This is a genomic window from Vibrio sp. 1978, assembly GCF_033344345.1.
This window is the reverse complement of sequence record NZ_JAWPOP010000006.1, coordinates 115,344-223,308: the sequence shown is the minus strand read 5'-3', so window position 1 is coordinate 223,308 and position 107,965 is coordinate 115,344. Positions and strand designations below refer to the sequence as shown.

Here is a 107,965-nt window from a genome sequence, read left to right as displayed (position 1 = left end):
GATGAATGTAGAAGAAACGCCTTGTAAATTAGAAGATACTAATTTGACGAGAGCCCTTTAAAAATGGGAACTTTCATGCGATTGCCCTGTAACGCATTGCAAACGCTAATTTCTAATATTGAATATGTAAGTAACTGAGCTCCACCGACACTAGCTCGTGACGGTCATCGGTTCTCGGCCTTTTATAGGCAGGCCAAATACAAAGCTTGTATATGCTAACTAACGGTTTGAGCCGACAGTTAACTACTTCTACACGCTTAGTGCTTGGTTTTGATAGGTATGAGAAATGGAGATTTAAATTGTAACCTATGCCTAACCAACATTTGCTCGCCACTTTGTTAGCTTTGAGCGTCCCTCTGACAAAAGGGAATTACATAAATTTGTAATAGTTCTCGTTTTTTATAAATCAATCTTGCCAGAAATGCACTTAGGTGCTTATTATTAAAAATTATCTTGCTTGGTTTCTTTTCTAGTAGGAAAGAGGCCAACAGATGATTTGGGCACGCTACCGCCCCTAGGTCTGGCTCCTAGAAGCAAGTTTTAGACGTAGTGTTTAATGGTTGCGTTTCCAAACAGGAGACGAATTGTATAGTAAACACGTTGCAACTAAAAGTAGAACGTGTAAAAAGCTTGCAAAAAAATGTCTTTTTTCTGACACTTAACTCGCCATAAACGTGACGCTTTTTTTGTTGGCTTACTAATTATTAAACTCCTTCCGGCATAGCTGATGTTTGTATAGCTAGCGCGTTAACCTCAGAAGTCTAAGTGAAAATAGTTGCAATAATATGAATTGCATCACAACAGATTGCAATGCTACACAGTCAAATTTATGACGAATATCTAAGTCTCTCTAAACTTTCGGTTTTGCTGTTTTCTTACTCTCATTGTCCTTGCCTACAATACGCTCACTTATTCACCACTTTCTGCTTACCTTGTTCATTGCGCGATTGACTGAGCCGTCTTTACGTCGCGAGGTGTCGCTATATATGAAAGCAAATACTCGTAAGCGTGGGTTAACAAAGGAAAAGACGTCGTTTCGTTATGAAAGTACTGCACCACGGTGGGAAAAATACGGTTACTGGCTCTTGTCACGAGCTCGTATTACAAAATGGAAGTGTGCTGATCGACTATGGTTTGCTACAAGGTCAAGATAATGCTCAGCAGGAGAGTTTGAATATCGACTTTTCTATCTCTGATCTCAAAGCGGTTGTTCTAACCCATTCTCATATCGATCATGTTGGTCGGCTACCTTGGCTATTGGCTGCAGGTTATAAGGGGCCTATCTACTGTACGGAAGCCACCGCTGAGCTCGTACCGCTTATGTTAGAAGATGGATTAAAGCTCCAGTTAGGCATGAGGCGCCATCAAAGGGACAGCTTGCTCGATTTTATTCGAACGCTTATTCGCCCTTGCTCTTACTCCCAATGGATAGAGATAGAAGAACATACCTATCTTCGCTTTCAACCAGCAGGACACATTTTAGGGTCTGCATATGTTGAGTTTCATTTATCAAACAATGAAGTTGTTGTGTTCTCGGGGGATTTGGGACCTCGTAACACGCCTCTCCTACCTGACCCGGTATCGCCTGAAAAAGCTGACTATTTGTTTATCGAGTCAACATACGGCAATAAAGTTCACGAAGATGTTGAGTCTCGCAGTAGGCGATTGCTTTCTATTATTGAGCATGCACTTCAGGATGGTGGCGTAATTGTTATACCTGCTTTTAGCGTCGGGAGAACTCAAGAGTTACTGTTTGATATAGAACAGCTTATTCATGAGCACGCCTTGCAAGATTCTCTGCCTATTATTCTCGATTCTCCTTTGGCTAAAAAGGTAACTACTCCCTATCGGCAATTTAAAAAGCTTTGGGGAGCTGAAGCGAAAGAGCGGCTCGAGCATCACCGACACCCTCTTGCGTTTGATCAATGTATTACCGTCGAAAGCCACACTGACCATTTAAAGCTCGTCAATCGACTCGCTAGCACGGCAGAAGCTGCTATCGTGGTTGCGGCCTCTGGTATGTGTGAAGGTGGACGTGTCGTCAATGATTTAGAAGCATTGCTGCCAGATAAAAGAAATGATGTGTTATTTGCAGGCTATCAAGCAGAAGGGACGTTAGGTCGGCGAATTCAGGATGGAGAAGAGAGCATCTTGATTGAAGGAAAGCGCGTTAGAGTGGAGGCTCAAGTACATACCATGTCAGGTTACTCTGCACATGCGGATAGGGACGATTTAATACAGTTTGTTTCTGGTATTCCTACTCCTCCGAAAGAAGTTCACCTAATTCATGGTGAACAAGAGTCGAAAAGATCGCTTTATCAACAACTGATAACCCTCGGATATAACTGCGTTATATAGTGAAATGAACAATCATTTAATTTCGAGGCAATATAATATATCGCAAACATAGTTTTTCGAGTTCATTGATATAATTACGTTAAGATTCAAAAACAAGTCATGAACAAGGACTCAGGTTCAAGAAAATTAACAAAGTTATGAGCATGTTCTGGATTCAGGGATATAATTTCTATACGAAATAAATTATAATCGCCGACTTGTAAGCAATTGGCTAGTCGATAACAACTTATTCCATTCCTATGACAGACAGTATGAGCGACACGCTTCAAGAACGAGAAGCTTCTGAATTAACTAAGCATAATTCTATCAGCATAACATCAGCATTGGACGAGTTATCCGCAAGTGAATCAAATGCTTGCCTTTATATCTACTGTCCAAAAGAAGACGAAGCAAAAATTGCTCAAGTACTTAAGAGGCATCCTGAGATTAACGCTCAGGTTAATAACTATTCTCTTAGAGACTTCAAGAGCAAAACGCTTTGCCACTTCAAAAGCTCGCATCTAGATCCTGAGCAGCAAGCGTTTCTTGTCGCGGCGACAGAGCTAGGTGCTTGGGTTGAGCCATTAGTGAGCTATTTTGACCGTTCACTCGGATATACTGAAACGGAGCTTTTGCACAGCGGCTACTTCTTACACCAAAAAGCTTTTTCTATCCTCTCTAATCGTAAGAACAGCTGGCAAAAACGCTTCATCGATCTGTTGTTTGTCTTCATGCTGTCATGGGTTGCTATTCCAGTAGGGCTTATTACGGCACTACTCATTAAGCTTGAATCGCCAGGTCCGGTATTCTTTAAACAGCGTCGTACCGGCCAGTATAATGAAGAGTTTGAAGTGATTAAGTTTCGCTCGATGCGGAACGATGCAGAAAAGAACGGAGCCCAATGGGCAACAAAAAATGACGCGCGCGTAACGAAAGTCGGCTGTTTTATTCGTAAAACTCGCATTGATGAGCTCCCTCAGTTAATCAACGTACTAAAGGGAGAGATGTCGATGGTTGGCCCTCGCCCAGAACGTGAAGTGTTCATCTCTGAATTGGAAAAAGCCATTCCTTACTACCGCTTTCGTCACGCCGTTAAACCAGGGGTAACTGGTCTAGCCCAAGTAAAATACCCTTATGGCGCATCGGTAGAAGATGCTATTTGGAAGCATAAATACGATATCTACTACATCAAACACCAAAACTGGATGATGGAAGTGAAGATTCTTTTCCTTACGATTAAAACAGTGTTGTTTGGGATGGGGCGCTAGAAAACGGCGAATTCAACCGAACGGATCGTAGGTATAAAAAAGAGCAGCGCCTTACGGTAGCTGCTCTTTTTGTATGCGTATTTTGTGGTTACTAGGTTCTACGGAGATTTGCGAGACTAAGACTTGCGCTTAGTTCGGTGTTTCATTGTACCCTTAACGGCATAAACAGAAAATGTAAATAGACTTCTTGGCAAACTCAAACCTACTACGTCTCTATAGAACTTCCATTGGTATGATAAAACGCTAAACTTGTTAGCTGTCATACCACTATCCATCCGATACTTTGCTAATGGCTTAGGTAGACAGTAAGCTTTTGGGGTATCTTTCAATATATCTAACCACAATCCCATATCCTGACGTTTACGAATAAGCGGCATATAGCGCTTACCTAGTGCCTGTGTGTCATAAACTGCAGTTAGACATCCGATAACGTTACTGTACATGAGTTTTTTGTACGTTGTATATTCTGGTGCAGTTACAACACTTAGCTCTTCTTCACTATTAAAACGGCTGTAGTGGGTATAGGTGAATGAGTATTGATTTTCAAGCATAAAGTTTATCTGATCGGAGAGCTTCGTTTCCACCCATAAATCATCCGCATCAAGAAATGCGATAAAGCGACCTCTTGCCTTCTCAATTGCAGCATTTCGACTAGCACCGGCCCCAAGGTTTTTATTATTTCTAAAAGTAACAATTCTTGAGTCTTTTTCGGCTAGTGATCTTAGCAACTCCCAACTACCATCAGTAGACATATCATCGGTAACGACCCATTCCCAATTTGAATAAGTTTGAGAAACTATCGACTTATAAGTGTCCTCTAAAAACTCTACTGAGTTATAAAGTGGTGTTATTATAGAAACGAGATTATTCATAGTAGTTACTTCTGGCTTACTGTGTTAGGTATATTAAATGTTCGTTCGAATTGCTGATAAGAAGCCGCTGCAAAAAATAACAGTATTGGCATGTAGATTATGTTGTAAAATGTATCGTATACGACACCTGCAATAATAAGTAACACTGTCCCTAACAATAGAGTAAAAGAATAGATATTTCTATGAATAAAGTGCAAAGAAAAAAGCCAAATAACAAAGATCAAATGGAATAACAAACCAACTGCACCCCATTGTGAAAACCAAAATATATAAACATTATCACCAACATTGGCTAAAGACTTATTTGCTCCCATAGAGAATAAGTAATTTTCCTGCATAATATCGATCAATAATTGGAAGTGCTCCATTCGTTTATATACAGATGGTATTGCTTGAATATCGCCAGATATTATATGTTGAATCAATTGGTTAAAGTAGGGATTACTCGTCAAGTAATATAGAATAAAACCGCTAATGGAGAACGCTAGCCCTACAACTATTGCCTTGTAAATAATAGGGTAATAAAACAAAACCACTAGTGCATATAGCATCAAGACAATTAAGGTTACCCCCCTAGAAGTTGTCGCGACTAACATCATTAGGTGCAAAAGTGCAATCACAGATATCATGATATGATTACGTTTCTTTACATATAGGGATACGAAATAAAAATATACTAAAGACAAACAGATTGCCAAAGTGTTTGGGTTTCCAGATAACCCAGTGACCCTACCTAAACCACCACTTACTTTCTCGGCTGAATATAAGATACTTACCATCGAACTCTTCATTAATCCTGGAAATATAATTTGCAAAATAATAAAGGAAGCCTGTATACACAGATAGAGTATCAATATCTTATTTAATTTTGATTGTGGGATAGGTTCGTTGGAATAAAAAACAGAAAAAACAAAGAAGTAAAGAATTGGCCTAAAAAACTCAAAGAGATCTCGAGAAACAAGAGATCGCCCTTCTATTAGGCCTGTATAAAAAGAAGCAAACATTACTGTAAAAACGAGGAACAAGTATGCTGCGTGACGTGCCTTTACTTCGCCTTTTCCAAAAAAATAGACCACTATAAATGACAGCATAATTAGTAGGTCGAATATTCTATTCAAGGCATCTACAGAAGAGTTTAATCGGAATAGAATTAATAATAATAGTGTTGACACTTGTTATTTTGCCTTAATAACCAGTCGTTTTAACTTATCATAAAGGTAATAAACTGAAAAATCCGAAAATAGTGCAAAAATACCTTTTTCAAAAATGTATTGCATAGCACTTACAAACGGCAATTTTACAATATATATAAATCTTGGGATTTTGTACGCGCTCTTCTTATGCCTATCTAAAATAGAGTTGTACTCTTCAAGAACACCTATTCTTGTCAAGATTCTGTCATTTGATCTTGTCTTAACACTAGTAAGAGATGTTGATGACTCAACAACAGTATAGAAATTTTCATTGAGTAACTTATATTTTTGGCAAAAAACTCCGGCTGTAAGAGAAAAAATCACGTCGTTAGATACCAATGTCTCTGAAAATTTAATATTATTAGTTCTTAAAAAACTGGTTCTATAAATCTTAGACCATGGTACATGAAACCAATATAAAATATCATCGATACCTAACTTGGCTTTTTTATAAAGATAGCTATAAGCCATAGTTCTGTTACTCGGGTTACCATCGATCTTTACTGAGGAGGGACAGCTAAATAAAATATCGTAAATATGATACTGTTGAAGCTGATTGATAATTTTCTTTAATTCGATGACATTTACTTTATCATCTGCATCTATGAACGTAACCCAATCAGATTTAACGTTTTTAAGACCAATATTTCTACAGGTACCAGCACTATTTTCTCCTTCATTTGATAAGAAATTTACCGTGCTGTACTTGAGCTTTAAAGCCTTTAAACTGGATTGATCATTACTTGAGTCATCAATTACGATTAAACTGACTCCATCAACTGAAGTCAAATCCAATAAAAGATGATCCAATGATTCGAACGAGTTATAATGAGGTATGATTGCAGTCAACAAACTCATAGCTTAAAGATGCCTCTAAATTTATTATAATAAACTGAGATCAAATTAGACTTATTTTTGTAGTAATTTTCCCACTCAACCGCAGTGTCCATTAATTCTTTACGACCCGTCACATAATATAATGCTTTAAGCTGATTTACGTGTATAAATTGATAGTGGACCGTACAAGGTCGAATGCGTTCCTCATATTCAATATGATTTAAATCATAAGTGGTCCACTTTCCTGTATCATATTTTTCTAGAATAGAAGATAGAGAATCCAAACATTCGTCTAATACTTTGTATGCTTGCTTATCATTAGTAAAATAAGCAAAATCTATTATGCCAAAAATAGAAAACATGAAACCATTTAGCACTTTCGGGGGCTTAATACTTGGATATTCGAGATAAAATCGACCCTCCGGCAACATACAACTGATGTCTGACTCGCTATCTATCATAGTATCAAACGCACGCTTAGCACTGTTAAGATATTTTTCTTTTCCTGTTAAATCATATGCCCTCAGTAAAACAGAGATCGCTCGTGATTGAGCCATCGCTGATTTCCAAGGAGACTTTACATGGAATTTATCAACGTTAGTATAAGCGAGCCAGAATCCTTCCTCTGTTTGATTCTCCACAAACCAATCTGAAATATTGATAAATCTCTCTTTAGCTGATTCATCTTGTTCATCCCAATACTGATGTAGATATGCCAGTGCCATTTGACCAATAGCTATCGGAAAGTAATGCATTGAACTTCCTGAACTGGAATCCACATAATGAGGAATTACAGGGATGCCTTTATTGTCAAAGTGGAATCGTTGACTTCTATGAGCCAACATATCGTCGATATTATACTTGAGGAAGTAATATTTTTTCAGTTCCTTATTGAATTTCACATAATCATATATAAGAGGATTAAAAATATCGTTATATAGCTTCTTGATATAAAAAAAGATCTTGTTCATTACATACAACTCTTATTATCTAACATCACTTTTAATGCCTCTTTAATTGTGGAAACATTCAAGCTCATTAATAACTTCACTAAAACCTTAAACAGAATGATTTTTGAATTATACTTAGGATAGTTTCTAACCATCAAAATGTTTTCAAAAATCTTCTGTTTCCATCGAAAGGAATTTATTTCATAGCTAGATTCAAGTCTTGACAATGAGTGTTCAATATTACCAATTTGATTTATTGTTATTTCACGATTTTCATTTAAACGATAAAAAAGAGAGAAATCAACTCCATAAAAACTAAACCTTGAATCAAATACACATCCATACTTCTTCTTCAAAATATCAACAGCTTCTCTATTAATGGTTAACCCACTGTTTATTGATTTCACTCCTGAGATATACTCGTCATTATCAATAATGCTATTATCATTAATTTTTATCGGATAAACCTTTTCACCGTTGTAGGTGACAGTAGGAGCAATTACATAGGGGCCAGTGACATTTTTATGTTCAAAGAAGGTCCTGTCACTTATATCAGTATCATCATCAAAAATTGTTACGCTCTCATAACCTTTATACCTATTGTGAATTATTTCATTATAGATACAACTTAAACTCTCATTAATATCCGATAAAATAACATCAACCCCCTCTAACTGTACATTAGTCAGACCGGACTCATTAACCCAGACAACTGTTTTGTATTCCTTACAAGTAAGCATTCCCAGCTGTCTAAGGCTGTTGATTGTGGGGATCGAATGTGGATCCTTATTATGGGTAACAATTAAGATGAGTTTATATGTATTCATATTTGTTTTAAATCAGATTAAAGTGCTTTTTAGTTTCACACAGGAATGAACGCACGCTGTCAAAAGATTTTCTGTGTTCTTGCTCAATATGCTCTAAGACTTTATGCATAGTTTTACTTGCCCATTCTAACTCTGAATCATCAAAGCCATAAGCCAAGCCATATCGATCAGTTTCATTTGGGTACCATTGCTCCTTTGTCATGTTATTATTTGGAACGACTACAGATTCACAACCACACAATACAGCAAATAGAGAGTAAGCGGTGTAATCATCATAGGATACAAACCTTTTACTTTTCTTTAAGATTTCTGCGACTTCATGATGTGACATACCATCTATAGGAACTGAGTTATCTTTATGAACTTTATTTTTTTTAGACCCCTTTCTGACAATATGACTCTCAATCGTACGCTCCTCTACCCCTTTTGTATTGTAAATATCTAAGGGATAGTAGATTACTTTAAGTTCATGACTTGATGTCTTTGAATAGCAATACTCGAAGTCTTTGATCCCGGAGTTAAACTTAAAGTAAAGCTCTCCAGCACCAAACTGAAATTCACGATGAAAATGACCAGGTTGATGTAGAAACCATCTGACAACATTTTTTGCGTTAAGAGGATTACCAAAAGTAAACTCGGGGTATAACACTACAGCATTACTTTCTTTGACTTGTGATGCCATACAAACAGGAGTATGCCAGGCTGGATGAACCTTAATCTTTCTAAACCTTTTGATGGTTACCGATAGGGCCTTTTTAACACTTGATACAAACTCTTTCTTACTATTGAACTTAATCCTTTCTGCCTTCCTAGGTACTAAGTATGCGTCGTGTCCTTCAACTTGATTTATCAGATGACACAGGCGGTGCAACACTACACTACCACCACTATTGCAATCGTAATCAGGTGCATATATAAAAACTTTCAATTACTACCTCTCCAATTCAACCTAACATGCACTTTTTTTGACATAAGATACTGGACTGTTAATAACAGAATTACACATATCACACCCTGAATGGTAAGAATAGAAAACTGAAGAAAACGCTTTTCTGGAAAAGAAATAAGCTCACTGAAAATATAAAAATATAAAACAGAAAAAGAAATCGAGGGTATTAGAGTATGGGTAAAAAACTTATATCCATTCGAAAAGTACTTTACAAAATTGTAACCACTCCATATGAAAAACAATGTTGTAGATGTCACAGCATAAAAAACAGCCATACCATTGGCCAAGTATAATGTTGCTATTATAACGTTAGAAGGTATAACTAGAAAACTATAAGCCGCATATACTTTTGTATGCATTCCTAACTGGCCAGTACTGTATCTAAACAGAAAGCAAAAATTAGACAATACCGTAAAGGTTGAACCAGCAAAAATCCAAGGTAAATATTGAAAAGATTTTTCAGATAAGAAAACATCCCCACTCCAAATATATAGCAACCTCTCTCCATGAAAGAACATAAAAGAAGCTAACGATACTGAAATCACAGATATAACTTGAAAGAACTTATAAAAAAGACTTCCGTATTCATCATATTTTTCGTCATTTATCAACCTAGTGAGCCTCGGCTGAAGTAATTGGCTTACTGGCTCACTTAATACCGTCAAAAGAGCTGTTACAGAAAAAGCAACACTATAAAATGTATATTCTTTCAACTCCATTGTCGCTGTTAATACTAGCTTGTCAGATTGATTTACAGCGATCCACAAAACAGATAAAAAAGAAAGTTGAACGGCGAAATATAGGACTTCTTTTAAACTAGAACTCGGCTCATGTTCTTCAGTAGATTCTGGTAACGTCTCAATTACTTTACGCTTATAAACTCCCCCAAAATAGACAAATAGTACGCTAGCCACACTCACTGCTACTATCTGAACGATAAAGTACGAGCTAATATCATTACTAACATTTTTTATAATCAACAATGCAAACGGCTGAGATAATGTTATATATACAAAGTTTATTGCAGATATTAACTTGTGTTTTTCGCTTGATAAAAGAATGCTTTTAAAAGGGCCTTGAATGTACTTAATAGCGAAAACACAAAACATGGATGACAAACAAAAAACCACACTGCTTTCATCCAAACCAGTCTTCAGCCATTCTGTTCCATATAGGTTAGCTATCACTATTCCTATAACAGATACAGAAATTGATATTACAATAAAGACTCGAATAACTTTATTAAATAACTTAATGAATTCTTGGTATTTGTGCTTACTGGTTCTAGACGTAATTGACTGTCGGGTTAATACTCCACTAACTCCAACATCTAAAATATTAAGACAGGCTTGTATCACTGTAAATAGGCCTACTAAACCGTAGGCCTCATATCCGACTTCATCTATAACGAAAGGTATTAGTAGAACAGCAATAAGCGCACTATATACTTTTGATAAGTACACAGCACCTATAGTTGTAAATTTCATTTCAGTAGAAGCTTTTTATTGTTTCAATTACCATATCTACTTCTTCATCTTTCATGTTATAGAAAATTGGCAATCTCAGTAATCGCTCACTCTCTCTTGTCGTATATAGATCATCACCAGAAAATCTTGAGAATTTTTTCCCAGCAACTGAGCTGTGTAATGGAATGTAATGAAACACAGATATAATTCCATTTGCCTTCATATGTTCAATTAATTTTGTTCTCTCGTTAATATCTTTTAGTTTTATATAGAACATATGCGCATTATGAGTACAATAAGAAGGTACATATGGCAGTTCAATTAAGCCATTTTCTTTAAGTTTGCTTAACGAACCGTAGTACGTTTTCCATATTGTCAGCCTTCTTTCATTGATCGCTTCAAAGTAGTCTAGCTGTGCACGCAGATAAGCTGCTTGGATCTCTGATGGGAGGAAACTACTACCAAGATCGACCCAACTATATTTATCGACCATGCCTCTAAAAAATTGGCTACGATTCGTCCCTTTTTCTCGTATAATCTCCGCTCTTTCTTTGAAACGTTCATCATTAATAACTAAGAGGCCGCCCTCACCACCACTAGAATAATTTTTTGTTTCATGAAAACTAAATGCACCTAAATGACCAATTGTTCCTAAAGGTTTGTTTTTGTAGAAAGAGTTAACTCCTTGCGCGGCATCTTCAATGACAAAAAGATTATATTTTTCTGCTAGCTCCATAATTGTGTCCATTTCACAAGCTACACCTGCATAATGAACTGGTACTATAGCCTTTGTTTTACTCGTAATTGCTGCTTCGATCAGGTTTTCATCTATATTCATAGTGTCCGGACGAATATCAACAAAAACAATTTTGGCTCCTCTAAGAACGAATGGATTAGCACTACTAACAAATGTATAGCTTGGAACAATAACCTCATCACCCTCTTTAATATTTACTAGCAATGCGGCTAACTCTAAAGCATGAGTGCAAGAAGGAGTAAAAAGAGTTTTTTTTGCTGAAAGCTTTTTTTCAAACCATTTCTGACAATCTAACCCAAAGTAACCGTCTCCACATAATTTTTGGCTTTTCATGGCCTGGTCAATATAATGTAACTCTTTTCCAGTAATAGGCGGTTTGTTAAATGGTATCATTTCTTTCTTCTTCCAAAAACTTTTTTTCTAATTCTATAAGGTTCCGGCTTCTTGCTTTCAACCTTTTTGCGGGATTGCCCAAGTAAATAGACCATTCTTCGGTAGATTTTCTAACTAAGCTCTTTGCACCAACCGAAGTTCCCTCAGAAAGCCTAACACCCGGTAGAACAACAGAGCCCGCTCCAACAATTGAATGCTTACCAATACTTGTTTTCTTTTTAATTTCTTTACGATATATACTTGGCACTGTTGGATTGGTCATTGTTTCACCAGAGTAGTCATCCGATTGACTAAAAACCTGGACAAAATAAGCCAAGCCGGAAAAGTCATCTAGTTCAACACCAGGTTCCCCTCCAGCAACAAGACAGTGAGGTGCAATGTGCACATTTCTTCCCATTGTAATTTTTCCAGATAAGACACAAAAATCATCAACTCTAGAAAAGTCACCTATTTCAATTAACTCTGGGTTATATATAGAAGCTTTGTCACTGATCTTTACATTCTTTCCAATCTTTTTAAAACCCAATTTATTGAGTTGCTCTTCGTTTAAGTACGCCATTACATTATCCTTTTTGGAATTACATATCTTTACTTGTATAGTTTCTTGTACTCATCTAAATTCAATCCCACAGTATCCTTACTGGATAATATAGGAGCAGATGAAATGGGCCAATCTATATTTAATGTTTCATCATTCCAAGCGATTGTAATCTCAGATTTAGGGTTGTAATAATCCGTACACTTATATACAAACTCAGCCACATCACTCGTCACATAAAAGCCATGAGCAAAGCCTTCTGGAATCCACAGTTGGCACTTGTTTGCTTCAGAGAGGTATACTCCAACCCACTCACCAAATGTATCAGAACCTCTTCTCAAATCCACGGCGACATCAAACACTTCACCAGAGATTACTCGAACAAGCTTGCCTTGTGTGTTTTCGGTTTGAAGATGCAAACCTCTTAATATCCCTTTCTTGGACTTAGAATGATTGTCTTGTACAAACTCTGTTTTTTGATGTGTGACTTCTTTTTCAAACTTCTCTTGTTGCCAAGTTTCCATAAAAAAGCCGCGTTCATCACCAAAAACTTCAGGCTCAATAATTTTCACATCAGGTATAGATGTCTCAATGACTTTCATTTTTTGTAGTCTTTTAAGTTTGTTAACGCTGAACGCCAATCACTAACTTTAATGCTAAAGTCCTTAAAAATTCTACCGCAATCAAGCATAGAATTAAGGGGCCGCTTAGCTGGCGTAGGGTATTGTGCAGTTGTAATATTCGAAACATGAGGCAAGGCTGTAATTAATTGCTCCTGATATGCTCTTGCAAATATTTCATTAGCAAAGTCATACCAACTCACATGAGGCTCACCTGAGAAATGATATATGCCGCTCATTTCTTCATTAAAATCATCACTCTTGCTCATCAGTTTTATCAACGCATCTGCAATATCACCTGCATAAGTAGGCCCGCCATATTGGTCACCGACAATATTCAAGTCATTACGAATTGTGGTTAACTCCAACATTGTTTTGACAAAGTTTCTGCCGTATTCACTAAACACCCATGCTGTTCGCAATATTATATATCTTTTACAATACGCTCTTACAGCTTCCTCACCTGCCAATTTACTTTTCCCATAAATTGATTGAGGATTTGGGGTATCACTCTCCAAATAAGGCGTTACTTTATCACCATCAAACACATAATCAGTCGAGATATGGAGTAATAGACTATTATATCGCTCTGAAGCAATAGCTAGATTCTTAGGACCATCAGCATTAATTTTGTAACAAAGATCGGCTTCACTTTCCGCTTTATCAACAGCGGTATAAGCAGCAGTATTGAATATTACATTTGGTGAAACCTCTCGAACTGTTTCATCAACTAAACGAAAGTCGGAGATGTCAAGAAGCTCCTTATCGTACTCAAATACCTCTACTTCTTTTCTGTTTTGCAGCGCCCTTGACAAACATTGACCAACCTGACCTTTCGCACCAACTATCATTACCCTCATTGCGAGCCCCTTTTGCGCTCACCTTGAACCAAGCGACACAGATACTGCCCATACTCATTCTTCATCATCGGCTTGGCAAGCTCTAGCATCTTTTCATCCGACAACCAACCATTTCTCCAAGCTATTTCTTCCAAGCATGCAACCTTTAATCCCTGCACGTTCTCAATTGTTTGGACAAATGATGATGCTTCATGCAGACTTTCATGTGTACCTGTGTCAAGCCATGCAAAGCCACGTCCCAACAGCTCTACATTTAAGCTACCGTCTTCTAGATACATCTGATTCAGAGAAGTTATCTCAAGTTCACCTCGCTCTGAAGGCTTTACTTTTTTAGCCCAATCTACAACTCTATTATCATAGAAATACAATCCAGTTACGGCGTAGTCTGATTTAGGCTCCTTTGGTTTTTCTTCGATGGACACAGCCTTGTGATTATCGTCAAATTCGACAACACCAAAACGCTCTGGATCTTTTACTCTGTAACCAAAGACCGTCGCTCCGTGTTTTCTTTCTGCCGCATTCTTTAACGTTGTAGAAAACGATTGACCATAGAAGATGTTGTCACCCAAAACCAAGCAGACGGAGTCATCACCAATAAAATCTTCCCCGATAATAAAGGCTTGGGCTAAGCCGTCGGGCGTCGGTTGCACGGCATACTCAATGTTGACACCGTAATCCGAACCGTCACCCAGCAAACGAACAAATCCAGCTTGATCTTCAGGTGTAGTGATGATGAGGATATCTTTGATTCCAGCTAACATCAACGTTGATACCGGGTAATAAACCATTGGCTTATCGTAAATAGGTAGCATTTGCTTAGAGGCTCCACGAGTCAAAGGGTAAAGCCTTGTACCAGAACCTCCTGCGAGAACGATGCCTTTCACATTTACTCTCCCTTTCCAAAACGAGCTAGCTTATAGTCTCCCGATAATACTCTTTGCCACCAATGCTGGTTATTCAGGTACCATTCCACTGTTTTCCTAATTCCGCTCTCAAAGCTTTCTTCAGGTCTCCACCCGAGCTCTCTTTCGATTTTCGATGCATCGATAGCATAACGAACATCGTGACCCGGCCGATCTTTCACATATGTAATTAAGTCCTGATATTTCGTAATACCTTTTGGTTTGTTTGGAGCTAATTCATCCAATAACTCACATATGCTCTTGACCACTTCGATATTTTTCTTTTCGTTGTGACCACCAATATTATAAGTTTCCCCAATTTTTCCTTCGGTCACTACTGTGTAAAGAGCGCGAGCATGATCTTCAACAAACAACCAATCTCGAACCTGATTTCCATCACCGTATACTGGCAATGCCTTTCCATCGAGAGCATTTAGGATCATATGAGGTATTAATTTTTCCGGGAAATGGTAAGGTCCGTAATTGTTAGAACAGTTCGTTACAAGTATCGGTAAACCATAAGTTCTTCCCCAAGCCCTTACGAGGTGATCTGAACCCGCTTTACTAGCAGAGTAAGGACTACTTGGCTTATAAGAAGTGTTTTCTGTAAATAAGTCACTTGTTCCCTCAAGATCACCATACACTTCATCAGTAGAGATATGGTGGAATCGAAAATTACTTTTTCTTTCTTCAGGAAGGCTGACCCAATATTCACGGGCCGCTTCTAACATGTTGAATGTCCCAACCAAGTTAGTTTGGATAAAATCACTAGGTCGATCTATAGAACGATCCACATGAGACTCAGCCGCGAGATGCATAATCGCATCAGGTTTTGTTTCCAATAAAACTTTTCGAACTAATTCAATGTCACAAATATTTACTTGTCTAAAATCATAGCGGTCTACATATAAGTTCGACTCCGGAATTGACTCTTCATTCCCGGCATATGTTAAACAGTCTAAATTAACAACACTATCATTTGTGTTACCCAAAATAAATCTTACAACGGCACTACCAATAAAGCCCGAACCACCAGTAATCAATATTTTCATTATTGTTAACCTTTTAATTTTCTAATGTCGATAGTCTTAGCTTATACTTTCACTAATTAAAATGTCTTCTAAACGCAAAATTTAATAGAATTATAGCTAAACCAAAAGAAGCCCCTAAGAAAGTTCCTATAATACATATTAATGCACGTTTAGGCTTCGACTTAACTTCCGGAGTTACTGCAGGGTCGACAATTTTAAACACGAATTCTTCTTGTACTTCTGCTAACATTAAACTTTTCGTTTGCTCTTCTATAAGCTTATAAAACGTACCTTGCATAGTTGCTAGCGATGTTTTATCTAATTGAGCATGTAAATATTGTAAGTTTTTCTTTGTATCAGAGATTGTCCGCTCTCTCATGTTTCGATTTATATCTTTAATTAACCAAGTAACCCAGTCCTTTGCGATGAAAGGTGAGTAATAGTTGACTGATATAGAGTAGAGGCCACTATCTTTATCTTGTTCAATATTAAATACCTCTTTCACGAACACTTCGTAGGCTTCTTGTAAGGTAGGCTTCCTTCCCCTTAATCCTTTTGCCTCTCTAAGCCATTCACCTGTACCTTCAGAATATACGTCAGAATCAATGATAAGCCTGTCATCTTTCATATCCCAATTGTTTACAGCCATTAGTGGAACTAACAAATCATGTTGTGTAATAAAAGACTCAACAAACTGACGAGATTTAATTACCTGTACAGCTAACTCAGTCTGACTTTTTTCCGAACCACCTATATTGACACCAGCGAGAGCTGCTAAGCCTCCCAGTTGACTTGCCATATTTGCTAAGCCACCTGAACTTGAAGAATAAGAAGGTGCTAAAAGAGCATCAGCTTTGTAGATATCAGGTTGCTTGATTGCAAATATAATTGAAGCAATTGCAAATATGATTGTACTACTTATAAGAATCCATTTACCTTGCCAAATTACGTAAAGCAATTCTTTTAAGCTAACCTTGTCATCCAAAGCCTGTATTGATGGAATTTCCATCATGTTGGCATTATCTAAATCATTCATCGTTTTTCAATTCAAGACTGCTCCAAACTACGTTAATTACAATAATAATGTTATTTATGTTAAGATATTTCCTCACAAACCCAACATCTTGCTTACCGGTGCGCACTTCTTATTAATATTTACTTAATGGCATTAATCGCGACACCTGTTTGATATAGTATTTGCGTCGCAGCAGTCCAAGTACTCAACGCATCGCGGTAATCCGTATCAATAGGTACAACAATTGTGTCGCCAGCTTTTAACCCTTCTTTGTTATTTCCAAACCAGTAACCAGAGGATGGCTTATATACAGAACCATCTGCACGCACTACAAAAATACGGTCTTCGTCTGCTTGTTTCTTAGCTCCACCCGCTTTGTTCAGATAATCATCGACGTCAAGTTTGTTATCTAATAAGTAAGTAATTGGAACCTGAACTTCACCCATGATTGATACTGTGTTTCGGAAAGTCGGAACAAAGAGGAAGTCTCCATCTTCTAGCATAAAATCAGCTGAACGCTCACCCTTTAAGATGCGATTTAACTGTACCACCATACGGCCAAGAGCTTTGCTGCGACTTGCTTCCTCAACAAATGCTAACGTTTTTTCTGGGTCTGAAATTACAGAACCTATATTGCTATCTGCTCGGAACGTCTTCTTCGCTGTTTCTTTTCGCATATCTGCGGCGTATTGGTTTAAAAGCTTCTGCTCTTGTAAACGCAATGCTTCACGCGTAAATATTGCTCCTTGAGGGTGAGCAAACTCTGTCAGACCGCCAGCTCGGTCCAATAACTCACTTAAGGTTTCACCTTGACGCACGGTATAGGTTCCAGGGAAGCGAACTTCACCCTGTAGAGTTACTGTGCTTTGTAGCTTCACATTTGGCTTTTCTAAGATGTTCAAACGATCTCGGCCTACGATAATTGCATCGTCTGAAGCACTGCCTTGGATTGCTTTACGCAAATCAATACGCTCGACATCAATATACGCACGCTCATCCGCACTATTAATCGCGGTTCGTGCTAATTCTGCATTAATTGTGAATGCGTTGTAAGTCAAACCACCAGCTGCTTCAATAAGCGTTGATACCGTCATTCTTGGAGTAATCGGGTAGCGTCCTGGGTGCTTCACTTCACCAAAGACTTCAGCAATTTGAGGGGCTAGCCCTAAACGAGACTGCTGCTGAAGTTGTAACAACACTGGGGCAAGTAAAGTGCGACGAGTATTTTGCTTCAGCTTTTCAAAGTCTTCCTCTGTAATCTCTTTACCACGGAAAATGATTTTAGCTGGTTTCGCCTGCTCAGTAGTGTTCTGGTTGATAACCATACCGTCTGCAGAATGCGAAACGGCAACAGAAGAGCTCATCACTTCTTGCTCTTTCTGTTGTTCCAACTCAGCTTGCTCTTGCGCTTGCTCCAATGTTTTTGCTTTTGAAACAGCCTCTTGTGTTGCCAATGTATCCAAGTCTTCGTTATTAAAGCGGTTGAAAACCAATATACGATCTCGTGATTGTAACTGGAGGTTGTCTTGGCTACCTGGTGATAGAATTGCGTTGGCTAAACTTAGTTGGAATACTTCAATATCACGCTGTGGATTAACCTCTCTTACCACAACGGCATAGTTAACATCAGCTGTAGAATTAAAAGCTGAGTCAACAGATTTGAAAAGATCGGCAACACGAAGGCCATTGTACCATTCCACATAGCCAGGATGACGAACATCCCCCTCTATCTGCACGTAACGAGTAAGCTCTTCGCTTTTTTTCAAGATCATGATGGCATCGCCATTTTTAACTTTACTCTGTCGATCTTGCGTTTTATTGAAATCAAGCGTCAAAGCCTCACGAGCGCCATGTGAAGCGTAGCGTTTTATCTCTAATTGCTCGACATGGGCATTCGCAGTAAAACCACCAGCCATCTGAATAAGTTGCTGGTATGTTTCACCTTGCTTGACTTCATAAATTGCAGGACGGTTGATCTCGCCTTCGATAGACACTGTTTCGTTAACAGAACCAATTAACACAACATCATCCGGTAGTAAGCGCACATCATTACTTGCATCACCTTTTAGTAACAGGTCATACATATCCAACTTACGAATGATTTTACCATCACGCTTTAGTTGGATATCTCTTAGTGCCCCACTTTCACCAAAACCGCCACTGTAATAGATAGCTTGTGAAATTGTCGTTAACGCACTAACCGTATAGGCTCCCGGCTTATATGCATCCCCCATGACAAACACTTGCATGGTACGTAGTTCACCTAATGAGATATCACTGCGCACACCAATCATTTGTTCTTTTACACGTTGTGTCAGAGAGTCTCGAACATCGGAAAAGTGCATGCCAGCAACATTTACTGGCCCAAGTGAGGGGAAGTTGATTGTGCCCGCACGATTTACGCGTAAACGATGCGTTTCATTCTCCTTACCAAACAACTGCACAATGATTTCATCACCTGCACCCACTGTGTAATTTGCTGGCACAGGAACATCACTGATCGGAGCAAAGGTGCTTGGAGAACCAGCAAAAAGATCTAAACCAAAGCGTTTAAGCTCTTCCTGCTCACCTTTTTTGAGCCGTTGTTCTTCGATATTGGAAGATACAGCGCCACTAGATTCAGCTCTAGGTTGGATTACTTGCGGGTTTTCGTAAGGAGACTTGTTTGAAGATGAACTAGAAGGAATGGAGAAACCATATTTACTCGCCAAGGCCTGTTGTTGGTCGGCGGGTAGATTTTGAAACATTTTCATTTGTTCTGGAGTGGGTGTTTGTGCCATTGAATAAGACGCAAACGTACTTGCCAATATAAAAGCGGCAATAGAGAAATATCCTTTAAACATGGTATGTCACTATAATAATTGAATAAAAGACCCTAGCCCCAAGTTTGAGCTCTAGGTATTTAAATTAGAAACGGTGCTGAAAACCCAATGTAATCGAGTTAAGGCGAACTTGGTCTTCAGAGACGTTATCAACGAACTCAAATATCACTGCGCTTTGGTTATTTAAAGCGTAGTGCATACCTAACCCAAAACTAAATCCTTGTTCTTTGTGAGAACCTACATTTTGTAGATCAAGCTGAACGCTTGAATACCCAGCTAAACCATAAAGTGCAACTCGCTCTGAAACCGGCATATTCAACTTAACAAAGCCGCTCAAAGCGCTATCAACAGCAAGACCAGTGTCACGTTGAACTGATGTCCCATAACGTCCTTCGAGACCAATGTAATCATTAAAGAAGTACCCTGCTTGCGCACTAAGAAGGAAAGGACTCCCCTCTTTTACGGGCTCAGAAGACGAGCTTTTCAATTCTGCATTTGAGTAGCTCACTAACGCACCAACATAAAAATCGGCTGACGCTGAAAAAGAACTCAGGCTTAAGCCCAGTGCACTAAGTATTCCTAAACAATGCTGCTTTCTTATCACGTAAAAGTCCCTAGTACTGGTAATAATATGGGCTGCCAAAGCAAAGTTAAGCGTGCTATGCAGGCCATTAAATACTGAAGAGTTGGCACGCTACCGCCCTGAGGCGTTGAGCGTAAGCCACTGTATCATCGCTTTCTATATGGTGTAAGTAAAAACGACCTATTGACTCCAAGCCTCTAGTGCTAGAGGAAATAGGCCGACAAATTATGCACTCTTGATAGTTTATCAGCAAGCAAGGGAGCAAGATAACCGCACAATGTCACGCTGGTGTTAGAAATGAGATCGTAAGCCATAGCAAAATAAGAAACTATTTACATGCTAAGGCTTTTTTATCTAGAATATAATTTGGAGCATTTTTTATGCTACCAAACATCGATGTTTTTATACCGGATACACAAGGATTAATAATGAAGAATACAGCTCTAGCTATTCTTATGGCTCTAAGCGCATCAACTGCATTTGCAGCAGAAGAAGCAGGCTCAACAGGCGCTGCGTCTGCGTCAGCAACTGGCACTACAGCTGTAGGTGTAGGTGCAGCAGCAGCAGTAACTGTAGTAGCAGTTGCAGCGTCAGATAGCGACTCAACATCTACTTCAACATCTACTTCTACTTCTACTTCTAACTAATTTCGTTTTGTAGAACAGAAGCCAATCGCCCTGATTAAGTCAGGGCGATTTTATTTGTAAGAGGGATCAATGAATATCTTCCGAATACCTAAATGGATACGCCAACTCCTCATTCTTCCACTACTCCTTGTACTCTTTGGTTGCACACAGAAATTCAATGATGTTTCAGCAACCGTCCAAGAAGCCTACGGTAACTACATCGATGTCGAGATGACATCAGAAGAAATAAATGCCGTTCCTTATGCCAGTGCCTATTTGAAACTTGGAAATCAAAAACAGGTGTTTGTTGTTTTAGCTTTTGCGGAACGAAACCCTCTCAATGGAAAAATACAACTGAAATGGGTAAGTGCTGACAAAGCTATGATCGTTACGGAGAATGGGCATATCGTCAAAACGATAGGTCTACAAAATGGGGACTTAGCGGGTGTTTATGGTGACGTGCCAGATTTTTCTTCAGATTCAGCCTCCATGAGCTACACACTCTCATACGATTGGGTAAAACAATATCGTTATGGCTTTCCTGCAAATGTGAATCGCTTTTATGCAGGCAAAGAAACGTTGACGACACCTATTTCTAACACCATGACCGACGTATATAAAGAAGTCGTTGAGTTTAGCAGCCTTTCTCAGTCGGTAGAAAACTACTATTGGGTCAATGAACAAGGTCAGGTTGTTAAGATCTTACAACATCTAGGGCCAAATATGATTCCGGTTGAGTTAACCATTTTAAAGGGGTATAGCAAATCATGAGCAAGCGACTACTCACATTATTCGGTTTGATCATGCCATTTTTGAGCATATATAGCTTCGCTCAAACAGAAACCTCTACTACACAGTCATTAAATGTTGAGTTATTGGAGGTAGGTAAGCAGCTACAATTTCAAGGGCCGGCTCGTTTAGAAAGTGTGTTAGCACTTGCTAAGGAGCAAAGCGTCTCGCTGCAATACCCTCTTGGTACGACTTTGTTTGATAAATCGGAACGCGCCAATAAGACCTCTACCGCCTTAAAGAACTCGGTGCTCAATCAAATGATTCAACACAATTTGGTTGCACATCCATTCTACAAATTCATTCAGAAGCAGAGCTTTGCACCACGCTTACTGTCTGCGATCGATGTTGATAAAATTCGACTAAATAAATTCGACAACCCACTGTTGCGCGGCAATTACCTGCTCGCAAGCCCTCTACGCGAAGAAAAAGTGTACTTCTTGGGAAACCTAAACAGCGTGTATTCCATTAAGGAGCAAGCAGGCATCCCTTTGCAGACACAAATAGAGAGTTTGAAAAGTAATATTGGTACGTTATCAACGTCGCCAGTGTTGATCTACCCAGATGGTCATGTAGTTAAGCCGCATCACGGAGCTTGGTTAACAACACAATATTACTTACCACCTCTAACATTGGTATATGTCCCGTTTGGTGATCTTGAATACTCCGAAATGGACCAAGATATTGTCCGGCTACTCACTCAACTGATACCAAATTCCATAAAGAGACCACAATGATGCCAATTAGAAAAAGCTTAACCCTTTCTTTAATGGGCCCAGCATTGGTTTGGGCTCAAGAAATACCCTTTGAGGCTCCCTCGTTACAGCCTTCTCAATCTGACTTTGGTGGTGTTGGCTTAATGCAGATGCCAACCGGACGTATGGCTCCTGAAGGGGAATTCAACTTTTCGGTAACAGGTAGTGATGAGTACCTTTTTTACAATGTGACTCTGCAACTCATGCCGTGGTTAGAAACAACTATCCGGTACACTCGAGTTCACGATCTGCCTTATTCGTCATCCTTCCCCGATGTTGACAATGAATATACAGACAAGGGGATAGATTTTAAATTTAGATTATGGGAAGAATCTGAATACATGCCAGAAATCGCCCTAGGGGTACGAGACTTTGCTGGTACTGGTCTTTTTGATGCTGAGTTTCTTGCGGCGACAAAACGATATTCTAATTCGAAATTAGGTACTTTTGATTTTACTTTAGGTATGGGCTGGGGCTACCTAGGAACTAGAGATACGGTCACAAACCCTTTTTGTAAAGCATCAGACAAATTCTGCGATAGACCTTCAGAATTTCTATCTACTGGCGGAACAACTAACTTCGATAGAGCCTTTAAAGGCCCTGCTGCCCTTTTTGGTGGTATTGAATATCAAACTCTTCATAAGCCTCTTCGCTTCAAGCTTGAATACGACGGTAACGATTACAGCACAGACTACCCTGTAGTTCAGGCCGGTGTAGATATGTCTCCCCACACGCCATGGAACTTTGGTGTGCTCTATCGTCTAGGAATGGCCGATTTTCGTTTAAGTTATGAACGTGGAGACACGCTGGTCGCGGGCTTAACGCTAAACACTAATTTCAATGACATGCCATCATTCTGGCGAGACACACCAACACCAGAAGTAGAAAGCAATCAGCCAGAAGAACTGTCTGATGTTGACTGGGAACGTGTAACAGAAGATTTAGACAAAATTGCAGGTTACCAAAACACGCGCATTTATGTTGATGACAACACCGTAACTGTCGTTGGTGAGCAGAAGAAATATCGTGACCGTACAGAGGCACATGAAAAAGCGGCAGCTGTACTCCATAATGAAATGCCTGACGATATTGATACCTATGCGATCAATGAACGCAGCCGAGGCTTAGTCGGCGAACAAACGATTATTTCCAAAGAGAAATATCGCGACTTTACACAAGTTAATTACATCAATCCGAAAATAGAAGATGCAACCGAAAAAGCTAGCAATAAGCCTAGTGGAGAATCTGTCTATGATGGTTTTGAGCGTTTTGATTGGGGCTTTGCACCGAAGCTTGTTCAAACTCTCGGTAACGCAGAAGACTTCTACCTCTTTAGTGTAGGACTAAGCGGTAATGCCTCATACTGGCTGACGGATAACCTTGAAATTGGCGGCTCCTTATACTGGGATTGGTATAACAACTACGATAAGTTTAACTATGTCACTCCACCTGATGGTACTACCGTTCCTCGTGTTCGCACCATGTTCCGCGCTTACCAAAATGAACATACTGTAACCATGTCAAACCTACAATTGACTTGGTTCCAAGAGTATTCCAATACGATGGACCAGCAATTCTACGCTGGCTATCTGGAGAGCATGTTTGCCGGAGTCGGTACCGAGTTTCTTTACCGACCACAAGGAGCTAACTGGGCGATTGGCGCTGACGTCAACTTAATTTCTCAACGTGATCCACAAAGTTACTTCGGTGTTTACGGTGAGAAATGGCAGAACGTGCCAGAATATGGACGTCCATTCCAAGTTATTGATAAAGGATTCACTGGTTTTGTATCTGGTTACTACTACCCTCAATGGGAATTCCTGCAAGATTTGATGATCCAAGTCGATATTGGTCAGTTCCTAGCTGGCGATGTTGGTACACAAATCAATGTTTCTAAGCAGTTCAAGAGTGGCGTAATTGCTGGCGCCTTTGCCTCATTTACAGACTTGTCTGCGGACGAATTTGGTGAAGGTAGCTTTACTAAAGGTTTCTACTTGTCGATTCCGTTTGACATCATGACCGTTAAGCCAAGTAACAATCGTGCGAACTTTAGTTGGCAGCCTCTTACTCGTGACGGAGGGCAGAAGCTCGGCCGCAAATACAGCTTAATTGAGTTAACCGACGAACGAAATCCTTGGTACCAAAGACCTAACCGTTCGGATGTGGAATAATAAAGTAATCAAGGGAGCTGCGGCTCCCTTTTCATATCCAGATACTGAGTCATAGAAGACTAAAACCTATCTTCCTGCTTCCAATAGCGCTACTTTTCGTTTCTTGCTAGAATTCCTGAGAAAATTTTAATCTATGGTGGAAGTTCTATGATCATCGTAACTGGTGGCGCTGGCATGATCGGCAGCAACATTGTTAAAGCACTAAACGAAGCTGGTATTAACGATATCCTGGTTGTCGACAACCTAAAAAATGGCAAAAAGTTTAAGAACTTAGTTGATCTGGACATCACAGATTACATGGATCGTGACGACTTTCTGACCCAAATTATGGCGGGCGATGATTTTGGTCCGATTGAGGCAATTTTCCATGAAGGTGCTTGTTCTGCAACGACTGAGTGGGACGGCAAGTACATGATGCTAAACAACTACGAGTACTCTAAAGAGCTGCTTCATTACTGTTTAGATCGCGAGATTCCATTCCTATACGCCTCTTCCGCAGCCACTTACGGCGATACCGATACTTTCGTTGAAGAACGCGAATACGAAGGCGCACTGAATGTATACGGTTACTCGAAACAGCAGTTTGATAACTACGTTCGTCGCCTATGGCAAGACGCTGAAGAACATGGTGAGACCCTTTCTCAAATCACCGGCTTCCGCTACTTCAACGTATATGGCCCACGTGAAGACCACAAAGGTAGCATGGCATCAGTTGCGTTCCACCTAAACAACCAACTTAACGCAGGTGAAAATCCTAAATTGTTCGCGGGCAGCGAATCATTTAAACGAGACTTCGTTTACGTTGGTGATGTATGCAAAGTAAACCTGTGGTTCTTAGAAAATGGTGTGTCAGGCATTTTTAACTGCGGTACTGGCCGTGCTGAATCTTTTGAAGAAGTAGCAAAAGCAGTTATCAAGCATCATGGCAGCGGTCAAATTGAGACCATCCCATTCCCTGAGCACCTAAAAGGCGCTTACCAAGAATTCACACAAGCGGATCTAACCAAACTGCGCACCGCAGGCTGTGATGTTGAATTCAAGACAGTTGCAGAAGGCGTTGCCGAATACTTGACTATCCAAAACAGTTAAGCACCACAAGGTGGCAGAACCATAACCTGCCACCTTTACTCAAGTGCAATAGCCTGTATCATTCCTTAATATCTTTTTCTCATTTAAACCACTTCGCCAGTACACGAATAGGTAACTAGACACGCCATGACCATAAAACGTGATGACTTCGACCATAAAGCATATAACCCTGAGTTTAAGCGCCACTTCCTGTCGCCTAAGTACTGGGGCACGTGGTTAGGTGTTCTCTTATTTTTACCTTTATCATTAATGCCACTGGGTTTACAAAAGTGGTTAGCGAAAACCATAGCCAAAAAACTGTCGAAATCCCACAAAGGGCCAGCTCACCGAGCGAGGGTTAACTTTGAGCTGTGTTTTCCAGAAAAGTCGTTCCAAGAACGTGAAGCTTTAATAGAAAAAACACTCTACACAGCAGCCATGTTCTTTTTTCGCTTCGGGTTACTAAGTTTACGCTCACCAAAGTGGCTTCAGAACCGTTGCCAAATTCGCGGCCTAGACATTTTACGACAGCACATTGATAACAACGAAAATGTGATTTTAATGGTTCCCCACTCTTGGGCTATTGATGTGCCTGCTATCTTGCTCGCTTCAATGGGAATGCCAGTTTCTGCAATGGCGAAAAAGCAAAAGAATGATGTTGCCGACTGGCTGATGCACAAGCAAAGAGTTCAATACGGTGGCCGTGTTTATGAACGCTCAGGTGGCATTAAGCCTTTTCTGAAATCCATTCGAGATGGCTATGTAGGGTATTATCTACCCGATCAAGATCACGGCCCAGAGCATAGTGTGTTTGTCGATTTTTTTGCCACACGTAAAGCAACGCTACCTGGTTTAGGCAAAATTGCAAAACTATCACGCTCAAAAGTATTGCCTCTATTTGCGTCGATGAACACAGAAGACGGTACGTTTGATATTGAGATTTTACCGGCGTTTGAGCTGGATAAAGGCGAAGAGCAAGACGCTCGTACCTGTAATGAAGCCATTGAATATTTTGTCGGTGATAAACCCGAACAATATATGTGGGTACTACAGTTGCTGCACTCTCAAGAAGACGGCAATAACTATTACAATTTGTTTAAACCAAGATATAACAGCGACTGGAAAGTACAGTGAAAGTATTTGTCGTAAGCTTGGCTCGATCGCTAGATCGCCGAGAACGTATTGAAGAAAAGTTAAAACAACAAGGCATTACGTTTGAATTTTTTGATGCAGTAGATGGCTCTGTTGACCGTTTTCTTCATTCAGAAAAAAGTCGTCCAACCATTACTCTCCGCCGCAAAGGGTATCAATTAAAAACCAGTGAAGTCGCCTGTTTTGCAAGCCATTACGAGTTGTGGGTTCGCTGTGTTGAGCTTGATGAACCGATCGTCATCTTAGAAGACAACGTCGACCCCGTAGAGGGGCTGCAGCAAGTACTCGAATATACCCTTCCATTGACTTCTAATTATGACTACATCAAGTTGTCTGCCACTCAGAAGCGTGTATTCACCCCAATCGTACCTATTGATGATAATCATATGCTAGGGGGATACTCAGCAGGCACTTGTGGTACCACCGCTTACATCGTCACACCTAAAGCAGCCTCAAAGTTTGTTATGCATGCTCAAAAGTTTATTGAACCAGTCGATGACTACATGGAAAAACCATGGAGACATGGTGTTCAAGTTTACAGCGTGTCTCCAGATCTCTTTACTAGAGCAGAGATTGCTTCGACGATTGGTGGTAAAAGAAAAGATAAATCCAAAATGACTCTTGCGAATAAAATATACGCTGAACTTTTTAGAACTTATGAGTCAATTTTGAAATTCCTATACTGGAAAAACAAAGCATGAAGATTTTAGTCATTGGCCCTGCATGGGTCGGCGATATGGTAATGTCGCAATCGTTATATATCGTATTAAAGCAACGCCATCCAGATAGCCAAATTGACGTTATCGCTCCAGGATGGTGTAAACCGATTCTTGAGCGTATGCCAGAAATCCACCAAGCGATCGAAATGCCTATCGGTCATGGTGAGTTTAACTTATTAGGCCGCAGGGAAATTGGTAAATCATTACGTGAAAAGCAATATGACCACGCCTATATATTGCCTAAGTCAGCGAAATCAGCACTGATCCCATGGTTTGCCAACATTCCTCTTCGTACTGGCTGGAAGGGAGAAATGCGCTATGGTTTATTGAACGACTTACGCCCTAACATGAAGTCTTTTCAGTACATGGTCGAGCGCTATGTAGCGTTAGCTTATCCAAAAGCAGAAATGGTGGATTCTAACTCTCTCTGCGGGCTTGAAACCTTACCTCGCCCTCGCCTTGCAATCAACGCGGCAGAGCAACAAGCCACGATCAAAAAGTTCAACTTAGCCCAAGGCCAACCAATTATCGGACTGTGCCCAGGAGCAGAGTTTGGTCCCGCAAAAAAATGGCCCGAAACACACTACGCTGAAGTTGCGACACAAATGGCTCGATCTGGGCATCAAATCTGGTTGTTTGGTTCTCAAAAAGACTTAGAGACTTGTAACAATATTCGCGCACTTGTTCCGACACAATTCCATGAGCACATTCATGTTCTAGCAGGCCAAACTAGCTTAATTGAAGCAGTCGATCTGCTTGCTGCATGCAAGACTGTTGTCGCGAATGACTCAGGCTTAATGCATGTGGCAGCTGCGGTTGGTTGCAATGTTGTTGCCGTGTATGGCTCAACTTCACCGAAGTACACCCCCCCACTCGCAGAAAAAGTGGAGATTGTTCATACCGATATTGATTGTCGCCCTTGTTTCCAGCGTGAATGTCAATACAAACACCTTAAGTGCTTGACAGAACTTTCGCCTAAGCAAGTGCTAGATAGCATCCAAAAACTTGACGCCATTACGATAAGCTCATGTTAGTTCGTATTGTTTATACCTTACTACTCGCTCTAGCGTCACCGCTGCTTTTATTTGGTTTGTACAAGAGCAAACCAAATAAGCCTAAGTTCGGCTCTCGCTGGAAAGAGCACTTTGGTATCACTCCCAAGCTAAAAAGCAACGACAAACCTATTTGGATACATGCCGTATCTGTTGGTGAAAGCATAGCAGCAACACCTTTAATTAAAGCCCTTAAGGAACAAAACCCCGAACAATCTATTCTAGTTACTACAACAACAAGTACCGGAGCTGAACAGATTGCTAAGTTGGGTGATTTAATTGAACACCGCTATATGCCAATTGACTTTGGGTTTGCTATCAAAGGCTTTCTTAAAGCAGTGCAACCAAAACAGATGTTGATCATTGAGACTGAGCTGTGGCCAAACACGCTTCACAATGTTCACAAAGCGGGTATCCCTATAACTGTCGTGAATGCGCGCCTATCTGAAAAATCGTGTCAGAACTACGCCAAAATACAGCGGCTTTTTAACCAGATTCATCCATGCCTAACTCAAGTACTCTGCCAAACGGATTCAGATGCAGAGCGCTTCGAACGCTTAGGCGTTGAGAAAAAGAAACTATCCGTTACTGGCTCGATTAAGTTCGATATTCAAATATCAGAGCAAGTGAAACAGCAAGGACAGCAGCTTCGAGCCCAGCTTGGAAAGGATCGTCCAATTTGGATTGCAGCTAGCACCCACAAAGGCGAGGACGAACAGGTATTAGATGCACATAGACAAGTTTTAAAATCTCATCCAAATGCATTACTTATTTTGGTTCCTCGCCATCCGGAACGATTTGATGATGTATTCACGCTTTGCCAACAGCAAGGATTTAAAACTGTGCGTCGTACTTCAACGCATGCAGTAGAGACGAATACTCAAGTATATCTCGGCGATACAATGGGTGAGATGCTAACGTTGATTGGCGCAGCGGACATCTGCTTTATGGGTGGAAGCCTAATTGGAGATAAGGTTGGTGGGCACAATGTATTGGAGCCTGCTGCTTTGGGCGTCCCTATTATCAATGGTCCAAGCTTCTTTAACTTCAAAGAAATCGTACATGAAATGAAGCAGAACAACCTCATCAAAATTGTGAAAAATGAGGATGAACTGGCAAGAGCTATCGTAGCTCTAATTAAAGACGTCGCAGCTCATGAGCGCATCACGTCAGAGCTTGCTCATTTTATGTTAGCAAACTCAGGCTCCTTACAACGTACCACCACAGCCACCTCTTCTATCTAAAAAAGCCGAGTATTAACTCGGCTGTTTTTTTAAACTTTAGCTGTAAGCCAACGCTTTATTTTCTTTCGGTAATATTTTTTCGACTTTTTCAAATATATAACTAAAAAGCACTTCCAGTACTTATAATTGTAAATCTTGTTCAAACCCAAAATACGGATTTTATAATACGTAAACTCTCGCTCTTCTGCCGCTGGGTCTTGTGCTTGTTGTAAACTCCAAGAGCCTTCATGCATACTACGATAAACTGACATTATTTCAGGGAGATACCAAGCTCCGTGCTCGATACTATTGATAATTTGCAATACAGAGTGCTCGCCATAAAGCTTGAAAAAGTCTTCATGTTGATAAATTAGGTCAAAAAACGGCTCTTTTCTAATAAACATCGATGCCATAGGCATAGTGTCTCCGCCCTTCTTAATGACATACTGATAAGATATTTTCTTTTCTAAATCGCCTTGGTATCCGTATTTCTTGTCAACCAAATCACCCTTCAGCAAAGTCAAAGAAGGATGAAAACAAACATTAATATCCTTGTGGTATTCCAATGCTTTAAGCTGTTTTTGAAGCTTGTTGTCATCAACCCAATAATCATCACCTTCACAAAAAGCTATATACTCCCCATCAACATGAGGTAACATGTTAAAAAGTACAGCAGATGATCCTTTAGAGTATATATTTTCCTCTGGATAAATTCTCTTTACTTGGCATTTACCAGAATACTCATTAAAAACCTTATCGATAACTTTTCGACTATTGTCAGAGGAGCAATCATCATGTATGAGCAACTCGTATTCAAAGTCTACCGTCTGATTAAGTATAGATAAAAGTGTCTGCTCTATATATTTCTCGTGATTATAGCAGGTACAAATGACTGAGACTTTAGTGGACATTTTTTCCTCTGTCTTCTAATTTATCGGTTAAGTAGAGTTATTTCTTCAGCTATATTTCTAGGGATAATATTCATTAATAACTAACTAATTTTTCTTGCCGGATTTCCAAATACAGTAGTATTTGGCTTGACATTCCTTATAACGACACTCCCTATGCCAACTGAAGCATAATCACCTACCTTTATATTAGGATGTAATATTGCACCTGAGCCGATAGTAACGTAATCACCAATAAAAACATGTCCATTTATAGCAGCGTTTCCTAATACTGTAACATAATCACCGACAACACAGTCATGACCAATACCATTGCTACAGTTAACAATAGTGTACTTTCCTATTTTTACATCTGAAGATATAGTACAGCGAGGGTTAATAATACTCCCCTCACCTATGACAACATTCTGTCCAATAAGTGCATTATTGCTCACGAAGGATTTCGGTGTACCACCATGCATCAATGCTTGTTCAATAACTTTCTTCCTTGGTAAGGAGGTTCCAACACAAACTAAAAACTCAAAACCTTTTTCTTCAGCAATCGAATCTAATACTTTTACTGGTACACCATCATAAGACTCGATTGAACTGTAATTAGAGTCGGTCACTAAAAAACCTCGAAGCTCCTCTAACATAGGCGACTGCTCAGCGACTAACCATCCATAAACTTCCTTAGCTAATCCACCCGCACCCAGAATATATAAGCTCACAATCAACCTCTAGTCATTAAAATATAGTCGGATCCACTACTGATCATATTAAAGCCATTATTTTGATAAAACAGTATCGCGTGCTCGTTTTCTTTATTTACGTGAAGAGAACAAGGGGTATTCCCTGAACTGGCTCGCTCAATAAACCTATTTAGTAGCGCAGTTCCTATCCCAACATTAGTTTTAAAAGCATGAATTTTATTTAGGTACAAACCAGATGTCTCAAGCGGTGCAACTCTTTTAGAAAACTCCGTGGCTAAAGATATAATCTTTTTCTTCTCAATAGCTGACTTATTGTCTAGGAGTATCTTCAAGGAAGTCGCAGAGCGAAATTTTTTCTCTTTCGCGGGGAAGTAGCAAGAGTATCCAACGAACTCGCCATGATAAAATGCAGCATCTCCAACACATAGATCCGTTCCGCTCGTTATAATCAATCGATAAACTTTTGCAATACACTCAGATTCATCTTGAGATAGCTGCATATAGAACAAAGGATCAAGTTGGCAAACAGATTTCGCCACGACTTCTATTTCATTATCATTTAACTGCTCAAGTGGCTTAAATTCAATCACAATAAACTCTTTCCACCATCTAGTACAATCTCCTGTCCTGTTAACCATCGCGACTCTTCGCTAATTAAGAAGTTACAAAGAGATGCAACATCTCCTGGCTTCCCTAACCCTAATGGATAGCTTGCCCTTAATTCTGTGAACTTCTCTGATGACATCGTCGACTCTACAAACTCAGCATGCTTTGTCTGAACCCATCCAGGGAGAATACTATTGCAAGTTATACCTCTCGGAGCTAATTCGACCGCTAAAGTGCGCATTAACCCGTTCAGAGCCGCTTTTGATGACGAATACGCAGATAAACCTGGCTCTCCGCTGATCGATGCAATAGAGGATATAAAGAGTATTGAGCTTCCATCGTGAGAAAATTGTGACTTAGCAAAACAATGTGCAAACATAGCTTGTGAGACGAAGTTTAGCTGCATCATCTCCTTAAAATCCTGCTCTTTTGTAACTCGAAATGGCTTTATCTTATGGAAACCAGCACAGCCAATAAAACCGCTGAGTTTCGCACCTATGTCATTAACAATAGTTTTAAACAAATCCTTTACATCTGACAACTCGTTGTTGTCAAAGAGGTAATAACGTATATTAGGGTTATCTAACTCATCGATAGCTTTTTTTAGCGATTCGATATTCCTTCCTATTAAAATTGGAACACAGTCACTTTCAATTAACCGCTTCGCAACAGATTTTCCAATGTCGGACGTAGCCCCTGTAATTAAGATATACTTAGCCATTTAAAACTAACTTATGTAAATCAGTAAAAGTTTTTGCATTTTTTAACTGTTCGTGTGATACATTTACATCATATTCATCTTGAGCCATTGCAATAAACGATAGCTGAGCTAATGAGTCCCACGACTCCATTTCTGAGAACTCAGAATCCATATCCAATTCTTCCATCTCAATGTCTAATATCTCAATCAAGTGTTCTTTAAACTGCTCCATTTATAACTCCAATTCTATTATTTTACATACGGATAATTCACTCAAATCACAAATAGCGGCTCCCCAACTCAGACCAACTCCAAAACCTGCCAAGATAGCTCGTTTGCCAACAAAAGTGTGCGCACCTTGCCAAGCTTCAGCTATAGACAGAGGGATCGTTGCTGATGATGAATTACCATATTTTTTGATAACTTCAGAAGGCAATTGGTTCGAATCAAGTTGCAGTCCAGTTCTGAATCGCTGAAGAATAAACTCATTTGCTTGATGCAGAAAAAAATAATCTACTGGATTTTCAGTCGCATGATCCGAAGTAAATCGTTTAAGGAAAGATAGTGCTTTCGTTTGAGTGAATGTGAATACGTCTCGACCTTGCATAACTAAATGCTCCAAAGAACGTAAGTTCCCCTCTTCATCCTCTTCCAAAGTTGAACTTCCTTCTTGGTAAGGTATCGCCAGACCACCTACTGGGATGTTCAAAGCCATAGCACCTTGGCCGTCATGATGTATCTCTAGAGGTGCTCTATCAACAGTATCTTTATATTCTACAAGAGTCACAACTATAGCATCACCAACAAGGGGATAAGAGTTTCTATCTTTCTTTGAAACTTTTAGACTCAGTACATCGCCAGTAATCAGTAATATCTTCTTGGCATCACTATTACGGATGATACTAGAGGATTCGAATAAACCTCGAATATAACCATTACATCCATCATTAATATCAATGCAATAGCAATCTTCATTGAAGTCAAACATGCCATGTATTATCGAAGAGGTTGATGGAATCAAGTAGTCAGGTGTCTGAGTTACAACAACTATTGCATCTATATCATCGTACGAAACACCTAGTACTTTCGGTAAGTTTTCAAGTAACGGCTTTACCATCTCACTAAAACAAATTGGTTTAGAAACTACGCGATGCTGCTCATAACCCATCAACTTTTTCAGTTTCTTAGAGCTCTGTTCTGTATGAGAGTAATTTTCGATCTCGTCATCGAAATAAGAAATATGCTTGGGTACCGCGGCAAGTATTCCCTTTAATGCTATATTACCAATATTACTTTTCATAAGTTAACCCTGAATCGTTTTAAGATACTCACCAATAACATGCGGCGAAACAAAATTCTCAGGAACCAAACCTTCACCAGGGATTGAAATAGCTAGCTGAGCTTCGATCTCACTTACTAGGACTAACAAATCAAAAGAGTCCAACAGACCTGACTCAAAAAGTTCAGTATCTTTAGTAAACTCGTGTTCTGGTTTCATTGTGGTTAGGATTGCTATAATTTTTTCATACATACTACTATTTAACCTTTACAAATTCTTGTAGCGCTTTCTCTGAAAAAGCTTTTCTATTTAACTTACCATTTGGCGTAAAAAGCATTTCTTGTACAAAGCCAACCTTGCTTGGAATCATGTACTTTGGTAAACGTTTCGCCAGTGCAACTTTAAGCTCAACTTCACTCATCGAACTACTGCATTGAACAAAAGAATAAAGCACTTTATCTTCTGATAAATAACCAACAACACACTGTTCGACAGCATCTAGATCCATGATCTGAGACTCAATTTCGCCAAGTTCTATACGATAGCCATTGTGCTTAATCTGGAAGTCTTTTCTACCAATATAATAAATTAAACCATCAACAAGTCTAACCAAGTCTCCGGTACGATAGATCATATCAATATATTTATCTTGAAGTGGGTTTTGACAAAATACTTCTTCTGTTTTTTCTGAGTTAGCCCAATACCCAAGCGCTAAGCTAGAGCCTCGAACGCACAATTCACCTTCATCATTACGCTGGTCGTTTTCATCTAGGATTAAAATTCCTGAGTTATGGCAAGGGATTCCTATAGGTAAGCTATCCCCATCCCAGTCTGACGGCACATCATAGTAGGTGCAATCAACGGTAATTTCTGTTGGTCCGTACAAGTTAGAGTAATGAGCATTAGGATGCTTATCTAACCAGTACTTAATCGTCTTCGCTGGCATTACTTCTCCAGCAAACAATACATTCTTCAAGCATGGCAATTGAAACTGATCAAGTAACTTAAGGTTCGCAATATTTACAAGCAATGAAGGAACCCAGAAGATCGTTGTTATTGCTTTTTCTTTCAGGTATTCAAGTGTTTTCTGAGGAAAAATAAACACGCTTTCAGGAATAACATGCAATTCTGCCGCATTAGACAACGCCAAATAGATGTCTAAAGTCGAGTTATCAAAGAATAGTGGAGCTTGACTACCAATAATATCAGCCTTGCTCACTTCATAGGCTGAATTAGCCCAATCTATATAATCAATAACACTAGAATGGCAAATAGTGACACCTTTTGGTGTGCCTGTAGAGCCTGAAGTAAAAATTATATAGCATGGATCTTTATCAATAACGGTTTGATTAAACTTTTCGATATCAGCCCAAATATCTTGCATAGGTAGCTTAGATGCTGGTATTTCATCGATATTAATAGTTGAAATTGGACTATCTAATTCTAATGAACTTAATAAATTTCGTGAAGTTTCATCATAAAGAACAAGACAATCTTGAAGGTTAGATAAGATCTTTAATAGTCGTTCTTTAGGTGAGTTAATGTCTACCGGACAGTAAACACCTCCAGCCATTGTCGCAGAAAAGATCATGGAGAGTGCATTGACAGATTTTTTCGCAAACACAACTATCGGCTTGTTTAAACTTCCCAGCTGTCTTAGTTGCAATGAGATAGCATATGACTTTGCCGTGCTTTCTGCATAAGTCAAAGAGTGGCTCGAATCCGAAACACAAATATTTTCTGGGTGTTTCATTGACGATGCTTGTAGATATTTCAGAATGCTGTTTCTCATCTTAGACTCTCTTTTTGCAACCATTCATTATTTTTTAAGTATTTGTTTTATCTTGTTTATCATTGATTCACACAAATCAAAATATATAGGCAAGCATAAGATCCTTTTACTAATCGAGCGACTAACTTCACATGGAGTTCCTTCATGACCATAACTGTCAACAAGATCTAAACTTGGATAAAAGTACCTTCTTGGAAAGATGTTATTCGCTTCCAAGTTAGCCTTAGCTCTAAGTAATGACTGCTCCGAGTCAAACACGATTGGTACGTACGCACCATTAGGCTTTGAGCTATCCGCCCAATATTGCATTTGTAAAACATCAGAAAGGTGAGTTTGATAACTTTTCCATAAACCTCTTCGCTTGGTCATGATACTTTCTATATCATCTAGAACGCAGTGACCCATAGCGGCTTCAAACTCATTCATCTTGGCATTGGTTCCAACACCTTCTATTGAATCCGGTCCCGTTATTCCAAAGTTAATCATAGAGCGTACTTTAGCTGCTAGTTCATCACATTGTGTAATCACAGCTCCACCCTCTATCGTGTGGAATAACTTTGTGGCATGGAAACTTAATGTACTTATATCACCGTACGTTAATACACTTTCTTTATTTAGATCCACACCAAAAGCATGAGCGGCATCATAGATAACTTTTAAACCGTGCTTGTTTGCTATAGCTTGAATCTCATTGACTTTACATGGGTTACCAAACACGTGCACCGGTACTATTGCAGACGTTTTTTCTGTAATAAGATCTTCAATTAAATCAGGATTGATATTAAAGGTATCACTTTCAATATCACAAAAAATAGGAGTTAAATTTTCCCAATTAAGCGTGCTTGTGGTCGCGGCGAAAGAGAAAGGTGTTGTGACCACCTCTCCAGCTAGATTTAGTGCTTTGTAAGCCACTTGAAGTGCCAATGAGCCATTTGCAACCAATATAACATGCTTAACCCCAAGATACTCAGCTAGTCGAGATTCTAAATCCTTAACGAGAGGACCACTATTGGTCAACCAACCGCTCTCGTACACACGATCAACATATTGTTTATACTTATCTTTTGACGGTAGATATGGTTTTGTTACAGGAACAATTTCATTGCTCATCATTTAATATCTCATTGCAACTAACGAGTAGTGCTAGTTTTGTTCGGTGACTAACTCGGAAAGGTAACGTCCGTAATCATTTTTTTGCATCGGTTTTGCAATGAATAGTAGCTGGTCCCTTGTTAACCACCCATTGCGCCATGCAATCTCTTCTAAACAGGCAACTTTAAGACCTTGAACATTTTCAATGGTTTGAACAAACGAAGAAGCTTCATGTAGGCTTTCATGCGTTCCAGTATCTAACCAAGCAAAACCGCGCCCTAGTAATTGAACATTCAGGTCACCTTGCTCAAGGTACATTTGGTTTAGCGTCGAAATCTCTAATTCACCACGAGCTGAAGGTTTGACTTTTTTTGCCAATTCGACGACTCGGTTATCATAAAAATACAGCCCAGTGACAGCATAATTGGATTTAGGCTTTACTGGTTTTTCTTCAATCGAAATCGCCTGCATATTGGCATCAAATTCTACAACGCCAAATCTCTCAGGATCTTTAACCTGATAACCGAATACCGTCGCACCACGGGTCTTCATCGCGGCTTGCTGAAGGATAGGTGTGAACCCTTGCCCATAAAAGATGTTGTCACCTAGCACCAAACATACTGAGTCATCGCCAATGAAGTCTTCACCAATGATGAAGGCTTGAGCTAAGCCATCTGGGCTTGGTTGAATCGCGTATTGCAACTCAATGCCAAACTCTGAGCCATCCCCTAACAAGCGCTGAAATCCTTCTTGGTCTTCTGGCGTGGTGATGATCAAGATTTCACGAATGCCAGCAAGCATGAGTACCGACAACGGGTAGTAAATCATTGGTTTGTCATAAACCGGCAGTAACTGCTTAGAGACACCGCGTGTAATAGGGTAAAGGCGAGTGCCCGAGCCACCTGCCAAAATAATGCCTTTCATTATTCGCCCGCTCCTAATCGCTCTAAACTGTATGAACCATCAAGCACGCGTTGCCACCATTGCGGGTTGTTTAGGTACCATTCCACGGTTTTACGAATGCCGCTTTCAAAGGTTTCTTCTGGCGTCCAGTTAAGCTCTTGAGCGATCTTGGTGGCATCAATTGCGTAACGTACATCATGACCGGGGCGATCTTTGACATAAGTGATCAAAGATTCATAAGACTCAACACCTGCCGGCTTGTCTGGTCGCAGTCTTCAAGCAAAGCACAAATGGTTTTCACTACTTCGATGTTTGCTTTTTCGTTATGACCACCGATGTTGTAGGTTTCACCGACTTCACCTTCGTTGACCACTTTGTACAGCGCGCGAGCATGGTCTTCCACAAACAGCCAATCCCGGATCTGCATACCATCACCATACACAGGCAACGGCTTGCCATCGAGGGCATTTAAAATCATCAGAGGGATCAACTTCTCTGGGAAGTGGTACGGACCATAGTTGTTGGAGCAATTAGTGATAAGTGTTGGTAAGCCATAAGTCCGTTGCCAAGCGCGAACCAGGTGATCGCTCGAAGCTTTAGATGCAGAATATGGGCTGCTCGGCGCGTATGAGGTGGTTTCGGTGAACAAATCATCCGTTCCCTCTAGATCGCCATACACTTCATCCGTAGAAATATGATGAAAACGGAATACCGATTGGCGCGCTTCATCTAAGCTCGACCAATATTGACGAGCCGCTTCAAGCAAATGGTAAGTGCCCATCACGTTGTTCTCAATAAAAGCAGCAGGACCATCAATAGAGCGATCGACGTGAGACTCGGCGGCCAAATGCATCACCCTATCGGGTTGATGCTCTGAAAACACGCGATCTAGTTCAGCTCGGTCACAGATATCTACTTGCTCAAAGTAGTAACGTTCACTCTCTGAGACATCAACCAGTGATTCTAGATTCCCTGCGTAGGTCAGTTTATCTAAATTGATGACGGTATCTTGGGTGTCACGAATGATATGTCGGACAACAGCTGACCCAATGAAGCCTGCTCCACCGGTTACTAATATTTTCATTACAAATGTTACCTACGTTAATTTTTGTGCCATCAGATACACATGAATACTTTATGATTATTGTAGTTTATAGACTCACTCGAGCATCGTTAGACTCAAGAAGGCTTACTTAGAGCAATCAATATAAAATGATAAAAAACTCAATTAAGATTGAGAAGCATAACCGTCCTGAAAATGTTCAAAATCGGATTCTTGCCAAATAATCTGTCGCTTTAAACGCTCTTTATTAAATGAACGCAGAAGTCTATTTAGATTTTGATGCTTCCAGTCACCAGAAGTTTCAAAACGACACTTATCAAAATCGATAATCCATACCTTATCTTTGTCGTCGATCAAGATATTGTGGATATTCAAATCAGTATGGTTAACGCCAACCTGATGCATCTTGGCAATTTCTTGCCCTATTTTCTGATACATTTCTACCGATAAAGACTGTTCTTGCAAGATACTAACCAGATCTCTGGCGTTTGGGATTCGCTCACTTAATAAATCAGCTTGATAGAAGAGTCCTGACTTTACGGCTCTTGCTGCAATAGGACGAGGAACGTGCACCCCAGCCTCAATTAGCGCCAACAAAAGCTGAAACTCTTGCGCACAACGGGTGTTATCCCAGCCAGAGAACCAATAATGATCGTTAATTAACTTCCCAAACAAACCGCCACGACGGTAATGACGTAGTGCCGCTTGCATGTTCTCTAGTTGGATAAACCATGTCGTGCCTCGCCCCGTCGCACTGCCAACCACCTTGTCGGAGGACTGCCAGTATTCCGCATCAAATATCGGTTGGCTAGGGTCTGTAATGGTCTCGTCATCAAACCAGATCACTTGGTTGTTGTTTTTATACTGTTGAGTCATACGCTCACCCTCTAGCCTAAATACCGGCTGGCTAATATATACAACCAAGTAAATGCAGCAAACGCCAAAGCAACCATAACGGCAGCAGAGCCTATATCTTTAGCTCGACCACTGAGTTCATGCCGTTCAATACCGATACGATCCACTACCGCCTCAATCGCTGAGTTTACAAGCTCTACAATCAAGACTAATACCACGACCCCGATCATTAAGATACGCTCAACCATGCCGACATCCACTAGCCAAGCCAAAATCACAGCAATACTCAAAAGAGCCAACTCTTGTCGAATTGCAGCTTCATGCTTAAAAGCCGCTTTTAATCCTTGGATCGAATAACCCGTCGCTTTAACGATACGCTTTAGCCCGGTGTTACCCGGCTTGCCAGATTCTTGCGATTGATGTGGTGTTGTCTTTGACATTGCAGAACACTTATCAGTACTTAGCTATATTCGAGCCGTGTATTTTACATTTATTGGGGATGTCTGCATAATTTACCTGCCTCTATTCATCGAATCAGACAATAATTATGTTCACTTCTGCCCCATCGTCACTATGCGTCTTGCGTTTGTCCGCTATCGGAGACGTTTGCAATACTATCGCCAGCATTCAAGCTATTCAGAAACACTGGCCTTCGACCCAGATTACTTGGATAACGGGTAAACTTGAAGCCCAGTTATTAGCCGCCATCGATGGTGTAGAAGTGATTGTTTTTGATAAAAAAGCGGGACTTGATGGCTACAAATCACTTTGGCGACAGCTGAAAGGCAGAGAGTTTGATGCGCTATTGCATATGCAGTACGCGATTCGAGCGAGTGTCGCAACGTTGGGCATTAAAGCAAAATACAAACTTGGTTTCTCTTCTGATAGAAGCCAGGACTTTCAAACACTATTTACCAATGTCAAAGTGCCTTCCCCGCAATCTCTGCATGTCGCAGATGGCTTAATGGCCTTTGCCCATCAAATTGGGGTACCAAAGGCAGGACTAGACTGGGTACTTTCTTATTCAGACCACGATCAAGCTTGGGCAGAGTCTCATATTTCTCGTAGTAAACCTAACCTGCTGATTGTGCCTGGTGCGAGCAAAGCTTATAAAAACTGGAACGCGGAAGGTTATGTGGATGTGATTCATCACGCCAGAGCAAAAGGCTGGAACGTGATTCTGGCAGGCAGCCCTGCTCAGGTAGAATTGGATCTGGCAGAGGCCATTCAATCTCGCTTGGAAGAACCGTGTCTAAATTTAGTTGGACAAAGTTCAATTCTGCAAATGCTTGCGTTAATAGATAAGGTTGAAATGGTCATCGCCCCCGATACCGGACCAGCACACATGGCGAATGCAATGAAAACACCAATCATCGGGCTCTATGCACACCATAATCCGCTGCGAGTGGGACCTTACCGTTATCTAAAATACGTTGTCTCAGTGTATGAAGAAACGATCTTTGCGGAAACAGGTAAAAACAGTCACGAGTTAAGCTGGCGAACTCGCGCTAAAGATGAAACGGCAATGAACCGCATTACCAGCACTCAAGTAATGAGCATGTTCGATCAAGTCTTAGAAGATTTGTATCCTCAATACCAGTAAACTTACTGTCTTGATTTGTTAAGAAGGAAATGACCTTGTCCAAACCAACCTTAGCCGTTGCCTTAATTGTAAAAAATGAAGAGAAGCACTTACAAGCTTGTCTAGACACAGTAAAAGATTGGGTCGATGAGATTGTCATCCTAGATTCTGGCAGTACGGATAATACTGAATCCATCGCAAGGCAATACACAGATAAGTTTTACTCTAACTTAGACTGGCAGGGGTTCGGCAAACAGCGCCAACTTGCTCAAACTTATATCGAGTCCGATTTCGTTCTTTGGCTAGATGCTGATGAGCGCGTAACTGGCGAACTGCGTCAAGACATACTGAATGCTATCAGTCAGCACAAAGACAAAAACATCTACCAAGTTAATCGTCTAACCACTGCCTTTGCCAAAGAAATTCGTCACTCTGGCTGGTCTCCTGACTGGGTAGTCCGTTTGTATAAAACTTCACAAACTCAATACAACGATGCATTGGTGCACGAAAGCGTGGTCATTCCAAATGGATTTAACATCGTGTCATTGAACGGGCGTCTCAAGCATTTTACCTACGAAAGGCTAGGTGAATATACCCGCAAGACTCAGTTGTATATGCAGTCTTGGGCTGACCAGAGAGAAGGAAAAAAAACCGCTTCTCTACTTAGTGCATTTACGCACGGTTTTTTTCGATTCTTTAAAATGTATATCATCAAGCGTGGCTTCTTAGATGGACGACACGGATTTTTGCTAGCCGTGTTAAGCGCAAACACCACTTTTACCCGTTATGCCGATCTGTGGCTGCGTGACTACGTGAAAAAACACAATAAAGAGCAATAATATGAATATTTGCCATGTGAATTTGGCTTCTGGCTACCATGGAGGAGAAAACCAAACCCTTCAACTCATCCAGCAACAAGTCAAATTGGGTTATAACCTTACGGTAGTCGCTAACCCTAAAAGCCCTTTTGCCGATGCCATCCGTAAACTGAACGTTAAGCTAGTGCTGGCGACTCACTTTACCAAGGCACACTCTAAAGCTGTAACTCAAAATTGTTCAATCATTCATGTTCATGAAGGACGCGCAATTTATTGGGCTCTCATTCAGCACATGCTTTATGGTAAGCCTTATATCGTCACGCGCCGTATAGATAACCCTCTAAAGAAAAAGTGGCTGGCAAATTTAGCCTACACGAAAGCGAGTGCTGTAGTTGGCTTAAGCACAGCCATAGTTCAGAGAGTCAAAGACGCTTACCCAACGTCTACCACTTACAAAATACCAAGCTCCCCGGTGGTATACTCTGTAGATAAACAAGCAGTTAAAGCCCTAAGAGAGCGCTTTACGGGTAAGTTTTTGGTGATTCATGCCGCAAACATGCTCAAACATAAAGGCTTCAATGTCACTATCGAAGCGGCAAGGCTACTAAAAGACATTGCGCCCTCTGTTCACATCTGTTTATTGGGCGATGGTCCAGAGCGACAAACGCTTGAAGCACAAGCAGAAGGTCTGACTAACATTAGCTTTGAAGGTAAACAGAACAACATGGGTGATTGGTTTGCAGCGGCAGACTTACAAGTACACCCATCGTATACCGAAGGGCTTGGTTCTGTCATTTTGGAAGGTATGGGCTCTGGTTTACCTGTTATTGGTACCAACGCAGGAGGCATTCCTGACATCATCGACCACAACTCAAATGGATTACTGGTTGAGCCAGGTAATTCACAAGAACTGGCAGATGCAATAGTAAAGGTTTCCCAAGATGATGAATTGAAGCAACACTTCATCGCTCAGGGGCAAGAGAAATTGAAATTGTTTGATATCAACTACACTGCTAATCAATACGTAGACATTTACGAGACAGTTTTACGATGAAAAAAGTCATATACCCAGGTACTTTCGATCCAATCACAAATGGTCACCTTGATATCATCACTCGTGCCGCAGACATGTTTGATCAAATTGTTATTGGTGTCGCGGCAAGCCCTTCTAAAAATACGCTTTTTAGCCTAGAAGAACGCGTAAAACTGGTTGAAGAATCAACAGCACATTTAAGTAATGTATCGACAGCCGGTTTTAGTGGTCTACTTGTTGATTTTGCCAGAGAGCAAGAAGCAAACGTATTGGTACGCGGCCTGAGAACAACGGTAGACTTTGAATACGAGTTCGGCCTTACCAGCATGTATCGCAAACTGTTGCCAGGCATGGAAAGCGTGTTCCTTACCCCAGCCGACGAATACGCCTTCCTTTCTTCCACTATTGTTCGTGAAGTTGCCATTCATGGTGGAGATGTGAAGCAATTTGTACCTGAATGTGTTTATATCGCTATCAATACAAAGGTAGCACAATGAGTTTCAGGAAATTTAAGTATTACGCTTCAAATGGTCTGCAAGTCTTAGTACCTAACTCCATTAGAAGTAAATCAGCTCGTCGTCTTATCGATAAATACCCGATGGATTCCTATATCCAAGAGCGAGTAGACTACTACAACAAGGTTAACGAGTCATTTGAACTTCCTGAAAACGAGTCGACACGTGTTGGCGGCTACAAAAAGACAGGCGGTACAACATACTACTTCGACCTACACAAAGTAGTTAAGTCCTTCCCAGCTCAATACTTTTTCCAGTTTTTGAACGGTGATATTCGTTATGTACCAGAATACCCATCCTTTCTTAAAAGTCGACCGATTGGGGAAGACAATCAAAACTCCGTCTTACTAAAGTTAAATGAGATTCGTCACTTCCAGTTTGTTACTGATAAACTGTCATTTAGAAGCAAGAAAAACATGGCGGCTTGGCGTGGTGTTGGATACCAGCCACACCGTAAAAAAGTGATTGAGCAGTTCTATAACCACCCTCAATGTAACATTGGTCAGACACAGCCAGTCAACGGCGATCCTTGGGAAAAAGGATTTATGTCGATTGAAGAACAGCTTAATTACAAGTTTTTGCTCGCCATCGAAGGCAATGATGTTGCGACTAACCTCAAGTGGGCGATGTCTTCAAACTCACTGGTAATAATGTCCAAGCCTAGGTATGAGACTTGGTTTATGGAAGGCCGCTTGCAAGCAGGTGTTCACTATGTAGAGGTGAAAGCCGATTACTCTGATTTGATAGAGAAAATGGAATACTACATCGCTCATCCTGAAGAGGCAGAAGCCATCATCCATAATGCGCACGAATGGGTAGAACAGTTTAAAAACCCTCAGCGAGAAAAATTAATCTCTCTATTAGTGGCAAAGAAGTACTTTGAAAAATCAGGGCAAATGTAATTTGCCCTAATCCATATTTCACTTCTGACACTCACCACAAAAGAAGGTATTACGCTGCCCTATTTTTAGCTCTTGAAGTCGTTCGCCGCATTCTGGGCATGGCTCTCCGGCTTTTCCGTAAACCAATAACTCTTGTGCAAAGTAACCCGGCTTTCCATTGGCTTGCGCAAAATCTTTCAGAGTAGTCCCACCTTGCGTAATGGCAACCTCAAGTGTCATTTTGATATTTTCAACAAGTAACCCCCACTCTTGAGAAGTTAGCTTACCTGCAGGCCTTGAAGGGTGAATTCGAGATTTAAACAACGACTCATTCGCGTAGATATTTCCGACACCAACCACGACTTTGTTGTCCATGATGAACTGCTTGACGGCGACACGCTTATTTTTAGCTTTCTCCGCTACATATTCCGCATTGAACTCTTCAGTTAAAGGCTCAGGCCCCATGTTTGCTAGTACAGCATGTGACTCGCCAGGAGCACACCACAGCCATGCCCCAAAACGACGCGGATCGTTATAACGCAGTATTTTTCCACTGCTTAGTTTGAGATCCACATGATCGTGCTTTGCTGGCGGAAAGTCAGCATCTAGGACACGTAAAGACCCAGACATGCCCAAGTGAACAATGGCTGTACCTGTGTTTGTCTCGATCAGTAAGTATTTCGCACGACGGCTAATCGCACGGATCACCTGCCCTTCCAATTTTTTAAGCTCTGTAGGAATATCCCAGCGCAATTTAGGCGTTCGAAAAGTAAACGACAGGATCGTTTGTCCAACCATGTGGGGGCTAATCCCCATACGGCTCACTTCAACTTCTGGCAACTCAGGCATTAGATTCTCCAATTCACCGGCTAATAGTTCTCGCTGCTAGCATAATCGAAAAGAAAAACGATAAATAGGGAAGCTTATTAGGGGTATAGGCGCAAAAAGGCTCTACTCTGGCATAAGGTAGTTTTCATCGACGGAGATAGCGACCCATTTGTCTTGCCAGGTTTTAAATAGCCAAAAATCAGGTAAACGAAAGAAAGTCACCCGCTGCGGCTCTTCGAGATCCTGATACCAAACTTCTACCGTTTCAGGTACCGTCAGGTTAGGTTTTAAATGATCGTACTGTTCTGAGGTGAGCTCGGTCCCTTCCAATGATTGCCAGCGTGATACAAGTTCACTGATCGGTGCATCAACTTTGATGTTGGATTGCCATCGTCCATCATGCAGTTCAAACTCCCAGCCACTATAGTACAAAGACTCCACCGTATAGTCGGAGCGAAGTACATTTGGGTAAGGGTCTGCTTGGTCTGTTAATAGGTAAGTTTTGATCCACATCGGCGCATTTAAGATCACTATAAACGCGATAATGCCCAGAATAAGAATATTGTTCCATCGGCGGCGACGAGCCGGACTCACACGCATAACCATCTCTACTCTCTTATCGTTATGAGTAAACTACCAAAGAGTATTGAGCTTGACTAGAACAACGGTGTGCAAGTGTGTAGGGAAGTGGTAACGAAGCGGCAGAGAGCGATCAATCAAAAATTCGAGTATAGAGTCGGACCAGTAAAATAACTTCAGCAGTACTTTATAATCCGATGACGTACTGAACACTTTATCTTCAGCACTTTTATTCAGGTAATAAAAAACCCAACTCGAAAGTTGGGTTTTTCAATTCATCAAAGAGACTGAAACCAATTATTTGATTTTTGCTTCTTTGTACATAACGTGCTGGCGAACTACTGGATCAAACTTTTTGATCTCAAATTTGCCTGGCATGTTACGCTTGTTCTTATCAGTTGTGTAGAAGTGGCCTGTACCTGCAGAAGATACTAGACGGATTTTCTCACGAACGCCTTTCTTTGCCATTGCTTATTTCCTCTTAAACGTTTTCGCCACGTGCACGCATGTCTGCAAGAACAGTATCAATACCTTTCTTGTCGATGATGCGCATACCTTTAGCAGATAGACGTAGTTTAACAAAACGTTTTTCGCTCTCTACCCAGAAACGATGAGTTTGTAGGTTCGGCAGAAAACGACGCTTAGTAGCATTTCGTGCGTGTGAACGGTTGTTACCCGTTACTGGACGCTTACCAGTTACTTGGCATACTCGTGACATGAATGTCTTCTCCAAAATCGTTTCAGCTCGATATCAACCTTGGTGGCCGAACCTCTCTATCTCTCGAAAAGAAGTTAGAGGTTAAGAACCGCTATGGAAAATCCATACAAGGCTATCAAAGGTCGCGCATTATACTAACTTGATATGCATTGCTCAAGACCCGAACAGATCCTTTTTACAGGTTTTCGTGATCTTTTTTTAGACAGCAGATTTTTTTAGCAGTCCAAGCTGAATTCAGTTAAAAATTTAGTGGCGTGGATGATAGCAGATTTTTAGCAACTAACAACCTAAAAAACGCACAGTTATATCCAGCCTCTTTCAGCAAAAGAGACACTTTCCCCATCTCCGATGACGAAATGGTCCAAAATACGAATATCCACCAATGCTAATGCGTCGGTGAGACGCCTTGTAATCCTTCTGTCAGCTTGGCTCGGCTCAGCAACGCCTGAAGGATGATTGTGCGCCAAAATCAAAGCCGCCGCGTTATGATGCAGAGCACGCTTGACGACTTCTCTCGGATACACCGACGCTGCATCCAACGTTCCTTCAAATAAAATTTCATCTTTTATCACTCGGTGCTGGTTATCGAGAAAAAGAATATAAAAAGCCTCTCTTTGCCGATCCCTTAAAATAGAAGACAGATATAACTTAGTTTGGTCGGGGCTGGTTAAGGCGTCACCACGCTTTAGCGTTTCCGCTAAATAGCGCTGCGTCATTTCTAGTACCGCTTGCAACTGAACATACTTGGCTTGTCCCAACCCTTTATGACGACAAAACTCTTGCTCTGATGCTGAAAATAGTTGTCTTAGCGAACCAAAGTCTTGAATAAGGAAGTTTGCAAGTTCAATTACGTTCATTCCGTGGGTGCCTGTGCGCAAGAAAATAGCCAGTAGCTCAGCATCGGTTAATGCTTGCGATCCTCGTTGCAGCAGCTTCTCCCTGGGCATGGACTCAGTTGGCATAGCTTTCAGTATCATCTGATGTCTCTTTATATGGAAAGTGCCCCTATTCCACAAAACAAAAAGCGAAAGTCGAGTGTGACTTTCGCTTTCTTCGTACCATCAGTGCTTTCCATGCAACTTAACAGTTCATCAGAGTTTAAAGTTGCCAACCAAGCCGTGAATTTCTGTTCCAGACTGTGATAGCTGCGTGCTGATTGACTCGGCATGCTGCAACGTCTCATTAATGTTGTTCACGATCTGTTGAATAGCCACTAAGTTTTGGTTGATGTCTTCTGCAACCGCACTTTGCTCTTCGGCGGCAGACGCGGTTTGAATACCCATATCTCGAATCGTACCGATAGAATGATGAACACCAGAAAGAGATTGCTGAATGAGCGCGGACTCTTCCGCCGTTTTTACACCTCGTTTTTGGCTCACCGACATCGTACTGACCGCTCTTGATACACCATTTTGCAGCTGCTTAAGCATGTCACCAATTTCATGAGTACTATTTTGCGTACGACTAGCTAACGAGCGAACTTCATCCGCAACGACGGCAAACCCTCGGCCTTGCTCACCCGCTCTAGCCGCTTCAATCGCCGCATTTAGGGCCAACAAATTCGTTTGCTCGGCTATCTCGCCAATCACATCCAGCACTTTGGTTATTTTTTCGGTTTGTAAACTCAACTCAGAAATTGCATCTGACGTACTATCTATTTCCCTCACTAGCTCGGTAATGCCTTCAATTGCTTGTTCCACTTCACGCTGAGCTTCGGTAACTTGACTGTTGGCATCCTCAATCGCCTGTGCAGTCGCATTGGTATTGCTGGCTACTTCTTTGGCTGTCATGCTCATTTGTGTCACCGCAGTCACGACTTTGTCCGTCTCTAAACAGTGGTCCTGCATTTGACCGCTCGCTTGGCTGGTCTGAATGTTCAGGCTTTGGGAAACGGTCTGTACTGTCGTCGCAGAGCGATGAATGTCTTGCATCAGTGGGTGCAGCTTATCCATAAACTCATTAAACGCGGCCGCCACTTCACCGACTTCATCCTGACTTTCGACTTTTAAACGAGCCGTTAAGTCACCGCCGCCTGCGGCTACATCTTTCAATGACGCCGCGACATGTTGTAATGGCTGAATGCCTTTCGACACCACGATACTGGTGAGAATACTGGTGATGATCAACCCAACAACGGAAATCAACACGGCAGATAACGTATGCTCTTTTAGCTCTTGAGTCTTTAACTCTCTGTGCATCGCAACTTGCTGGTCGATGTCATCAATATAAACACCAGTGCCTAAAACCCAGTCCCATTTCGATAAATATTCTGCATAGCCCAACTTAGGCGCTTGTGCGTCAATGGTCGGTTTGTGCCACGAGAAATAGAGGAACCCATCCCCTTTTTGAGAAGCGTCAATCAAGCCCGCAATAACTGCGACCCCATTTTCATCTTTTAAGTCGTAAAGGTTTTTACCCTCTAATGCAGGTTTGATGGCGTGCAACGTATTCACACCTTGAGAGTCGTAGGCAAAAAAGTAACCATCGCTTTCAAAGCGCATGGCTTTCAGAATTTCTTTTGCTGCCTCTTTATTACTTCCATTTACATCCGCGTCGTATAACGGTTTTATCGCCGTCACGCCCATCATCATGTAGGCTTGTAACTCTTTCTTTTTCGTTTCGATGAGCTCTTGCCTGTCTCTTGCCAGCTCCGCTTCCAAACTTTTACTGCTGTTGATGTAATACACCACTGAGATCAACGTAGTGATCAACAACAACGGAATTAGGGTTATCAGCAGCAATTTGTTTCGACTTTTCAACACCATGGTTTCCAGTACCTCTTTTTCTTTTCAGACTTGCAAACTCCGCGCAACTTGTCTGTGAGGTAGGCGAGAATTTTCCCTTCCTCGGTCAGATTAATACTCTGGAGTTTGATGTGAATTATCTTCTCGTTATATATGCTCGGGCGGTCAGACTTTGAATTGTGTTAAAATCCGGTCATCAAATTGGAGATCTCACATGCAAACACTAGCAGGAAAGAAAATTCTACTCGGCATCAGTGGCGGTATTGCCGCGTATAAATGTGCGGAGCTAACCCGTCGCCTCATAGAGAGAGGAGCGCAAGTTCAAGTGGTAATGACGAAAGCAGCAAAAGAGTTCATTACCCCTTTAACCATGCAAGCCGTTTCGGGCAGTCCTGTCTCGGACAGTTTATTAGACCCAGCGGCGGAAGCCTCTATGGGCCATATTGAATTGGCCAAATGGGCAGATTTAGTACTACTAGCGCCAGCGACCGCGGACTTAATCGCGCGCATGTCTGCAGGTATGGGGAACGATTTGCTTACCACGCTCGTGCTCGCGACAGATTCCCCTGTTGCTGTTTCTCCTGCGATGAATCAACAGATGTATCGCAATATCGCAACCCAAGAGAACATCTCAACGTTAGCGCGTCGCGGTATGCACATCTGGGGTCCTGCGGCAGGAGAGCAAGCCTGTGGCGATGTGGGCCCAGGTCGAATGCTGGAACCAATGCAGCTAGTGCATCTATGTGAACAGTTCTTTCAGCCAAAATTGCTAGAAGGTAAGTCGATACTCATCACCGCAGGCCCAACTCGCGAAGCGATTGACCCAGTGCGTTACATTACGAATCATAGCTCCGGGAAAATGGGCTATGCATTGGCGAGTGCCGCAGCGCAGATGGGAGCCAAAGTCACCCTCGTGAGCGGTCCTGTCAGTTTAAATACGCCCGTAGGTGTTGAGCGCATAAATGTTTCCAGTGCACAAGAGATGCACGAAGCCGTTATGACACATGCAAACCAGCATGATGCCTTTATTAGCTGCGCTGCCGTTGCCGACTACCGCCCACAAACGATCGCGTCTCAAAAGTTGAAAAAGACAGAAGACAACGACGAAATGGTCATTAATATGGTTAAAAATCCTGATATTGTTGCATCTGTGGCAGCAATGACGGAGAAGCGTCCGTTTACCGTCGGTTTTGCGGCTGAAACCAATGATGTAGAGACCTATGCTCGAGGCAAGTTAACAAAGAAAAACCTCGATATGATCTGTGCAAACGACGTTTCGGTTGCAGGGCAAGGATTTAACAGCAACGACAACGCAATTACCCTTTACTGGCCTGAAGGTGAACTTGCGCTCGCTTTGGAATCAAAAGAAGCATTGAGCTTTAAAATTCTCGAAAAAATGCATCAATTGATGTAACTAACGTTTGAAAACCCTGCCAATTTTTTACAAAAGCTGGCATAAATTTGGTACAAAAATGACAACTAAGGGTGTTAAATCTCCCATTCCACCCTTAGTGGTCTAGTTTGAGGCGAAATAGCGTCTTATAATCCCCTCCGCTCAACTTTGTATTTTGAAAGGAAGTAACTAATGGCCGGCAGTAAAAAATCCAACCGTCGTGAAGAAATCTTACAAGCATTGGCAGAAATGCTTGAATCAACAGATGGCGCTTCACGCATTACTACGGCAAAACTGGCCAAGCAAGTCGGCGTTTCAGAAGCCGCGCTGTATCGTCATTTCCCAAGTAAAGCGCGCATGTTCGAAGGGTTGATTGAGTTCATTGAAGAAGCCTTGATGACACGTATCAACCGTATTCTAGACGACGAAAAAGATACACTAGAGCGTATTCGTATGGTGATGCACCTTATTTTGGCGTTCTCTGAACGTAACCCAGGTCTGACACGCATTTTGTCGGGTCATGCTCTAATGTTTGAAAATGAACGTCTACGTGAACGCATCAATCAACTCTTTGAGCGTATAGAAACACAATTGCGCCAAATCCTGCGTGAACGTAAGATTCGTGAAGGGAAGTCTTTCCCTGTCGAAGAGCGCATCCTAGCCGCGCAAATTCTGGGACAAGTTGAGGGGAGCCTAAACCGCTTTGTGCGTAGCGACTTTAAATACCAGCCGACTGCAAACTTTGACGAGTACTGGGCGCTTTTGAGTGCACAAATAAAGTAAAAGACTATGAGTAAAGACAAATACACGCAGCCCGAGTTTTCTCTTTCACTTCTTCACCCTCGTAACTGGGGCGTATGGCTTGGTTTTGGTCTGTTGGCCATCCTCGTCAATATTCTTCCTTATCGGCTGCTGCTTTCATTAGGTCGTTCACTCGGCAAACTTGGCATGCGCTACGGTAAAAAGCGTGTCCACGTTGCTCAGCGTAACTTAGAATTGGCCTTTCCAGACAAAACACCTGAAGAGATTCAACATATTGTTGAAGAGAACTTCAAAAATACCGGTATGGCACTGATAGAAACCGGAATCACTTGGTTCTGGCCGACTTGGCGCTTTAAAAACCTGATCGTCGAGAAAGATCTCGGCGCACTGCGTGAAAAAGCCAAAGAAGGTAAAGGCGTCCTACTTTGTTGTGTCCATGCTCTTAATCTAGAGATCACTGCGCGTGCTTTCGCCGTGTTAGGCGTGGCCGGGTACGGCGCGTTTCGTCCGCATAATAATCCTGCTTATAACTTTATCCAGTATTGGGGACGGACACATAACGGCAATAAACTGATTGATCGTAAAGATGTAAAAAAGATGATTCGTGTTTTACGCAGCGGTGAGCGTCTGTTCTATTTACCGGATCACGATTACGGTCGCAAAAAATCAGTATTTGTGCCCTTCTTTGCCGTAGACGATGCGTGTACGACAACAGGCACGAGCATTCTGGCGTATACCTCAAAATGTGCGATCATCCCAGGCTCAGGGTTTCGCAATGACGAAGGAAAATACGACATCATCGCCGATAACTGCATTGAAGCCGATTATCCACAAAAAGACGAAGTCGCCGCTGCCGCTTATATGAACAAGTATGTGGAAAAAGTCATTCTACGCGCTCCAGAGCAATGGATGTGGCTCCATAAACGCTATAAAACCATGCAAGATGAGCATGTCGAGAAAGGCATTCGCTATAAGTAAGTGGTCAAGGCGATGAATCCAAAAACAAAAAAGGGCAGATGAATATCCATCTGCCCTTTTTACTTTTTCAGAAAAAGTAACCAATTAAATGCCGTATTCTGCGCGGTACGCTTTGACTGCTTCTAGATGCTCTTTGTCTGTGCCTTTCTCTTCAAGGAAAGTCACAAGGTCAGTCAGGCTAATGATTGAGATGATTGCACAACCAAAGTCACGCTCCACTTCTTGAATCGCAGACAACTCACCTTTGCCTTTTTCTTGGCGGTCAATCGCAACCAACACACCAGCAAGGTCTGCGCCATTTGCTTGAATGATTTCCATCGATTCACGAATCGCAGTACCTGCTGTGATTACGTCATCCACTAGCATGATACGACCTTCAAGCGCAGAGCCTACAAGGTTACCGCCTTCGCCGTGATCTTTCGCTTCTTTACGGTTGAAGCAGTAAGGCGTGTCGACGTCATGATGATCCGCCAGCGCGACTGCTGTTGTCGTCGCGATTGGGATACCTTTGTACGCCGGGCCAAACAGCACATCAAACTCAATGCCAGAATCAGCAAGCGCTGCTGCGTAAAAACGACCAAGACGCGCTAGGTCACGACCAGTATTGAAAAGACCAGCGTTAAAGAAGTACGGGCTTTTACGGCCAGATTTCAAAGTAAACTCACCAAACTTAAGAACTTCTTTCTCAAGTGCAAACTCAATAAATTCACGCTGGTATGCTTTCATTATTTTCTCTCTATGTCCTTGGTTTCTTGTGTCTCTTCTCGACAATCATTCATTTCTCTATTGTCGAGATAAAAAAATAGCCCCCATAATGGGAGCTATTTAAATCAATTGGCTAACGCCGCCTTCTGCGCTGCGACAATTTCCGTAATGCCGACTTTCGCCGACTCTAGCAGAGCCATCAGCTGCTCGTGACTGAACGGTTCACCTTCTGCGGTGCCCTGAATTTCAATCATCTTGCCTTCTTCTGTCATTACCACGTTCATGTCTGTGTCTGCCGCTGAATCTTCAACGTACTCAAGGTCACACAGAACATCATCACCTAGCAAACCAACTGAAACTGCCGCTACGTGGCCTTTCATTGGGTTTGCTTTTAGCTTGCCGCTATCTACTAGGTGTTGGAATGCATCGGCCATTGCAACACTTGCGCCGCTGATGGATGCAGTACGCGTACCACCGTCAGCTTGGATAACGTCACAGTCAACGGTGATCATGAACTCACCCATGGCTTTTAGATCGACAACTGCACGTAGGCTTCGCGCGATAAGACGCTGAATTTCCATCGTACGGCCGCCTTGCTTTCCACTTGCCGCTTCACGACGAGTACGCGAATGTGTTGCTCGAGGTAGCATGCCGTATTCAGCTGTAACCCAGCCTTTACCTTGACCTTTTAGCCAACGTGGCACAGATTCTTCGACGGTCGCATTACACAACACTTTGGTGTTACCGAACTCAACTAGCACTGACCCTTCAGCGTAAGCTGTGTAGTTACGAGTAATTTTGATAGGGCGAACTTGATCCGCCTTGCGATCGTTTGGACGCATGGGCATCTACCTTAAATATGAGGAGAAGACGATTTGGTTGGGCGAAGATTATAACGGAATCGATTCCGGATTCATAGGTTACGCATCTGGCACAACATAAACAATCCATACATCCCGCGCACCTATCGACGCAGCGTGATACACTCTTGAAGTAATTTTCAAAAAATGAAGACAGGAAAATTCGATGATTTACAGTATGACAGCGTATGCACGCAAAGAAGTAAAAGGCGATTGGGGTTCTGCGGTATGGGAAATCCGCAGCGTGAACCAGCGTTATTTAGAAACATACTTCCGCATGCCAGAGCAATTTCGCGGGTTAGAGCCCGTTTTACGTGAGCGTTTTCGTAAGCGCTTAGCGCGAGGCAAAGTAGAATGTAATCTACGTTTTGAAGCAAACCCTGCCGCAAAAGGTGAGCTTAGCATCAATGAAGCGCTTGCTAGCCAGGTAATTAAAGCCGCTGAACAAGTCATGCACATGACTGGTGAACTGAGCCGAATCAATCCATTTCAAGTTATGCAATGGCCGGGGGTAATGGAAACGCCAGAGCAAGACATGGATGCGGTAAATAAAGTGCTACTAGAAGCGTTTGATGGCGCAATGGATGAATTTATTGAAGCGCGCGCTCGTGAAGGCGAGAACATGAAGGCGCTGATTGAGCAACGCCTCGAAGCGATCACATCAGAAGTTGTGAAAGTGCGCGCACGCATGCCAGAAATACTAGAGTGGCAACGTGAGCGTCTGTTCTCTAAATTTGAAGATGCAAAAGTAGAGCTAGACCCATCTCGCGTTGAGCAAGAGCTTATCCTTCTGGCACAGAAATCAGACGTAGCAGAAGAGCTAGACCGTCTTGATTCTCACGTAAAAGAAACCACGAACATTCTGAAAAAAGGCGGCGCAGTGGGTCGTCGTCTAGATTTCATGATGCAAGAGTTCAACCGTGAATCGAACACGCTAGCGTCGAAATCCATCAGCACCGACATCACCGCATCGGGCGTTGAACTGAAAGTTCTAATTGAACAGATGCGTGAGCAGATCCAAAATATCGAATAGTTTTTTCACCCGTCCAAGAATGTCTTAAAAGCCCTGTTATTTGCTTGTAAATACAGGGCTTTTTTATTTCCCCCGCCCAAATCGGTTTGCAGACGTCCGTTACCAACTGCCTGTTTAGTGGTGGGCAGAATGGTGGGCAGTCCCCTCATTTTTGCTCAATAAGCATTTTGCGGTGAGCAAATTGGTGGGCAGTAAGTTACCCAATTTTCGCATTTAACTCGCCACCACAACAGGTTAGCTGCTGATTCAATAAGCAAATCGGTGGTGGGCAGCCATTATTGCCCCCTCCATTATTTCAGCAACTATGGAGTAAACATGGGAAAACTCACAGCAAAACAGGTTATTGCATACAGCAAAGCCGACCCAAAAAAATATTCAGATGGTGAAGGTCTATACTTTTGCGTCCGCAAACAAGGCTCGCCTTATTGGATGATTCGCTACACCACAGCCAAAGCAAGACGAGAAGCAACCTTGGGGCAATTTCCTTTAATGTCGTTGGCAGACGCCAGAATTGCCGCCGCATACTTTCGAAAGGAAGTACGTGACGGCATAGATCCTCTTCTAGAAAAACAGAAAATCGAGTTACCTGACATTGAAACCGTGGATCAACTGTTCCATGACTGGTATCGAACCGATCTGAGTAGACGACTAAAGCATCCCAAGATTCCGTATCGGGTTTACACCAAAGACATAAGCCCTGTCATTGGCATTAAGTGTATTGCTGAGGTGACCGCACGAGACGTGCGCGAAGTATTAGAACGCATTCGAGAAAGTAACCGCCCTACCATTGCCAACGACACCTTGATGTACATGAAGCAGTTGTTTCGACATGCGATTAAACTCGATTTAACGCTGAATAACCCCGCCGCAGCGTTTACCGTGGACGATGCCGGTGGCGTGGAGTCCAGTAAAGACAGGATGCTCAGCAAAGAGGAAATTCACTACGCCTTTAGCGTGTTTCATACCCATATCAATAGCTTTGGCCGCGATAACTACCTCGCTTGCTGCCTGTTTTTGGTGTTGGGCGTGCGTAAAAGCGAACTGTGCGAAGCCATGTGGCGTGAAATGGATTTAACCACGGGCGTATGGGACCTACCCAAGGAACGCAGCAAAACTGGCGTGCCGATAAGCATTCCCTTACCGCGCCAAGCCATTGCCTGGTTTAACGAGCTGCAAATCCGCGCTTGTGGCTCGCCTTATGTTTTCCCAGCCAGACGAGCAAGCCATCGTCCACATATGGGGCCAGATACGCTGAACCGCGCCATTTCTAAACTCTTTGGTCGCGAGCCAGGGCGCAAAAAACAGCCTCCCAATAAAATGGGCAAACTTGAACACTTCACCGTACACGATCTGCGCCGCACCTTTCGCAGCCTTGCCGCCTCTTTGGGCATTGCAGGCAATGTGGCCGAACGCTGTCTTAACCATAAGCTAAAAGGCGTTGAGGGTATCTACGACCGCCACGATTACTTTGAAGAGCGCCGTATTGCCCATCAAACCGTGGCTGATGTGGTTGAACCGCTAGTGAACTTTGAGCCACATTCGCAACAGCACGCAGGAGGGCATTAACATGCAATTTATGATGCGACTCGCCCCATTACCTTTCCAATAGCCGTGCTGGCAGGGCTTGGCTGGTGTATTGGCATTGCCCTACTCGAACAGTCTCATGGTATAGGCTACGCACTTACTCGGCATTGCCTGATGGTATTCGTGGTACTCGCTCCTTGGCTAATGCTAAAACTCATGTTCTACGTGATTGTCAGTTTAGGACGCAAACTGGGGCTCATCCCGCCTCCACGTCCAACGCACAGCTTGGGGTATGGAGAATCACTCTATTGGTTCAGAGTCTTGGCCTTCTTCGATGGCAAACGCAGCCGCATGCCGAAAAGGCCTATCAGGCGAAACTAACAAGCCCCCATTTGCTCACTTACCGTGGGCAGTTGGGACAATGGGGCAACACTTGATATGCCGAGCTTTAGAGGGTGAATAAGAGGAAGTTAAACTGCCCCAAGGAATGGGGCAATTGGGGATGCGGTAAAAACTCCTAACCACATCAAAAATACCAAACTTGCAAAAGTCCCAATATGGGACTACCATCTATTTATGAGAATTATCGCACTATCAACCTTAAAAACATTTTGGGAAGACAGCCCAGAATACATTGACGCTAAAGAGCCAACTTTAGCGTGGTATCGGCATGCATTAAACGCTGATTGGGGATCACCGTCGGATGTGAAACAGGACTTTAGAAATGCCAGCATCCTCAAAGATGGGCGTGTCGTGTTTAACATTGCCGGTAATAAATACCGCTTAGTTGTTTGGATCAATTATGCCTACAAGGTGGTTTACATACGGTTTATCGGCAGCCATGCACAATACGATAAAATTGATGTGCAAACGATTTGAAGCCAAAAGGTAGTAACAAGAGGTATATATAATGGACATCAGACCTATTAAAACAGATGCCGACTACCGCGCGGCATTAAACGATATCGAAAACCTAATGATGGCGGAGCCTGATACCGTCGAAGGCGAAAAGCTGGACATTTTGGTTACGTTAGTTGAAGCCTACGAAGCAAAGCATTTTCCAATGGATTTGCCAGACCCTGTTGAGGCAATAAAGTTTGAGATGGAGCGCAAAGGCTTAACGGTTAAAGATCTTGAACCCATGATAGGTAAAAGCAATCGTGTTTATGAAATCCTAAACCATAAGCGATCACTCACGCTAAAAATGATTTGGAAACTTCATGAAGGGCTAGGTATTCCAGCAGAGTCGCTCATCAAACCGCCGCAAGTTCGCGCTTCATAGTGCTGCGCATAAAAATTATGTTGTCATGAATGACGCTCGCTACCCAAATATTTCAGCTATTGATAACAGGCTAGCTGAGCTTGAAAACGAAAAGCAACAGCTTCTCGCATTAAGAGAGGCTTTGCGTAGCGCTCAAAACGAGCGTTCAGTACAGACATTCACGCCAGAACAAAAGGTCGCCCTATTCAGACAACGATTTCGTGGACGAGAGGATATCTTTGCCAATCGTTGGCAAAATCAACAGGGCCGCAGTGGCTATTCCGTAGCCTGTGATAATGAATGGGTAAACGGGGTTTGCAACAAACCCCGCATTAAATGCCAAGACTGTTCACACCGAAAGTTTAGCGAACTAAACGAGCGCATTATTTACAGGCACCTTGCCGGTCATCAAGTGGTGGGGCTGTATCCCTTACTGAAAGATAATACATGCTATTTGTTGGCAGCCGATTTTGACAAAGGCTGTTGGCAAGAAGAAGTCAAAGCAATGTCTAAAGCGTGCCAAGAGTTTGATATTCCACACGCGATAGAAATCTCGCGCTCTGGCAACGGGGCGCACTTATGGATCTTTTTTGAAACCAACATCCCAGCTAACCAAGCTCGGGCACTGGGTTTCGCTTTGCTTGATAAGGCCATGGAAATATTTCCAAATCTATCGTTTGACTCCTATGACAGGCTCTTTCCTAACCAAGATGTCCTTCCTGAAGGCGGGTTTGGCAATCTCATTGCGCTACCACTTCAAAAGGAGGCTCGCCTTTCAGGTCGTAGCTGCTTTGTTGACAATGACCTGAATGCGATTGACTATCAATGGCAGTACCTTGCTGAGCTTAAAACGCTCACGCAATCAAGTATTGGTCAACTCATAACAACCATTTCACCCAATACCCTATTACTGTCCGAACAAGGTCTAATAGACAACCGACCTCCTTGGGAAATCACAGCCAAAGCCGCACCAATAAAATTAGAGTCTTTGCCGAAAACCGTGACCATTACCTTGGCCAACCATATCTACTTTTTGATGAGCGAGTTACCTGGGCCACTACTGGCAGGACTAAAGCGATTAGCTAGTTTTTCTAATCCTGTGTTTTTTAAGACACAAGCGTTGCGTTTTTCAACCCATGGCATTCCAAGGTTTATTTCCTGTGCTCGTATTGAAAACGGTTATCTTGCACTACCGCGTGGCTGTCTCGATGATGCGATTGCTTTGCTACAAGAGCACAATATTTCGCCACTGTTTGACGATAAGCGTGAAACCGGCAAACCATTATTAAAACTTACCCCTGAGTTCACTTTGCGAAAGAACCAGCGTGACGCAGTGGCCGCAATATCTAAACATGACTTCGGTATTTTGCATGCGCCGACCGCATTTGGAAAAACGGTTACTGCCATTGGTATGATCGTAAAACGCAAAGTAAATACCCTAATACTGGTTCATAGCCGACAACTGCTCGAACAATGGCAAGAGCGCTTACGCACGTTCCTACCCGAAGTAACCATTGGCAGTATAGGCGGGGGTAAAAGAAAGCCGAGTGGCATTATCGACATTGCCACCTACCAAAGTTTGGTTAATAAAAAAGACAATTCCATCACGCCTTTCATCCAAGACTACGGCCACATTATTGTTGACGAATGCCACCATCTATCTGCGCCTAGGTTTGAAATGGTACTCAACGAGGTAAGAGCAAAATATGTATTGGGCCTAACAGCAACACCAGAACGACAAGATGGTCATCAAAAGATCATTTTTATGACAGCAGGGCCAATTCGCTACAAAGTGAAACAAAGCCCTGATGAGCAATTTACTCAAATTGTGATGATTTATCAGCTCTACGATATACCGCCAGCTGAGCTAATAAAAACAGATGAGCGCCCAAAAATAAGCGACGCCTACCGCTGGCTCGTCGATAACGAACAGCGCACGTCAAAAATCGTCTCAGACGCCTACGAGTGTGTTCAAAATGGCGGACACCCGTTAGTCCTTACAGAGCGTAGAGAGCACGCAGAATCCATACACTCACGACTTACCGAAATGGGTATAAGCACTGTCGTACTTAAAGGCGCTATGAAAGCTGCGGAACGCAAGAACGCTGACAATCATCTGCAATCGGCTCAAGTTGTCGTCGCAACAGGAAAATATGTAGGCGAAGGATTTGACCTACCAAGACTGGATACGTTGTTTTTGGCCATGCCAATCGCATGGAAAGGCACATTGGCCCAATATGCCGGTCGTATTCATCGTGAATCGGAAGGAAAAACACAAGTGACCATTCACGACTATGTGGACTGCACCCTCCCTATGCTGCAACGCATGTTTAAAAAACGCGAGAAAAGCTACAAGGCAATGGGGTATGCCCTTGAGTACATTGATGACAACAGTAACAAGCAACCTTCACTGAAGTTGGAAAACGTCCATTCATCAAATACCAAGCCAAAATAAACAGCAGCACTTCATTAAACACTTCCCCATGCCTTTATACCCATACGCCAAAACCACTATCCGTTTGGCTTTTGGATCGAGAAGCCAAACAGGGAAATTAGCCCATTTACTGTTTGGCTTCTCGATTGAAATCCAACACTGCTAAGCATTGCAGCTACTGGCGCAACGCAAGGTTTAGCACTTTTTGCACCCTAAACCAACCTCGGCATCAAAGTACAAACCGTTTGATTTTTTAAACCCAGAATGCAAACGATCGTTTGGCGTCTCGATTTTTTTCACTAGCCAAATGCCGCCAAACAGCGCCGTATTGGACTATGTATATCAAACAGTTAGCCGCATACAGGTCATCATAAAAAACCGATTTGACTGGTTAGTTTGATAGCCATTTCTTTCATCTATTTCACCACCGAGTCTGTACCCGACCACTGAAAATAGACGGCATGAAAAACCAACAAGGTGATAAGTGACGTGTTATGGGCAAGTGGTAACAATTGGGATAGAGAATGGATAAAGCAGGTGGTCGATTTACTAGTTGGGCATGGCGCGTTTACCCTCTACCCAGCATTAAGCCAGTGCGATAATGCCGCCGAACGCTTAACCCGCTGGCTGACCTTTCAGTTACCACGCGTTAAACAAGCACACCCAGGCTGCCCGATTCATCAATGGCTAAATAGCATTGGCGCACAAGTGATCGTAGAAAAATGGCAAAGCCCCGAGCAATGGCCAAACCTGTATTGGCTACCTTTACCTGAGGTTGATGGCCACGTGCAAGGCGGGTTGGTTTTGTTACCGGCACATTTTTTACCGGTATATATGAACGGCACAATACAAACCAGAACATTGCAAACAAACACGCCCGCCAACGCCTGTATTTTTTGGTGCATCACGCCTTTATCTAAAACAGGAAAACGCACTGCCTTGCACCCCAAGCAGCAAAACCGAGCATTTTGCCTGCCCAGTGCGCCAGAGCAAATAGGAAAATCGTGCACGGGGTTATTAGTGAGCGGTTTAAGAAAAGAAAGCCAAAAACGAAACGCCAACGTGATCAGTCACCAGTTAAACCTAGCGCTGCTGCACCACCTTTGTGGGCCGGAGAATGATGTGTGGATTACGAACAAATGCTTTGTTAACGACAAGAAGGAAACTCAACAACAAGGCTAAATAGCTTGATATTTGTTATGATGAAAACCACAATTTCACTCAAGCTATTTAAAGCTGGTTGAGCCTTTACCTAGTGTTTTGGCTCGTGGCTGCGCCTCAGTCGCCGTTAAGACTGGGGCCTATCTCTTACAAACTACTCGAAATCACAAGCCCCAGAAACGAGTAACCCCTCACAGGGCGCTGATCTAACGGGTAGCGGGAGGGGTGTTGTTGACGCGATTTTAATATGAAAAGTGCCAAATAGCTCGATATTTTTTGATGTCGATTTTACTTAGCAGTTGTTCGGAATAACCGAACAACTGCTTTTTCGACCAATTCATCTTCTGCATAATTAATAACACTCGCTCACACCATTGCCGCTTCGTACACTTTTTCAACCTCGGTAAACTTAGTGACACTCTCTAGGCGCGTTAAGGTTGTGAGTTTCATCGAGTTTTTCATTGGACGATGCGGCACATTGGTCACTGGCGTTTGCAGTGACAGTGGTTTGCCTAACTCAAATAAATAATACAAATCAGCAGAACCTGACTTTTTACCCGCTTGTTCTTCGGTAATGGCGTAGCGTGGTAACACTGTGACTCGTTTAACCGGCCAAAGTTTGTCAATTTGCTTGGTTGAGCTTTGAGTATCTGAGGTAGACGCCAACGCTAAATAGCGAATTTCCTCGGCAATATGCTGCTTAAATTTCTGCAAAAACGTGCTTTGCGGTAGGTGATACCACAGCGCTGTGCCTTGCTCAAATTGTTCAAAGTAGCCATTATCACGGCCACGTTGCCCACCCAATGCCACTGTCATCGTCAAATCAGGGTACAGTACTTGGCGCATGCCGTAATAAGGTATGCGTGCAGCGTCTTGTACGTAGAGCCTTTCCGCCATACCAGCCACGGGATACATGGTCTCATTGCCTTGCCCTGTTTGTGCATTCGGTGCTGTGCCAATTTGGGCTTGCAAGAACTCTAGCAACCACTGGTGACCGGAATAACGGCTCTTAGTCTGGGTAGGATCAGTTTGACTCAGTTCGTTTTGGCTAGGTAAGAGGGCAAATGCGCCAATACCTACTTCTTCTATCGCGGCTGCGTAGGGGTTGGGGGTTGTAGCTTGATCAAAAAAGCCTGGGTATAAAGCAAACGCACCAAAAACAGGACGGCTTTTCTTAGGAGATTGGCCAGCGTTTCCACTTGATGGTGATTTAGAATCGTACGGCTCTGATAGGCGAATCAAGGCATCCCGATAACGGTGCATTTGGTTGATGGCATCGTCTGGTACGTAATCCTTACTTTCGATATCTTCATTGCTGTCATCAAAGCAGTTTTTCTCGGTTTTAATGCGGTACTTGGCATCAAACAGCCAAATAAACTGCTTTTCTTCTGATGTTTCTACTTTTGTTAAATCGGCGCTTTTAGGCAGTGTCACTTCCAATACAATATCTGGCTCTTGGTTCACTAAATACGAGCGGATTGATTGACCCTTTTTGGTAAATTTCGGCTCGTGTGCCAGCCTAGCGGTCACACCATCGCTGCGTTTAAAACGAAAGGCACCGGCAAACCCATCTTTTAGTTGGTACTCAAAAAAGTCATTTTGGGCTAGCTTAGTCGCACTGTTTTCCACCAATTCAAAGCCGAGATCCTGCTCTAAAATCTGTTTCAAACACAAAAAGCACCACACTTCGTAAATCTCAGCCACTGATTTCATTGAAATGCTCGACTGATTGCCAAACACATCTAAATAAAATTTCAGCTCCTGCCAAATACGATACACCGCGCTGTAACCAGTTTTTTGCTGTAGCACTAACGACTCACGGTTTAACCCTGTGTATGCGCCAACCTCTTTTAAAAAACTCTGACCTAACACTTTTTGCAGCGGTTGTTGCCAACTATGCAGCTCATTTAAAAATGAATCCGACAACCGTTGCCGTTCTGGTGCTTGGTTACTTTGCCTAAGCTTTTGTTCAAACTCCGCTAATTGTCGCTTGCTTTTACTCACCGCCATTTTGATAAAGCGATTTTCTGGGGTATCGACACTCAGTTGCTTTTTTTCGACTGCATAGCGTTTATCGTACTGGCCATTCGCAAAGTCTTGCTTTACTTGCTCCGCTAACTTATGAGGCAGGCGGCCTTTTAATTTGGCCGCTTTAATATTGGCCACTGTAGGTTGCAAACGGCTATGGGGTGAGGCACAAATCACTTTTAAGCCTTGCTCAAAGCGCTCCCGTAACGCGGCAAAATTAGCCAACCACATAAGTGGAAAATGCATGCGTTGTTGGCTAGTTGCTGCGTCTTGTTCTGTTTTTTCTACCAAGCTAAAGCGCCAAAGAGGGTAAACTTTGTCTATGGCTTGGTACATGGCGGGCAAGTCTTGGTGCAGTGCCATTTTGGTTGGCAGCACTTCAAAGGCTATGTGCTGAGTCTGTGTTTTGCCATTGTGCTCAAAGGTAAGTGGCAAACGTAACCAGCCCACATCATTGCCGGTATTAATGGTGCCGGTTAAACGTGCGGGCACCACGCCCCTTGCGGTTTTTACTTCGGGGGCAAAACGAAATGCCTCATTCACGCTTTGGCTGCGATGGGTTAACCGCGCATTAGTGACTTCACTATAAAAGACCCACTCAAACTGGTACTGAGTATTCTCAAAAAACAGCGGGGAATTTAATGTAAGCTCAGCGTGTTTCGCTAAACCGTTGGCAACGAGGTCATTTTCGGCTAAGTCACTTTCATCTAACCCACTTTGTAGCAGATCATCTGCAACTAGCCCTTGCGGTTCAATAGCATTGCTCAGCTGCGCTGCTGGCGCAAAGCGCAATTCGTAGCTAGGTTGTACATCATTAGCGCTCGCCCTATGCGCCATTGTATTCTGGTACACGCTCAACCGCTGGCTAATATCATTCGCCCAGACCGAAAACTCAAAGTCAGGGGTTTGTAATCGTATTAACTCTGGCATTCCCTACCACTCCTTACGCCTTCGCTGTACGTTTTTTTATGGGTTGCATTCATTGCAAAAAGCATCAAACAACACCAACCCATTAAGGCCAGAAACTGGTGAAGGTGGCACTGGCTAATCGCTCGCTCATCCACTTCAACTTCGCTTTTGAACGGCAAGGTATACGAAGTACTTTTTCCCCTTCAGTAGCACCATCAGCCACTATTTTCTCGCGATACAAGTCAGGGCGTTGATCCTTATCACCTTGTTCTGCTTGCCAAAGAGGGGCTAACTGGTCTGAAAGCACAACGCCAAGCTCTTCCAGCAAATCCTTGCGATTTGATGTAGTCAGTTTGTCGGTATCGCCTTCAATACGCGGTAGAACCTTACACATCATAAAGTCGTCCCATACAGCTTTTAGAGTCAGGTCATCTTGTGGTTGGCTGCTAGCAACCGCAAGCAGCAGCTCATTGAGCGCACGAAATGCCAATTCAAAAGGTGTATTTTTTAGCACCGCATTAACGGCCGATAAAAACGCAACCGTTTTTGTGCCATCAACATCAAACGTATCAGCTAAATCTGCTTTGCTGGCGCTTGACCAAATAGGATAGCTAAGGCGTTTATTGCAGCTGGTTGGGGTGAAAAAGTCGTTATAGTCGTTAGGGAAAAACGCACCAAAATCAAAGCTCAGCGCTCGGTCAATCACTTTGCGTGAAAAGCCATGGGTGGTTTCATCCATATTCACCGTGCCCGCAACAAGCAGGTTAAACGGAATACCTAAACCATACTGGCAAATATCTGCCCACAGCTCATCGTATTGCGCGTCATCAAAACCTAGCGCTTCGCGTAGCTTTTTTTTGTCCGCAACTTCTTTAATGGTGGCGGGTTTTAAAAGCGCGTCACTGCTGTAGGTAAAGCTATCACCTGCCCAACACCATTCGCGGGTTTCCAGCACCGACAAATAATCGGCAAAATACTGCTCTACAGGGGCAAGGTTCATTTCATCTAAGCACAGCCAGTAAGGTAATACCTGCTCAAGTACAGCACGCTCACCTGATACCACTAAGCGTTTACCTAGGTCTTCGCACTCTTGCACTTCAACGGTTAAGCCGCTATCAGCAATCGCACGCCAAGCTTTGGCGATAAATTGCAATACATCCGTGGTGATGTATTCCGCAGTGCCATTTAAGCGTGAAATATACCCCAGCAAATCGCTCGGCTCATGCCAGTCAGGGCGCACCGAGGTTAAACAATAAGTCTCAGCAAACTGCCCCGAGGTTTTTGCTTGCTCACGCACAAAGCGGGTTTTACCTGTTCCTGAGATACCTGCGAGAAGGAGGAAGGGTTTGGATAAAAGCTGCCCGTTACTTATTGCTGGCATTGAATTCTGATTGGTCTCTAAATTTACATCCGCATATATTTCTAATAATTCTATTAGGTCCGATGCAAGAGTATTATCATCGGGCATATTGTCTAAAGGATAAAATTTTGCTCCAGCTGAAGCCCACTCATAAGACTGGCCTAATGTCGTATTAGATCGCAAATCAACTTTCTGATCCCAATCATCAAGTCGATTATCTAAGCCCCTTATGGTATTACGCAATTCCTCCGCCTTCTGCTTTGCTAGGGTTGTTCCATATTGCCTTTTAAGCTCCGTAGTTCCAAAGCCCAACGAGAGATAAACACCACTGCCATCTGAACGGAACAAATAAACTGGATAAATACCAGACTGTGTTGACTCTGTTATTGCCGGATTGAGGATAGACAACCAAGGTACGTCAGCCCAATTTCCTGCCCCAGCGCTCGCTTTTAATAAATAATCTGTTGGAGAAGGTAGTGTGGTTTCTATTGCCTGAATCAAATCTCGTCTTAGTAAATTAGCTATTGGGTGACCTGTAAAGTTCTCATTTTTAGCTTGTACCCATCCACCAGCTATTTCTGTTAAAAGTTGTCTTAAACTCATACGTATCCTTTATACCAAGACCAAGAATTTATGGTATTCCAGTTCGATTTTCTTTGTATTTGCATATTCTGAAGATACCAGCCTTACAATACCTAAACCATCCAATGTTTTCAGTGTTCTCGACACATTGCTGACCGCTCGACCTGAGAGCATGGCCAGCTCAGTGACCGATTGTGGCTGTTGTTCGGCGATTACTTTTAACAACTGCTGATTTTCTTTCGACAGCACATTGGCCACCGATTTCAGGGAGTCGAACCAGATATCAACGGGGAAATCGGGGTCAGGCGTTTGCCCTTTGATCCCAATTACGCAACGTGATTGTTTTGCGTTTTTCATTACTTTACTCAGATTGTTTGCCTGCACTCTCTACTTGCCTTCTTCACTCACAAAAGGCCACTGCCAGCAAAAGCGTAAAACAGCATTTAAACAATCAAAAGACTGTACGCTTATACATAGCCCTAGCATCTTATCAACTACTGATAATATCGCAAGATTATTTTCCATCATTCAGTGCAATGGCGATCACCAATCACTGCAAGTACACAATCAGTACACTAGCGGTATTGTCTGCCTTAGCCTTTAATCCTCGCCCAGCCTTTAGGTTGACTGGCGGTACACTGAAAGGCGACAAGCCTACACAGGATTCATCGCCTTTTTAGTCATCCAAGATGCTGCCTTTAACACAGTACATGCGTGGGCGGGTGTTGTCGGGCAGACTGACTTTGCGCTGTGGCCGATTACCATCAGGGATTAGGTAGCCTGCGGCCATCAGTGCTTTGGCGGCGCGATCTGGGCTGAGTCCTTCGGTGGCTTCACGCCAACCGGTTGGGTAAAACAGGTAGAGGGTTTGTGGGCCGCTGTTGTCTATCCAACCTGCTCGTTGGCGTACTTGGCTGCTGTAACCGGATTGTTTAAGCGTAAAGCGGCTTTCGCCATGTTGCTCAATAAAGCTGCGTACTTGGCGGATGGCTTGTTGGTCTTCATTGGCAGCCACACCACCGCGGGCAAGTATCCATTGGTTAAGCTGGCTTAAACAGGCGGCTTCGACACTTTGAGCTGGCCAATCAAGTGCTTTGGCTTGAATGGCTAAAAGGCCAGCGCTGGCCAGTAAGGCAAACTTTTCGGCGACCCGGCGCACTTGGCCGTCAGCCTCGAGAGGCAAGCTGGTTAAAAAACGTTGGCGTACATTTTGGAAAACGGGTCGCACCTGCGCGCTGTGCTGCGTTAAATACCGTAACCAGTCCAAGACCAAGCAGCCGTAATGTTGGCGACTTTGCTGTTTTAGGTGATCGGCTAAATCGGCGGCGTTCATACCATGACTATGGTTAAACACGCCCATTTGCGCTCCGGCATCGGCACTGAGATCAATCACGCGCACTTGCTGCCCCGCTTTCACGCGTTTGCCGATACTAGCAAGGTGGCTTTCGAGCGTCACTTCGCCAGTGGATAAAAACACCAAACGCCAACGGGCAGGTAAGCGCATTTCACCGTATTTGCCTGCACGGGTTTTACCTTGGCCATTGGCAAGCATATAAGCGACGTCGCCTGCCTCTTTGGGGTCCACTTCACCCATTTCATCGAGCGCCAGCAAGGCATCGTTATGGGCTAATGCTGTGCCTTCTAAACCGTTGGCCGTGGCCCGCCAACTGTGGCGCAGTTGATTAGGCTCGCCCCACACCGATAGCGCCGGATACAGCGCCGCGGTTTTACCAGTACTACTGGCACCGTAGAGGTGTAAACCAAAACCATCCACTCCGCACAAATGCAACAATGGAGCGGCCAATGCAGCGCAGACACCAACAATTAATAGCGGGTTATCCAGACAATAACGGCCAACGTGCTGCCGCCAACTGTCGCTACTGCCTTGTTGAATAAAGCCTTCTATCGGGTGCATGGTTTGCAACACCATGCGCGGGTTGTTGCTGTGTTCGCTTGGATAAAAGGTGAGGCGCGGATGCACATAAGCGTGGTGATGCCAGCCAATGCAGTTCACGCTAATGGCCTTTTGCGTGGCCAGTTCACCCATTTGTTGAATAAACAGCGAGAGCAACTGCCGCGCTTTGACACTGTTGCTTAGCCGCATGCCTCGGCTGAGTAGGATTCGACGGTACTCGCTGCCGTCTCCGGCCAATAGTTCTGCGGGCATGGCCCAGTAGCGATGGCGATTGTCATCGTCTAACCAGTGCAATAAATAACCGTAGTTATCCCCTTGCAGATCGCGGGTACGGGCGGCCACTTGCAGCCAAGAGCAGATTTTAACTGGACTATCTTGCCCCGCCGGGTGCATCACCAGCCAGTTTTGCGCGTTATAGGCAAAACCAGCCGGTAATGTTGGCGCGTTGTTATTCATCTCATTGGCAGGTAACGGGTTTGATGTTGATGGTTTATCCACGGCCATAAGCAGCACCGATACGGCGGGTTTCAATCCACTGGTCGATATCGCTTTCTAACCAGCCCACGGCACGCGCACCAATGCGAATGGATCGCGGAAATTCACCGTTGGCCATCAAGGCATAAATGGTACTGCGACCAAAGCCTGTTTTGGCCTTTACCTCGGGCAAGCGCAAAATCCGCTGCTGACGCGCTGGGTGTGTTGATGTGGTGGATGATTGTGTAGCTGGGTTCATCGTTTGCTTCCTCACTGATCTGTTAAGTTCAGTTAGGAGTTTGCCAGTACTAAACGGACGCAGTAGGTAGATAAATGCCCAGATCGTGCAGCTTTCTGAGGGTACAAGTAGCTACTTGCCCCAGTTTGTAGATAGTGCCCCAAGTAATTAATGCTCTATGGGCAGGGTTAGTGAGCGGCTAAGCGGCGTGAATTAAGGCTTTGCCCATACTGCCCCAAAAGCCCAGTGGATGGCGTATTACTTTGAAATTTCCTACTCAAAGCTCGGTTTCGGTGAGCCGTATTCATTGATTGTTGATGTGTCGAGTGTATCGACATATAAAAAACTTATGTCGGAAAAACAGTAAAAAATCGACATGAACTATTCAGATCTTAGCTCACTTTACTCCGAGAGATGGCAGTTTATTGCTTTACAACTTGAAGATAAAAGTGAAACTATAATTTCACTAAATAAAGATTTAAGAAAACATAGTTTCATTATGGATACTATCGAGCCAAAATCAAAACGCACTGCGGTCATATTCCCTAGACAAAGGAAGATGTTAAGCATCTTGGGCGAAAACTTAACATTGGCGATGAAGAGACGCGGCATTACTCAAGAAATAATGCACAGTAGAACAGGGATTTCTAAGCCAACACTGCGTAAAATATCAAAAGGTGATCCTTCCGTTTCACTTGGTCACTACGTTAAGGTTTTGGCAGTCCTAGGCTTGTTAGACGATCTAACCAAGGTTGCACGTGATGACGAGCTGGGAAGAAAGCTGCAAGACATCCAATTGCTGAATAAAAAATAAGTGCGTCATATTCGTACAGCAGTAGCCCATATCTACATGACTAAAACTTGGCCAACAAGGGCAGCTTCAGAGAAGAAAGATAGCTATTAAAGGGCTGTTTTATACTCAACAAGAACCAAATTACACTTTTATGCGCATAAAAATGTAAAATTCCGCACTTTTCTGCGCGTAAAAGTGTAATTTGAGTTATACTACAGGCAGTTAACAGTCTTTATTGGCGGGAAATGACAATGCAGCGCAACTTAGTAAACCCCCTAATAGCATGGAAAAATCAACCGGTGCGCAAGCCATTATTGATCGATGGTGCAAGACAAACAGGTAAAACCTATCTACTGCAAGAGTTGTTTGGAAATACCTTTGCCAACATCCTTCGTATCGACTTCCTTGAAAACCCAGCTTACAAAGAAGCGTTCGATGGCTCTCTGTCACCTGACGAGCTAGTAATGAACATTGAGTTGTTAACCAACCAAGCGTTCAACCCAGAAACCGACTTACTGATATTAGATGAAATTGGCGAATGTGAACGTGCCGTTACCTCACTAAAGTACTTTGCTGAAAAAGCACCGTCCTATTTTGTCGCTGCCAGCGGCTCGAATATTGGTTTGCTCAACACCTTCCCTGTGGGCAAGGTAGAACAATACAATTTACGACCACTGACCTTCCAAGAATTTATTTACGCATCCAACGAGCAAGCGCTGATCAAAGCATTTGATAGTCAAGCAAGCACACCGGCAGTACACACCAAATTGATGGACAAACTCACTGACTACTTTTTTACTGGTGGTATGCCGGAAGCCGTTTCTGCTTGGTATCAGTATAAGGATTCAAGCATTCTAGAGCGTGTTGAAAGAGTCACAAAAATTCATGCCGATTTAGTGGAAGGTTATCGCCGCGATTTTGGTAAGTACGCGGGCAAGGTCGACGCCACACTGATTGAATCGGTATTTAATAGCATTCCAGCCCAGCTATCACTTGTCAGCGATGAGTCGGTTAAACGCTTTAAATTTAAGCATGTGCATGAGCGTAAATCTCGTTATAGCGATTTTGAAACCGCGATCCATTGGCTTAACTGCTGCCGCTTAGCTTTGCCAAACTACCCTATTGAAGGATTGCCGAAATCTCCGTTAGCGGCCTATAAAAAAGAAAATATGGTGAAACTGTTTCTGTTTGATGTGGGCCTGCTTAATCATATGCTGGGCAGCAGTTATAAAGAAATTAAGCAACAAAACTATGAATACAAAGGTTATGTGGCTGAAAACTTTGTGCAACAAGAGCTCACTGCCATTGGCGTTGACCCAAGCTATTCATGGAATGACGCCCGCGCCGAAATCGAATTTATTTTGGCGACCGATGAAGGCGATATTGTCCCTGTGGAGGTCAAAAGTGGTAAACGTACAAGAGCAAAATCGTTGGCATCCTACGTTGAAAAATGTACTCCAAGTAAAACCTTTAAGTTAACGGGTACACAAGGCTCATCCGCATTAGAGCAAACCAATATCGTGATGCCTTTGTATTTCACGCAGTATTTACCACAAAGATGGTAAAAGCGCGTTGCTTAGACCCCGAGGTCTACACAAAGTGACTTCATAGGTAACAATTTGTATACCTGAATGCCTACCATTCGACACTCTGATTTATCACTATTGGATATCATAGTATCCATATTGAGCTTATTTATATTAAAATGGACACCATAATATCCATTTTTGGTTAGGTGAGTTTCCTACTGACTCACCACTATCGCATAGAGCCAGTAAAAAAATGGCAAATCTATGTTGACAGAAATCGTGCTCGATAAAGCCTTTCAAAACTGCTATTTTTAAGTACTAACAGCAGAATAAAAACGGTACTGTTTTTCCATTGCTAACCACTAAGATTTGGTAAAAGCCAGAGGCAAGTGGTGGGCAGTTTGGTGGGCAAACAGGCATTTTTGAACAGTTTCTTTTCGATAAGCTATTGAGTTTATTAAGGTCTAGGCCGCTACTCCATGAGCAGATCCAAAACATTGAATGATCTAAAAGTCATCGAGTATTGAAACAAAAAAGCCCCGCTAATACGGGGTTTTCTTTTATTCGTCTTTTTCCAAGGTACTGTTATCAACGTAGGGCCAATAATGGTGCCCAATTCTGATCAGCAAAGTAGCCGCAGCCAAAATAAACGCAGCCAGAGATAACCACACAACCAAAACTGCATCCAGCTCTTTCATTCCGAGTGTGATGTAGCGGGCGATGGCCATCATCGCGATGTAGATAGGATAGCGTACCGGAATTTTACCGTTCATCACGAACTGCTGCACCATAGCGAGCACTTCCAGATAGATAAACATCAACAGAATATCCGTGAGTAAGACACGCTTCTCTACAAATACGTGCACAAACTCTTGCATCATGGCGTACAACGTCGCCAAGGTAATAGAGACTAATAACACCGCCTCCAAAATATGGAAGATTTTCAGGAAAGGTCGACTAAAGGATTTCGGTAAATTCGACGGCATGGTCCATTATCCAAACAAAGAAAATAGGCCTTGAGTTTAGCATGCAACGATCTTCAATCAATCAGAATAAACATCAGTGCAAATCGACTCCAAGTCCTGGCATTTGCTTATAAAAACGCTCCGCTTATTTGGCGGAGCGCTTTTGTGTTATAGGACCTGTGGCATCACTTACGCCACTTGCTGCTTTTTTTCAGCTACGCGCTTTTTCTTCCGATATTTAGGGTGAGTGATCGGAATCGCAGATAGGAGTTTTTTGGTGTATTCGTTTTGCGGGTTTGCATAAATTTCTTTAGCACTGCCTGCTTCTACCACTTTACCAAAATACATCACGGCAACTTTGTCAGAAACATGTTTCACCACCGAGAGATCGTGAGAGATAAATATGATCGCCAAGTTCATTTCTTGTTGCAGTTGTAGCAATAGGTTCAAGATTTGCGCCTGTACCGACACATCTAACGCAGATACCGATTCATCACAAATCAGCAGTTTAGGCTTCAATGCAATCGCGCGAGCGATACCGATACGCTGCCGTTGCCCGCCTGAAAATTCATGTGGATAACGGTTTACTGCCGTTTCTGGTAATCCCACTTTGATTAAAAGCTCTTTTACCCATTGTTTACGCTCTGTTGGCGTGCCAATTTTATGAATAACAAACGGTTCTTCCAGAATCATACCGATGGTATGACGCTGATTGAGTGACTCCATTGGGTCTTGAAAGACGATTTGCATGTCTTTACGCAGCGATCGCATCTCTTTCACAGACAATTTAGTGATGTCTTTACCTTCAAAGAAAATCTTACCTTCTGTTGGCTCGTATAACTTTAAGATCGTGCGACCAAGGGTGCTTTTACCACAACCTGACTCACCAACTAGCCCCAGTGTTTCACCTTCAGAAACAGACAGTGAAACCCCGTCTACCGCTTTGATGGTGTAGCCTTTCTTGAACAGCCCTTTACCAGAAACAAAGTGCTGCTTAAGATTTTCAATTCTTAATACTTCTTTTGCCATAACATCCTCTTTTATGACTGGTTCACTTTGCCCAGTTAACTGGCAAACATACTGGCATCAATAGGCTTGATATCGATCATCTGCTTCGGCTCATTATCTAAGCTCGGCATCAATCCCATTAAACGCTCTGTGTATGGGTGCTGCGGGTTATCAAACAACTCAAAAATTTCTGCTTTTTCGACAATACGTCCGCCATACATCACGGCAACATCATCACACACTTCTGCCACAACCCCGAGATCGTGAGTGATGAAGATCATCGCCATGCCCGTTTCTTCCTGAAGCTCGTTCATCAGTTCAAGGATAGACGCCTGAACCGTAACATCCAACGCTGTAGTCGGTTCATCACAAATCAGAATATCCGGCTTACAGGCCAATGCCATCGCGATCATGACACGCTGGCGCATACCACCAGATAGGTTATGGGGATACTCATTCAATCGCTTCTCTGGCATTGGAATTTTTACTTTTGCCAGCATTTCAATCGAGTACGCCTCCCGCTCCTTTTTGTCGAGCTCAGGTCGATGGAGCTCAAGCACTTCACATATTTGACGACCAATGGTGTGCACTGGGTTGAGCGCCGTCATCGGGTCTTGGAAGATGATCGAAATGCGATCGCCACGCATGGCGTACATCTCTTCCGCAGGCAAATCAACTAGGTTGGTGCCGCGATAATTCACTTCACCTTTGATAATGTTGCCATATGGCTTAGGTAATAGCCCCATGATCGACATTGAGGTTACGCTCTTACCACTACCTGACTCTCCTACCAGACCGAGTGTACGTCCAGCTCTCACATCAAAGTTCACACCATGCAGAACCTTCACTGGCCCATCATCGGTGGTAAATTCAACTTCGAGATCTTTAACACTTAGGATTACATCGTTTTCCATAACCAATCCTTACAGCTTATAAGTGTCATCTACGACAACAACAGGTTCAAAAGCTTTGCCTGACTTCATCGCTTGTTTCGTTTCTTTTTTGATATCACTATCAATCCAGTAAGTGCCATCGCCTATGATTGCACCACTGAACAGCGCCTCTGTCATGCGATTCATTGGCTTATCTGGAAACTTTAACCAGCGCCAGTGACCATAGCGGACATAAGGAACCATGTAGCCTGGGACGATAACGTGAGCATCAATGATGTCACGCTGAATCTCATGACCTAGCTGGATCTTTTTATCCATATCCATGCCAAAACGATACTCGATGATCTTTTCATCCAGTTCAGGCGTGCTGTAGTTTGTGAAAGAGTTAGTTTGCGGCTTGTTCGCATTGACTGAATGGAAGTACTCCCAATACGTTGGGATCTCAGACGTACCCATATCTAAGAAAGCCAAATCGTGCTTTTTCTCACGTACGTATTTGAACATGGATGAGCCATCAACTAACTTGAGCTCAATATCCAGCCCTGCTAGCTTGGCTTGCTCACGCAAAAATGCAATACGAGGAGTATGAACAGGTGTTCCGTAGGTCAGCTCGAAGCTTAAGCGCTCACCTTTATCATTAACACGAATACCATCAGAACCAATTTTGTTAAAGCCTGCGGCTTCGAATGCCTCGGCCGCTTTTGCGGGATCAAACTTCGGTGCCTTAGCATCTGGTAGGGTGTATTTACCATGACCATAACCGGTCGGGTTTGGTTTACGGGAGTAGTCGCCACGCATGACATTCTCTATCATGCCATCAAAGTCAATCGCGTAAGTAATGCCCTTGCGAATGTTTAAATCATCCAGCAAAGGCATCGCGGTGTTCATCCATACACCACCAGCCCCAACTGGGAATTGGTTGTAACCCCAGAACTTTTGAATGTATCCCTTTTGGTAAGGTTCCGTATTCGATTTATCATGCCATAGGCTTGGTAAAACAAGACCAAATGCGTCCAGCTTCCCTTTCTCAAAGTGCTTCATCGCGATATCACTGTCGCGAATCACTGTGATGCGGATTTTGTCGACATTATAACGATGTTGATAATACTTATTGCTGTAACCCCACCAGTCTTCACCGACATGTTTGAAGGTCACACTTTTACCTTTTTTAATGTCATCTAGGTAGTATGCACTGGTCGTTGGTTCACTTTTAAAATTGTAGTAGCGGACAAAGTTGTCATGTATACCGTCACCATTTTCATCTTTTGAAGGGTTAGCATAAAAATGTGCGGGACGTGGGCGCAGGGCCCCCATTCGTAACAGCAACTCTTCCGGATTAAACTCTTTCGCCGCCTTAACAGCAAACGTGTGAGTGTCGTACTTGATAACATCCGCAATCGTTTTGTTGTAGTAATCGTTGTACCAAGGCTCCAAGATGTCCTTGGAACGATAAAACTTCAGCATGAACACGAAATCGTCGGCAGTCACAGGTTTGCCGTCCGACCATTTGGCTTCAGGGTTGAGTTTGAAATAGACCGTTTTGTTGTCACCTGCTAACGCCCACTCGTTAGCAAGCTCAGGGATGAACTCTAAAGTATCTGGGTGGCGGACCACCAAGCCTGGTGTTTCATCTAAGATAAAAGAACGTAGCCCTGCATTAGCGTCTGGGCCAACACTACGTAACGTCTGCGGGAAACTTGACATAAAGGTGCGATAAGTCCCTCCACGTTTCGCTTCTGGCGAACCATATTGAGGCTCATCCCAGTTTGTTTGCCAGTTTAAGTCAGTCGGAAGCGTTGCTGACATTGCACCAAAACTCAGGGCGCTCAGCGTGGACGCTAAAAATAATTTCTTCATAAAACTTCCCTTTTTTATGTTTTGCTCACAATGCTCGCTTAAACATAGCGTGTGAATTTTTTCGGGTCGAAAGCCGCTCGAATGGCTTCACCAATAAAGGTCACCATTACCAGAACCAGAACAATAGAAGTCACTACTGACGCAACAATCCATGGCGAATCTAAGTTTGACTTACCTTGTTGCAGTAGTTCACCCCAACTTGGCGTTGGTGGCATCAAGCCTAAGCCTAGGTAATCGAGAGCAGTCAGTGCTGTGATGTTAGCTGCAATAGTGAAAGGCGCTAGGGTTACAATCATCACCATCGTATTTGGCAAGATGTGATTAAACAAGATACGTCCGGTCGATGCCCCTAAAGCACGAGCCGCCATTACATATTCTCGTGCCGCTTCTTTATAAGTCATGGTCCGCATGTACCATGTCATACCCATCCAAGTGAAAAGCACGTTAATAGCGACAAAGAGAGCAAACGTCGGTTGAACGATTGAGACAAGAATCATAATGACGTACAAAAACGGGACCATTGACCAGATTTCGATAAGTCGCTGTACAAACAAGTCAAATTTACCGCCCCAAAAACCCATAGCACAACCGACTGCAGTACCGATCGCGTAGGAAATGGCCATCGTAAGCAACGCAAATCCCATCGCCGTTCTGAATCCGTAGACGAGTCGCGCCAAAATATCGCGACCTATCACATCTGTACCTAAATAATGCTTATTTTCGGCACTAGGCGTTGTTGGCGGGAAATCACCACTAAAATCTTGTTCGTATGGGTTCCACGGCACAAGCGGCAAAATAACAAAGTTGTCGCCCCCTTCAGCCTCAAACGCTTTTTGCAGTACACGATAATCGGCTTCACTGGATGACTCTTGGCCGAATTCGCTACCTAAACGTACGTCACTGACAACAGGAAAATAGTAGCTACCATCGTACTTGACGACTAGCGCTTTACTGTTGATCAAAAGTTCGGCGAATAGAGAAAGGATCAACATGATAGAAAGAGCAACAAACGACCAATAGCCTCGTTTGATCTCTTTAAAGTGACGAATTTTCTTTTGAGTTAATGGACTAACTTTAATCATGTTACGCTCCAAACTTCACACGTGGGTCGACTAAAGCAACACAAATATCTGAAATGATGTTACCAATGAGCAGTAACAACGCATTAATGGCGACAATACCCATAACAACAGGGTAATCACGCTCCATGATTGATTCGTAACCCAATAAGCCAATGCCATCAATATTGAAGATAACTTCAATCAGGAAGGCACCGGTCATGAAGAACAACAAAGAGTTACCAAAGTGACTCGCGATCGGAATTAAGCTGTTACGCAACGCGTGCTTACGAACTGCTTTTTTGAAAGGTAATCCTTTCGCAATTGCGGTGCGGATGTAATCTGAGGAAAGGTTTTCCATCAGGTTATTTTTCATTGTCATCGTCAGCGTGGCAAAATCACCAATGAGGTAACAGATCAAAGGCAACACCGCATGCCACATAATGTCTTTAGCGCGTTCAAAGAAGGTTTCGTAATCGTCGAAGTCATCGCCGACAAAGCCTCCCATCGGAAACCATTCCAAGTGATAACTAAATAACGTGATCAGCAATACACCCACCACATAACCTGGTAGCGCGTAGCCTACGAAAATGAGTACTGAAGAGGCGGAATCAAACACAGAACCGTGCTTGAGCGCCTTATAGTAACCAAGAGGAATCGAGATAAAATAACTAATAAAGAAGGTCATGCCGCCATAAAACAACGACACTGGCAAACGCTCTGCGATCATATCCGAGACAGGCTCGTAGTAACGCGTCGACTCGCCAAGATCTAGCATTACCAAACGACTTAACCACTCGACGTACGCTTCCGTTACAGGTTTATCCAGGCCATAAAACGCATTCAGCTCCGCGATTTGATCGTCAGAAAGAGCCGTATTACCACCCGCAGACGTCATTGATGCGGCGCCATCTCCCTGAGACTGCATTTGTGACAACATGCGTTCAACAGGTCCGCCAGGCACGAAACGAGTGATAGCAAAGATGAGAATAGTTATCCCGAGAAACGTTGGGATAACCAACGCCAAACGGCGTAAAAAGTACGACAGCATATACAACTTGCTCCTTGTCTACTGTCCAGTTCAAACGGAGTGAAAGAGGATATTTTCCGCCCAAAATGGTGCATATTTATCTCGTAGTAACTAAAACTGTTGAAGCACACTCCCTGCGCCTCAAGAGCTAGACTTTTCTACTACTGCAATAATTTCAGCGTCATATTTATCTTGAATCCACATCAGCTTCAAGTGTTTGAAACCAAAACATGACAAACTTCCTTCGATGTCGAAAAACAGAAATGTTTTTGTAAAAAATTATAAAAAACCACAAAAATAATTCATACAGAATATCAATCTAGGCTGTTTAGAGCCAAAACCCTACATAAAAATGCACCCTACACACATAAATAGACACATAATCCAAGGTTATATTTGACCTAAAAATACGAGTGAGCCCTTTAACAGCAATGGGTATCATATTTTGATACCACCTAATAAGTTCGAGCTAACAAAGTATGGATTCGATATAAAACTCATCTCAGAACAATTCACTGGAAAAATATCTTTTTCCAGATTCAATTACCCACTAAAAAACCATAGGCAAGATAAGTCATTAAAGTTTATAAGAAACACAAAATACGGTGTTTTATTGAAATTTAATCTCGATGCATAAACCTTATTCGGTTTTTTATTCCGCCTTTTAAACAAAGCCTGGTTATTTACATCTTTTTTACATTTAAGCATCCCCGTTTACCACTGGTTTGACTTCCTTTTTTCATCTCGGTTATACATTGGCCGAACGTTAACGAAATATTAACGTCACATTTGGCCGCTATGCGGCCAGACATAGGAAATAATAATAATCGGAGCAACAAGGATGTATAAAAACACAACCGCTTTATCTGTTGCGATAAGCCTTGCTTTGGGGACAGCAGCAGTTGCAGCCCCAGCAACAGCACTGGCAGAAGAGCAGCAAGTTGAAAAACTTCAAAAGATGAAAGTTACTGGTTCGCGTATCTCCACGACGGATATGGAAGGTCCTTCACCAGTTACTGTTATTAATAGTAAAGACATTGAGTCTAAAGGCTTTAACAGCGCGCAAGACGTATTGAACAGTTTGACCCAAAACACAGGTGGTGTAATGGCTCAAACAGACTCTTTCTCGTTTACACCAGCAGCGCAGTCAGTCAACTTACGTGGCCTTGGCGCGTCACGCACATTGATTCTTATTGATGGCCGTCGTCTTCCTCAATACCCGCTAGCACAAGATGGTACATCTAACTTCCAAGATATCGGCCAAATCCCTGTCGCCGCTATTGAGCGTGTTGAAGTAATGACCGACTCAGGTTCTGCTATCTACGGCTCCGACGCAATCGGTGGTGTCGTAAACTTCATTTTAAAGAAAGACTTTGATGGCGTTTCTGTAAAAGTACGCGCGGGTGACGCGACGGATGGTGGTTACCAAAATGGTCGTTTAGACGTTGTAGCTGGCAAAAACTTTGACGACAAACGTATTCTCTTCGTTGGCCAATTTGCGGGCAACGAAATGCTAAAGCAATCTGACCGAGATGATTGGGCTGGCGATGACGGTTCTAGCCGTTCTCAGCTAAGTGGCTACTCTAGCTACGGTGCAAACTTTGAAGGCGCCAACGGAACACTTCTAACACCAGCTGATGCTGGTTCTTCCTGTAAAGAAGTCGTTGGTGATGCCGCGATTGAACGAGCGGATGGAAAGTGTGGTGTTAACCGCTCTGCATACCGAACATTAAAACCAGAAAACAAACAAGTAGACCTACTTTTACGTGGTGAAATGGACATTAACGACAATGTCACTGCCATGGCAGAAGCCCGTTTTGGCTACAAGTCTACAGAATCTGAATTCGAACCTAACCCTTACAGCGTTGAAGTTGATGCCACTCACTTCCGCGGCGAAGGCGAATACACTCGCCGTATGGTCGAATTTGGACCACGCGAAAGTAACACTGAAGCCGATTCTTTTGGCTTAACCTTAGGCTTGAACGGCCTGCTTGCTGATACGTATGATTGGGACCTATCCGCTGGTTACTCTGAGCAAAGCGTTGAAACAAGCAACCCAGCAATCTTCCTAACTCTCGACCAAGCTGTACAAAATGGTGATGTCGATCTTCTAGGGCCTATCTCTCAAGACGTTGTAGACAAATACAGCGGCACTTCAAGCAAAGAAGCTTACTCAAAGCTTTACTCTGTTAACGGCTCACTGGCTGGTGATTTGGTTGAACTTCCTGCAGGTATGTCTGGCTTTGCTGTTTATGGTGAATGGAACCGTACTGACTACAATGAGACGATTGATGCGACAACAGCAGCTGGTGGTTTCTCTGGTCTAGGTGGAACATCAGGCGGCGGTGACCGTGATCAGATTGGTCTTGGTGTTGAAGCTCTTATTCCTATCATTGAAGATTTAGAAATGACTGTCGCTGGTCGTTACGACCACTACTTCGACGACTCGGCAACTGGCGGCGCATTCACTCCTAAAGTAGCCCTAGCATACCGTCCTACTGACACCCTATTGCTACGTGGTAGCTACGGTCTAGGCTTCCGAGCTCCAGACTTGAAGCGACTATTTGGTGATCAAACTCGAGGCTTTGGTTCTGGTTTTGACCCTGTGCTTTGTGCCAACGCTGGTGGTAGCGGCCCACAAGATAAAGACAAGTACCCAGAGTGTGATACTCAGTACTTCGATACGCTTAATGGCCCTAACTCTGAGCTGAAAGAAGAAACAAGTACAAACATTAACTTGGGCCTAGCGTGGGAGCCTGTGGATGATCTTGGTGTAACTGTTGACTGGTACCACATCAAGATGGAAGACGTCGTAACAGCACCAACTTACCAAGACGTAATTAACGATCCAGGTAAATACCCGGGTACTGAAGTCGTTCGTAACCCAGATGGCACCATCAAGTCGGTATCCTATGGTCCAGTGAACCAGTCGTATGAAGAGCGTTCTGGTATTGACCTAGCGATCAAATACGCATACGACACTAATGAGTTCGGTTCATTTAACACGCGTGTTGCTGTAACGAAGATCTTGATTGCTGAATATCAAGAAAACGACAGCGAGCCTGTAACGGATGAAAGAGATTTCATGCCTGAATACACCGCAACGTTAAATCTTGGCTGGGCATATGAAGATGTCGCTATCAACCTATTTGGTAAATACCGCGACCGTATGTGTTCAAGCTACGCAAACCGTTACTACTTTGATGACTGTGATTCTGCTAAAAAAGCGGGTTACAAAGCAGAAATCGCTAGTATGACAACGTGGAACCTAACGGCTTCTTACCAATTCAACGAGAGTGGTCGTGTAACTCTTGGTGCTATCAACATGTTTGACAAAGTACCGCCTGCAGATCCTCTAAGCGATACCTCTCCATTCTATGCAACTGGGTATGACGATCCAATCGGACGTCAGCTATACGTCGAGGCATCATACGACTTCTAAAAAATATTTGGCGCGGGTTTTCCGCGCCCTTTTCGACTGACTAAAACACTGACAAGGATGCAACCATGAAATTCAAGGAATTTGGTCTCAGTGCCATAGCTGCAGCATTGCTTACTATCAGTAGTAGCTCTATAGCCAGTAGTAGCTCTATAGCGGCCAACTCTGGTGCTGTCGTTTCCACACAAGCAAAAGCAAATCAATCTTCAGAAGCTTCGCAACAAAAAATCGACAATTATGCCGAAAGTACTGAAGGCATGTTGGCAGAATACAAAGGCTTACTACGTCAAATCGACAGCATGAAAGTCTACAACGAGCAAATTAATCGTATGGTTCAATCACAGCAAGGTGAATTGGACTCATTAAATAACCAAATTGCTCAGATCGATCAAACGGCAACAGAAGTAGTGCCACTAACACTTAAAATGATCGATGCACTCGATGAGTTTGTGACTCTCGATCTGCCTTTCCAGAAAAAAGAACGTAATAAACGTGTCCGAGAACTGCGTCGTCTCATGGATCGCGCCGACGTAACGACTTCTGAGAAATTCCGTAAAGTGATGGAAGCCTACCAAATTGAAGAAGGCTTCTCTCGCTCAATTGAATCTTACAAAGCTAGCCTAGATAGAAATGGGGAAACCGTGACTTACGATTTCCTACGTATTGGTCGCACGGCGCTTTTATTCCAATCTCCAGACGGTGGTGAGACAGGTATGTGGAACCAACAAACACGTCAATGGGAAACATTACCGGAAAGCTACCGCATAGCGGTACAGCAAGGCCTTCGAATCGCGAAGAAGCAAGCGCCACCAGCGCTAATCAAATTGCCTGTATATGCTGGGGAGGAATAAGAGATGAAAGGATTCAAAACTCTAGCCGCTGGTCTACTAGCGAGCTTATTTATGGCTTCAGGCGTACAAGCAGAAACGCCTAAAAACCTATCTGAACTACTCAAAAACGTAAAATCAGAAAGCATCGTTGAGTCAAAAGAGAACAAAGCCCGTGAAGCTGAGTTCAAGAACAACCGAGATAAGCAAGCAGCATTATTGCAACAGGCTCGTGAAGAGCTAGCTTCACAGCAAGCACTGGGCGATCAACTTAAAGCGACATTTGATGAAAACGATAAGCAGCTGACTGAACTAACAGAAACCTTACGTGTTCGATCTGGTACTTTGGGCGAAATGTTTGGTGTGGTCCGCCAATATGCGGGCGAGTTTAAAGGCTTATTTGCAGCCTCTCAAAACGCAGTTCAGTTCCCAGAGCGTGACGCTCTACTAACGAAACTGGCTGAAAGTAAAGAACTGCCATCAACACAAGAGCTAGAAGCATTCTGGCATACCATTCTTCAACAAGTGGTTGCCTCAGGCGAGACAGCAACAACCCAAGCAACGGTTGTTTATGGCGAAGGTAAAGAAGCGGTTCGCGATGTTACTCTTGTCGGTGAATTTAACGCGATTGCCGATGGTAAGTACGTTACTTATGTACCTCAAACAGGTAAGTTCGAAGAACTCTCTCGACAGCCTCGCACCAATATTACACGTCATGTTGCGGGCTTTGAGTCAGCGTCAAACAGCTATGAGCCACTGTTTATTGACCCATCCCGTGGTGTAATTCTGTCTCTACTTGTACAAAGCCCTACCGTTCAAGAACGTATTGATCAAGGTGGCATTGTAGGTTACGTCATCCTTGGTATGGGTGCAGTTGGCGCTATCATTGCTCTAGTTTGCTTCCTACGCCTTCAAGTGATTGGCGGTAAAATGCGTAAGCAAGCGAAATCAGAAACTGTGATTCCTGGTAACCCATTGGGTGAAGTTATCCAGGCTTACCAAGAGCACAAAGGTGACAACCTTGAAGATCTGGAAGCGAAGCTGGACGAAATCATTCTACGTAACGCTCCAAGCATTGAACGCTTCATCAGTTCAATCAAGCTATTTGCTTCTGTAGCACCTCTACTTGGTCTACTGGGTACGGTAATGGGTATGATCGGCACATTCCAAGCCATTACTCTGTTCGGTACTGGCGATCCTAAACTGATGGCTGGCGGTATTTCTGAAGCTCTTGTTACAACCATGCTAGGTCTGGTTGTCGCAATTCCATTGCTGTTCCTTTACACCATCGTACACAGTAAAGGTCGTCGTTTGGTTCAAACTCTTGAAGAACAGAGTGCAGGCTTCATCGCTCGCTATCAGGAAAAACTACATAAAGCCGAAAGCTAAGGAGGCGTTATGTGGTGGTTAGTTGGAGAACTTGAATCAATTAGGCGCTTCTTGGGAATGGGTGGCGATGTACTCGTCGCCATCTTCATCCTCAGCTTTATGCTGTGGGCAGTATTGTTAGAACGTTGGTTCTATTTTGCTGCCGTCGCTCCAAAAGCCATGAAAAAAGCCGTTGGCTCATGGCAGGGGCGCTCAGAGCACCAGAGCTGGAACGCTAAGATGATCCGACAAGAAATTGTTTCTCGTCAGGACATTGAGAATAAAAAGGGCCTGCCAATCGTGAAAGTATTGATTGCGCTTTGTCCCTTACTGGGTTTGCTCGGCACCGTTGTTGGCATGATCCAAGTATTCGACATCTTAGCGGTAACAGGAACAGGAAGCCCTCGAGCAATGGCCTCGGGGATCTCAAAGGCAACAATCCCAACTTTAGCCGGGATGGTGGCTTCTCTATCAGGACTGTTCTTTAGTTCACGTCTTGATCATTTAGCCAAAGTCACAACGCAAAAGCTGGAAGATAAGCTAAAGCATATTGCCTGAGTAAATGGAATTAGAGGTATAGGTCATGAAAAGACGCTATAGCAGTGATAGCAGTGATGAAACCGCTATCGATATGACACCGATGCTCGACATCGTATTCATCATGTTGATCTTCTTTATCGTAACAACATCGTTCGTAAAAGAAGCTGGTCTAGAAGTAAACCGCCCGACGGCAAGCTCTGCGCAAACCGTGAAAAAAGGTAACATCATGGTCGCAGTTGGTGCGGCGGGTGATGTTTGGGTTGATAAACGCCGCATCGAAGTGGACGCGGTTCGCGCGAATATTGAACGTCTTCGTGCAGAAAGCCCTGATGGCGCAGTTGTTATCCAAGCCGACACAGAAGCAAATGCTGGCGTAGTCGTGAAGGTTATGGACCAGATCAAAATGGCAGGTGTAGAAAGCATCTCCATTGCCGCAACCAATAAGGATTAAGCTTATGCGGTATCTGGCCTCAATTGCACTGGCGCTCATTGTCTCCCTCGGGTTGTTCTGGGGGATGGACAAGCTAGTAAACAAAGAGCGCCACGAGTTAGTGTCGAATGATGACCTGCGTATGGTCGAGTTTATTCGCATTAAACCAGACGAAAAAATACAGGAGAAAAAACGCGAACTTCCAAAGCCACCACCGCCTAAGCGTCCGCCGCCGCCGCCAGAAATGAAAGTGACAGCGACAGTAAAACCGGTGATGGAGCAGACCCCAATGGATATGCCAAAGCTTGACCTACCCGTAAATGTTACAGGTGGTTCGGTGCTTGGGCATTATAGCCAGGGTGGAGGTGCGCAACTCGCGGGTAGCGGAGGTCCAACACCTCTAGCGACATTCCAACCTCAAATGCCTAGGAAGGCTGCGAAAGCAGGAATAGAAAAAGGGGTCGTCTTATTAGAGTTTACTGTAAACGCACGTGGTGCCGTAGAGGACATCAAAGTTCTTAAAGAGCAACCACGACGCTTAGGCCTCGGTCGAGCGGCAAGAAAAACAGTCTCTAAATGGACATTTAAACCAAAATTGGTTGACGGGAAACCTGTTAGCTCGCGCCTATCGCAAGAAATAGAGTTCTCAACCAATTAAGGAGTCACGATGAAAAGTTTATGGAAAAGCAAAGTGGCTTCTTTAATTCTCTTCGCAGGAGTGACAATGGCCGCTCCTACGATGGCAAAAGAAGCTCCTCAGTTATCAGATCGGACATTTCGAACCGTTAACAAAGTGCAAGAGTTGATCGCAACTGAAAAATATTCAGCAGCAAAAGAAAAACTAGCAAGCGCTTTAGAAAGCACAAGTTCGAAAAAATACGACCGAGCAGTTTTACTTCAGCAGACTGGCTTTTTGTATTCGCTACAAGACAATTATGTGCAAGCAGCAAAATACTTTGCCGAAGCATTACAGCTCGACGCACTTCCCGTTCCTGTTGCTCAACAAGTTCGCTACAGCTTGGCTCAGCTTTACCTAGCTGAAGAAAAGTATACGTTGTCTGTAAAAACGATGAAGGAATGGTTCAAGGTTGCAGAAACAACCAAAGAGAAGCCTCAAGCTCATGCTTATATCACGTTAGCGAGCGCTTATGTTCAGTTGGAAGATTACAGAAATGCAATCCCGCCAACCAAAAAAGCCATCGCGATGAGCAAGAGCCCAAGTGAGTCTTGGTACTTAATTCTCGTTGCATCTCACTACGAGTTAGGCCAGCTGAAAAGCGTTGCCAGTGTACTCAAAACTCTGACTTCAAAGTACCCTCAGAAAAAGCGTTACTGGATGCAACTTTCTGGTGTCTACATGGAGCTAGGTCAAGAGCGCAACTCTCTAGCCACCCTAGAAATGGTTTACAAAATGGGGAAACTAGAAGGAGAGAAGGAATATTTACGCTTTGTAAACTTCTTGGCTTATCAAGGTATTCCATATAAAGCAGCCAAAACTCTTGAAAAGGAAATGGCAGCTGGAAACATTGAAAAGACGAAGGAAAACTATGACCGCCTAGCCAGTTTCTGGCAGCAAGCTAAAGAGCTAGATAAATCAATTCTCGCTTATAAAAAGTCATATAACCTCGCTCCTTCTGCTAAAACGCAAATTCAGATTGCTCGCTTAATGATACAAGACAAGCAGTATTCTGAAGCAACTCGTTTTGTAGAAAGCGCGGCATCCAGTGCCTCTAAAGAGCAAAAGGCAGAACTTGAATACATTCGCGGGATGGCCTATTTCGAGCTTAAGCAACCACAAAAGGCCTTGCAGGCGATGAAAGGCGCTGCTCAATCGCCAAAATTCAGGTCAACCGTTAGCCCTTGGATAAATTTCCTAGAGTCTCAAGGATAATTCGAAGATTAAGTGTGAGTCAGTCGCACGCCTGGGGAAGTGAAAGCTTCCCCTTTTTTCCGTTTTATCTTTATTAACCCCTATTTTTAACCAGAGTCACTCACGCAAGCCAAATCGGGACTCTAAACCTAAAATCAGCACACTAAACGGTTGTAGAAATGGTTTTAATAACAGAGTGCGCGGATGGTAAGTCCTGTACCACGCTCCTTCTTCGCTGTTTAGGAACACTCTGGCGTAAGTAACTATTTCATCTGGGACGATCACAGACAGAAAGATCAACTGGTAACAAAATAGAGATCATGATACTCTTCGCCTCCATTTTTCTGGCGGGATTATAACCAATATCCACCCCTTTGGTGGTTGATTTCTCAATGCCAGTGCTATCGTTATAAGAATGTCGAACTTTCCTTCGGCACTCAATCAATCCAATCAAAAGTGGAACAGTACAATGGGCAAAGGTACTCTCTATATCGTATCTGCACCTAGCGGCGCAGGTAAATCTAGCTTGATCTCAGCGATGTTGGAACGCAACCCAACCTACGCAATGAAAGTGTCTGTGTCTCACACCACGCGCAACATGCGACCTGGTGAAGAAAATGGTGTCCACTACCATTTTGTAGCGAAAGATGAGTTTGAAGCCCTGATCGCTAAAGGTGACTTCCTAGAATACGCAGAAGTGTTTGGTAATTATTACGGCACATCTCGTGTATGGATTGAAGAAACACTAAATAAAGGTATCGACGTTTTTCTAGATATCGACTGGCAAGGCGCACGCCAAATCCGTGAACAAATGCCAGAAGCCAAAAGCATCTTCATCCTGCCACCATCAAACGGTGAGTTAGAGCGTCGCTTGAACACTCGTGGTCAAGATAGCGATGAAGTGATCGCAAAGCGTATGGCTGAAGCCAAGTCGGAAATCTCTCATTACAACGAGTACGACTACGTGATCGTAAACGACGATTTTGATACCGCTTTGATGGATTTTAAAGCTATCTTGCGTGCTGAAAGATTGAAGGAAGAAAAGCAAGCTGCTAAATATAAAGGTATGCTTGACGCGTTGTTAGCAGAGTAACTTCAAAAAAGTCACGCTGTAAAACATAAAGAATTTCCCGTTTTTTGCCCAGTGCGAAAAACACAATAAACTACCTGAGAAAGTCCACAAACGGTGGCTTGTCTAATTGCTAGTAAATAAAGTAGTTAGGTTGTATACTTTCTCGTCATTCTAAAATTTTAGTTAACTATTTGGAGTCCTCATGGCACGCGTAACTGTTCAAGACGCTGTTGAAAAAGTTGGCAACCGTTTCGACCTAGTACTGATTGCGGCTCGCCGCGCTCGTCAAATGCAAACTGGCGGTAAAGATGCACTAGTGCCAGAAGAGAACGATAAGCCAACGGTTATCGCTCTACGCGAAATCGAAGAAGGTTTAATTACTAAAGAAGTTCTAGACGCTCGTGAACGTCAAGAACAGCAAGAGCAAGAAGCGGCAGAGCTAGCGGCAGTAAGCAGCATCGCTCACAACCGTTAATTCTGACTTTAGAATTCAACAACCTCCCGGGCCTATAATTTGTATCTATTCGATAGCCTCAAAGACGTTGCCCAAGAATACCTAACAGAGCCTCAGATTGAGGCTCTGCGTCAATCTTATGTGGTAGCGAGAGATGCCCATGAAGGGCAAACCCGCTCTAGCGGTGAACCATACATCATCCACCCTGTCGCTGTGGCTCGTATCTTGGCCGAAATGCGCCTTGATATCGAAACCCTCCAAGCTGCTTTGCTGCATGACGTCATTGAAGACTGTGATGTAACTAAAGAAGATCTCGAAGAGAAATTCGGCAACACTGTCGCAGAATTGGTTGATGGTGTATCTAAACTGGACAAACTCAAATTCCGCGATAGGAAAGAGGCTCAGGCTGAGAACTTTCGTAAGATGGTTCTGGCCATGGTGCAAGATATCCGCGTCATTCTGATCAAACTGGCTGACCGCACGCATAACATGCGTACGCTTGGCGCGCTTCGACCAGATAAAAAGCGTCGTATTGCTCGTGAAACGTTAGAAATTTACGCGCCCCTCGCTCATCGTCTTGGTATTCACAATATCAAAACCGAACTCGAAGAGTTGGGCTTTGAGGCGCTATATCCCAACCGCTACCGCGTACTGAAAGAAGTGGTTAAAGCCGCACGTGGTAATCGTAAAGAGATGATCCAACGCATTCACAGCGAAATAGAAGGCCATCTGCAAGATTTTGGCTTGAATGCTCGCGTCGTTGGTCGTGAGAAAAACCTGTTCTCTATCTACAACAAGATGAAAACCAAAGAACAGCGCTTTCACACCATCATGGATATCTATGCGTTCCGAGTCGTTGTTGATACCGCTGATACTTGTTATCGCGTTTTAGGCCAAGTACACAGCTTGTATAAGCCACGTCCTGGTCGCATGAAAGATTACATCGCGGTACCAAAGGCGAACGGCTATCAATCGCTACACACTTCCATGGTTGGACCACACGGCGTACCTGTTGAAGTTCAGATCCGTACTGAAGATATGGATCAAATGGCGGACAAAGGTGTCGCGGCACACTGGTCTTACAAAGACAAAGGCGACAAGTCTGGTACCACTGCGCAAGTGAAAGCTCAGCGTTGGATGCAAAGCCTGTTAGAGCTACAACAAAGCGCGGGTAACTCATTCGAATTCATTGAAAACGTAAAATCCGATCTTTTCCCAGATGAGATTTACGTCTTCACACCAAAAGGTCGTATCGTTGAATTGCCTTTAGGCGCAACGGCTGTCGACTTTGCCTATGCCGTACATACCGATGTAGGCAACTCTTGTGTTGGTGCTCGTGTTGACCGTAACCCTTACCCATTGAGTAAGGCATTGAAAAACGGTCAGACAGTGGAAATTATCAGTGCCCCTGGTGCGCGTCCGAATGCGGCATGGCTGAACTATGTCGTGACTTCTCGTGCCCGCACTAAGATTCGACAAGTACTGAAAACGATGCGTCGTGAAGAGTCGATTACTTTAGGTCGTCGCCTACTTAATCACGCACTTGGCCGTCACTCGATTGATTCAATTTATCCAGAAAATATCCAAGAAGTCTTGAATGATCTTCGCCTAGAAAGCATCGATGATTTATTGGCTGCTATTGGATTGGGTGAGTTGATGAGCATTGTGATCGCACGTCGTCTCCTTGGTGACACCGAAGAGCTCACGACAACAAGTTCAATCCCAACGGACTCGAAGAAGAAGCTTCCGATTCGTGGCGCAGAAGGCTTATTGCTGACGTTTGCAAATTGTTGTCATCCTATCCCAGATGATCACATTATTGCTCACGTATCGCCTGGTCGTGGTTTGGTTGTTCACCGAGAAACATGTCCGAACGTTCGTGGTTATCAGAAAGAGCCAGACCGTTATATGGCTGTCGCTTGGTCTGAAGACTACGATAAAGAGTTCATTGCTGAACTTAAAGTCGACATGCTTAACAACCAAGGTGCTCTTGCAGAACTGACCAACGTGATCTCGAAAACAGGATCAAACATTCATGGCCTTTCAACGGAAGAACGTGATGGTCGTCTATACACTGTGACTGTGCTGTTGACGACGAAAGATCGTGTCCACCTTGCTGGTATCATGCGTAAGATTAAGGCAATGCCTCAAGCAACCCGAGTCAGACGCAGAAAGAACTAACCTCTATCGCCACCTACTCTGTTAGGTGGCGATTTTTTATACCTCAATAAATATGAACCTAGAACGTTACAACCGTATTCACCAAGTCCTAAAAACTCGCCAAACTGATCTGACACTTTGTCTCGAAGAAGTACATAAGCCAAACAACGTCTCTGCCGTGATCCGCACCGCTGACGCGACAGGCTTACACAAAGTTCACGCAATTTGGCCTGACAAAATGCGTACGCTGAGCCATACCTCAGCTGGCGCGCGTAACTGGGTTGAAGTGGATACTCACGATTCGATTGAAACTGCGATTACCGAACTCAAAGCGCAAGGTATGCAGGTTTTGGTGACCAATCTTTCGGACACCGCCGTCGATTTTCGCGAGATCGACTACACCAGACCAACGGCAATCATTTTAGGCAGTGAAAAAGTTGGCGCTTCGGAGCAAGCCAAACAGCTTGCAGATCAAGACATTATTATCCCGATGGTGGGCATGGTGCAGTCACTAAACGTATCGGTTGCCAGTGCCGTAATTTTGTATGAAGCGCAACGTCAACGTGAAGCCGCAGGCATGTACGACCGAGAAGAAAGCGCTCTGCCTAAAGAGACAATCAACCGTATTCTCTTTGAACGTGGTCACCCAGTGCTGGCAAAGGTCGCGAAACGAAAAGGGCTCGTTTACCCACCACTCGATGAAGAAGGTCAAATCATCGCCGATGACGCGTGGTGGCAAGAGATGCAAAGCAAGTAACAGACTTTCGTCATCCTGAACGGCGGCAAAGGAGCGTGGTTCAGGATCTAATTCTCAAATATACAGATGCTGATAGTGTTAACTTCAGCGACATACTTGTTGAAAATAGAATCCTGATGTCGCTAAAGCTCCTCGGAATGATAGGTTATCAGTCAAATCATGACACTAACTAAAGCATGACTATTTTTTCCTGTACAAAAACACAGCTCCATGGTTAACATACTGCTATGTTAACCATTTTCTTGAGCCCTCTATGTCCGCCCAAATGTTATCTGCCGTCCCATTAACCTCCCTTTCTGGAGTTGGCGCGAAAGTCGCAGAAAAACTCGCCAAAGTTGGCTTACATAGCGTTCAAGATTTGCTGTTTCACCTTCCGTTACGCTACGAAGATCGTACTCGTATTTACCCTATTGCCAAACTGCATGCTGGCCTTTGGGCGGCCGTGCAAGGTAAGGTCATGGCAGTCGACACTATCTTCGGTAAGCGCAAAATGCTAACGGTAAAAATCAGCGACGGTAATGGCACTATCACGCTGCGCTTTTTCAACTTTACCGCAGCCATGAAGAACAATTTCACGCAAGGTAAGTTAGTGCATGCTTACGGTGAAATTAAGCGCGGTGGCATGGGTTTGGAAATTGTTCATCCTGACTACAAGTTTTACGTCAGCGAGCAAAAGCCCGATGTAGAACAGAGCTTAACCCCTGTTTATCCCACCACCGATGGATTGCGTCAAATCACATTACGCAACCTTACCGAACAAGCTTTAGCCCTGCTTGATAAAACCGCAGTGCAGGAATTACTTCCAGCGGGGTTGTATGACCATCAAATCACGATGTCGCAAGCGCTGCACACCATTCATCGCCCACCACCAACCATTAATTTAGATGAGTTTGACGAAGGCAAACACCCTGCCCAAATCCGCTTGATCATGGAAGAATTGCTCGCACAAAACTTATCGATGCTGGCGGTGCGTAGCAAAGGTCAGAAGGATTCAGCGCTACCTCTCGGTCCTTGTAATAAACTAAAAACGCAGCTTTTAGCCCAACTGCCTTTCTCTCCTACAAACGCTCAAACCCGAGTCGTACAAGAGATTGAAGCCGATCTAGAAAAACCGCACCCAATGATGCGATTAGTGCAAGGCGATGTTGGTTCAGGGAAAACGTTGGTTGCCGCTTTGGCCGCAGTTAGAGCCATTGAGCATGGCCATCAGGTGGCACTCATGGCGCCAACCGAACTATTGGCCGAGCAACACGCTATCAACTTCGCAAACTGGTTTGAGAGAATGGGCATTCAAGTCGGTTGGTTAGCGGGCAAACTCAAAGGTAAGGCAAAGGAAGCCGAGCTGGCTCGTATTGCCAGTGGTGAAGCGCAAATGGTAGTGGGTACTCACGCGCTATTCCAAGAGCACGTTGAATTTCATCACCTTGCTTTGGTCATCATTGATGAACAACACCGCTTCGGTGTCCATCAGCGATTAGAATTGCGTGAAAAAGGCGCAAAACAAGGCGCTTATCCTCATCAGTTGATCATGACGGCGACGCCTATTCCTCGAACCTTAGCGATGACCGCTTACGCCGATCTGGAAACTTCCGTGATTGACGAGCTACCACCGGGTCGAACGCCGATTCAAACCGTTGCCATTCCTGATACAAAACGTGACGACATCGTCGAGCGTGTCCGAAATGCCTGCTTAAACGAAGGCAAGCAGGCATATTGGGTGTGTACCCTGATTGATGAATCGGAAGTACTAGAAGCGCAAGCCGCGGCAGATACCGCAGAAGAGCTTCAACGTAAACTGCCGGACGTAAAAATTGGTCTAGTACACGGACGAATGAAGCCGGCAGAGAAACAAGCGGTGATGCAAGATTTCAAAGACAATAAACTGCATTTGCTGGTCGCAACGACAGTGATTGAAGTTGGTGTGGATGTACCAAACTCTAGCTTGATGATCATAGAAAACCCTGAACGTCTTGGTTTGGCACAATTACACCAGTTAAGAGGTCGCGTGGGCCGAGGTTCCGTTGCTAGCCATTGTGTGCTGCTGTACCACTCTCCGCTGTCAAAAACCGCGCAAAAACGTCTCGGAGTACTACGTGAAAGTAACGATGGCTTCGTCATTGCGCAGAAAGACCTAGAAATTCGTGGCCCTGGAGAACTATTGGGTACAAAGCAGACAGGTCTTGCTGATTTCAAAATCGCAGACTTAGTTCGAGATCAACGCCTGATTCCCGAAGTTCAGCGCATTGCGCGTCATATTCATGACAATTACCCGTCTAACGCAACAGCGATTATCGATCGCTGGTTGGGTGAGCGGGATATTTACTCCAAAGCATAATGATTGAAAGCGAGCCAAATGGCTCGTTTTTTAATGCGCCAAAAACAAAGCAAACGTTTGCTTTTTGAGTAAATCTCTCTATAATCGCGCACAAATTTTTAAGTGTGTTAGATCACACTCCACCAACCTGAGTTGACTCTGATTAACAGCAATCACAGGTAACGACGTCAACTCCACCCTGCTCTCCCATTCAGCGAGAACTAGGGAAATATTGCGACTAGCGAGACAAACAATGACAACTTCAAACCGATCTTCGGAACTGGTCTATCAACTCAACGATCGACCACCTTTGCCTCAAACCATTTTTGCCGCACTTCAGCACTTATTGGCGATGTTCGTCGCGGTTATCACTCCGTCACTGATCATCTGTCAGTCTTTGGGTGTACCTGCAGACCAAACGAACACCATCATCAGCATGTCTTTATTTGCGTCAGGCGTGTCTTCGTTTATTCAAATTCGCACCGTTGGCCCAATTGGCTCTGGTTTGCTCTCTGTTCAAGGCACCAGCTTTAACTTTTTAGGTCCTATTATTGGTGCAGGCCTATCGCTGAAAGCCGGTGGAGCAGACATCAGCACCATGATGGCTGCCATTTTTGGTACGATTTTAGTCGCATCATTTGCAGAAATTTTCCTATCTCGCGTATTGGAGCATGCCCGCCGAATCATCACTCCGCTCGTTTCAGGCATCGTCGTCACTCTTATCGGTCTCACACTGATTCAAGTCGGCTTAGTATCAATGGGCGGTGGCTACGCAGCATTAAATGAAGGAACCTTCGGCAGCTTAGACAAACTTGCTCTGGCTGGGACGGTACTTGGATTAATTGTGATTTTAAACCGCTCGAAAAACCCATACATCCGTGTGGCTTCAATCGTGATTGCGATGCTAGTGGGCTACATCATGGCGTATTTTATGGGGATGGTAGATACTTCTCAGCTAGGCGCAACCGAGATCGTAGCACTGCCCGTACCAATGCAATATGGCTTATCGTTTGACTGGTCTCTGTTCATTCCGCTGGTACTGATTTTCTTTATTACCGCACTAGAAGCCATCGGTGATATTACCGCAACATCTGAAGTGTCTGGTGAGCCAGTAAAAGGCCCAGTGTACATGAAACGCATTAAGGGCGGTGTGTTAGCAGACGGCTTAAACTCTGCAATCGCAGCCGTTTTCAACAGCTTCCCGAACTCAACGTTTAGCCAGAATAACGGCATCATCATGCTAACAGGAGTCGCGAGCCGCTACGTGGGTTACTTTATTTCTGGCATGTTAGTGATTCTTGGCTTGTTTCCTAGCGTCGCTAGCTTTGTTCAGCTGATTCCTGAGCCAGTACTTGGCGGCGCAACGATTGTCATGTTTGGTACAATTGCTGCCGCTGGTGTGCGTATTATCTCTCGTGTTGAGCTCGATCGCCGCGCAATTCTGATCATGGCCTTATCCTTCTCAATGGGACTTGGTATCGCACAAAAACCAGAGATCCTGCAATTTATGCCAGAATTTATTAAGAGTATTTTCTCAACTGGTGTTGCAGCAGGTGGCATCACAGCGATCATTTTAAATCTACTTCTGCCAGAGAAACTGGAAGACGAAGATGAACTTCCTCAGGAAGTGAAAGAGTCTTAAGATTATTGAGAATAAGAAAAGCCCAACCTATTTAGGTTGGGCTTTTTGTTTAAAGGGTGCAGGCCATCGACTTACTTGGTAGGAAAGCTGATTTGAGCGATTAAACCGCCTTCACTGCGATTACGCATCACCACAGAGCCTGAATGCTGGCTGATTATGCGCTTCACAATCGCCAACCCTAGCCCAGTGCCTTCACTACCGCGAGCGGTGTCACCACGCGTAAAGGGTTCAAATAACCTCGCGATTTGAGAATGCTCGATACCCGGTCCGTTGTCCTCTACTGAAATCCACACTAGCTGCTTATCTGCTGTCACACCAGTGCTGATTTTGACCCAGCCATTGCCATAACGTAGCGCATTCACAACTAAGTTACTGATCGCCCGCTTAATCGCAATCGCACTTCCTTTGGCTGGCGGCAAGTTAAGATTAAGATCTGTTTCAATTTCAACCTCATAACCACCTTCAGAACTGGCGACATCACTGGCAATCGTACTGATATCAACCGCTTCAAACGATTCTTGGTTCACCGGTTTGAGGTAATCCATAAACTGACTGATGATCTCATTACATTCTTCCGTATCGCTAATGATCCCCTCCGCAAGATAGCTGTCCTCAGGAGACATCATTTCTGTCGCTAGGCGAATACGCGTCAGAGGTGTTCGTAAGTCATGGCTAATCCCTGCCATTAATAAGGCTCGGTCTTCTTCTAGCTCTTGAATACCTTTCGACATTTGATTAAAGGCTCGAGTTACAGAGCGAATCTCCGATGCGCCTTTCTCTGCTAAGGGGGGCGGGATCTCACCTCGACCGACGTCTTTCGCGGCTCTCTCTAAAGCCAAAAGTGGACGGTTTTGCAAACGAATAAACAACCAACCACCTGCAATGATCAGCAGCGCCATAATCAAGCTGTTACGAAACAGCGGGGCAAAATCTTCTTCTTGCAGCTCAGATAACGGAATACGAATGATGGAGTTCGGCAACTTTTCGATGTGCATCCACAAAATGTAACTTTCATCGCCAAGCAATAAGCGCACTTCTGTGGGCGAACCCAGCTCTTGGCTCATTTCTTCAGACATCAAATCAATCGACATTGCGTGATGAAATTCAATCGCCTTATCGCTATCGAGACTATGAACCGTCACCCCTAATCTTTCTAACAATTGACGCCTTAACGGTGCATCAGACTTTAAAGGTCCTTCATCATCAAGCACCAAATTGAGCTCATGGGCGAGAATTTTATTGAACTGCTGCAAACTCGGCATCAACGCGTAGTTAAAAACGGCGTAGTAAGAGAAAACTTGGCTCGCGAGAAGCAAAGAGATGAACAGCAGAATAGATTGTGTCAGTGAACTTCGGATGCGCATGGAACGTTCCTAGTGGTCCTAATCGCGAAATTTCAGCCTTCAAAGGGAAGGTAATGAAGGCTGAAGTTGCTATAGCCAAGTGCTGGCTATGGAGTGAAGAGATTACACCTCTTTGCCGTCTGGGACGAAAACATAACCTAGGCCCCACACGGTTTGAATGTAGCGCGGCTTGCTCGGATCGTCTTCTAACATGCGACGTAAGCGTGAGATTTGTACGTCAATAGAGCGTTCCATTGCAGAATATTCACGGCCACGCGCCATGTTCATCAATTTATCTCGTGACATTGGCTCACGCGCATTCATCACGAGCGCCTTTAGGACAGCAAACTCTCCAGAGGTGAGTGGCATTGCCTCGTCACCGCGGAACATCTCGCGAGTGCCTAGATTGAGTCGGAACTCCCCGAACTCCACCACTTTTTCTTCCGTGCTTGGTGCACCCGGCAACTCTACAGTTTGGCGGCGTAATACTGCCTTGATGCGAGCCAACAATTCGCGTGGGTTAAACGGTTTTGGCAAATAATCATCCGCCCCTACCTCAAGACCTACGATGCGGTCCACTTCATCACCTTTCGCGGTGAGCATTAAGATTGGCAACATATTGTTCGCGTGGCGTAGACGACGACAAATTGACAAACCGTCTTCACCTGGCAACATTAGGTCCAGCACCATTAAGTGAAAGTTTTCGCGCGTTAGTAGGCGATCCATCTGTTCGCCATTGGCGACACTTCGTACCTGAAAACCTTGCTCAGAAAGGTAACGCTCCAATAGAGCACGTAAACGAGCATCGTCATCAACCACTAAAATTTTATGATTTTCTTGCATTGAAACATCCTTTCAGAAGCGTCTATTGTCGAAAATGTATCACTGTTTTTCCTAACGTGCTCAAGCAAATTGTTACTCTTTTTATCTTAAGCGCTTTATTCTCTCTCTAGCAGGTATTTTCAGCACCTACTATTGACCATAATTCCATTCCAGTTCACGTTTGGCCTCAAGCAGCTCTTGCTGTGCCTCTGCCAGCTTGTGACGTTTTTTCTCAATTTTGTCTGCTTTCCCTGAATGCTGAGCTTCGACTAATTCTTCCTCTCGCTCCTCAACTTCTTTAGTCTTTTCTTCCACTTCTGCTTGCAGCTCTTGGCGCAGCTCACCTTCCGAGCATTCATTCTGGATAGCGGAAAGTGCTTGCTCCAAGCCTTTAATGCGATGCTCATTACCTTGCGCTTTTGCATACTCAAGCTGCTGCTCTACCGCTAACTCTTTAGCGTCACAGCCTTTCACTTCATCTTGAGCAAAAACTGAAAGTGAGAATCCTATTGTTAGTGCAGCACTACACATGACTGCTTTGTTCATTTTACTTCTCCGAGAAAGGCACCATGCCTTTATACCAAATATTCTGACGTTGAGACCCAAGTCACTTCTAGTGAACTTCATGAGACTTGAATCGGTGATAAAGCCTCAGTCTTCCGAGGCCGGTTGAGTATATTCAATTGAGTTGATGAACCACTCTTTTTCACCTTCTGGGGTGCGTACCGTGAACTCTTCATCCACTTGTTTTTTCAACATCGCTCGCGCCATAGGTGAATCGATCGAGATGTAGTCTTTCGCATCGCCGTAAATCTCTTCAGGCCCGACAATACGAAACTTTTTCACTTCTCCTGCCTCATTTTCTATTTCCACCCATGCACCAAAAAAGACTTTGCCTTCTTGTTGCGGAGAATAGTCAACGATCGTGACTTCTGGCAGGAATTTACGAAGGAAGCGGACACGACGGTCGATCTGACGGAGTAAACGTTTATTGAAGGTGTAATCCGCATTTTCTGAGCGATCGCCCAGGCTCGCCGCCCAAGTGACGATCTTGGTGATTTCCGGGCGCTTTTCATTCCAAAGGTAATCATGCTCTTGTTTGAGTTTGTTGTAACCTTCTCGTGTAATCAGCTTAGTTTTCAAATTAACTCCTATCTCAACTAAAAAATGCTGCTCTTTGGCAGCATTAAGGAGATGATATACCCAAAGATCCAATGTTGTTCAGGCTTTGGGTATCAAGGTGATAAGGCGGCCAGAGTGTTACTTTTCGTAATCCGGTTTTTGCGTCACGATGTAATTCGTATCACTCGAAACAACCGCGCCATGTTTTAGGAAGTTTTTACCTAAAATCATGCTGTAATGGAAGCGACCTCGGTCCTGTAAGTTGACTCGGATCTTCTTCTCTAATTCGCCAAGCTTAACATGCATTTCAACCACAGGGCGTACGTTCGCTTTCTCGCCTTTCTTAGCTTTAATACGCATGACATCAACAACAGGCTTGGTAAACGCCTGTTTCATGCCAAGATCGTTCTCATAGGTAAAGCTCACCATGTCTTTGCCGTCTTTCTTAAACTGCTTGATGTTCTTAGCATTGATTGAGCTTACATCTGCACCCGTGTCTAACTTCACAGGGAAAGACATCCCCTCAACTTCCGCCACTTCGATATGGCCAGCTTTGAAAAGTGGCCTTACATCTAGTAGATGGTCTGCGCGAGTGTTCAGCAACACACCACCCTTGGCTATGTCATGACCAAAGACGAAAAAGGGTTGAGTGTCACCCTCATCAAGCACATCGAGCGCAAACTTCATTGATGTGTCTCTCCTACCGAGAAGAAAGTCTCCTTCAACAACAGGGCGAACCGCGCTGCCAACCTTGAGCTTTTTCAACACTGGTTTGGTGATTTTTTCTTCTTTCCCCTCATCGTTCATTAAATAAAACGTGACGGACTCATCCTTACCTTTTTCTGTTACTTCAAACCCATTTACACGCAGTAATGGCGTTTTCACAGTAAAAGTGGGGTAAGCAGGGACGGTATAACCATCAATGGTGACCTGTTCTTCTGGTGAAACGACAAGAGGTTTTGATTTGAGTGCGCTTTTGAACGTTTTTTCTACGCCACCCAATAGATTTTCTCTGTCCGTATCAATAACAAAGTGCTGACTCGCAACGTCCCGACCTAAGCGAATTTGCGAACTGAACTTACTGCGATCACGCAGATACACCAACCAACGTTGAGTTTCATTTTCGCCGACTTTGACGGGTAAATAGACTAAAGGACGCTCGCTTTTGGTCGTTTTCAACATTCGTACCAAGGGTAATGTCATTGGATGACGCTTGCCATTCTCGCCCTCTAACATAAAAGAGACTTCGTTATGCTTTTTGTCTACCTTGATGTCCAGTGCATGGACGTTGGTATAACGGCTAGAAGTTGAGATGCTGATCTTATATGGCACACCTTCGACTTCAACCGTCTCTTTTTTGCCAATCATTTTTGCGCTTGGCTGTTCTTGAAGATAATCGTAACCAGCGAAGACCCATGCGTTATCATCGAGATAAGTTTTACCAATCAAGATAGGAGAAGAGAATTGCGTACGCTTGGTCAGGTTCACTTCCGTATCAACGGTGTGACCAGCGATTGTCATCGGCATTTTTATTGTCGGGCGTAGGATGGGCTTTTTGCTTGTTCGACTGCGAATCGCGCTCACTCTTTCCAGATCATCGGTAATCTGTATTTCCTTCCCTGTATAAGGGTGAGGAACCGTAAAGCTAACCTTTACTTGATATGGCTTAAAGCTGTCGGCGTCCCACTTTGCCTTCGTACCACCTAAGTCATCGACAATCGCCCAAAGTAACTCGTTATCTTTCAAATCTTGGTAATCTGGGTGTGAGCTACTGACATGGATATTCTCCGCATGCATCGATGTCGTATCTGCACCAGTATCAATCTTGCCAATAAATGGCACCGCTTTTAGTTCCGGAATGTCACTGTAGTAGACGCTCTCCACACGCCCTAGTACCAATTTGTTATCGAGCTGATAAACGGGAGCTTGTGTGGTTCCTGAGATAGACTGCGCCCAACTAAGCGGGGCGGCAAGTAAGGCACTCGTAAGCGCTAACGCCAAAGACATTTTTTTCATCATGATTATCCGTATAAGCCGAGGTACATTTAGTGATATCAACAACCGTGGAATTAGGTTAGTCGATAACTGCGGATATAAGTTCTCAATTTAATTACAGTTTTGACATAAATCTGACTGATGTCCACCAGCGCCCGGTAAATTTTTGCCTCGTTAATTTAAAACATTGCAAATTCTTCGAATGACCCCAATGTTCTATACAACCAAAACCGAATTAAAAGAGAAAACACGGATGAGCCAAGCTATCTGTCGCATGATTGCTCAAGAACTGAATATTCGCCCAGAGCAAGTCAACGCCGCTGTCACCCTAATTGATGATGGCAACACTGTCCCTTTTATTGCACGTTACCGCAAAGAGGTGACGGGGGGCCTTGATGATACCCAGCTGCGTACTTTGGACAGCCGTCTGTCTTACCTTCGTGAAATGGATGATCGCCGTCAAACCATCCTCAGATCAATCCAAGAGCAAGGCAAACTGACGCCAGAGCTAGAACAAGAGATCGCGCAGGCAGACAGCAAAACTCGTCTTGAAGACTTATACCTACCTTACAAACCCAAGCGTCGTACGAAAGGTCAGATCGCGATTGAGGCTGGTCTTGAGCCACTCGCAGATCAACTTTGGAATCATCCACAAACCGAGCCAGAACGCGAAGCAAGCAAATACCTTGATGCAGACAAAGGCATCGCAGACACCAAAGCTGCATTGGATGGCGCTCGCGCGATCATCATGGAGCGCATCGCAGAAGACGCAAACTTACTGGAAAAAATTCGCAACCACTTAAATCGCAATGCGGAACTGGTCTCACGAGTCGTTGAAGGTAAAGAGCAAGAAGGCGAGAAGTTTAAAGATTACTTCAACCACAACGAGCCCCTAAGCAAAGTGCCATCGCACCGCGCACTGGCGATGTTGCGTGGCCGTAACGAAGGCTTCCTGACATTGGCAATGAATGCTGATCCAGAACAGGAAGAAGGCGCTCGTCAGTCTTACTGCGAAACGATTATCGCCGACCATTATGGCGTGACGCTAAGCAGCGCACCGGCGGATACCTGGCGTAAGCAAGTGATCAGCTGGGCATGGCGCATCAAAGTATCGATGCACATGGAAACCGAGCTAATGGGCGCAATGAAAGAGCGCGCTGAAATCGAAGCGATTGAAGTATTCGCCACTAACCTAAAAGACTTGTTGATGGCAGCACCGGCTGGCCCTCGTGCAACACTTGGTCTCGATCCGGGTCTGCGTACAGGTTCAAAAATCGCGGTTGTCGACTCAACAGGTAAAGTGCTTGCAACCGAAACCATCTACCCTCACCCACCACAAAAACAATACGACAAGTCAGCACAAATCGTTGAGCAGTTGGTGCGTAAGTACAACGTGGATTTGATTGCGATTGGTAACGGTACGGCTTCACGTGAAACCGACAGCTTTGTCGCAGACGTCATCAAACGTGGCAACCTGAAAGTTCAGAAGATCATCGTAAGTGAAGCGGGGGCTTCGGTTTACTCAGCGTCTGAGCTTGCAGCAAAAGAGTTCCCGAATATGGACGTATCACTGCGTGGTGCAGTGTCGATTGCACGTCGTTTGCAAGATCCATTGGCTGAACTCGTGAAAATTGATCCGAAATCTATTGGTGTGGGTCAATACCAGCACGATGTAAGCCAATCTATGTTGGCAAAACGCCTAGATGCGATTGTGGAAGACTGTGTAAACGCGGTTGGTGTTGATGTGAACACTGCTTCTGCGGCGCTACTGACGCGCGTAGCAGGCTTATCAAGCACCATCGCGCAGAACATTGTCGACTTCCGCGATGAAAACGGTCGCTTCGAAGCACGTACAACCTTGAAGAAAGTACCTCGTTTAGGTCCTAAGGCGTTCGAGCAGTGTGCGGGCTTCCTGCGTATTATGGATGGTAAGAACCCACTTGATGCGTCTGCGGTTCACCCAGAAGCGTACCCAGTGGTCAAAGCGATTTCTGAAAAGAACAACAAAGATATCAAAGCGCTAATTGGTGATTCTAGCTTCCTAAAAGGTCTGCATGCGGTCGATTACACCGACGATAACTTCGGCGTTCCAACCATTACAGACATCATCAAAGAGCTGGATAAGCCGGGTCGTGACCCACGTCCAGAATTCAAAACGGCGACCTTTGCAGAAGGTGTAAACTCGGTATCTGACTTGGAACCGGGCATGATTCTAGAAGGCGTGGTGTCTAACGTAGCCAACTTCGGTGCCTTCGTTGATATCGGCGTTCACCAAGATGGTCTTGTGCATATTTCTGCACTGACAGATCGTTATGCGTCTGACCCACGTGAAGTGGTGAAAGCTGGCGACATCGTCAAAGTGAAAGTGATGGAAGTTGACGTGCAGCGTAAGCGTATTGGTCTATCGATGCGTATGAACGACGAACCGGGTCAAGACAACCGCAGCCAACGCTCATCAGCAGCGCCGCGTCGTAATGACCAACCGCAGCGTCGTCAGCCTCGCCGTGATGATTCGTCATCGAACAGCGCGATGGGCGGTGCGTTTGCTGCAGCGTTTGCTAAAGCGAAAAAGTAACCTTACCTAGGCTTCACCGCTAACGAGCTTTCATAACTAAAAAGAAAACGCTCCAATCAGTCAACCTGCTTGGAGCGTTTTTGTTTGAGTAGGATATTGAGTCGTCATAATACTGCTATCACTTCTGACGGGGTATGGGGAGCGACTGCATGACCATAATGAAACTTGATCACCTTCCTGCGCTTTTCCATTAATCCTTCATTGATCGCAGCATCCAAAATGCGCTTTGGTAAGCGAAAGCGGATCGCGTAGCCTTTCCCCTGGTCTTCACTATACGATTTGAGCGCAAGCAAACTAAAAAGCCGTTCTAGTGTATCTTCCGGCTCTTCTTGATAACGCGTGTCGACTTCCGTTTCCATATCATAATCAGGATGCTCTGAAGGATCCCAAGAAGACTGACGTCGGCGCTTGTCGTCACCTTTTACTTTTCGCTCTGCATTGGTTTTGGCCAATGCGACCGTTGGCGTTACAGGCTCTCGGACTTTATTGTCGCGAGCTGCTTGTTCCGTCTGCACATTCACGGATGGGGCGATCAGTGGCACACTTACGTTGGTCGGTGACACAATCATTGCGAACCCTCCTCAGAGTCGCCCAACTCGTCAATATGGCTTAGCTTTATTGGCTAATAAAACCTCACCAGCCTTTATATCGACCACTTTTTAAACAACTTGAGGTGTTTCCGCTCGCACTTGCTCAATCGTGAGCAAACTCTCGGATTTGAACACAAAATTCGTCATGTTCGGTGATAAAAGGCGCATGAGAGGACTGATTAAAAACAAACTGCTGGGTATGAGGCAACTGTTCACTTAAATCGTTAGCTACTTTAATTGGCACCAACCCATCTAAACGGCCATAAAGACGCAACATTGGAACAGAAAGAGACGTCAACGCATCGCGCAGATCCACATCAGCAAGGATGTTTAGCCCAACCAACAGCGATTCAGGGTTTGGCTGAGGGCGCGATAGTACCGCTTGCTTGAGCTGTTTAACGTCTTTACGCGCTGATGGGCTGCCCATCGCTTGCAACGCCATAAAGCGCTCAATGGTCAGTGAGAAATCTTCTAGCAACTGAGAGGTGAACGCACTCAGTACATTCGGTTGAATGCCACGCCACGGTTTTTCTGCGGCAAATTTAGGTGAGCTGGCAACCGTAATCAACTTAGCCACGCGCTCGGGCATATTTAATGCCACATGCGTCGCCACTAAACCTCCGAGGGACCAACCAAGCCAAATCGCTTTCTCTGGCGCACCTTGCACCACCAAGTTAGCAATATGGTCTAAATCTTCAGCATGAGATTCGGCGCTATGTCCGTACCCCGGAAGGTCAACCACATGAACTCGGAAATAAGGTTGAAGAGACTCGACTGTCTGCTGCCATACCGCACCATTCATGCCCCAACCATGAAGTAACACCAAATCTGGTCCCTGACCAAATGACTGCCAGTGTAATTTCGTGCTCATGCTCTCAATCTCTCCCACTTATTTTATTCCCTACGGCTTCAGCCAAGCGTTAGGCTGAGTAAAATATCACCATGAATAAACGCTATGTTATCTCATCACTGGCAAAACATCATGCATCGCGTATTGAGCAGTCAATGCGGCCTGTGTCGGTTCCCTATTCAAACACCAAGCCACACAAATACTCTGCGCTGGTGCGAGCACTGTTTAAAATACCTAACTCCGGTAAAACGATGTCAACGCTGCGGTTTATCATTACAGAAAGAAGAAATGAGTACGGATAGTATTTGTGGTGAATGTCTTTCAAAGCCACCGCCATGGCAAAGGCTATACACGTTAGGCGATTACGACTTTCCCCTTTCACGGGAAGTACAACGCTTTAAAGATCACGGAGAGTCTTGGCATGTAAAAGCATTAACCGAGCAACTGGCACAGTGCATCACCACGCCAGCTCCAATCATTACCAGTGTGCCATTGCACTGGCAGCGTTACCTGCGCCGGGGTTTTAATCAAAGTGATGTTTTAGCCCGACACCTCGCCAAGCAATTGCAGACTAATTTTGATGCGAAGGTCTTTCGTCGAGTAAGGCTCGCCCAATCACAGCGTGGTAATACCAAAACAAGCCGTGAACAAAACTTAAAAGGCGCGTTTATTCTCAATAAGCGCCCTCACTCTTCCCATGTTGCCATCGTCGATGATGTAGTCACCACAGGCAGTACCGTCCGACAATTATGTCATTTACTACTTGAAGTTGGCGTAGAAAGCATCGATATTTACTGCATCTGCAGAACACCTGCTCCTCGTTCTCTCTAGATCGCTTCGCCATGCCTTAGCATCAAAAAGACTAGACCCATACGTCAACAAGAGTAGAATAGCAGCAGTAACCTACAAATTTACTCGGGTATTCGTCGTGTCAAATATTACTATTACAGAAACTGCGCAAACGCATTTCGCTAACCTTTTAGGTCAACAACCTGAAGGCACTAACATTCGTATTTTCGTTGTGAACCCAGGTACACAAAACGCTGAGTGTGGCGTGTCTTACTGTCCACCAGAAGCAGTAGAATCGACCGACACTGAACTCTCTTACAGCGGTTTTTCAGCTTACGTTGATGAGCTAAGCCTGCCATTCCTTGAAGACGCTGAAATCGATTTTGTTACCGATAAAATGGGCTCTCAGTTAACGCTAAAAGCACCTAACGCTAAAATGCGTAAAGTTGCGGACGACGCACCACTGGTTGAGCGCGTTGAGTACGTTATCCAAACTCAAGTGAACCCACAACTTGCTGGCCACGGTGGTCACGTAAACTTGGTTGAGATCACTGAAGACGGTGTTGCGATTGTTGCATTTGGTGGCGGTTGTAATGGCTGTTCTATGGTTGACGTAACACTAAAAGAAGGCATCGAGAAAGAGCTGCTAAACCAGTTCATTGGTGAACTAACCGCAGTTCGTGATGCTACAGAACATGACCGTGGTGATCACTCTTACTACTAAGAGTAAACACTGTCAGAAAATGGGAGGCTTCGGTCTCCCATTTTTGTATCGATACTGAGGTGATGCTGAGATGCTTAGCTCGACTCGTAAAATCCGCTAGAAACTCAGGCGGAGTTCTCATATATTAAGAATCTTACGCATCTCGTAAACGCCAACGACACCAAGGAGCCAGCGTCATGCCGAAACGAACCCCACCAGAGATACTCTCATGCCAGACGGTTGCAAAATCCAAACTGTTTGCTGTGGAAGCGCTCGACCTTCGTTTTTCCAATGGTGAGCATCGTACTTATGAGCGTATGAAGCCAAGTGGACGAGATGCTGTAATGGTAGTCCCTGTAACAGAACAAGGCGATTTATTACTGGTGCGTGAATACGCCGCTGGAACTGAACGTTACGAGCTAGGTTTCCCAAAAGGGCTGATTGACCCAGGAGAAACACCACACCAAGCTGCGGATCGTGAGTTAAAAGAAGAAATCGGCTTTGGCTGTAATCAGTTAACCCCGTTGAAACAAGTTATCCTCGCGCCATCTTACTTTTCGAGCAAAATGACTCTATTTTTAGGACAGGCGCTTTATCCAGAGAAGCAAGAAGGCGATGAGCCTGAACCACTGGAAATTGTGCGTTGGCCACTTGCGCAAGCCGAAGAGTTATTAACTCACATGGATTTCTGTGAAGCACGAAGCATCACAGCGCTAATGTTGGCACTGAAACACTTACCAAACACCACTCACAAGCATAACCAATAACGGTCATTAGAACCGAATAACACTGTGAGTAAGGACTATCACTTATGCCAATGACAAAAGATCTATCTCACCTACTTCCTCAAGTCATCGAGATTGCCCGCAGTGCTGGGCAAATGATCCTCGAAATATATGAAAAGAAGCAATACGAGGCCTACACCAAAAGTGACGAAACTCCCGTAACAAGTGCGGATATTGCAGCTCACAAGTTCATCACTGAACGCTTGAGTGATCTGACGCCTGACATTCCCGTGTTGTCAGAAGAAGACGCAGACATAAGCTTAGAGCAACGCGCTCAGTGGGAACGTTATTGGTTAGTCGACCCTCTTGATGGTACTCAAGAATTCATCGCTCGCAGTGGTGACTTTGCCACTATTATTGCGTTGGTCGACAACAATCGACCAACCATGGGCGTCGTTTACGGCCCTGTATCTGGCGTGACTTACTACGCTTATAATGGCAAAGGCGCCTGGAAAATTCCCGACATGTCGGACAGCGTCAAAATCCATACACACAAACACGAACAGCCAGAGCAAAGCATCGCAATTGCTATTAGTCGTCGCCAAGACATCAATCGTATTACTAACCGTATGAGCAGCGCCTGGAATTACGACTTAATACCGCTCGGTTCTGCAGCATTGAAAGCATGCCTCGTCGCGGAAGGGGCGGTAGATTGCTATCTCCGACTAGGTCCAACAGGTGAGTGGGACACCGCTGCGACACAATGCATTGTTGAAGAAGCTGGCGGACGTATTCTCAGCACGCAATTAGAACCGCTGTCATATAACGAGCGGGAAACACTAGAAAACCCGAACTTTATTGTTCTTGGTGATGCGGATTTACCTTGGAATGAGATTTTACAACGCAAAGATTAAGCGCCCTATCGGTAAAATTTAGAGCACAAAATTCTAGCAATAGAAAGGCCACGAATATCTTCGTGGCCTTTTCTTTTTGACCTTCTGTACAGCACTTGGAGTATTTGGCCTACTATGTTCCAATTGCCTGTAAAGCTGAACGAAAGAAAACAAATCAATTAAAAATCATGGTTTTAAATTTCCATTCATTCCCAATGTACAGCGAATAGAGGTTTTAGCTTACGATGATCCAAAAGCAAAAAGAGCTGCACAATAGCAGCTCTTTTAAGATATTGGATTTTGTCACGATAGGTTAGAAGCGCCCTTGGTAATTAAACTCATATTGACCTTGAGCATTCGGCTTACCCAACCATTTCAGTTGCTCCCCCATGCTGGATGGGAACTCTGCACCAGGTTTGAACCACGCTTTGGTTGAGTACCGTTGATTAGGCATCAGTTCAGCGGAAAACGCCGCAGAGACTTGTTTGCTGCTCTGCTCACCAGTTGCCGTCAATACACTATCCTGACAGTTTATATCGGCAATCACAGGACCGAGATCTAAGCTGCCAACG

Annotated in this window: 100 protein-coding genes and 2 pseudogenes (1 of these 102 running past the window's edge); 46 read left to right on the top strand and 56 right to left on the bottom strand. The window is 43.7% G+C overall.

The window, feature by feature from the left end; translation table 11 throughout:
• Window positions 1–1,041: 1,041 nt before the first annotated feature.
• Window positions 1,042–2,358 carry an MBL fold metallo-hydrolase RNA specificity domain-containing protein gene (locus R8N49_RS08840; protein ID WP_258489625.1) on the top strand — a complete coding sequence of 439 codons (1,317 nt, stop codon included), beginning with the start codon at window positions 1,042–1,044 and terminating at the stop codon, window positions 2,356–2,358.
• 239 nt (window positions 2,359–2,597) lie between these two features.
• A complete protein-coding gene (locus tag R8N49_RS08835; RefSeq protein ID WP_309304207.1) occupies window positions 2,598–3,605 on the top strand; it encodes a sugar transferase in 1,008 nt (335 codons plus the stop codon).
• A 116-nt stretch (window positions 3,606–3,721) separates the two neighbouring features.
• Here R8N49_RS08835 and R8N49_RS08830 read toward each other — a convergent pair whose 3' ends face one another.
• The 16 genes from R8N49_RS08830 to R8N49_RS08755 all read right to left on the bottom strand — a co-directional run bounded on the left by R8N49_RS08830 (window position 3,722) and on the right by R8N49_RS08755 (window position 20,241).
• Complete coding sequence (locus tag R8N49_RS08830) at window positions 3,722–4,477, bottom strand: glycosyltransferase family 2 protein (protein WP_237309246.1); 756 nt, start codon at window positions 4,475–4,477, stop codon at window positions 3,722–3,724.
• Between the two features lie 5 nt (window positions 4,478–4,482).
• A complete protein-coding gene (locus tag R8N49_RS08825; protein ID WP_256949875.1) occupies window positions 4,483–5,649 on the bottom strand; it encodes a hypothetical protein in 1,167 nt (388 codons plus the stop codon).
• Between the two features lie 3 nt (window positions 5,650–5,652).
• Window positions 5,653–6,528 (bottom strand): glycosyltransferase family 2 protein, encoded by an 876-nt coding sequence (locus R8N49_RS08820; RefSeq protein WP_258489621.1) that lies wholly within the window; start codon window positions 6,526–6,528, stop codon window positions 5,653–5,655.
• Complete coding sequence (locus R8N49_RS08815; protein WP_237309243.1) at window positions 6,525–7,478, bottom strand: D-glucuronyl C5-epimerase family protein; 954 nt, start codon at window positions 7,476–7,478, stop codon at window positions 6,525–6,527. The genes R8N49_RS08820 and R8N49_RS08815 overlap by 4 nt, the downstream gene beginning before the upstream one ends.
• Window positions 7,478–8,284: a hypothetical protein gene (locus tag R8N49_RS08810; RefSeq protein ID WP_237309242.1), complete on the bottom strand. Its 807-nt coding sequence runs from the start codon at window positions 8,282–8,284 to the stop codon at window positions 7,478–7,480. The genes R8N49_RS08815 and R8N49_RS08810 overlap by 1 nt, the downstream gene beginning before the upstream one ends.
• A gap of 7 nt (window positions 8,285–8,291) precedes the next feature.
• Window positions 8,292–9,212, bottom strand: coding sequence for a WavQ (locus tag R8N49_RS08805; RefSeq protein WP_237309241.1), 921 nt, complete (start codon window positions 9,210–9,212; stop codon window positions 8,292–8,294).
• Window positions 9,209–10,720, bottom strand: a complete 1,512-nt coding sequence (locus R8N49_RS08800) for a lipopolysaccharide biosynthesis protein (protein WP_256949873.1) — start codon at window positions 10,718–10,720, stop codon at window positions 9,209–9,211. The genes R8N49_RS08805 and R8N49_RS08800 overlap by 4 nt, the downstream gene beginning before the upstream one ends.
• A gap of 1 nt (window position 10,721) precedes the next feature.
• Entirely contained in the window at window positions 10,722–11,849 is a 1,128-nt protein-coding gene (rffA, locus tag R8N49_RS08795) for a dTDP-4-amino-4,6-dideoxygalactose transaminase (RefSeq protein ID WP_237309239.1), read from the bottom strand.
• Window positions 11,836–12,408 (bottom strand): acyltransferase, encoded by a 573-nt coding sequence (locus tag R8N49_RS08790; protein ID WP_237309238.1) that lies wholly within the window; start codon window positions 12,406–12,408, stop codon window positions 11,836–11,838. The genes rffA and R8N49_RS08790 overlap by 14 nt, the downstream gene beginning before the upstream one ends.
• Window positions 12,409–12,437: 29 nt before the next feature.
• Entirely contained in the window at window positions 12,438–12,989 is a 552-nt protein-coding gene (gene rfbC / locus R8N49_RS08785) for a dTDP-4-dehydrorhamnose 3,5-epimerase (protein WP_237309237.1), read from the bottom strand.
• Entirely contained in the window at window positions 12,986–13,867 is an 882-nt protein-coding gene (gene rfbD / locus R8N49_RS08780) for a dTDP-4-dehydrorhamnose reductase (protein ID WP_237309236.1), read from the bottom strand. Before rfbD ends, rfbC begins: the two co-directional genes overlap by 4 nt.
• Entirely contained in the window at window positions 13,864–14,751 is an 888-nt protein-coding gene (rfbA, locus tag R8N49_RS08775; protein ID WP_237309235.1) for a glucose-1-phosphate thymidylyltransferase RfbA, read from the bottom strand. Before rfbA (R8N49_RS08775) ends, rfbD begins: the two co-directional genes overlap by 4 nt.
• 2 nt (window positions 14,752–14,753) lie before the next feature.
• Window positions 14,754–15,821, bottom strand: coding sequence for a dTDP-glucose 4,6-dehydratase (gene rfbB / locus R8N49_RS08770; RefSeq protein WP_237309234.1), 1,068 nt, complete (start codon window positions 15,819–15,821; stop codon window positions 14,754–14,756).
• Window positions 15,822–15,873: 52 nt separating this feature from the next.
• Complete coding sequence (locus R8N49_RS08765; protein WP_237309233.1) at window positions 15,874–16,836, bottom strand: Wzz/FepE/Etk N-terminal domain-containing protein; 963 nt, start codon at window positions 16,834–16,836, stop codon at window positions 15,874–15,876.
• Window positions 16,837–16,955: 119 nt separating this feature from the next.
• Window positions 16,956–19,658: an SLBB domain-containing protein gene (locus R8N49_RS08760; RefSeq protein WP_005395821.1), complete on the bottom strand. Its 2,703-nt coding sequence runs from the start codon at window positions 19,656–19,658 to the stop codon at window positions 16,956–16,958.
• A 64-nt stretch (window positions 19,659–19,722) separates the two neighbouring features.
• The gene (locus tag R8N49_RS08755; protein ID WP_005395819.1) at window positions 19,723–20,241 is read right to left on the bottom strand and encodes a porin family protein; all 519 of its coding nucleotides are present in this window, start codon (window positions 20,239–20,241) and stop codon (window positions 19,723–19,725) included.
• A 407-nt stretch (window positions 20,242–20,648) separates the two neighbouring features.
• On the opposite strand from R8N49_RS08755, the gene R8N49_RS08750 reads away from it, so the two are divergent.
• From R8N49_RS08750 to waaA, 9 genes are all read left to right on the top strand, one after another.
• Window positions 20,649–20,867 (top strand): hypothetical protein, encoded by a 219-nt coding sequence (locus R8N49_RS08750; protein WP_005395817.1) that lies wholly within the window; start codon window positions 20,649–20,651, stop codon window positions 20,865–20,867.
• Window positions 20,868–20,936: 69 nt separating this feature from the next.
• Window positions 20,937–21,617, top strand: a complete 681-nt coding sequence (locus tag R8N49_RS08745) for a YjbF family lipoprotein (RefSeq protein ID WP_005395815.1) — start codon at window positions 20,937–20,939, stop codon at window positions 21,615–21,617.
• Entirely contained in the window at window positions 21,614–22,372 is a 759-nt protein-coding gene (locus R8N49_RS08740; RefSeq protein WP_258489614.1) for a capsule biosynthesis GfcC family protein, read from the top strand. Before R8N49_RS08745 ends, R8N49_RS08740 begins: the two co-directional genes overlap by 4 nt.
• A complete protein-coding gene (locus R8N49_RS08735) occupies window positions 22,369–24,561 on the top strand; it encodes a YjbH domain-containing protein (RefSeq protein ID WP_256949872.1) in 2,193 nt (730 codons plus the stop codon). The genes R8N49_RS08740 and R8N49_RS08735 overlap by 4 nt, the downstream gene beginning before the upstream one ends.
• A 147-nt stretch (window positions 24,562–24,708) precedes the next feature.
• A complete protein-coding gene (gene rfaD, locus R8N49_RS08730; RefSeq protein ID WP_258489610.1) occupies window positions 24,709–25,650 on the top strand; it encodes an ADP-glyceromanno-heptose 6-epimerase in 942 nt (313 codons plus the stop codon).
• Window positions 25,651–25,776: 126 nt separating this feature from the next.
• Window positions 25,777–26,763 (top strand): lauroyl-Kdo(2)-lipid IV(A) myristoyltransferase, encoded by a 987-nt coding sequence (lpxM, locus tag R8N49_RS08725; RefSeq protein ID WP_258489608.1) that lies wholly within the window; start codon window positions 25,777–25,779, stop codon window positions 26,761–26,763.
• Window positions 26,760–27,482 (top strand): glycosyltransferase family 25 protein, encoded by a 723-nt coding sequence (locus R8N49_RS08720; protein WP_140367244.1) that lies wholly within the window; start codon window positions 26,760–26,762, stop codon window positions 27,480–27,482. Before lpxM ends, R8N49_RS08720 begins: the two co-directional genes overlap by 4 nt.
• The gene (gene waaF / locus R8N49_RS08715) at window positions 27,479–28,534 is read left to right on the top strand and encodes a lipopolysaccharide heptosyltransferase II (RefSeq protein ID WP_140367245.1); all 1,056 of its coding nucleotides are present in this window, start codon (window positions 27,479–27,481) and stop codon (window positions 28,532–28,534) included. The genes R8N49_RS08720 and waaF overlap by 4 nt, the downstream gene beginning before the upstream one ends.
• Window positions 28,528–29,796 (top strand): lipid IV(A) 3-deoxy-D-manno-octulosonic acid transferase, encoded by a 1,269-nt coding sequence (gene waaA / locus R8N49_RS08710; RefSeq protein ID WP_213913740.1) that lies wholly within the window; start codon window positions 28,528–28,530, stop codon window positions 29,794–29,796. The genes waaF and waaA overlap by 7 nt, the downstream gene beginning before the upstream one ends.
• Before the next feature lie 29 nt (window positions 29,797–29,825).
• Here waaA and R8N49_RS08705 read toward each other — a convergent pair whose 3' ends face one another.
• The 13 genes and pseudogenes from R8N49_RS08705 to R8N49_RS08645 all read right to left on the bottom strand — a co-directional run bounded on the left by R8N49_RS08705 (window position 29,826) and on the right by R8N49_RS08645 (window position 40,105).
• Entirely contained in the window at window positions 29,826–30,686 is an 861-nt protein-coding gene (locus R8N49_RS08705; RefSeq protein ID WP_140367247.1) for a glycosyltransferase family 2 protein, read from the bottom strand.
• Between the two features lie 80 nt (window positions 30,687–30,766).
• On the bottom strand, window positions 30,767–31,393 hold the full coding sequence (locus R8N49_RS08700) for an acetyltransferase (RefSeq protein ID WP_180944539.1): 627 nt from the start codon (window positions 31,391–31,393) through the stop codon (window positions 30,767–30,769).
• Between the two features lie 2 nt (window positions 31,394–31,395).
• A complete protein-coding gene (locus tag R8N49_RS08695) occupies window positions 31,396–31,965 on the bottom strand; it encodes a GNAT family N-acetyltransferase (protein ID WP_180944540.1) in 570 nt (189 codons plus the stop codon).
• Entirely contained in the window at window positions 31,962–32,702 is a 741-nt protein-coding gene (locus tag R8N49_RS08690; RefSeq protein ID WP_140367250.1) for an SDR family NAD(P)-dependent oxidoreductase, read from the bottom strand. Before R8N49_RS08690 ends, R8N49_RS08695 begins: the two co-directional genes overlap by 4 nt.
• The gene (locus R8N49_RS08685; RefSeq protein WP_140367251.1) at window positions 32,695–32,913 is read right to left on the bottom strand and encodes an acyl carrier protein; all 219 of its coding nucleotides are present in this window, start codon (window positions 32,911–32,913) and stop codon (window positions 32,695–32,697) included. Before R8N49_RS08685 ends, R8N49_RS08690 begins: the two co-directional genes overlap by 8 nt.
• Window positions 32,914–33,981 (bottom strand): 3-oxoacyl-[acyl-carrier-protein] synthase III C-terminal domain-containing protein, encoded by a 1,068-nt coding sequence (locus R8N49_RS08680; RefSeq protein ID WP_140367252.1) that lies wholly within the window; start codon window positions 33,979–33,981, stop codon window positions 32,914–32,916. It abuts the gene before it with no gap.
• 3 nt (window positions 33,982–33,984) lie between these two features.
• Window positions 33,985–34,212: a phosphopantetheine-binding protein gene (locus tag R8N49_RS08675; RefSeq protein ID WP_140367253.1), complete on the bottom strand. Its 228-nt coding sequence runs from the start codon at window positions 34,210–34,212 to the stop codon at window positions 33,985–33,987.
• A gap of 4 nt (window positions 34,213–34,216) precedes the next feature.
• Window positions 34,217–35,752, bottom strand: coding sequence for an amino acid adenylation domain-containing protein (locus tag R8N49_RS08670; RefSeq protein WP_180944541.1), 1,536 nt, complete (start codon window positions 35,750–35,752; stop codon window positions 34,217–34,219).
• A gap of 27 nt (window positions 35,753–35,779) precedes the next feature.
• Complete coding sequence (locus R8N49_RS08665) at window positions 35,780–36,865, bottom strand: DegT/DnrJ/EryC1/StrS family aminotransferase (RefSeq protein WP_219624991.1); 1,086 nt, start codon at window positions 36,863–36,865, stop codon at window positions 35,780–35,782.
• A gap of 30 nt (window positions 36,866–36,895) precedes the next feature.
• Window positions 36,896–37,768 (bottom strand): glucose-1-phosphate thymidylyltransferase RfbA, encoded by an 873-nt coding sequence (rfbA, locus tag R8N49_RS08660; protein WP_140367255.1) that lies wholly within the window; start codon window positions 37,766–37,768, stop codon window positions 36,896–36,898.
• Window positions 37,768–38,831: pseudogene (rfbB, locus tag R8N49_RS08655) on the bottom strand (dTDP-glucose 4,6-dehydratase). Before rfbB (R8N49_RS08655) ends, rfbA (R8N49_RS08660) begins: the two are co-directional and overlap by 1 nt.
• A 144-nt stretch (window positions 38,832–38,975) precedes the next feature.
• Complete coding sequence (locus tag R8N49_RS08650; protein ID WP_017820713.1) at window positions 38,976–39,686, bottom strand: 3-deoxy-D-manno-octulosonic acid kinase; 711 nt, start codon at window positions 39,684–39,686, stop codon at window positions 38,976–38,978.
• A gap of 11 nt (window positions 39,687–39,697) precedes the next feature.
• On the bottom strand, window positions 39,698–40,105 hold the full coding sequence (locus tag R8N49_RS08645; protein ID WP_005395798.1) for a diacylglycerol kinase: 408 nt from the start codon (window positions 40,103–40,105) through the stop codon (window positions 39,698–39,700).
• Window positions 40,106–40,212: 107 nt separating this feature from the next.
• Here R8N49_RS08645 and R8N49_RS08640 point away from each other — a divergent pair, with 107 nt between their 5' ends.
• Genes R8N49_RS08640 through R8N49_RS08620 form a run of 5 tightly spaced genes read left to right on the top strand, consistent with a single transcriptional unit; the run spans window position 40,213 to window position 44,515 of the window.
• Complete coding sequence (locus R8N49_RS08640) at window positions 40,213–41,268, top strand: glycosyltransferase family 9 protein (RefSeq protein WP_017820712.1); 1,056 nt, start codon at window positions 40,213–40,215, stop codon at window positions 41,266–41,268.
• A 35-nt stretch (window positions 41,269–41,303) separates the two neighbouring features.
• Window positions 41,304–42,086, top strand: coding sequence for a glycosyltransferase family 2 protein (locus R8N49_RS08635; protein WP_258489595.1), 783 nt, complete (start codon window positions 41,304–41,306; stop codon window positions 42,084–42,086).
• A 1-nt stretch (window position 42,087) separates the two neighbouring features.
• The gene (locus R8N49_RS08630; RefSeq protein WP_140367260.1) at window positions 42,088–43,119 is read left to right on the top strand and encodes a glycosyltransferase family 4 protein; all 1,032 of its coding nucleotides are present in this window, start codon (window positions 42,088–42,090) and stop codon (window positions 43,117–43,119) included.
• A complete protein-coding gene (coaD, locus tag R8N49_RS08625) occupies window positions 43,116–43,595 on the top strand; it encodes a pantetheine-phosphate adenylyltransferase (protein ID WP_074191918.1) in 480 nt (159 codons plus the stop codon). Before R8N49_RS08630 ends, coaD begins: the two co-directional genes overlap by 4 nt.
• Window positions 43,592–44,515, top strand: coding sequence for a glycosyl transferase family 90 (locus tag R8N49_RS08620; protein ID WP_140367261.1), 924 nt, complete (start codon window positions 43,592–43,594; stop codon window positions 44,513–44,515). The genes coaD and R8N49_RS08620 overlap by 4 nt, the downstream gene beginning before the upstream one ends.
• An 18-nt stretch (window positions 44,516–44,533) precedes the next feature.
• Here R8N49_RS08620 and mutM read toward each other — a convergent pair whose 3' ends face one another.
• From mutM to R8N49_RS08590, 6 genes are all read right to left on the bottom strand, one after another.
• Entirely contained in the window at window positions 44,534–45,343 is an 810-nt protein-coding gene (gene mutM / locus R8N49_RS08615; RefSeq protein WP_258489593.1) for a bifunctional DNA-formamidopyrimidine glycosylase/DNA-(apurinic or apyrimidinic site) lyase, read from the bottom strand.
• Between the two features lie 102 nt (window positions 45,344–45,445).
• On the bottom strand, window positions 45,446–45,922 hold the full coding sequence (locus R8N49_RS08610) for a hypothetical protein (RefSeq protein WP_031777180.1): 477 nt from the start codon (window positions 45,920–45,922) through the stop codon (window positions 45,446–45,448).
• A gap of 276 nt (window positions 45,923–46,198) precedes the next feature.
• Window positions 46,199–46,369 (bottom strand): 50S ribosomal protein L33, encoded by a 171-nt coding sequence (gene rpmG, locus R8N49_RS08605; RefSeq protein WP_004410866.1) that lies wholly within the window; start codon window positions 46,367–46,369, stop codon window positions 46,199–46,201.
• Window positions 46,370–46,382: 13 nt separating this feature from the next.
• A complete protein-coding gene (gene rpmB, locus R8N49_RS08600) occupies window positions 46,383–46,619 on the bottom strand; it encodes a 50S ribosomal protein L28 (protein WP_005384783.1) in 237 nt (78 codons plus the stop codon).
• Window positions 46,620–46,921: 302 nt separating this feature from the next.
• Window positions 46,922–47,596 carry a RadC family protein gene (radC, locus tag R8N49_RS08595; RefSeq protein ID WP_258489592.1) on the bottom strand — a complete coding sequence of 225 codons (675 nt, stop codon included), beginning with the start codon at window positions 47,594–47,596 and terminating at the stop codon, window positions 46,922–46,924.
• A 114-nt stretch (window positions 47,597–47,710) separates the two neighbouring features.
• Window positions 47,711–49,384: a methyl-accepting chemotaxis protein gene (locus R8N49_RS08590; RefSeq protein WP_258489591.1), complete on the bottom strand. Its 1,674-nt coding sequence runs from the start codon at window positions 49,382–49,384 to the stop codon at window positions 47,711–47,713.
• Between the two features lie 193 nt (window positions 49,385–49,577).
• On the opposite strand from R8N49_RS08590, the gene coaBC reads away from it, so the two are divergent.
• From coaBC to R8N49_RS08575, 3 genes are all read left to right on the top strand, one after another.
• Window positions 49,578–50,777 carry a bifunctional phosphopantothenoylcysteine decarboxylase/phosphopantothenate--cysteine ligase CoaBC gene (coaBC, locus tag R8N49_RS08585; protein WP_258489590.1) on the top strand — a complete coding sequence of 400 codons (1,200 nt, stop codon included), beginning with the start codon at window positions 49,578–49,580 and terminating at the stop codon, window positions 50,775–50,777.
• A gap of 171 nt (window positions 50,778–50,948) precedes the next feature.
• Window positions 50,949–51,539: a nucleoid occlusion factor SlmA gene (gene slmA / locus R8N49_RS08580; RefSeq protein ID WP_005379386.1), complete on the top strand. Its 591-nt coding sequence runs from the start codon at window positions 50,949–50,951 to the stop codon at window positions 51,537–51,539.
• A 6-nt stretch (window positions 51,540–51,545) separates the two neighbouring features.
• Window positions 51,546–52,496: a Kdo(2)-lipid IV(A) acyltransferase gene (locus tag R8N49_RS08575; protein ID WP_025768317.1), complete on the top strand. Its 951-nt coding sequence runs from the start codon at window positions 51,546–51,548 to the stop codon at window positions 52,494–52,496.
• Window positions 52,497–52,580: 84 nt separating this feature from the next.
• On the opposite strand, the gene pyrE is transcribed toward R8N49_RS08575, so the two are convergent.
• Window positions 52,581–53,222 (bottom strand): orotate phosphoribosyltransferase, encoded by a 642-nt coding sequence (gene pyrE, locus R8N49_RS08570; protein ID WP_005384778.1) that lies wholly within the window; start codon window positions 53,220–53,222, stop codon window positions 52,581–52,583.
• A 104-nt stretch (window positions 53,223–53,326) separates the two neighbouring features.
• Window positions 53,327–54,043, bottom strand: a complete 717-nt coding sequence (gene rph, locus R8N49_RS08565) for a ribonuclease PH (protein ID WP_017634994.1) — start codon at window positions 54,041–54,043, stop codon at window positions 53,327–53,329.
• Window positions 54,044–54,227: 184 nt separating this feature from the next.
• On the opposite strand from rph, the gene R8N49_RS08560 reads away from it, so the two are divergent.
• The 7 genes and pseudogenes from R8N49_RS08560 (at window position 54,228) to R8N49_RS08530 (ending at window position 61,495) form a co-directional block, all read left to right on the top strand.
• On the top strand, window positions 54,228–55,094 hold the full coding sequence (locus R8N49_RS08560) for a YicC/YloC family endoribonuclease (RefSeq protein ID WP_005384776.1): 867 nt from the start codon (window positions 54,228–54,230) through the stop codon (window positions 55,092–55,094).
• 315 nt (window positions 55,095–55,409) lie between these two features.
• Window positions 55,410–56,660, top strand: a complete 1,251-nt coding sequence (locus tag R8N49_RS08555; protein ID WP_203344852.1) for a tyrosine-type recombinase/integrase — start codon at window positions 55,410–55,412, stop codon at window positions 56,658–56,660.
• Window position 56,661: 1 nt separating this feature from the next.
• Window positions 56,662–56,999: pseudogene (locus R8N49_RS08550) on the top strand (hypothetical protein).
• A 195-nt stretch (window positions 57,000–57,194) separates the two neighbouring features.
• Window positions 57,195–57,497 (top strand): type II toxin-antitoxin system HigB family toxin, encoded by a 303-nt coding sequence (locus tag R8N49_RS08545; RefSeq protein ID WP_001219935.1) that lies wholly within the window; start codon window positions 57,195–57,197, stop codon window positions 57,495–57,497.
• A 31-nt stretch (window positions 57,498–57,528) separates the two neighbouring features.
• Window positions 57,529–57,900, top strand: coding sequence for a helix-turn-helix domain-containing protein (locus R8N49_RS08540; protein ID WP_000354815.1), 372 nt, complete (start codon window positions 57,529–57,531; stop codon window positions 57,898–57,900).
• A 25-nt stretch (window positions 57,901–57,925) separates the two neighbouring features.
• Window positions 57,926–60,334 (top strand): TOTE conflict system archaeo-eukaryotic primase domain-containing protein, encoded by a 2,409-nt coding sequence (locus R8N49_RS08535; RefSeq protein WP_318189919.1) that lies wholly within the window; start codon window positions 57,926–57,928, stop codon window positions 60,332–60,334.
• 468 nt (window positions 60,335–60,802) lie between these two features.
• Window positions 60,803–61,495, top strand: coding sequence for a hypothetical protein (locus tag R8N49_RS08530; RefSeq protein WP_318189918.1), 693 nt, complete (start codon window positions 60,803–60,805; stop codon window positions 61,493–61,495).
• Window positions 61,496–61,840: 345 nt separating this feature from the next.
• On the opposite strand, the gene R8N49_RS08525 is transcribed toward R8N49_RS08530, so the two are convergent.
• From R8N49_RS08525 to R8N49_RS08505, 5 genes are all read right to left on the bottom strand, one after another.
• Complete coding sequence (locus R8N49_RS08525) at window positions 61,841–64,432, bottom strand: restriction endonuclease-like protein (RefSeq protein ID WP_318189917.1); 2,592 nt, start codon at window positions 64,430–64,432, stop codon at window positions 61,841–61,843.
• 82 nt (window positions 64,433–64,514) lie between these two features.
• Window positions 64,515–66,374, bottom strand: coding sequence for an MrcB family domain-containing protein (locus R8N49_RS08520; protein ID WP_318189916.1), 1,860 nt, complete (start codon window positions 66,372–66,374; stop codon window positions 64,515–64,517).
• A 9-nt stretch (window positions 66,375–66,383) separates the two neighbouring features.
• A complete protein-coding gene (locus R8N49_RS08515; protein WP_318189915.1) occupies window positions 66,384–66,710 on the bottom strand; it encodes a helix-turn-helix domain-containing protein in 327 nt (108 codons plus the stop codon).
• 319 nt (window positions 66,711–67,029) lie between these two features.
• Window positions 67,030–68,772, bottom strand: coding sequence for a DUF927 domain-containing protein (locus R8N49_RS08510; protein WP_318189914.1), 1,743 nt, complete (start codon window positions 68,770–68,772; stop codon window positions 67,030–67,032).
• Window positions 68,759–69,001 carry an AlpA family transcriptional regulator gene (locus tag R8N49_RS08505; RefSeq protein WP_318189913.1) on the bottom strand — a complete coding sequence of 81 codons (243 nt, stop codon included), beginning with the start codon at window positions 68,999–69,001 and terminating at the stop codon, window positions 68,759–68,761. The genes R8N49_RS08510 and R8N49_RS08505 overlap by 14 nt, the downstream gene beginning before the upstream one ends.
• Window positions 69,002–69,479: 478 nt before the next feature.
• Here R8N49_RS08505 and R8N49_RS08500 point away from each other — a divergent pair, with 478 nt between their 5' ends.
• Together R8N49_RS08500 and R8N49_RS08495 are read left to right on the top strand one after the other, a co-directional pair.
• On the top strand, window positions 69,480–69,794 hold the full coding sequence (locus tag R8N49_RS08500; protein ID WP_318189920.1) for a helix-turn-helix transcriptional regulator: 315 nt from the start codon (window positions 69,480–69,482) through the stop codon (window positions 69,792–69,794).
• A 230-nt stretch (window positions 69,795–70,024) separates the two neighbouring features.
• Window positions 70,025–71,338: an ATP-binding protein gene (locus tag R8N49_RS08495; RefSeq protein ID WP_318189912.1), complete on the top strand. Its 1,314-nt coding sequence runs from the start codon at window positions 70,025–70,027 to the stop codon at window positions 71,336–71,338.
• A gap of 524 nt (window positions 71,339–71,862) precedes the next feature.
• Here R8N49_RS08495 and R8N49_RS08490 read toward each other — a convergent pair.
• The 6 genes from R8N49_RS08490 to R8N49_RS08465 all read right to left on the bottom strand — a co-directional run bounded on the left by R8N49_RS08490 (window position 71,863) and on the right by R8N49_RS08465 (window position 78,134).
• Window positions 71,863–72,288, bottom strand: coding sequence for a phosphate-starvation-inducible protein PsiE (locus R8N49_RS08490; RefSeq protein ID WP_025768316.1), 426 nt, complete (start codon window positions 72,286–72,288; stop codon window positions 71,863–71,865).
• Window positions 72,289–72,456: 168 nt separating this feature from the next.
• The gene (locus R8N49_RS08485) at window positions 72,457–73,296 is read right to left on the bottom strand and encodes an ABC transporter ATP-binding protein (RefSeq protein WP_005379372.1); all 840 of its coding nucleotides are present in this window, start codon (window positions 73,294–73,296) and stop codon (window positions 72,457–72,459) included.
• 35 nt (window positions 73,297–73,331) lie between these two features.
• The gene (locus R8N49_RS08480; protein ID WP_005379371.1) at window positions 73,332–74,189 is read right to left on the bottom strand and encodes an ABC transporter ATP-binding protein; all 858 of its coding nucleotides are present in this window, start codon (window positions 74,187–74,189) and stop codon (window positions 73,332–73,334) included.
• Between the two features lie 9 nt (window positions 74,190–74,198).
• Complete coding sequence (locus R8N49_RS08475) at window positions 74,199–76,025, bottom strand: extracellular solute-binding protein (RefSeq protein WP_017634997.1); 1,827 nt, start codon at window positions 76,023–76,025, stop codon at window positions 74,199–74,201.
• 38 nt (window positions 76,026–76,063) lie between these two features.
• Window positions 76,064–77,107: an ABC transporter permease gene (locus R8N49_RS08470; RefSeq protein ID WP_258489854.1), complete on the bottom strand. Its 1,044-nt coding sequence runs from the start codon at window positions 77,105–77,107 to the stop codon at window positions 76,064–76,066.
• 1 nt (window position 77,108) lies between these two features.
• A complete protein-coding gene (locus tag R8N49_RS08465; RefSeq protein WP_005384771.1) occupies window positions 77,109–78,134 on the bottom strand; it encodes an ABC transporter permease subunit in 1,026 nt (341 codons plus the stop codon).
• 820 nt (window positions 78,135–78,954) lie between these two features.
• Here R8N49_RS08465 and R8N49_RS08460 point away from each other — a divergent pair.
• The 13 genes from R8N49_RS08460 to R8N49_RS08400 all read left to right on the top strand — a co-directional run bounded on the left by R8N49_RS08460 (window position 78,955) and on the right by R8N49_RS08400 (window position 94,986).
• Window positions 78,955–81,555, top strand: a complete 2,601-nt coding sequence (locus tag R8N49_RS08460; RefSeq protein WP_017634998.1) for a TonB-dependent receptor plug domain-containing protein — start codon at window positions 78,955–78,957, stop codon at window positions 81,553–81,555.
• Window positions 81,556–81,620: 65 nt separating this feature from the next.
• A complete protein-coding gene (locus tag R8N49_RS08455; RefSeq protein ID WP_258489856.1) occupies window positions 81,621–82,403 on the top strand; it encodes a DUF3450 domain-containing protein in 783 nt (260 codons plus the stop codon).
• 3 nt (window positions 82,404–82,406) lie between these two features.
• Entirely contained in the window at window positions 82,407–83,768 is a 1,362-nt protein-coding gene (locus R8N49_RS08450) for a MotA/TolQ/ExbB proton channel family protein (RefSeq protein ID WP_017634999.1), read from the top strand.
• Window positions 83,769–83,777: 9 nt separating this feature from the next.
• Window positions 83,778–84,305, top strand: coding sequence for a MotA/TolQ/ExbB proton channel family protein (locus tag R8N49_RS08445; protein ID WP_005379363.1), 528 nt, complete (start codon window positions 83,778–83,780; stop codon window positions 84,303–84,305).
• A 25-nt stretch (window positions 84,306–84,330) separates the two neighbouring features.
• Window positions 84,331–84,738 (top strand): ExbD/TolR family protein, encoded by a 408-nt coding sequence (locus R8N49_RS08440; protein WP_005379359.1) that lies wholly within the window; start codon window positions 84,331–84,333, stop codon window positions 84,736–84,738.
• Window positions 84,739–84,742: 4 nt separating this feature from the next.
• The gene (locus R8N49_RS08435; RefSeq protein WP_005379353.1) at window positions 84,743–85,375 is read left to right on the top strand and encodes an energy transducer TonB; all 633 of its coding nucleotides are present in this window, start codon (window positions 84,743–84,745) and stop codon (window positions 85,373–85,375) included.
• 9 nt (window positions 85,376–85,384) lie between these two features.
• Window positions 85,385–86,608, top strand: coding sequence for a tetratricopeptide repeat protein (locus R8N49_RS08430; RefSeq protein WP_132936682.1), 1,224 nt, complete (start codon window positions 85,385–85,387; stop codon window positions 86,606–86,608).
• A 448-nt stretch (window positions 86,609–87,056) separates the two neighbouring features.
• Window positions 87,057–87,680 (top strand): guanylate kinase, encoded by a 624-nt coding sequence (gene gmk, locus R8N49_RS08425; RefSeq protein ID WP_005379347.1) that lies wholly within the window; start codon window positions 87,057–87,059, stop codon window positions 87,678–87,680.
• Window positions 87,681–87,861: 181 nt separating this feature from the next.
• Window positions 87,862–88,134, top strand: a complete 273-nt coding sequence (gene rpoZ / locus R8N49_RS08420; RefSeq protein ID WP_005379346.1) for a DNA-directed RNA polymerase subunit omega — start codon at window positions 87,862–87,864, stop codon at window positions 88,132–88,134.
• Between the two features lie 39 nt (window positions 88,135–88,173).
• Window positions 88,174–90,294, top strand: a complete 2,121-nt coding sequence (gene spoT / locus R8N49_RS08415; RefSeq protein ID WP_132936681.1) for a bifunctional GTP diphosphokinase/guanosine-3',5'-bis pyrophosphate 3'-pyrophosphohydrolase — start codon at window positions 88,174–88,176, stop codon at window positions 90,292–90,294.
• Window positions 90,295–90,346: 52 nt separating this feature from the next.
• On the top strand, window positions 90,347–91,030 hold the full coding sequence (gene trmH, locus R8N49_RS08410) for a tRNA (guanosine(18)-2'-O)-methyltransferase TrmH (RefSeq protein ID WP_017635001.1): 684 nt from the start codon (window positions 90,347–90,349) through the stop codon (window positions 91,028–91,030).
• A 253-nt stretch (window positions 91,031–91,283) separates the two neighbouring features.
• Window positions 91,284–93,365 carry an ATP-dependent DNA helicase RecG gene (gene recG, locus R8N49_RS08405; protein WP_186584541.1) on the top strand — a complete coding sequence of 694 codons (2,082 nt, stop codon included), beginning with the start codon at window positions 91,284–91,286 and terminating at the stop codon, window positions 93,363–93,365.
• Window positions 93,366–93,597: 232 nt separating this feature from the next.
• The gene (locus tag R8N49_RS08400; protein WP_186584542.1) at window positions 93,598–94,986 is read left to right on the top strand and encodes a uracil-xanthine permease family protein; all 1,389 of its coding nucleotides are present in this window, start codon (window positions 93,598–93,600) and stop codon (window positions 94,984–94,986) included.
• Window positions 94,987–95,057: 71 nt separating this feature from the next.
• On the opposite strand, the gene envZ is transcribed toward R8N49_RS08400, so the two are convergent.
• From envZ to R8N49_RS08375, 5 genes are all read right to left on the bottom strand, one after another.
• Window positions 95,058–96,350 carry a two-component system sensor histidine kinase EnvZ gene (gene envZ / locus R8N49_RS08395; protein ID WP_017820700.1) on the bottom strand — a complete coding sequence of 431 codons (1,293 nt, stop codon included), beginning with the start codon at window positions 96,348–96,350 and terminating at the stop codon, window positions 95,058–95,060.
• Window positions 96,351–96,452: 102 nt separating this feature from the next.
• Window positions 96,453–97,172 carry a two-component system response regulator OmpR gene (ompR, locus tag R8N49_RS08390; protein WP_005379333.1) on the bottom strand — a complete coding sequence of 240 codons (720 nt, stop codon included), beginning with the start codon at window positions 97,170–97,172 and terminating at the stop codon, window positions 96,453–96,455.
• 129 nt (window positions 97,173–97,301) lie between these two features.
• Complete coding sequence (locus tag R8N49_RS08385) at window positions 97,302–97,697, bottom strand: DUF1090 domain-containing protein (RefSeq protein ID WP_017635004.1); 396 nt, start codon at window positions 97,695–97,697, stop codon at window positions 97,302–97,304.
• Between the two features lie 105 nt (window positions 97,698–97,802).
• Window positions 97,803–98,294: a transcription elongation factor GreB gene (greB, locus tag R8N49_RS08380; protein WP_005379321.1), complete on the bottom strand. Its 492-nt coding sequence runs from the start codon at window positions 98,292–98,294 to the stop codon at window positions 97,803–97,805.
• 117 nt (window positions 98,295–98,411) lie between these two features.
• Window positions 98,412–100,292 (bottom strand): ATP-dependent zinc protease, encoded by a 1,881-nt coding sequence (locus R8N49_RS08375; RefSeq protein WP_186584544.1) that lies wholly within the window; start codon window positions 100,290–100,292, stop codon window positions 98,412–98,414.
• A gap of 229 nt (window positions 100,293–100,521) precedes the next feature.
• Here R8N49_RS08375 and R8N49_RS08370 point away from each other — a divergent pair, with 229 nt between their 5' ends.
• Complete coding sequence (locus R8N49_RS08370) at window positions 100,522–102,843, top strand: Tex family protein (protein ID WP_318189911.1); 2,322 nt, start codon at window positions 100,522–100,524, stop codon at window positions 102,841–102,843.
• Window positions 102,844–102,947: 104 nt separating this feature from the next.
• Here the strand turns inward: R8N49_RS08370 and R8N49_RS08365 are convergent, their stop codons facing one another.
• Complete coding sequence (locus R8N49_RS08365) at window positions 102,948–103,412, bottom strand: hypothetical protein (protein WP_005379316.1); 465 nt, start codon at window positions 103,410–103,412, stop codon at window positions 102,948–102,950.
• A gap of 124 nt (window positions 103,413–103,536) precedes the next feature.
• The gene (gene bioH / locus R8N49_RS08360; protein WP_005384724.1) at window positions 103,537–104,304 is read right to left on the bottom strand and encodes a pimeloyl-ACP methyl ester esterase BioH; all 768 of its coding nucleotides are present in this window, start codon (window positions 104,302–104,304) and stop codon (window positions 103,537–103,539) included.
• Between the two features lie 84 nt (window positions 104,305–104,388).
• On the opposite strand from bioH, the gene R8N49_RS08355 reads away from it, so the two are divergent.
• From R8N49_RS08355 to cysQ, 4 genes are all read left to right on the top strand, one after another.
• Window positions 104,389–105,114 carry a ComF family protein gene (locus R8N49_RS08355; RefSeq protein WP_186584546.1) on the top strand — a complete coding sequence of 242 codons (726 nt, stop codon included), beginning with the start codon at window positions 104,389–104,391 and terminating at the stop codon, window positions 105,112–105,114.
• Window positions 105,115–105,211: 97 nt separating this feature from the next.
• The gene (gene nfuA / locus R8N49_RS08350) at window positions 105,212–105,796 is read left to right on the top strand and encodes a Fe-S biogenesis protein NfuA (protein WP_005379313.1); all 585 of its coding nucleotides are present in this window, start codon (window positions 105,212–105,214) and stop codon (window positions 105,794–105,796) included.
• 176 nt (window positions 105,797–105,972) lie between these two features.
• The gene (gene nudE / locus R8N49_RS08345) at window positions 105,973–106,542 is read left to right on the top strand and encodes an ADP compounds hydrolase NudE (RefSeq protein ID WP_005379309.1); all 570 of its coding nucleotides are present in this window, start codon (window positions 105,973–105,975) and stop codon (window positions 106,540–106,542) included.
• A 44-nt stretch (window positions 106,543–106,586) separates the two neighbouring features.
• Window positions 106,587–107,414, top strand: coding sequence for a 3'(2'),5'-bisphosphate nucleotidase CysQ (cysQ, locus tag R8N49_RS08340; protein WP_005379308.1), 828 nt, complete (start codon window positions 106,587–106,589; stop codon window positions 107,412–107,414).
• A gap of 292 nt (window positions 107,415–107,706) precedes the next feature.
• Here the strand turns inward: cysQ and R8N49_RS08335 are convergent, their stop codons facing one another.
• On the bottom strand, window positions 107,707–107,965 hold the 3' portion of the coding sequence (locus R8N49_RS08335; RefSeq protein WP_017635007.1) for a type II secretion system protein N. Its footprint extends 503 nt past the window's final position; only the last 259 of its 762 coding nucleotides appear in the window; its start codon lies beyond the right edge, outside the window; the stop codon is at window positions 107,707–107,709.

What these genes read in the sequence shown, in the direction of transcription:
- rph (WP_017634994.1), bottom strand. Translation starts at nt 54,043, where the DNA reads ATGCGTCCAAACGATCGCAAGGCGGATCAAGTTCGCCCTATCAAAATT.
- R8N49_RS08640 (WP_017820712.1), top strand. Translation starts at nt 40,213, where the DNA reads ATGTTCACTTCTGCCCCATCGTCACTATGCGTCTTGCGTTTGTCCGCT.
- envZ (WP_017820700.1), bottom strand. Translation starts at nt 96,350, where the DNA reads ATGCGCATCCGAAGTTCACTGACACAATCTATTCTGCTGTTCATCTCT.
- waaF (WP_140367245.1), top strand. Translation starts at nt 27,479, where the DNA reads ATGAAGATTTTAGTCATTGGCCCTGCATGGGTCGGCGATATGGTAATG.
- R8N49_RS08535 (WP_318189919.1), top strand. Translation starts at nt 57,926, where the DNA reads ATGAATGACGCTCGCTACCCAAATATTTCAGCTATTGATAACAGGCTA.
- R8N49_RS08490 (WP_025768316.1), bottom strand. Translation starts at nt 72,288, where the DNA reads ATGCCGTCGAATTTACCGAAATCCTTTAGTCGACCTTTCCTGAAAATC.
- R8N49_RS08830 (WP_237309246.1), bottom strand. Translation starts at nt 4,477, where the DNA reads ATGAATAATCTCGTTTCTATAATAACACCACTTTATAACTCAGTAGAG.
- gmk (WP_005379347.1), top strand. Translation starts at nt 87,057, where the DNA reads ATGGGCAAAGGTACTCTCTATATCGTATCTGCACCTAGCGGCGCAGGT.
- mutM (WP_258489593.1), bottom strand. Translation starts at nt 45,343, where the DNA reads ATGCCTGAGTTGCCAGAAGTTGAAGTGAGCCGTATGGGGATTAGCCCC.
- R8N49_RS08460 (WP_017634998.1), top strand. Translation starts at nt 78,955, where the DNA reads ATGTATAAAAACACAACCGCTTTATCTGTTGCGATAAGCCTTGCTTTG.
- R8N49_RS08465 (WP_005384771.1), bottom strand. Translation starts at nt 78,134, where the DNA reads ATGCTGTCGTACTTTTTACGCCGTTTGGCGTTGGTTATCCCAACGTTT.
- R8N49_RS08545 (WP_001219935.1), top strand. Translation starts at nt 57,195, where the DNA reads ATGAGAATTATCGCACTATCAACCTTAAAAACATTTTGGGAAGACAGC.
- R8N49_RS08590 (WP_258489591.1), bottom strand. Translation starts at nt 49,384, where the DNA reads ATGGTGTTGAAAAGTCGAAACAAATTGCTGCTGATAACCCTAATTCCG.
- R8N49_RS08645 (WP_005395798.1), bottom strand. Translation starts at nt 40,105, where the DNA reads ATGTCAAAGACAACACCACATCAATCGCAAGAATCTGGCAAGCCGGGT.
- R8N49_RS08620 (WP_140367261.1), top strand. Translation starts at nt 43,592, where the DNA reads ATGAGTTTCAGGAAATTTAAGTATTACGCTTCAAATGGTCTGCAAGTC.
- R8N49_RS08680 (WP_140367252.1), bottom strand. Translation starts at nt 33,981, where the DNA reads ATGAAAAGTAATATTGGTAATATAGCATTAAAGGGAATACTTGCCGCG.
- rpmG (WP_004410866.1), bottom strand. Translation starts at nt 46,369, where the DNA reads ATGGCAAAGAAAGGCGTTCGTGAGAAAATCCGTCTAGTATCTTCTGCA.
- pyrE (WP_005384778.1), bottom strand. Translation starts at nt 53,222, where the DNA reads ATGAAAGCATACCAGCGTGAATTTATTGAGTTTGCACTTGAGAAAGAA.
- R8N49_RS08760 (WP_005395821.1), bottom strand. Translation starts at nt 19,658, where the DNA reads ATGTTTAAAGGATATTTCTCTATTGCCGCTTTTATATTGGCAAGTACG.
- R8N49_RS08435 (WP_005379353.1), top strand. Translation starts at nt 84,743, where the DNA reads ATGCGGTATCTGGCCTCAATTGCACTGGCGCTCATTGTCTCCCTCGGG.
- R8N49_RS08560 (WP_005384776.1), top strand. Translation starts at nt 54,228, where the DNA reads ATGATTTACAGTATGACAGCGTATGCACGCAAAGAAGTAAAAGGCGAT.
- R8N49_RS08440 (WP_005379359.1), top strand. Translation starts at nt 84,331, where the DNA reads ATGAAAAGACGCTATAGCAGTGATAGCAGTGATGAAACCGCTATCGAT.
- coaD (WP_074191918.1), top strand. Translation starts at nt 43,116, where the DNA reads ATGAAAAAAGTCATATACCCAGGTACTTTCGATCCAATCACAAATGGT.
- R8N49_RS08740 (WP_258489614.1), top strand. Translation starts at nt 21,614, where the DNA reads ATGAGCAAGCGACTACTCACATTATTCGGTTTGATCATGCCATTTTTG.
- recG (WP_186584541.1), top strand. Translation starts at nt 91,284, where the DNA reads ATGTCCGCCCAAATGTTATCTGCCGTCCCATTAACCTCCCTTTCTGGA.
- R8N49_RS08475 (WP_017634997.1), bottom strand. Translation starts at nt 76,025, where the DNA reads ATGAAGAAATTATTTTTAGCGTCCACGCTGAGCGCCCTGAGTTTTGGT.
- R8N49_RS08510 (WP_318189914.1), bottom strand. Translation starts at nt 68,772, where the DNA reads ATGGCCGTGGATAAACCATCAACATCAAACCCGTTACCTGCCAATGAG.
- R8N49_RS08445 (WP_005379363.1), top strand. Translation starts at nt 83,778, where the DNA reads ATGTGGTGGTTAGTTGGAGAACTTGAATCAATTAGGCGCTTCTTGGGA.
- rfbB (WP_237309234.1), bottom strand. Translation starts at nt 15,821, where the DNA reads ATGAAAATATTGATTACTGGTGGTTCGGGCTTTATTGGTAGTGCCGTT.
- R8N49_RS08520 (WP_318189916.1), bottom strand. Translation starts at nt 66,374, where the DNA reads ATGAGTTTAAGACAACTTTTAACAGAAATAGCTGGTGGATGGGTACAA.
- R8N49_RS08505 (WP_318189913.1), bottom strand. Translation starts at nt 69,001, where the DNA reads ATGAACCCAGCTACACAATCATCCACCACATCAACACACCCAGCGCGT.
- coaBC (WP_258489590.1), top strand. Translation starts at nt 49,578, where the DNA reads ATGCAAACACTAGCAGGAAAGAAAATTCTACTCGGCATCAGTGGCGGT.
- lpxM (WP_258489608.1), top strand. Translation starts at nt 25,777, where the DNA reads ATGACCATAAAACGTGATGACTTCGACCATAAAGCATATAACCCTGAG.
- rpoZ (WP_005379346.1), top strand. Translation starts at nt 87,862, where the DNA reads ATGGCACGCGTAACTGTTCAAGACGCTGTTGAAAAAGTTGGCAACCGT.
- R8N49_RS08485 (WP_005379372.1), bottom strand. Translation starts at nt 73,296, where the DNA reads ATGGCAAAAGAAGTATTAAGAATTGAAAATCTTAAGCAGCACTTTGTT.
- waaA (WP_213913740.1), top strand. Translation starts at nt 28,528, where the DNA reads ATGTTAGTTCGTATTGTTTATACCTTACTACTCGCTCTAGCGTCACCG.
- ompR (WP_005379333.1), bottom strand. Translation starts at nt 97,172, where the DNA reads ATGCAAGAAAATCATAAAATTTTAGTGGTTGATGACGATGCTCGTTTA.
- R8N49_RS08515 (WP_318189915.1), bottom strand. Translation starts at nt 66,710, where the DNA reads ATGAAAAACGCAAAACAATCACGTTGCGTAATTGGGATCAAAGGGCAA.
- R8N49_RS08690 (WP_140367250.1), bottom strand. Translation starts at nt 32,702, where the DNA reads ATGGCTAAGTATATCTTAATTACAGGGGCTACGTCCGACATTGGAAAA.
- R8N49_RS08400 (WP_186584542.1), top strand. Translation starts at nt 93,598, where the DNA reads ATGACAACTTCAAACCGATCTTCGGAACTGGTCTATCAACTCAACGAT.
- R8N49_RS08610 (WP_031777180.1), bottom strand. Translation starts at nt 45,922, where the DNA reads ATGCGTGTGAGTCCGGCTCGTCGCCGCCGATGGAACAATATTCTTATT.
- R8N49_RS08820 (WP_258489621.1), bottom strand. Translation starts at nt 6,528, where the DNA reads ATGAGTTTGTTGACTGCAATCATACCTCATTATAACTCGTTCGAATCA.
- R8N49_RS08430 (WP_132936682.1), top strand. Translation starts at nt 85,385, where the DNA reads ATGAAAAGTTTATGGAAAAGCAAAGTGGCTTCTTTAATTCTCTTCGCA.
- R8N49_RS08815 (WP_237309243.1), bottom strand. Translation starts at nt 7,478, where the DNA reads ATGAACAAGATCTTTTTTTATATCAAGAAGCTATATAACGATATTTTT.
- R8N49_RS08670 (WP_180944541.1), bottom strand. Translation starts at nt 35,752, where the DNA reads ATGAGAAACAGCATTCTGAAATATCTACAAGCATCGTCAATGAAACAC.
- R8N49_RS08555 (WP_203344852.1), top strand. Translation starts at nt 55,410, where the DNA reads ATGGGAAAACTCACAGCAAAACAGGTTATTGCATACAGCAAAGCCGAC.
- nudE (WP_005379309.1), top strand. Translation starts at nt 105,973, where the DNA reads ATGCCGAAACGAACCCCACCAGAGATACTCTCATGCCAGACGGTTGCA.
- radC (WP_258489592.1), bottom strand. Translation starts at nt 47,596, where the DNA reads ATGATACTGAAAGCTATGCCAACTGAGTCCATGCCCAGGGAGAAGCTG.
- R8N49_RS08790 (WP_237309238.1), bottom strand. Translation starts at nt 12,408, where the DNA reads ATGGCGTACTTAAACGAAGAGCAACTCAATAAATTGGGTTTTAAAAAG.
- rfbD (WP_237309236.1), bottom strand. Translation starts at nt 13,867, where the DNA reads ATGAGGGTAATGATAGTTGGTGCGAAAGGTCAGGTTGGTCAATGTTTG.
- R8N49_RS08365 (WP_005379316.1), bottom strand. Translation starts at nt 103,412, where the DNA reads ATGATTGTGTCACCGACCAACGTAAGTGTGCCACTGATCGCCCCATCC.
- R8N49_RS08835 (WP_309304207.1), top strand. Translation starts at nt 2,598, where the DNA reads ATGACAGACAGTATGAGCGACACGCTTCAAGAACGAGAAGCTTCTGAA.
- trmH (WP_017635001.1), top strand. Translation starts at nt 90,347, where the DNA reads ATGAACCTAGAACGTTACAACCGTATTCACCAAGTCCTAAAAACTCGC.
- R8N49_RS08840 (WP_258489625.1), top strand. Translation starts at nt 1,042, where the DNA reads ATGAAAGTACTGCACCACGGTGGGAAAAATACGGTTACTGGCTCTTGT.
- R8N49_RS08685 (WP_140367251.1), bottom strand. Translation starts at nt 32,913, where the DNA reads ATGGAGCAGTTTAAAGAACACTTGATTGAGATATTAGACATTGAGATG.
- R8N49_RS08355 (WP_186584546.1), top strand. Translation starts at nt 104,389, where the DNA reads ATGTTATCTCATCACTGGCAAAACATCATGCATCGCGTATTGAGCAGT.
- R8N49_RS08735 (WP_256949872.1), top strand. Translation starts at nt 22,369, where the DNA reads ATGATGCCAATTAGAAAAAGCTTAACCCTTTCTTTAATGGGCCCAGCA.
- R8N49_RS08495 (WP_318189912.1), top strand. Translation starts at nt 70,025, where the DNA reads ATGCAGCGCAACTTAGTAAACCCCCTAATAGCATGGAAAAATCAACCG.
- R8N49_RS08375 (WP_186584544.1), bottom strand. Translation starts at nt 100,292, where the DNA reads ATGATGAAAAAAATGTCTTTGGCGTTAGCGCTTACGAGTGCCTTACTT.
- R8N49_RS08370 (WP_318189911.1), top strand. Translation starts at nt 100,522, where the DNA reads ATGAGCCAAGCTATCTGTCGCATGATTGCTCAAGAACTGAATATTCGC.
- rfbA (WP_140367255.1), bottom strand. Translation starts at nt 37,768, where the DNA reads ATGAAAGGCATTATTTTGGCAGGTGGCTCGGGCACTCGCCTTTACCCT.
- R8N49_RS08705 (WP_140367247.1), bottom strand. Translation starts at nt 30,686, where the DNA reads ATGTCCACTAAAGTCTCAGTCATTTGTACCTGCTATAATCACGAGAAA.
- rfbC (WP_237309237.1), bottom strand. Translation starts at nt 12,989, where the DNA reads ATGAAAGTCATTGAGACATCTATACCTGATGTGAAAATTATTGAGCCT.
- R8N49_RS08385 (WP_017635004.1), bottom strand. Translation starts at nt 97,697, where the DNA reads ATGAACAAAGCAGTCATGTGTAGTGCTGCACTAACAATAGGATTCTCA.
- rfaD (WP_258489610.1), top strand. Translation starts at nt 24,709, where the DNA reads ATGATCATCGTAACTGGTGGCGCTGGCATGATCGGCAGCAACATTGTT.
- slmA (WP_005379386.1), top strand. Translation starts at nt 50,949, where the DNA reads ATGGCCGGCAGTAAAAAATCCAACCGTCGTGAAGAAATCTTACAAGCA.
- bioH (WP_005384724.1), bottom strand. Translation starts at nt 104,304, where the DNA reads ATGAGCACGAAATTACACTGGCAGTCATTTGGTCAGGGACCAGATTTG.
- R8N49_RS08525 (WP_318189917.1), bottom strand. Translation starts at nt 64,432, where the DNA reads ATGCCAGAGTTAATACGATTACAAACCCCTGACTTTGAGTTTTCGGTC.
- rffA (WP_237309239.1), bottom strand. Translation starts at nt 11,849, where the DNA reads ATGATACCATTTAACAAACCGCCTATTACTGGAAAAGAGTTACATTAT.
- rpmB (WP_005384783.1), bottom strand. Translation starts at nt 46,619, where the DNA reads ATGTCACGAGTATGCCAAGTAACTGGTAAGCGTCCAGTAACGGGTAAC.
- R8N49_RS08800 (WP_256949873.1), bottom strand. Translation starts at nt 10,720, where the DNA reads ATGAAATTTACAACTATAGGTGCTGTGTACTTATCAAAAGTATATAGT.
- R8N49_RS08540 (WP_000354815.1), top strand. Translation starts at nt 57,529, where the DNA reads ATGGACATCAGACCTATTAAAACAGATGCCGACTACCGCGCGGCATTA.
- R8N49_RS08500 (WP_318189920.1), top strand. Translation starts at nt 69,480, where the DNA reads ATGGATACTATCGAGCCAAAATCAAAACGCACTGCGGTCATATTCCCT.
- R8N49_RS08630 (WP_140367260.1), top strand. Translation starts at nt 42,088, where the DNA reads ATGAATATTTGCCATGTGAATTTGGCTTCTGGCTACCATGGAGGAGAA.
- R8N49_RS08575 (WP_025768317.1), top strand. Translation starts at nt 51,546, where the DNA reads ATGAGTAAAGACAAATACACGCAGCCCGAGTTTTCTCTTTCACTTCTT.
- R8N49_RS08455 (WP_258489856.1), top strand. Translation starts at nt 81,621, where the DNA reads ATGAAATTCAAGGAATTTGGTCTCAGTGCCATAGCTGCAGCATTGCTT.
- R8N49_RS08470 (WP_258489854.1), bottom strand. Translation starts at nt 77,107, where the DNA reads ATGATTAAAGTTAGTCCATTAACTCAAAAGAAAATTCGTCACTTTAAA.
- R8N49_RS08675 (WP_140367253.1), bottom strand. Translation starts at nt 34,212, where the DNA reads ATGTATGAAAAAATTATAGCAATCCTAACCACAATGAAACCAGAACAC.
- R8N49_RS08480 (WP_005379371.1), bottom strand. Translation starts at nt 74,189, where the DNA reads ATGGAAAACGATGTAATCCTAAGTGTTAAAGATCTCGAAGTTGAATTT.
- R8N49_RS08810 (WP_237309242.1), bottom strand. Translation starts at nt 8,284, where the DNA reads ATGAATACATATAAACTCATCTTAATTGTTACCCATAATAAGGATCCA.
- cysQ (WP_005379308.1), top strand. Translation starts at nt 106,587, where the DNA reads ATGCCAATGACAAAAGATCTATCTCACCTACTTCCTCAAGTCATCGAG.
- R8N49_RS08665 (WP_219624991.1), bottom strand. Translation starts at nt 36,865, where the DNA reads ATGATGAGCAATGAAATTGTTCCTGTAACAAAACCATATCTACCGTCA.
- R8N49_RS08745 (WP_005395815.1), top strand. Translation starts at nt 20,937, where the DNA reads ATGAATATCTTCCGAATACCTAAATGGATACGCCAACTCCTCATTCTT.
- R8N49_RS08650 (WP_017820713.1), bottom strand. Translation starts at nt 39,686, where the DNA reads ATGACTCAACAGTATAAAAACAACAACCAAGTGATCTGGTTTGATGAC.
- R8N49_RS08765 (WP_237309233.1), bottom strand. Translation starts at nt 16,836, where the DNA reads ATGAATGATTTAGATAATGCCAACATGATGGAAATTCCATCAATACAG.
- R8N49_RS08750 (WP_005395817.1), top strand. Translation starts at nt 20,649, where the DNA reads ATGAAGAATACAGCTCTAGCTATTCTTATGGCTCTAAGCGCATCAACT.
- R8N49_RS08450 (WP_017634999.1), top strand. Translation starts at nt 82,407, where the DNA reads ATGAAAGGATTCAAAACTCTAGCCGCTGGTCTACTAGCGAGCTTATTT.